The organism is Ideonella sp. (assembly GCF_041287625.1).
Lineage (GTDB): Bacteria > Pseudomonadota > Gammaproteobacteria > Burkholderiales > Burkholderiaceae_C > Ideonella.
The window spans coordinates 56,788-167,386 of the sequence record NZ_JBGGNH010000037.1; the positions used below are offsets into that span (position 1 = coordinate 56,788).

A 110,599-nucleotide genomic window follows, 5' to 3' on the forward strand; every position below is an offset into this window, starting at 1 on the left:
CAGCAGGCATGGGGGCGTTGGGCAAGTTGCACGGCGGCGTCTGGCATGTTGGATGGATGAAGTGAGGTCATGCCTTCACAGCACCGGCGATCAGGCCGCTGATGTAAAAGCGTTGCAGGGCAAGGAAGAGTGCGGCGCAGGGCAGCACGCTGATGGAGATGCCGGCCTGCATCAGCCCCCAGTCGATGCCGCCGAGGAACTGGGACTGGGCGCTTTGCAGCAGCACCGGCAAGGTGAACTTGTTCGGGTCGGACACCAGCACCAGCGCGACCAGCAGTTCGTTCCAGGCGGTGAAAAAGGCGAACAGCGCGACCGTCACCATGCCGGGCACGACGACCGGCATCAGGATGCGCCACAGGCAGCCGAGCTGCGAACAGCCGTCCAGCAGCGCGGCCTCCTCCAGCTCCGGCGGCACGCTGTCGAAGGAGTTCCTCATCATGAAGATCGAGAACGGCAGCTGGAAGGTCGTGTAGATCAGTGCCAGGCCGAACAGCGAGTCTTCCAGGTGCAGCGTGCGCAGCAGGATGAACAGCGGCGTGAGGATGGACTGGAACGGGATCATCATGGTCGACAGCACGACCGCGAAGATCAGCTTCTTGCCCGCGAAGCGGAACTTGGAGAAGCCGTAGCCCGCGGGGATGGAAAACAGCAGCACGCCGATCACCGTCATGACCGAAACGCAGGTGCTGTTCCACAGGTAGCGCCCCAGCCCGGCGCCGAAGTGGCCGAGCGCCACGTAGTTCTCCAGCGACAACCGGCTGGGCCACCAGGTGGGCGGCGAGGCCGAGGCTTCGGCGGCGGTCTTGAACGAGGTCAGCACCGACCACAGGATGGGGAACAGGAAGCCCGAGGCGAGCAGCACGCCGGCCGCGAGGTACAGCAGCTTGCGCAGCGGCAGGCGGCGCGGCGGCGCTGGCTCGGCCTGGTCCGGTGCTTCGAAAGCGGCGCTCATGCCGTGCGCGCTGAGCGTGGAGCGGGAAGAGGTAGCGGAATTGGCCATGGGCTCAGCGATCGTCCGAACGAAGAAGGTAGAGCTGCAGCGTGCTCATCAGCAGCAGGATCAGCAACAGCACGACGGACATGGCCGAGGCATAGCCCACGCGGGTGTAGGTGAACGCGGCGCGGTAGATCCAGTAGACGATGCTCACGGTGCTGTTGTTCGGGCCGCCGTGGGTCATGATGTAGAACTGGTCGAAGGCCAGGTACGAGCCGATGACGGAGATGGTGAGCGCCAGCGCGAAGGTCTGGCGCATCAGCGGCACGGTGATGTGGCGCAGCTGCTGCCAGGGCGACACGCCGTCGATGTTGGCGGCCTCGTAGAGGTCCTTCGGAATGGCCTGCATGCCCACCAGCATCAGCACCATGTTGAAGCCGGTCATCTTCCAGGTCACCATCCACACGACAGACAGCAGCGAGGTGGTGCCGGTGTCGAACCACTGCACCGGCTCATCCACCAGGCCCAGGTTCATCAGCAGCGCGCTGAACACGCCCACCTGGTCGTTGAACAGCCACACCCACAACAGGCTGGCAGTGCTCAGGCCGATGACCACCGGCAGGAAATACGCGGTGCGGAAAAACGCCGACCAGCGGCCCGGCCGCCTCACCAGCAGGGCCAGCGCGAAGGAACTGATGAACAGCGCGGGCGTGACGATCAGCGTGTACCTGGTGGTGAACAGCAGGCTGTTCCAGAAGGACTCGTCATGCAGCAGCTCGGCATAGTTCTTCAGCCCCACCAGCGTGCTGGCGCCGAACAGCGGCCAGTCGTGCAGCGACATCCACACCGTCATGCCCAGCGGCACGAGGAAGAACACGCCGATCAGGCCCAGGCTGGGCAGGATCAGCAGGTAGCCGATGCCTGCACGCGACAGGCCGACGCTGCGCTGTCGCATCATCATTTGGCCGCGGTAATGGTCTCGGCGAACTTGGCCTGCGCCTTCTTCACTGCCGCGTCCACGCCGTCACCGAACACCGCCTCCTGGATCATCGAGTTCCAAGGGCCGTTGCCGTCGTTGATGAGCTGGTTGAACTTCACGCTGTAGGGCGCCCGGCCGTTGGCCATCGCATCGAACGCGACCTGCAGCCGCGGGTCGCCGTTGACATAGGCCTGGCCCAGGTCAGCGCGAACGGGGATGCTGCCGTTCTTCGCGAAGCTCTCGACCTGCACCGAGTCGCTGAGGCACCAGGCGATGAACTCCCACGCCGCAGCCTTGGCCTTGGAACCCTTGGGAATGGCAATCGAGTCGCCTCCCGCAAAGCTGGCCTGCCCGCCCTTGGCGCCCGGCAGCGGCGTGACGCCGAAGTCAATCTCCGGGTGGTCCTTCTTCAGCAGCCCGATGGCAAATGCTCCTGTGCCGACCATGCCCACCTTGCCGGTGAAGAAGGCATTGATGAAGTTCTGCCCAGCGTCATTCTTCGCGCCCTGCGGCACCAGCTTGCCGGTCCACATGCGGCGGTAGAAGCCCAAAGCGTCCCGCACCTGTGGCGAGTCGAGGCTGGCCGAGCGGCCGTCCGCGCTCAACACGTCGCCGCCAGATGCCCAGATGTAGGGCGCGAAAGTGAAGATGTTGCAGCCGCCACAGGCCCCTGAGAAGTAGAAGCCCTTGTTGCCGTCGCCCAGAGCGGTGATGCGCTTGGCATAGGCCTCGATGGTGGCCCAGTCCTTGGGCGGCGCATTCGGGTCGATGCCGGCCTTCTTGAACAGGCCCTTGTTGTAGAGCAGGAAGGAGGATTCCGCGCTGAACGGCACGGCGTAGTGGTGCGCGTCTGCCGTTGCCAGGTGCATGTGCGCCTTGGACAGGCTGTTGTAGAACGGCAGCGCCCTGGCCTGCTCGGTGATGGCGCTCAACTGCCCGGCCTGCGCCAGCTGCGGCACGAAGATCAGGTCCACCGCCAGGATGTCCGGCACCGCACCGGAAGCGGAGGCGGTGCCGAACTTGGTCATGAAGTCGTCGTTCGGGATCACGGTCAACGCGACCTGCGCCTTGTGCGAGCCGTTCCAGGCTTTCACCAGCGGCGTGGCAATGGCCGCGTCCGACGCGCGGACCCAGAACGACAGCGTGCCTGGCTCCTGCGCCAGCGCCGTGTACGGCAGCACTGCGAGCGCGCAGGCCAATGCCAGGGTGCCCGTGAAAAACCGCTTGTTCATCGATGTCTCCGTTGTTCAGGCGATCCGGTGCGTCGCCCTTGTGTGGACTGAACTATTCCAGTTGCACTGACCCGCCGCCAGCCGGCAAAACGCGAGATACGGGGACAAAACCGACTTTATTTCTAATGGGAAGTACGGGTATGCTGGCCGCCAGATGATGGTGATTCCGGTCAATGGCCAGCTGTCCCTTCAGGCCCACAACGGCGGCATGTTCGTCGCCTCAAGCCCGGCCTGGGTGCACCCCAAGCGGGTGCTGAACTCGCACGAGCTCATCTTCGTCAAGGAGGGCGCGCTGTCGATGTGGGAAGACGACCAGCAGTTCGCCGTGCGGGCTGGCGAAACCCTGCTGCTGCGGCCTGGTCATGAACACGGCGGCGTCTCGCCCTGCGGCGACCACCTCTGCTTCTACTGGGTGCACTTCTCGCTGGCCGCCAGCAAGCCCTCGGGCGACACGCTGGACCTGCGCCAGCACGTGCGCGCACTGCGGCCGGATCACATGATCGCGTTGTTCCGCCGCCTGATCGACGATCAGGAGCTGTTTGGCATGCGCTCGCTGAGCCTCAGCCTGCTGGTGATGCTGATGGCCTGCGAAGTGGCACGCTCGTCCACTTCCACCGCCGAAGAAGGCGCAGCGCCATCACTGCTGGCCGCGAAGGCCCACCTGGTCGTCGAGACGAAATTCCACGAGCGCATCTCGTCGTCCTCCATCGCCAGCGAGCTGCAGTGCAACGTCGACTACCTCGGCCGCGTGTACCGCACGGTGTATGGCAAGACGCTCACCGAAGCGCTGAACGAACGCCGCATCCGCCACGCCGTCGCCCAGCTCGGCGAACCCGGCAGCAGCGTCGAAGAAGTCGCGCTGGCCTGCGGCTTCAGCGACCCCGTCTACTTCCGCCGCATCTTCAAGAAGCTGCAGGGCATGACGCCCAGCGCCCACCGCTCGCTCTACACGCGGACGCACATCAATCACAAGTAGGGTGGCCGATCCCGGCGTGACTTTCCGTTGAGGCCGCGGGACGCGGCCGTAGCGCATTCGTTCTACAGGCGCCGGGCAGTCGTTTACCTAACATCCTTCTTGCCAACGCCGGCCTCGTCATGGCGCCTTGCGCAAGGCCGCCGAGTCCACGCGCCGGGACGGCACGAGCGTCGACTCAGTGCCCGCTGACGCGTGCGCGGCGCGCGGGGCCAGCCTCGGCGGCTGCCCCCCGATTTCCTTGTCTCTCCACTCAGAAACCATGCCCGACTTTCGATTCCGTTTGACGACGAGACGCGCGCTGGCGCTGTCCCTGATGGCCTGCACGAGCGCGCAGGCCCAGATGCAGTGCGAGCCGCCGCTGCACGACTGCCCGCCGACGGAGCTGCCTCAGCCCAGGCCCGATCCAGCGGACAAATTTCCGTTGATCGACGACGGCAAGCTCAAGATCGACCTGCGCAGCGTTTCGGACTCGCAGAGCGTGGACAAGGGCATCAAGCGCCACGCCTGGACCTTGAACATGCAGGCCAGCTACGAGTCGGGCTACACGAGCGGCCCGGTCGGCTTCGGCGTTGACATCGCACCGTTCGTGGCCACCCGCATCGACGGCAGCGACAACGCGGGCAACATGGCCCACGTGCGGCCCGACGGCCACAGCGCGGACGATCGCGCCTGGGCCTATCTCGGCAAGTACGCGGTCAAGGCTCGCGTGGGCGACACCGTCGTCAAGTACGGCCTGCAGCGCGTGAGCAATCCAGTGCTGGAGAGCAAGGACAACCGCGGGCTGCCGCCGACCTTTCGCGGCGCGACGATCACCAGCGTGATCACGCCGTCCCTGAACGTTGAGGCAGGCGACTTCGATGCGGCAATCGGCCGTGGCCGCTCCACGCTGAAGGGCCTCAGCACCGAATATGGGGGCACGCCGTTCAAGCGCATCGCGTATGCCGGGGCGAACTGGGATTACTCGGAGACGGGCAGCCTGTCGGTCTACGCGAACCAGGCGAGCGACGTGTGGAACCAGTCCTATGCCTCGGTAACGCAGAGCGTGGGCAACCTGGCCACGGTTCAATGGACGGGCGCCGCCAACGCCTACCTGACGCACAACCAGGGCGCGAGCCTGCAGGGGCCGATTGACAGCAAGGCCTACAGCCTGAGCCTGTCGGCGGCGCATGGACCGCTGACGATCATGGCGGCCTACCAGCAGGTGCTCAGCGACCAGTTCTTCGACGACGTCAACGACGCCTGGGGCATCGCGCTGGTCAATGCCGTGGCGGCCGCAGACTACAACGCGCCGCATGAGCAATCCGCCCAGTTGCGCGTTGTGGTCGACGGGGCTTCGCTGGGCGTGCCAGGACTCAAGCTGATCTCCTGGGTCATGACCGGCTGGGGCACGGATGGCCGCAACGGTGCGGGCCAGCATGCCTCGCCCAGCGATCCGCAGTACACGCTGTACTGGGTGGACGGCAGACCCGCCGGCGGCAACCACCACGAGATCGGCGCATTCCCGACCTACACCCTGCAGGAGGGACGCTTCAAGGGCACCAAGATCGGTTTCTTCGGGTGTGCCTACAAGGTCTCGAAGCGCTATCCCGACAGTGGCATCCACGAGTACAAGTTCCAGCTCGACATGCCGATCCAGGTCTTCTGAGGACCGCCCTCGCTTGCGCTTCGCCCGTGCCTCGCAGATCGGCCGTCCATGCCCATCGCAAGCCGCGTCACGTCCCCGGCTTGGAAATCTTCAGATGCCCCTCCGGCACCAGCATCAGTGCCGCCGAGGCGTACAGCGCGTGGAACTCCGGGACCATTTCGCCTTGGATGACGACCGGGTCGGTGGCGACCAGGGTCCTGGCTTCTTCGACGGTGGGCACCGCGAAGATGTACATGCCGCGCCAGCCGTCGTTGCCGTCGAACGGGCCGGCGATGGCGAGTTTTCCGGCGTCTGAGAGGCGCTTCATGTTGGCGAAGTGGCCTTTGAACATCTCGTCGCGTTCGGGGCCTGCAGGCACGCGGGTGGGGCCGGTTTTCAGGACGACGAGCACGTAAGCGCGCATGCCGTTGTCGTTGCCGCCCAGCCTGGCGGCCAGCGCTGCGTCGTAGGCGGGCCTGGCATCGGTGGCGGCGGTCTGCGCCTGCGCGGGAGCGCCGAGCAGCAGCGCGGCGCCGCAGGCGGCCAGGCAGGCCAGGTTGAGCTTGGGCATCGGTGTCTCCCCGGTGGATCGCAACGGCCGATGCTAGCGCCGGCGGCTGCGCCATGGCGCAGATCTGCCCGCGTTCGCGCCCCTTTTCAGGGCTTCGGTTTGGTGGCCGGTCCGCAAAATTCCAGCAAAGCAGTACCTCCCGTGCGGCGCCCTGGGCGCGCACTTCCTTCATGCAGTCAAACCCGGCCTTCGTGATGCCTGCCTTCCGCAACCTTTCGGTTTTTCGCCCTGCCCGCGTGCCTGCCACCGCCCGGCCGCGCGTGTCCGCGCGTTGGCTGGAATACGCACTGCAGGCTGCGGTGGTGGGCTGGCTGTGCCTGTGGCTGATGCCCTCGCCCGCCATGGCCGAGGAAAGCCGCAGCGGCGAGGCCGAACCTGCCCTTTCTTCGGCCGAGGCCGCCTGAGATGAAGCTGCGCTGGCCCTGGCAACGCACTGCCCGCGGAAATCGACAAGACCGGCTGGTGTTCTGCAGCACGCCTGAAGGCCTGGCCTGGCTGCGCGCAGAGCCGGCAGGTGGCCGGCTGCGCCTGGCTTCGCATGGCGAGCTGGCACGCAACGGCCAGACCGACACCGAATGGACCCGCGCGGTGCGCCAGCTGGGCCTGCCGAACGGCTCGCCCGCGACCGCTGTGCTGCCGCTGCAGGCGTACCAGTTGCTGCAGATCGAAGCCCCCGTGGTGCCGGCCGACGAACTGCGCGCCGCTGCCCGCTGGCGCGCTAAGGACATGGTCAACGGCCACATCGACGACGTGACGCTGGACGTGATGCGCCTGGGCCAGCCCGGCAGCCAGGTGCAGGGCCATGAGCAGATGTTCGTGGTGGCCGCCCCGAACAAGGCAGTGGCCGCCGTGGCCGCGCTGGCCACTGGCGCCGGCTGGCGCCTGGCCGTGGTGGACGTGGCCGACAACGCGCAGCGCAACCTGCAACATGCGGCCGCCACCCAGATGGACCTGGCCGACCGCGCCACCGCCTGCCTGGCCGTGCACGACCACAAGACCTGCCTGCTGACGATCTGCACCGGTGGCGAGCTGTATTACAGCCGCCGCCTGGAATGGGACCCGGCCTTGCTGGCTCGCGCCGCAGCGCCCGCGCCCACCGCTGCACCAGCCTTGCCAGCGACGCCGGACAGCACGGCCCACCACTACATGCTGGGCGACGCCCAAATGGTGGCCGCCGGCAGCGACGTCGCAGCCGATCTCCCTGACGACGCTCCGCGCAGCTTCTCGTTCGACGACCCCTTGCTCAGCGCCGACGACGGCCTCGCCGCCTACGCGCCGGCCGCCACCGCGGCCTACACGCCGGTCAGCGCCCCTGTCGAATTCGCGCCCGACGACACGCCCCGCATGGTGATCGAGCTGCAACGCTCGTTCGACGTGTGGGAACGCTCATGGCCCCAGTTGCCGCTCTCGCTGCTGATGCTGCAGCCACCTGCCGAGGCCACGCCCACGGCCACCGTCATGGCCGCAGGTTTCCTGCAGGAACAGCTGGGCCTGCGCGTGCTGCCGCTGGACCTGGCCGCGGGCCTGGACCTGGGCGACCGCGCGGCCGGCACGCTGCCGCCCTTGAGCTTGCTGGGCGCGCTGCTGCGCGACCGCCCGGAGGCCTGAGCCATGGTCCAGCAGATCAATCTCTACACCCCCATCCTGCTCAAGCCGAAGCTGCACTTCTCGGCCAAGGCAATGGCCCAGGCGCTGGCCGTGCTGGCCGTTTCGTTGGGCTGCTTCTGCGGCTGGGTCACCTGGCAGACCCGGGCCCGCGAGCACACTTACCAGGAAAACCGCCAGTGGCTGAGCAACGAGCAGCAGCAGCTGGACCAGGCCTTGAGCACTGCCCATGGCCGCAATGACCCGGCGCAGCTGGAGCGCGAATTGGCCCGCGTGCAGGCCGACACGCTGGTGCTGCACCAGCAACTGGCCGCCACCGAAGGCACTTACCTGCGCCCCGGCCAGAGCCACTCTGCCGTGCTGGCCCTGATGGCCCGCACGGTGCCCGGCCCGGCCTGGATCACCCGGCTGCAGGTGGCCCCCAGCCAGCTGGAGATCAACGGCCTGACGCTGGACCCGAACGCGCTGCAGGGCTGGATTCGCCGCCTCTCGGCCGAGCCACTTTTGGCCGGCCAACCGCTGGCCCAGGTGCGGGTGGAGAAACTGGCGAATGCGCCGGGCAGCGGCGCCACCGGCCTGCAGGCCACCAGCAGCCTGGACGCCGCCACCAGCGCGCTCGCGCCCCTGGGCGGCAGTGCCGACAGCCCGCTGCGCAGCGAGCCGCTGCCCAACGGCGGCCCGGGCTGGGCTTTCCGCCTGAATGCCTCGCACAACCCGGCACAGGCCGGCGCCGCCGCCACCGGAGCCCAGCCATGAAGACGCCCAAGCGCCTGCAAAAGCTGGCCACGCGCATCGACGCGATGAGCCTGCGCGAGCGGGCCTTCCTGTTCGGCTCGCTGGCCCTGGTGATGATGGCCGTGGCCGACCAGGCGGTGATCGCCCCCAGCTTGCAACAGCAAGCCGGCTGGCGCAGCCAGCTGCAGCGCACGCAGGCCGAGCTGGCCGTGCAACGCGAGGAACTGGCCCGCCTGAGCCTGCCGCACCTGCCCGGCCAGCTGGCAGGCACCACCGACGAAGCCGGGCGCAAGCTGGCCCAATTGCAGCGCGCGCTGGCGGAAGCCCGCGCCGCGCAGGCCGGCATCAGCGCCCAGCTGCAGCCGCCTGAAGGCGCCCACACCCGCGTGGCCTTGCCCGAGCTGCTGGAAGAAGTGCTGCAGCACCACCGCGGCGTGACGCTGGTGCGGCTGAACACCCGGCCGAGCAGCGATGGCGCCGCCGCCAAAGCCGGCGGCCGCAGCCTGGACGCCACCGCGCTGGTGATGGCCATCTCGCCCAGCGCCTCCGCCGCGCTGGCACCCACCGCCGCTGCGCCGCTGGCGCCTGCCGCCGCCCCTTCCGCGCCCGCAGGCCTGCCGGCCTGGCAGGGCGCGCAGCTGAGCGTGTCCGGCAGCTTTGCCGACCTGCGCGCTTTCCTGATCGAACTTGAACGCCAACTGCCCGGCCTGCGCTGGGGCACCCTGATCCTGGACGCCGACACCAGCCCGCCGGTCATGTCCATCCAACTGTGGCTGGCCGGGAGCAAGCGATGAGCCACACCAACGAACTGCAACGCCTGCGCCATGTGCACCCGCAGCAGGGCCGCCGCGTGGTGCCCAAGCTGTCCAGCCGCTGGGCCTGGGGCTGGGCACTGGCACTGTCGGTGCTGGTGCTGCTGAATGCGCTGGCCAGCCAGCCGCTGCACGCCGAGGAAGCCGTTGCCGAACGCGACCCGACCGCTGCGCCCGCCGCTGCCCGCGCACCGGCCACGCCCGCTTCAGCCAGCGCAGACGCCAGCCCGGCCGGCAGCGGCGACCTGCTCGGCGCCGCACTCGCCCAGCGCCTGGTGATCAACGACAAGCCCTTCCTGGTGGACCGGGGCTGGCTGCGCGGCGTGGGTGACCACATCGGCGAAGCCCGCATCGAGAAGATCGAGCCGACAGCGGTCTGGCTGCGCGAGGCCGGCGTGCTGCGCAAGCTGCCGCTGTATCCGCAGGTCCAGGTGCTGCCGGCATCGCCGGTGAAGACCGCCTCGATCAATGGCCCAAAGGCCAGCCGCAAATCCGCCACCGGCGCGCAAGGCGTGCCGGCCGCCGACGCCATGCAAACCCCGCCGGGCACCGCCCTGGAGGAGACCCGATGAAATCGCCCGCCCTGCCCTCGTCCCTGCGCCCGGCCAAGGCCAGCCTGCCCCGGCTTGCCACGCTGCCGCGCCTGCTGGGCCTGGCTGGCTTGATGGCCGAGCTGCTGGCCTTTGGCGGCTGCGCCAGCGTGGCCACCGACGGGCCGACTGCCTTGCCGCGCACCACGCCGCTGCAGGCGGTGCTGCAGAACCCGGCCAACGAAGCCGCCACCGCGCCGCGCCCTGCCGCACCGCCGGCCGTCGCCCCGGCGCCGGCCGCACCGGTGGCAGCACCGCCCGTGGCCGCCGCGCCAAGCGAGCCGCGCTTCGACCTGATCGTCAACAACGCCCCGGCGCGCGACGTCTTCCTGGCGCTGGCCGCCGACGGCCGCTACAACATGCTGACCCACCCGGAGCTGGCCGGCAGCATCTCGGTGACGCTGCGCCGCGTGACCATGCGCGAGGCGCTGGAAGCGCTGCGCGATGTGTACGGCTACGACATCAAGGTCGATGGCCGGCGCATCACCGTCTACCCGCCGACCATGCAATCGCGCGTGTTCGTCGTCAACTACCTGCCCACGCAGCGCAACGGCCGCAGCGAAGTGCGCGTGAGTTCGGGCAGCTCCACCGCGCAGAACAGCGGCGGCAATAGCAACAACGGCGGCAGCAGCGGCAATTCGAATGGCAGCAGCAGCGGCTCGAACGGCAACGGCAACAGCAGCACGCAGATGGAAAGCACGCAGCTGACCACCCAGTCGCACAGCGACCTGTGGGGCGAGCTGGGCGATGCCATCAAGACCATGATCGGCACGGCCGGTGGCCGCAGCGTGATCCTCAGCCCGCAGGCCGGCATGGTGGCAGTGCGGGCCATGCCCGACGAACTGCGCCAGGTTGAAACCATGCTGGGCGCCGCGCGCATGGCGATCGAGCGCCAGGTCATGCTGGACGTGAAGATCGTCACCGTGGAGCTGCGCGAGGGCTACCAGAGCGGCATCGACTGGTCGGTGCTGCGCGGCCGCGGCGCCGTGGGCAACACCAGCGGCTACGGCGGCAATCCACTGCTCGTCAACAACAACGGCCTGCCCACGCTGACCCAGGCCGCCGACCTGGCGACCGACGCGTTGGCGCTGCCCGGCGCGGGCGGCGGGCTGTTCGGCCTGTCGCTGGCGACCAATGGTTTTGCCGCGGTGCTGGGCTTCCTCGAAACCCACGGCGAGGTGCAGACGCTGTCCAGCCCGCGCCTGGCCACGCTGAACAACCAGAAGGCGGTGCTGAAGGTCGGCACCGACGACTTCTTCGTCACCGGCGTGTCCGGCGGCACGGTCACCACGTCCACCGGCACCAGCGCCGGCCAGACCACGCTGCCCACGCTGACCCTCACACCGTTCTTCTCCGGCATTGCGCTGGACGTGACGCCGCAGATCGACGCCGGCAACATGATCACGCTGCACGTGCACCCCTCCGTCAGCAGCGTGGCCGAACGCGCCAAGCAGATCGACCTGGGCTCGCTGGGTGCCTACAAGCTGCCGCTGGCCTCCAGCAGCACCAATGAGACCGACACCGTGGTGCGCATCCCTGACGGCCAGATCGTCGCCATTGGCGGGCTGATGCAGATGGAGACCACGCGCCAGACCTCCGGCCTGCCGGGCAGCGCCGAAAACGCGCTGACCGCCACCGTGCTGGGCAACCGCAACAACGCCGGCAAGAAGAAGGAACTGGTGGTGCTGATCAAACCCAGCATCATCCGCTCGGCCGACGACTGGGCCGAACACACGCAGGCCGCCTGGGCCGCGCTGGACAACCGCGAAGCGCCCAGCCGCGTGATCCGCCTCGACGGCCCGCCCGTGCCTGCCACCTCGGCCAGCAAGGTCGGCGCGGCCACTCCGGCCAGCGCAGCACCTGCCGCAGCGCCCGCAAAAGCAGCCGCCACGCCCGGCCCGCTGGCCCTGAGCCTGGAGGCCGAGGCTCCGGCCGACGCAACGCCAGCCGAGCCCGCCAAGACCAGCACCGGCAAGACCGCCACGCGCCACCGCGCCGCAGCCAAGCCACCGGTCAAGGACAGCGCGGCGCAGGTCGCCCGCGCCGGCTGAAGCCGCGCTTCAATCGGCTCGGCACTCCGCGCTGATCCAGGCCTCGAAGGCCTGCAATGCCGCACTGCGCTTGCGCGAGCCCAGCCGCGTGAGCCAGTAACGGCCGCTGTCGATCTGCACGTCGAACAGGCGAACCAGGCGGCCGTTGCGCAGGTCGCGCGTGAACAGGTCCACCGGCAGCAGTGCGACGCCAGCGCCCAGCGCTGCCGCTTCGGCGAGTGCCAGTGACGCGTCGAACACCATGCCGCGCACGACCGGCGGCTCGACGCCTGCGGCGCGGAACCAGGTTTGCCATTCGTCGGCGCGGTAGGAGCGCAGCAAGGTTTCGCGGCCCAGGTCACGCGGCGTGCGGATGCGCGCAGCAAGCGGCGGCGCGCAGACCGGCGCCAGCGGCGCACGCATCAGCGGCAGCGCCTCGGTGCCATGCCAGTGGCCGTCGCCAAAGCGCACCGCGGCGTCCAAGCCCTCGGCGGCCAGGTCCACGCGGTTGTTGTGGGTGGACAGGCGCAGGTCGATGTACGGATGCGTCTGCTGGAAGCCTTGCAGCCGCGGCAGCAGCCAGCCGATGGCAAAGGTGGCCACCACGCCCAGCGCCAGCACCTCGCGTGGGCGAGCTTCGCGCAAGGTGGCCAGCGTGCCGCCAATGCGTTCGAAGGATTCGGCCAGCACCGGCAGCAAGGCCTGGCCTTCTTCGGTCAGCGCCAGTCCGCGCGGCAAGCGGCGGAACAGCGCCATGCCAAAGCGCGACTCCAGGTTCTTCACATGCTGGCTGACAGCGGTGGGTGTGAGGTTCAGCTCGCCGGCCGCGCGAGTGAAGCTGAGGTGGCGGGCTGACACCTCGAAGGCGCGCAAGGCGTTGAGCGGCAAGTCCATGGGCGAGCCCCAAGTTTTCCTTGGGTCAGAGCTGCAATATTTGCGATTGTGAGGCGGCGGCCAGCCCCCTATCGTCGCCTCCCATGCACTTCAACCCTTTGACCTCATTGCCCATGAAACGCCGCCACTGTCTGCAAGCCCTGGCCCTCGCTGCCACGCCGCTGCTCGCCTCCGCAAAAACTTCGGCTTCTGCCACGACGGGTTCTGTCGACACCTGGGCCAGCTCGCGCTTCCAGGCCATCGAAAAAGCCAGCGGCGGCCAGCTGGGCGTGTTCATCCAGGACACGGCCACCGGCCGCAGCTGGGCCCACCGCGCCGACGAGCGCTTCCTGATGTGCAGCACCTTCAAGCTGCTGGTCAGCGCCCACCTGCTGGACCGCGTGGCCCGCGGCGCGGAACGGCTGGACCGGGTGGTCCCGTTTGGCAAGGCCGACCTGGTCGGCTACTCGCCGGTCACTGAAAAGGCGCTGGGCCGCGGCGGCATGGCACTGGGCGAACTGTGCCAGGCCACGATGACCTACAGCGACAACACCGCCGCCAACCTGATCCTGGCGACCTACGGCGGCCCTGCGGCATTGACCGCGTGGGTGCGCACGCTGGGCGACGACGTGAGCCGCTTCGACCGCACCGAGCCCTCGCTGAACGTGTTCGACGCCACCGGCCTGCTGGACACGACCACGCCGCGCGCCGCCGCCGTCTCGCTGCAGGCAGTGACGCTGGGTGACGCGCTGCCGCCGCCGCAACGCGAGCAGTTGGTGGGCTGGATGCGCGCCAACACCACCGGCGGCCGCCGCTTGAAGGCCGGCCTGCCGCCGGGCTGGGCGCTGGGCGACAAGACCGGCACCAGCGACGAGTCGACCAACGACATCGCGGTGGTCTGGCCCGCAGGCGGCCGCGCGCCGGTGCTGGTCACTGCCTACATCGGCCGCAGCCACGCAGCCGACAAGGTCCGCGAGCAGTGCCTGGCACAGGTGGCCGGCATGCTGCCCAAGCTGCTGGGCTGAGGCTTCAGGACCAGCGCAGCGCCAGTGCGTCCCGCCGCCGCACGAGCTGTTCGACGTGCAAGGTCCACAATCGCTCGGCGCCCGGGAAGGCCGCGAGCTGGGGGCCGTCCAGAACCAGCGTGGTGCGGCCGCTGAGTTGCAGCAGCTCACCGGTCTCGAAGTCGATGAACAGCAGACCGGCACGCGGGTTCAGCAGCAAGTTGCCCAAGGTGTTGAAGAACAGGTTGCCGGCGAAATCCGGGATGGTCAGCAGGTTGCCCTCGACCTTGACAAACCCAGGCTTGCCGCCGCGATGCGAGACGTCGACCGAAGGCACTGGCCGCTTCTGGTCGCCGGGGAAATGGCTGGCGACGAAAAAGGTGTCGGCCGCGGCAATGCGGGCGCGCGCCTCGTCGTCCAGCGCCTTCAGGTGCTCGATGGCACCGCCCGATGCCGAACCCGGCGCGCGCGCAAAACGAAAGCCGCGCTGCTGGATGTACTTCGGGCAGTTGCCAAAAGACTCCCCGACAGCCAACGAGAAACCGCCGGCACGCAGCGCGGCCACGCGGCCGTTGACCCGGTTGCGGCGCCGGGTGTGCAGCTCGATGCCCAGCAGGCCCAGCGGCGCGCCGTCTGCCAGCGCCGCGCGCACCGGGTCACCGTCGGCCGGCAGCGCACCCAGGACCAGGCGCTGGGGCTGCGGCGAACGCAGAAAGCCGGGCTCGCCTTCGATCACGCTGGCCCAGGGCCGGCCTTGCGCGTCCACCGCGCCCACCACGATGAACGGCAGCTGGGCGTAGAACTGCCGGTGCTGGTCCGGCATCAGGTCGCGGATCACGCGCGGGCCAACTTCGGCCATGCGTTCGGCCACGCCGACATGGGCTTGCAACGCTTGTTCGCCGCGGTGCCAGGGCGAGGTGATGAGGGCAGTGTCCATGGCCGTTCTCAGGCAGCGCGCAGGCCAGCCGCGGTCACCGCCATCGGCACGAAGCCCGGCAAAGCTTCGATGCGGGCCAGCCAGGCGCGCACGTTCGGGTAGTCGGCCAGCGAGACATTGCCTTCGGGGGCGTGGGCGATGTAGCTGTAGTTGGCGATGTCGGCAATGCTGGGTCTGGCGCCGATCAGGAACGGCCTGCCAGCCAGCTCGGCGTCCATCACCTTCAGCAGGCCGTGCGCGCGGGCGATGACTTCTTCCGGCCGGAAGCCGGCACCGAAGACTGTCACCAGCCGGGCCGCCGCCGGGCCGAAGGCCACCAGGCCAGCGGCCACCGACAGCCAGCGCTGCACCGCCGCTTCACCCGCCGCGTCGGTGGGCAGCCAGTCGGCGTTGCCGTAGCGGCGCGCGAGGTAGACCAGGATGGCGTTGGAATCGGCCAGCACCAAGCCGTTGTCGTCGATCACCGGCACCTGGCCAAACGGGTTCAGCGCGAGGAATTCCGGCCGCTTGTGCTGGCCGCCGAGCAGGTCCATCTCGATCAGTTCGACCGGCTGGTTCAGCAGCGACAGTGCCAGCTGCACCCGGTGGGCGTGGCCGGAGAGGGAGAAGGTGTAGAGCTTGATGGGGGACATGATTCGGCTTTCGTGAAGTGACGACTGAACTGTCACTGATCTCGATGCCGAACGGAATCTACGCAGATTCCAAGACTCTATTACGGAGAGCGGAAGAATCAGCCCGATTTGAGCAGCGGGTGTGCCCGCAAGCGATCCATCGCCAGGTCCAGAAAAGCCCGCGCCTTTTGCGACGCGTGCCGACCTTCACGGTGCACCAGGTGAATGGGCAGCGGCGGGCCTTCAAACTCGCTCAGCACGATCTTCAGCCTGCCTTCGGCCACCGCCGCTGCAGCCTGGTACGACATCAGCCGCGTCAGGCCGAAGCCGCCCACGGCCGCAGCCAGCGCCGATTCGTTGGTGGTGGTCATCATGCGCGGCTGGACCTTGACCAGGCGCGACTCGCCGTTCGCGTGCAGCCGCCATTCGGAAGTGGACGCCGCGGTGGAGGCGACGATGCAGTGACGGGCCAGTTCGTCCGGCGTGGCGGGTGTGCCGTGCTGTGCCAGGTAGCTCGGCGCGGCGCAGATCACCCGCCGCACCTGGCCGACCTGGATCGCCTGCAGCGAAGAATCGGCCAGCTTGCCGATGCGCACCGCGAGGTCGATGCCTTCGTCGACGATGTTGACGACGCGGTCCAGGAACCAGCATTCGGCCTTGACCTCGGGGTAACGCTGCAGGTATTCGGTGACGATGGGCGTGACGTAGAGCGCACCGAACATCACCGGCGCAGTGAGCATGAGCTTGCCGCGTGGCGTGGCGTGCATGCCGCTGACCGATTCATCGGCCTCGGCCAGGTCGGACAGGATGCGCCTGCAGTCCTCCGCGTAACGCGCGCCGGCATCGGTCACGCGCACGACCCGCGTGGTGCGGGTCAGGAGGCGGACACCCAACAGGGTCTCCAGCTCGGTGACGGCGCGGGTCACTGCCGGTGGCGACAGCGCGAGCTTGCGGGCCGCGGCGGCCAGGCTGTGGGTGTCGACCACCGCGACGAACACGGTCATCAGGTGAACACGGTCCAATCATTCCTCCGAATGAAATGGTGCCCTTGAACCAACAGGAATTCTAGCCAACGGCCGAATCAATGCCGGTTCAGTTCGCTCACTGCACGACGAGTTCCACCCTCCGGTTTCGCGCTCGGCCGTCTTCCGCCGCATTGCTCGCCACCGGCGCCAGGTTGGCCACGCCCTTGGCGGCTAAGCGCTTGGTGTCCACCTTGTACTGCGTGACCAGGGCCTGCACCACCGCCTGCGCGCGGGCCTGAGACAGCGCGAGGTTGGCGTCCAGCGCGCCCTGGTTGTCGGTGTGGCCGACGATGTAGACCTTGAGTCCCGGCTGCCCCTGCAGCAGCTTGGCCATCTCGTCGAGCTGCGCCTTCGACTCCGGCTTGACCTCGGACTTGCCGGTGTCGAAATACAGGCCATAGAGCGCGATCTTGCCGTCTGCCGCCAGGCCTTGCTGCAACGCTGCGGCATTGACCTGCACCTGGCCCGTTGCCATGGCCTTGGGCTCGACGATCTGGATGAAGGTGGCCGCGGTGTCGGTCTGGTCGTTCACCGCGGACGAGGTGTAGACGAGGATGTGAACGTCCTGACCAGCTTTGGACAGCGTGCCGTAGAGCAGGCGACCGTCGTAGCTCAGGCCACCGTCGGTGACGCCGTAGGTGGCGCTGCCTTTGCCGGCGACGTTGGCGCCGCGCACCCAGCGCACGCCTTCGTCGTAGGCAATGGTCTTGTCCATTGCGAAGTAGAGGTCCTGGCAGGCAGTTTCGCAGCTGAACTTGGGCTGGAAGCCGGCGGCCGTTAGGGCCTGCTGGTAGTTGCGATGCACTTCCAGCGGCGTCTTGCCACGCGGCGCCAGGTAGAACAGCCGCGTGAGCTTGCCTTCGACGGTGACCGTCTGGGTCCAATGGCGGTTCGCCAGGCCCATGCCCGTGGGGAACTGGGTCTGATCCCAATCGCTGAGCTTGGCGCCGAACAGCCAGGAGCCAGTGAAGCGCGTGATCAGCGGATGGTCTTTGGCGTCGGGCAGGTCGACATGGGGCACGGCGGCGGCCTGCGCGGGCAAGACCGGTGTCATCAGCAGCAGGGGCGCGGCCAGCAGCAGGCGGAACAGGGCGAGCAGTTTCATCGGTCGGCAAGGCGTTGTGAGGAACTCGCACGCTACCAATGACAAAGGCCCGTGACGGGCCCTTGTTTGTATCAAGGCGCGACAAGCGCTGCCCTGCCCGCCAGTCACTGCACCACAAGTTCGACGCGGCGGTTCTTCGCGCGCCCGTCTTCGGCCGTGTTGCTGGCCGCCGGCGCCAGGTTGGCCACGCCCTTGGCGGCCAGGCGCTTTGCGTCCACCTTGAACTGCGTGACCAGCGCCTGCACCACGGCTTGCGCGCGGGCTTGCGAGAGCGCGAGGTTGGCGTCCAGCGCGCCCTGGTTGTCGGTGTGGCCGACGATGTAGACCTTCAGCGCGGGCTGGGCCTGCAGCAGCTTGGCCATCTCGGCCAGCTGCGGCTGGGACTCGGGCTTGACCTCGGACCTGCCGGTGTCGAAGAACAGGCCGTAGAGCGCGATCTTGCCGTCTGCCGCCAGGCCTTGCTGCAGCGCTGCGGCATTGACCTGCACCTGGCCCGTTGCCATGGCCTTGGGCTCGACGATCTGGATGAAGGTGGCCGTGGTGTTGGTGGTCTTGTTGACCGCGGTGGAGGTGTAGACCATCACGTGCACCTCCTGGCCGCCCTTGGACAAGGTGCCGTAGAGGAAGCGGCCGTCGAAGCTCAGCGCGCCGTGCTCGATGCTGTAGGTCGAATCGTCCTGCCCGGCCACATCGCCTTCGGCCCACTGCACGCCGCCGTCGAAGTCGATGGTCTTGTCCATCGCGAAGTACAGGTCCTGGCAGGCCTGCTCGCAGCTGAACTTGGGCTTGAAGCCTGCCGCCAACAGCGCCTGCTGGTAGTTGCGGTGCACCTCCAGCGGTGTCTTGCCCCGCGGCGCCAGGTAGAACAGGCGCGTCAGGCGGCCTTCCACCGGCACGGTCTGGCTCCAGCGGTCATGGGCCAGGCCCATGCCGACCGGGAACTGCGTCTGCTCCCATTCCGCCGTCTTGGCGCCGAACAGCCACGAACCGGTGAAGCGCTGGATCAGCGGATGATCCTTGGCGCCCGGCGCGTCAACCTGAGGCCTGGCCGGCCTGGCCGCCAGCACGGGCGCGGGCGTGGACAAGGCCAGCAGCAGCGGCACACAGACCGCAGTGCGGGCCACGGCATGCCCAAGGAGGCGAAGCGAGGTGGACAGGTTCTTCATCATCGGTGCGCGGGTTCAAGAGGAAACCGCACGCTACAACGACGCCACCAACGACAAAGGCCCCGGAGGGCCCTTGTTTGTATCAAGGCGCGACGGGGCGCACCCAGGTTCAGCAACGTTTCAGTTCAACGCTCGCCGAGCGGCTTGACGCTGCGGGCAGCCGAGCCGACGAACAGCTGGCGCGGACGGCCGATCTTGTACTCCGGGTCGCCGATCATTTCGTTCAGCTGTGCGATCCAGCCGACCGTGCGGGCCAGCGAGAAGATCGCGGTGAACAGCGGCACGGGAATGCCGATGGCCCGCTGCACGATGCCGGAGTAGAAGTCGACGTTCGGGTAGAGCTTGCGGGCAACGAAGTATTCGTCTTCCAGCGCGATCTTTTCCAACTCCATCGCCAGCTTGAACATCGGGTCGTCGTGCAGGCCGAGCTCGTCCAGCACTTCGTGGCAGGTCTCGCGCATCAGCTTGGCGCGCGGGTCGTAGTTCTTGTAGACCCGGTGGCCGAAGCCCATCAGCTTGACGCCGCTGTTCTTGTCCTTGACCTGCTTGATGAACTCGCCGATCTTGGCCACGCCGCCGTTGCGCTGGATCTCTTCCAGCATGTTCAGCGCCGCTTCGTTGGCACCGCCGTGCGCAGGGCCCCACAGGCAGGCCACGCCGGCCGCGATCGCGGCGAACGGGTTGGTGCCCGACGAGCCGCACAGGCGCACGGTGGAGGTCGAGGCGTTCTGCTCGTGGTCGGCGTGCAGGATGAAGATGCGGTCCATCGCGCGGACCAGCACTTCGTTGGGCTTGTAGTCCTCGCAGGGCGTGGCGAACATCATGCGCATGAAGTTGCCGGCGTACGAGAGGTCGTTCTTCGGGTAGATGTAGGGCTGGCCGATGGTGTACTTGTAGGCCATCGCCACCAGCGTCGGCATCTTGGCGATCAGGCGGATCGCGGCGATGTCCCGGTGCTCGGGATTATTGATGTCGGTGCTGTCGTGATAGAAGGCCGACAGTGCGCCGACCAGGCCGGTCATGACCGCCATCGGGTGCGCGTCGCGGCGGAAGCCGCGCAGGAAAAACTGCATCTGCTCATTGACCATCGTGTGATTGGTCACGCGGTGCACGAAGTCTTCCTTCTGGGAAGCGTTCGGCAGCTCTCCGTACAGCAGCAGGTAGCAGGTTTCCAGGTAGTCGCAGTTGACCGCCAGTTGTTCGATCGGGTAGCCGCGGTACAGCAGCTCGCCCTTGTCGCCATCGATGTAGGTGATGGTCGAGTTGCACGAGGCGGTCGACAGGAAACCCGGGTCGTAGGTGAACTTGCCGGTCTGCCCGTAGAGTTTGCGGATGTCGATCACATCGGGCCCGATGGTGCCCTTGTAGATCGGCAATTCCATGTTGGGGCTGCCATCGGAGAACGACAGCGTGGCTTTCACGTCGGAGGGGGTCATCTCAAGTTCCTTTCGCACGAATCCATCAAGCAGGCAGCCGCATGCGGGCCAGCACATCCCGAACTTCAGGGCAGTTCAGTTCGCCCTCGGGCTCCCGCCGCTTCAGCAGCAGGTCCAGCAGGTCGTTGTCGGGCAGGTCCATCAGCGCTTGCAGCCCACGCAACATGAACGGCGTCATGGCCGTTTCATGGCGTTGGAAGAAGCGCTCGACGAACAAGTCGTTTTCGAGCAAGCCGCGCCGGCAACGCCATTTCAGGCGGTTGATGGCGCCAGCGTCCAGCACGTCGCACGCGTCGGTAGGGTCAGCAGTGTCCATTGCGAAGCTTGCTCAGGTCAGGTCTGGGGTTTCTGCCTCAGACCGCGCGCCGAACCATCAATTCCTTGATCTTGCCGATGGCCTTGGTGGGGTTCAGACCCTTGGGGCAGACATCGACGCAGTTCATGATGGTGTGGCACCGGAACAGGCGGTACGGATCCTCGAGATTGTCGAGGCGACCCGAGGTGTCCTGGTCGCGGCTGTCGGCAATGAAGCGGTAGGCCTGCAGCAGGCCGGCCGGGCCGACGAACTTGTCCGGGTTCCACCAGAAGCTCGGGCAGCTGGTCGAACAGCTCGCGCACAGGATGCACTCGTACAGGCCGTCCAGCTCTTCGCGCTCCTCGGGGCTCTGCAGGCGCTCCTTCTCGGGCGGCCGCTCGTCGTTGACGAGGTAAGGCTTGATCGAGTTGTACTGCTTGAAGAACTGGGTCATGTCGACGATCAGGTCGCGGATGACCGGCAGGCCGGGCAGCGGACGCAGCGTGATCACGCCGGGCAGCGTGAGCATGTTGGTCAGGCAGGCCAGGCCGTTCTTGCCATTGATGTTCATCGCGTCCGAACCGCAGACGCCTTCGCGGCAGGAGCGGCGGAACGAGATCGTCGGGTCGACGGCCTTCAGCTTGATCAGGGCGTCCAGCAGCATGCGCTCATGGCCATCGAGCTCGATCTCGATGGTCTGCATGTACGGCTTGGCATCCTTGTCCGGGTCGTAGCGGTAGATCTGGAAAACGCGCTTCATGTGAGGCTCTCGATTCTTTAGAAGGTACGGACCTTGGGCGGCACCGATTCGACCGTCAGCGGCTGCAGGTTCACCGGCTTGTAGTCCAGGCGGTTGCCTTCGGAATACCACAGCGTGTGCTTCATCCAGTTCTCGTCGTCGCGGTTCGGGAAGTCGTCATGCGCATGCGCGCCACGGCTTTCCGGGCGGGCCGCAGCCGAGATCATGGTCGCCTGCGCAGCCTCGATCAGGTTGTCGACTTCCAGCGCCTCGATGCGCGCGGTGTTGAAGACCTTGGAGGCGTCTTTCAGGCCGATGTTCTTCACGCGTTCGGCGACTTCCCGGATCTTGACCACGCCTTCGTCCATGCTCTTCTGCGTGCGGAACACGCCGGCATGGCGCTGCATGGTGCTGCGGATGTCGTTGGCCACGTCCTGGGCGTATTCGCCGTCCTTGGCGCTGTCCAGGCGGGTCAGGCGGGCCAGGGTCTTGTCGGCAGCATCGGCCGGCAGCGGCTTGTGGTTCTTCTGCTTCAGCGCCGAGGCCACGATGTGGTTGCCCGCGGCGCGGCCGAAGACCACCAGGTCCAGCAGCGAGTTGGTGCCCAGGCGGTTGGCGCCGTGCACCGAGACGCAGGAGCATTCGCCCACTGCGTACAGGCCGTTGACGACCTCGTTCGGGATGCCGTTCTTCGGAATGACGACCTGGCCATGCACATTCGTCGGGATGCCACCCATCTGGTAGTGGATGGTCGGCACCACCGGAATCGGTTCCTTGGTGATGTCGACGTTGGCAAAGTTGTGGCCGATCTCCAGCACCGAGGGCAGGCGCTTGGCAATGGTGTCGGCGCCCAGGTGGGTCATGTCCAGCACGACGTAGTCCTTGTTCGGACCACAGCCACGGCCTTCCTTGATCTCCTGGTCCATCGAGCGCGAAACAAAGTCGCGCGGGGCCAGGTCCTTCAACGTGGGGGCGTAGCGTTCCATGAAGCGCTCGCCGTTGGCATTGCGCAGGATCGCGCCTTCGCCGCGGCAGCCTTCGGTCAGCAGCACGCCGGCACCGGCCACGCCGGTCGGGTGGAACTGCCAGAACTCCATGTCTTCCAGCGGGATGCCGGCGCGTGCCGCCATGCCCAGGCCGTCACCGGTGTTGATGAAGGCATTGGTCGAGGCCGCGAAGATGCGGCCGGCGCCGCCGGTGGCCATCAGCACGGTCTTGGCTTCCAGGATGTGCAGGTCGCCGGTTTCCATCTCCAGCGCGGTCACGCCGCAGACGTCGCCTTCGGCGTCGCGGATCAGGTCCAGCGCCATCCATTCGACGAAGAAGTTGGTGCGGGCCTTGACGTTCTGCTGGTACAGCGTGTGCAGCAGCGCGTGGCCGGTGCGGTCGGCCGCGGCGCAGGCGCGCTGCACCGGCTTTTCACCGTAGTTGGCCGTGTGGCCGCCGAACGGGCGCTGGTAGATCGTGCCGTCGGCGTTGCGGTCGAACGGCATGCCGAAGTGTTCAAGCTCGTAGACGACCTTGGGCGCTTCACGGCACATGAACTCGATGGCGTCCTGGTCGCCCAGCCAGTCGGAGCCCTTGATGGTGTCGTAGAAGTGGTAGTGCCAGTTGTCTTCCGACATGTTGCCCAGCGAGGCACCGATGCCGCCTTGCGCCGCCACCGTGTGCGAGCGGGTCGGGAAGACCTTGGACAGCACGGCCACGTTCAGGCCGGCCAGCGAGAGTTGCAACGAGGCACGCATGCCCGAGCCGCCAGCGCCGACGATGACGACGTCGAACTTGCGCTTGGTAATTTGGTTGGCCACAGCCATTTACAGCCTCCAGAGCACTTGAACAGCCCAGCCGGCACAGCCGACCAGCCAGACGATGGAAAACACCTGCAGGGCCAGGCGCAGGCCGACTGGCTTGATGTAGTCCATCCAGATGTCGCGCACGCCGACCCACGCGTGGTACGCCAGCGAGACGATGACGACGAAGGTCAGGACCTTCATCCATTGGTGCGAAAAGATGCCGGCCCACTTGTCGTAGCCGAGCTCACCGGGCAGGAGCACCTGCACCAGCACGACGACCGTGAACAACGCCATCAGGATGGCGGTGACGCGCTGGGCCAGCCAGTCGCGGAAACCGTAGTGCGCGCCGACGACGAGGCGCTTGCTGCCGTAGTTGATTGCCATTTCTTGGATTCCTCGCTCAGTACAGGCCGAAGAGCTTGGCGCCCAGCAGCAGGGTCAGCAGCGTGCCCAGCACCAGCGTGACCAGCGCAGAGTTCCTGCCCTGCGCTTTGCTGACGCTGTGCGTCATGTCCATCCACAGGTGGCGCACGCCAGCGATGAAGTGGTGCAGGAAGCCCCAGATCAGGCCCAGGCTGACCAGCTTGACGAACCAGCCCGGCACGAAGCCGATGCCGGCCACGAAGGCGTTGCGGAAGCTCTCGAACGAGACTTCCGAGGTGACGCTGGTGTCGAACAACCAGATGATGAAGGGCAGCAACAGGAACATCAGCAGGCCGCTGATGCGATGCAGGATCGAGACCCAGCCAGCCGGCGGGAGCTTGTAGCCCGCAAGGTCGGTCACGTGGATGTTGCGGAACTCTGGACGTGGTTTGAGCGTATCTGCCATGGCTTGTATTTCCTCGTTGTGGGCGCTCTTGGAATGGCTCTGCAAAAGCTCTTCTGAACTCAGGGAAGCGTTCTTGGAAGCTGGGAGGGTGGCTAGGCGACACCCTGAGGTGGCTAGGCATCACCCTGGTTTGTACCCAAGGTGAAACCCGATGATTTTATTGCAATGCAACAGATTTGCGCGGGGTCATGCGCAAAGCATTCCCGTCCATGCACCTAAGCAATCGGGCGCCTCGACTAGTTCAGTTCATTGCGGTAATAGTGGCTTTCGGTGTTGTAGAGGCCGCGACGCAGCTCGACCGGTGCGTCGCCATAGGTGTGCGCCAGCCGCTCGACGCTGAGCAGCGGCGCACCCTCAGGCACCTGCAGCAGCACGGCGGTCGCCGCATCGGCGGCCACCGCGCGGATCTTTTCCTCGGCGCGGATCATGCGCACGCCGAATTCGGTCTCGAACAGGCCGTACATCGGCCCGGCGTACTGGGACAGGCGCTCGGCGGTCAGCCCCTTGAATGGCGTGGCCGGCAGCCAGATCTCGTCGAGCACCACCGGCCGGCCCTGGCGCGACAGCGTGCGGCGAACCTGCACCGCGGCGTCGCCGGCCTTCAGCGCCAGCGCCCGGGCCACGTCGGCCGGCGCGCGCATGCGGCGGCAGTCCAGGAAATGCCTGGCCATGCCGGTGGGTGGCCCTTCATCAGGTGCCAGCCGCAGGAAGCGGTACTGGATGTTCTCTTCGGCATGGGTGGCAACAAAGGTACCTTTGCCCTGCCGACGCACCAGCAGGTTGTCAGTGGCCAGTTCGTCGATTGCCTTGCGCACGGTGCCCTGGCTGACACGGTAGCGCGCCGCCAGCTCCATCTCGCTCGGGATGGCCTCGCCGGGCCGCCACTCACCCCCTTGCAGGCTCTTCACCAGCAAGGCCTTGATCTGCTGGTACAGCGGGCTGAACGCCGGGCCTTCCTGCGCAGCCGCCGGACGCTCCGCCCCCCGTTCGGCCGCAGGGGCGGCTTCGGGTGGATCAACGGGCATCGCAGGCATGGGCCGGCATTGCAGCACAGGCCATGGTCAAGCGTCCAATGCAAACGCCAAATGCCCGGATCCATGTCTTATATAAGACATAAGAGGCTTGACTCAGCCTGCCCGCATGCCTAGACTGCCGCGCTACACTTCTCTGCCTCAGTTCCGGTGCCGCCTTGGCGCCCGCTTTGCACCCCATCAGGTGCCCTGCCAGGCCTGAACCCGACGCACAGCCCGATCCCCTCGCAGCCCACCTCTGTTGTTGCCCGATCTGCACACGCTGGCGTCGCCGTTTCCTTCTTTCATCGCTCTCTCTTTTTCTCGGAGAACTCCACCATGAGCAAGACCCCCGTCCGCGTGGCCGTGACAGGCGCCGCAGGCCAGATTGGCTACGCGCTGCTGTTCCGCATTGCCTCCGGCGAGATGCTGGGCAAGGACCAGCCCGTGATCCTCCAGTTGCTGGAGATCCCCGACGAGAAGGCCCAGAAGGCACTCAAGGGCGTGATGATGGAGCTGGACGACTGCGCCTTCCCGCTGCTGGCCGGCATGGAAGCCCACGCCGACCCGATGACCGCCTTCAAGGACGCCGATTACGCGCTGCTGGTCGGCTGGCGTCCGCGTGGCCCGGGCATGGAGCGTGCCGAACTGCTGTCGATCAACGGCGCGATCTTCACCGCCCAGGGCAAGGCCCTCAACGCCGTCGCGTCGCGCAATGTCAAGGTGCTGGTGGTCGGCAACCCGGCCAACACCAACGCCTACATCGCGATGAAGTCGGCCCCGGACCTGCCGGCCAAGAACTTCACCGCCATGCTGCGCCTGGACCACAACCGTGCTGCCTCGCAGATCGCTGCCAAGACCGGCAAGCCGGTGTCTGCCATCGAGAAGCTGGCCGTGTGGGGCAACCACTCGCCGACCATGTACGCCGACTACCGCTACGCGACCATCGATGGCGCCTCGGTCAAGGACATGATCAACGACCAGGCCTGGAACAAGGACGTGTTCCTGCCGACGGTCGGCAAGCGCGGCGCCGCCATCATCGAGGCCCGTGGCCTGTCGTCGGCCGCTTCGGCTGCCAACGCCGCCATCGACCACATGCGCGACTGGGCCCTGGGCACCAATGGCAAGTGGGTCACGATGGGCATCCCGTCGAACGGCGAATACGGCATCCCGAAGGAAATCATGTTCGGCTACCCGGTCACCTGCGAAAACGGCGAATACAAGATCGTCGAAGGCCTGGAGATCGATGCCTTCTCGCAAGAGTGCATCAACAAGACCCTGGCCGAGCTGCAAGGCGAGCAGGACGGCGTCAAGCACCTGCTGTGATCGCGCGGCGCCAGCCAAGGCGCTGGCGCTAAGCTGACAAGCCGGCGACCGCGAAAGCGGTGCCGGCTTTTTCAATTCCACCTGCCCTGCCCCTACCTGCCAGCCATGACTGCACCGCGCCACCCTGCCGATGTCCTGTTCGAAGAAGGCGACGCCGTGCCGGCGCTGCCGGTGTGCGACCACTACTGCGGCGTCGAGGCGCGCATGCGAAAGAGCCTGGCGCTGCAGGCCGAGATGGGCCCGGTGTTCGACATCACGCTGGACGGCGAGGACGGTGCGCCGGTGGGCGGCGAAGTCGAGCATGCACACCTGATCGCCGAACTGGCGACCTCGGCCGAAAACCGCTTCGGCCGCGTCGGCGCGCGCGTCGTGCCGGTCGACCACCCGGCCTTCGTGCCCATGCTGGAAGCGCTGCTGCCCAAGGCCGGCGCCGCGCTGGCCTACCTGATGATCCCGAAGCCGCGCCACCTGGCGGACCTGGCACAGGCGGTCGAAACCATCGATGCCCTGTCGGCGCAGGCCGGCCTCGCGAAGTCGATCCCGCTGCATGCGCTGGTCGAGACCCACGGCGCGCTGCGCGACGTGTTCGCGCTGGCAGCGCATCCGCGCATCGAATCGCTTTCGTTCGGCCTGATGGACTTCGTCTCCGCGCACCGCGGCGCCATCCCGCAGTCGGCCATGAGTTCGCAGGGCCAGTTCCAGCATCCGCTGGTGCTGCGCGCCAAATTGGAGATCGCCGCGGCCTGCCACGCCGCCGGCAAGGTGCCCTCGCACTGCGTGGTCACCGAGTTCAAGGACAGCGCGGCGCTGCAAGGCGCCGCCGAACGCGCCTGCCGGCAACTCGGCTACACCCGCATGTGGAGCATCCACCCGGACCAGATACGGCCCATCGTTGACGCTTTTGCGCCCACCGCGGCCGAGGTCGACCAGGCCATCGAGATCCTGCAGGCCGCGCAGGCGGCGGACTGGGCGCCGATCCGCCATCGCCACGCCGGCCGGGACCAACTGCACGACCGGGCCAGCTACCGCTATTTCTGGCAGGTGTTGCAACGTGCCCATCGCACCTCGTTTGCCGGCGGCGCGCAGCTGCCGGCCGAAGTGCAGCTCGCGTTTTTCGGCGCGCACTGAACTGCCCGGAACTCGCCGGAACAGCGCTGACAAATTCCGTCAGTTCAGGCGATGGAACAGAAGCTGCTCCGCGTTGTCGTTAAATCGCGCCAAGTCCTGGGCAAATACCAACAGCCTCACAGCTGGTAACAGGGTTTGGCACAGCTTGCGCAGGCACAATACGCCTGCCCTCTTTCCGAAGGAGCCCTGCCTTGATGATTCGCGCTTTTGTGTCCGTGGCGCTGCTGCTCAGCGCAGCCGCCGTGGCAGCCCAGCCCGCCGCTGTTGCCTCTGCCAAATCTTCCACCACCACAGCCAAGGCCAAGGCCGCCGGCAAGGGCGCAAAAGCCAAGAAGGTCGTCGAGCCGCCGCCCCCGCCTGTCGAGGTGCCGCTGCCCGTCTCCGAAGGCGAGCAGAACGCCGCAGCCTCCATGACCCATTTTGGTCACTACGACTGCGAGTTCGCCCAGCAGATGACGGTGGCGATGAACCCGAAGAACGACGGCTACATCGACGTCACTTTCGGCAAGACCACCTACACGATGAAGCCTGTGCTCTCGACGACAGGCGCACTGCGCCTGGAAGACGTCAAGGGCGAGGCCTTGCTGCTGCAGATCGCCTACAAGTCCATGCTGATGGACGTCAAGGCTGGCCGGCGCATCGTTGACGAATGCGTGCATCCCAAGCAGCTCGAAGCCAAGAACAATGCTGCAGGCCAGCCCCAGCAGGCACTGCTGATGAGCCCGGCGGAAGTCGCCGCCGCAGCCCAGGCTGCCGCCGCCGCACAGGCCGCAGCCGCAGTTGCTGCAGCGGCGCCTGCTCCCGCCCCGGCCGTTGCCGCGGTCGAAGCTGCAACTGTGGCGCCAGCCGCCGCCGTGTCCACTGCGCCTGCTGCGCCCGCCGCGGCGCCGGTGACCATCGAGGCTGCTGCGCCCAGCCAAGCCCCGGTTCAGCGCTGAGATTGCACCGCCCTTAGAGGGCTGCGCTTTGCTTTCCACAGGCCCTTCGGGGCCTGTGTTCATTTGTGGCCGGGATTTTTGCGGGCAAACCTGTGCGGCGAGCGCCTCGCGGCCATGCGCATGCACGATTGAGTACGTATAATTCATGCATACCGGTTTGGAAGTCCAGGGAGTACCGACACATGGAAGCCACTGTTGCCGAGCGAGGACAGATCACCCTGCCCAAGGCCGTGCGTGATGCCCTGGGCCTGACCAAAGGCACCACGCTGAAGGTCGAACTGGACGGCGCGCGCATCATCCTGCGCAAAGACGTGTCCGACGCCATCTCCCGCGCCCGCGGCCGCTTCAAGCTGGACGGCTTTGCCGACACGGATGAAGCCTTGCGCACCATCCGCGGCCGCGCACCCGGCGAACCGCTGGACGTCTGACGCCACGCCACCCATGATCGCCATCGACTCTTCCGTCGTGATCGACCTGTTGGCCGACGGCCCTGCCGCAGACGCAGCCGAGGCCTGCCTGCGCCAGTCGCTCAGCATCGGCCCGGTGGTGGTCTGCGATGTCGTGCTGACGGAAATCTGCACCGCGCTGAAGAACGGCTCCGAAGCGCTTGAAGTGCTGGAGGACATGGGCGTGGGCTACAGCGCCACCGAAACCAAGGCCGCCGTGCGCGCTGGCGAGATGCAGCGCCGCTACCGCCAGCGCAGCGACCATCCCAGCGGCCGTGCCGCACCTGACTTCCTGATCGGCGCGCACGCCATGCTGCAGTGCGACGGCCTGATCACCCGCGACGCCACTTTCTACCGCGACTATTTCAAGGGCCTGAAGGTCATCGTGCCCTGACCTGCCCGCCATTCACACGGGCGCCTGCTGCGCGGGCGCCCGCCCCTCTGATACCCACCGTTCTTTCCTGGAGAGCCCCATGCTGCAAGCCTATCGCCAACATGCCGCCGAACGCGCCACGCTCGGCATTCCGCCGCTGCCGCTCGATGCCAAGCAGGTCGCCGACCTGATCGAGCTGATCAAGAACCCGCCCGCCGGCGAAGACGCCTACCTGCTGCACCTGCTGACGCACCGCGTGCCCCCCGGCGTGGACGATGCGGCCAAGGTCAAGGCCTCGTTCCTGGCCGCCGTGGCGCATGGCGAGCTCGGCGTGGCGCTGATCTCCAAGGCCAAGGCCACCGAGTTGCTGGGCACCATGGTGGGCGGCTACAACGTGCATCCGCTGATCGAACTGCTGGACGACGCCGACGTGGCGGCAGTCGCGGCCGAGGGCTTGAAGAAGACCTTGCTGATGTTCGACTTCTTCAACGACGTGGCCGAGAAGGCCAAGGCCGGCAATGCCAAGGCCAAGGAAGTGATCCAGTCCTGGGCCGATGCCGAGTGGTTCACCAGCCGCCCGGAAGTCGAGCAGAAGATCACCGTCACCGTCTTCAAGGTGCCTGGCGAAACCAACACCGACGACCTCTCGCCCGCGCCTGACGCCTGGAGCCGCCCGGACATTCCGCTGCACTACCTGGCCATGCTGAAGAACACCCGCGAAGGCGCCGCCTTCGTGCCGGAGGAAGACGGCAAGCGCGGCCCGATGCAGTTCATCGAGGACCTGAAGAAGAAGGGCCACCTGGTCGCCTACGTGGGCGATGTGGTCGGCACCGGCTCCTCGCGCAAGTCGGCCACCAACTCGGTGATCTGGGCCACCGGCCAGGACATTCCGTTTGTGCCGAACAAGCGCTTCGGCGGCGTGACGCTGGGCGGCAAGATCGCGCCGATCTTCTTCAACACGCAGGAAGACTCCGGCTCGCTGCCGATCGAGGTCGACGTTTCCAAGCTGGAAATGGGCGACGTCGTCGACGTGCTGCCCTACGCCGGCAAGATCGTGAAGGACGGCGAAACTATCGTCGAGTTCCAGCTGAAGAACGAAGTGCTGTTCGACGAAGTGCGTGCCGGCGGCCGGATCAACCTGATCATCGGCCGCTCGCTGACTGCCAAGGCCCGCGAGTTCCTGGGCCTGGCCGCGTCCACGCTGTTCCGCCTGCCGAAGGCCCCGATTGAAACCACGGCCGGCTTCACGCTGGCGCAGAAGATGGTCGGCCGCGCGGTGGGCCTGCCGGAAGGCCAGGGCGTGCGCCCGGGAACCTACTGCGAACCGAAGATGACGACCGTGGGTTCGCAAGACACCACCGGCCCGATGACCCGCGACGAACTGAAGGACCTGGCCTGCCTGGGCTTCTCGGCCGACCTGGTGATGCAGTCCTTCTGCCATACCGCAGCCTATCCGAAGCCGGTCGACGTGAAGACCCACCGCGAGTTGCCGGCCTTCATCAGCAGCCGCGGCGGCGTTTCGTTGCGCCCGGGTGACGGCGTGATCCACAGCTGGCTGAACCGCCTGCTGCTGCCCGACACCGTGGGCACCGGCGGCGACTCGCACACCCGCTTCCCGATCGGCATCTCCTTCCCAGCCGGCTCCGGCCTGGTCGCCTTCGGCGCCGCCACCGGCGTGATGCCGCTGGACATGCCCGAATCGGTGCTGGTGCGCTACAAGGGCGAGATGCAGCCCGGCGTGACACTGCGCGACCTCGTGCACGCGATCCCGCTGTACGCCATCAAGGCCGGCCTGCTGACGGTTGCCAAAGCCGGCAAGAAGAACATCTTCTCCGGCCGCATCCTCGAAATCGAAGGCCTGCCTGACCTGAAGGTCGAGCAGGCCTTCGAGCTGAGCGACGCCTCGGCCGAGCGCAGCGCCGCCGGCTGCACCATCAAGCTGAACCCGGCACCGATCAAGGAATACCTCACCAGCAACGTCGTGCTGATGAAGAACATGATCAACGACGGCTATGCCGACGCACGCACGCTGCAGCGCCGCATCGAGAAGGTCGAAGCCTGGCTGGCCAACCCCACGCTGCTGGAAGCCGATGCCAACGCCGAATACGCCGCGGTGATCGAGATCGACCTGGCCGACATCAAGGAACCCATCCTCTGCTGCCCGAACGACCCGGATGATGCCAAGACCCTGTCCGACGTGGCCGGCACCAAGATCGATGAAGCCTTCATCGGTTCGTGCATGACCAACATCGGCCACTTCCGCGCCGCAGCCAAGCTGCTGGGCGGCCAGCGCGACATCCCCGTCAAGCTGTGGGTCGCCCCGCCGACCAAGATGGACCAGAGCGAGCTGATCAAGGAAGGCCATTACGCGGCCTTCGGCACCGCCGGTGCGCGCACCGAAATGCCGGGCTGCTCGCTGTGCATGGGCAACCAGGCCCAGGTGCGCGAAGGTGCGACCGTGGTCTCCACCTCCACCCGCAACTTCCCGAACCGCCTGGGCAAGAACACCAACGTGTTCCTGGCCTCGGCCGAACTCGCCGCCATTGCCTCCAAGCTCGGCCACATCCCCACCGTGGCCGAATACCACGAAGCCATGGGCGTGGTGAACAAGGACGGCGCCGCGATCTACAAGTACCTCAACTTCGACCAGATCGACGAATACGCCGAAGGCGCGAGGAGCACGGCTGCGGCCTGCTGATCACGGCACAAGCGCCTCTTGCAGGCGCCTGAAACGACAAGGCCCGCCAGGCAAACCTGGCGGGCCTTTTTCCATGGCGGCTCCCGCGGCGTGACGCACAGAGGCCTGCCATGTAGCACAAGAGTGCTACATTCTCCTGGCCCGAAAGGAAGCACCATGTCAACCACGACCATCCGCTTGTCCGAGCCCTTGAAGCAGCGCGTGCAAAAAGCTGCGGAACAGGCGGGCACAACGCCGCACAGCTTCATCCTCGAAGCCATTGCCGAAAAGGCCGAGCGGGCCGAGCAGCAAGCCGGCTTTGTGGCAGAAGCGCTGGCCCGCGAAGCGACCGTGCAAGCCACCGGGCACGCATTGGACTGGGCGGACGCGCGCAGCTGGCTGCAGAGCCGCACACGCAAGACGGCTGGGCAGGCAACGCGCAGCGAGAAGTGACGGCAGTCAAGCTGGCGCCAGAGGTCATCGAGGACCTCGAACGCATCGTCGCCCACCTGGAAGCGCACGAAGGCAGTGAGCTCGCCGACAGGACGGACGAGATCATTTCGGCGCTGGACGTGTTGGCCCAGCATCCGATGATTGGCCGCCTGACCGCCAGCGGCCTGCGTGAGCTGGTGATCGGCAAACGCACGCGGGGCCACGTCGCGCTGTACCGCTACCAGGAAGCGGAAGACCTGATCCTGGTCTTGGCGATCAGGTCGCAGCGAGAAGCCGGCTACACGCGTGCCGACTGAGGCACAAGCGCCTCAGGCCAGGCGCACCGCCGAGAACGGCGGCAGCAGCGGGCCGCTGGCGCCGAGCTTCTGGGTCTCGATCGTCCAGTCGGCTTCGGTGAACATGCCGGCGACGACAAACGAGCGCACGCCCTTATGCGGATTGGGCTGCCTGATGGGCCGGCAGGAAGCGGGCCAATGCGCGCTTCAGCGCATCCAGCTCGAAAGGCTTGCCCAGTACGCCATTGGCCCCGGCCTCGGTGATGCGCTGCGGGTCCACGTCCAGCATGCTGGCGGTCCAGATGATGATGGGCAGCCGGCCTGCCGGACCGTGCAACTTGCGAATGGCGCGGCAGGCAGTGAGGCCATCCATCACAGGCATGCGCAAGTCCATCAAGGCCATGTCGTAGCCGCCAAGCGCAGCGGCCTGCATCGCGTCTGCGCCGGTGCCGAATACATCCACCGTGAGGCCGAGCGCGGCCAGGTGCAGCATCGCGATCTGCTGGTTCACGGGATCGTCTTCGCCAAGCAGCAGGTGGCCGGAGAAGCGGCTGGGCAGCTGCTGTGGCAAGGCGGCCGGCCCGTCCTCCTGCCTTGCCTTCTCCAGGCTCACCGTGAGCCAGAAGCAGCTGCCCTGGCCGGCCTGGCTTCGCAGGCCCAACTCGCCGCCCATCAGCTCGGCCAGCTTGCGGCAGATGGCCAGGCCCAGGCCGGTGCCGCTGTACTGGCGCGTGGTCGACAGGTCGGCCTGCGTGAACGGCTCGAAGATGCTTTGCTGCCGCGCCGGCTCGATGCCGATGCCGGTGTCCTGTACCTCCAGCCTCAGCGTGGCGTGGGTGTTGGTCTCCGCCGCGAGGCCAAGGCGCAGCGTCACCTGGCCGACGCTGGTGAACTTGATCGCGTTGGCCAGGAAGTTGACCAGCACCTGGCGGATGCGACCGGGGTCGCCGAGCAGCAGGTGCGGCACGCCGGGCGCCACCTCGCAGGCCAGCACCAGGCCCTTGTCGCGTGCCTGGAAGGCCAGCAGTTCCACGGCCTCCTGCACAACCAGGTGCGGGTCCAGCGGGATCTGCTCCAGTTCCAGCTTGCCGGCCTCGACCTTCGAGAAGTCCAGGATGTCGTTGATGATGCTGAGCAGGGTCTTGCCGCTGCGCGCGGCGATCTCGGCACACAGCCGCTGGTCGGGCTGCAGGTCGCTGGCCAGCAGGTACTGCAGCATGCCCAGCACCCCGTTCAGCGGCGTGCGGATCTCGTGGCTCATCACCGCCAGGAACTCGCTCTTGGTGCGGCTGGCGGCCACCGCCACCTCGGCTGCCAGGTGGGCTGCGTTCAGGCTGTCCTTCTGCGCGCTGAGCCGGCGCGAGAGCTCCTGTGCATCGGCCAAGGCCTTGTCCTTGGTCTGCAGCAGGAACAGCAGGTCCACCACCGGGTCGTGCACCGCGAAGTCATTCAGCGACAGGCCGATGCGGCGCAGGCTGGCCATGGCGTCCACCCACGGTGAGCCGAGGAAAAACAGCCGTTCGCCCTGCAGCACCATCTCGCCGCGCAGCTGCAGCAACCCCTCGCGGTGACGGAAGACAAACAGTGACTTTTCGCGCGCGCTGATGGCCTCGAAATCCACGCTCGGCAGCACCGGCCGAACCAGCTTGAACTGCTGCGCCAACGCCATGCCGGGCACCATCTCCGGACACACGCGGCCCAGCACCGCACCGACCTGCAGCACGCACAAGTGCCCGTCCAGCACCATGTGGAAGGGGAAAGCCGCCGCGAACTGCGCAGGCGTGAGGTTCAGCGAGGCGGCCGACATCACGCCGCCGGCTGTGTTGGCACCCCGATGTACTCGATGCGGAAGACGTCGTGGTCCTGCGGGCCGCGGAAGGCGACCTGCTGCACCGTGACCGGCTGCTTGAAGCGCTGCCCCAGGCCCTTGATCAGGCCGACCACCATCGGGGCCATGCCCATGCGTTCACTGCGGTAATGCAGCAGCAGGCCCGGGTCACCCGGCGGCGACTCGACCTCGAACGACGGCGGGCGCAACCCAGGGAAAGTCATGCCGACATGGCTGTGCAGCGTGTCGAGGTTGAGCAGGAAGGTCTTCAGGTCCGAGCCAGCCATGGCCAGCATCTCGCCGTAGCCGACCTGCGCGGTGTAGAGCACCCAGTGCTGGCCGAAGGCCTCGAGCAAGGCCGCCGCGTCCATGGCCAGTTCCTCGCTGGCAGCGCCAACCAGCTTGAAGCTCAGCTCGTCGGGGTAGCTGTCCATCGAGATGAACATTTCCTGCGCCACGCCCGCCCGGCGCAGCACCTGCCGCCAGGTGTCCTCGCCAAAGCCCTGGGTGACAAAGTCTTCCAGGCCCTGGTTGACCAAACCGTACATGGACACCTTTCTGCCGGCTCCGAACTGCAGCCCGCCGCTCCATCATCGGCCCGGCGCGCTGCGCCAGCCATCCGTAGGCGCCCTATCCGCAAGCGGAGCGCTGCATCAATTCACGCTTGCCCGTACCCGCCTCCGCCTGGCGTGCGGATCACGAACACATCGCCCTCGCCCATCCCGACCTGGCCGATGTGGCCCAGCGGCTCGGTGCGGCCGTCCGCCCGTTGGACCAAGTTCTCGCCTACCGCGCCAGGCTGGCCACCGGCCATGCCAAAGGCGCCGTGCGTGCGGCCATTGCTGAGGATGGACGCCGTCATCGGCTGCAGGAAGCGGATGCGGCGTTCGCCGCCATCGCCGCCCCGCCACCGGCCGGCGCCACCCGTGCCGGGGCAGATCTCGTAGGCATCCAGCCGCACCGGGAAGCGGAATTCCAGCACTTCAGGGTCTGTCAGCCGCGAGTTGGTCATGTGGGCCTGGACAACGCTGGTGCCGTGGAAGCCGGGGCCGGCGCCGGAGCCGCCGGAGATGGTCTCGTAGTACTGGTGCGTGTCGTCGCCAAAGGTGAAGTTGTTCATCGTGCACGGGCTGGCCGCCATCACGCCCAGCGCGCCGTACAGCGCATTGGTGACGCACTGGGAGGTCTCCACATTACCGGCCACCACGGCAGCCGGGAAACGCGGGTTCAGCAGGCAGCCTTCGGGCACGATGACCTCGATCGGCTTGAGGCAGCCGGCGTTCAGCGGAATCGCATCGTCCACCAGCGTGCGGAAGACGTAGAGCACCGCGGCCATGGTGATGGACTTGGGCGCGTTGAAGTTGTGGGGCTGCTGGGCGCTGGTGCCAGTGAAGTCGACCCGGGCGGAGCGCCGCTTCGCGTCGACCGTCACGGCCACGCGGATCTCGGCGCCGTTGTCCATCGGAAGCACAAAGCTGCCGGGCTTCAAGGCGGTGATGACGCGGCGGACCGATTCCTCGGCGTTGTCCTGCACATGCTGCATGTAGGCCAGCACCGTCTCGCGGCCGTACTGCGCGACCATCGCCTTCAGCTCTTGCACGCCCTTCTCGTTCGCAGCGATCTGCGCCCGCAGGTCCGCCAGGTTCTGTGCCGGATTGCGGCTGGGGTATGGGCCGGACTGCAGCAGCGCCACCAATTCGGCCTCTCGCAGGCGGCCTTGCGCGACCAGCTGGAAGTTGTCGATCAGCACGCCCTCTTCCTCGATGCTTTGCGAGAACGGCGGCATCGAGCCCGGCGTGGTGCCGCCGATGTCGGCATGGTGGCCGCGGGAGGCGACGTAGAAGCTGGGGCGCAGCTCCGTCGGCACGAAGTCCGCGTCTTGCGAATCCGCCGCCGGGCCGCCCCAAGGCGGATTCGCGCCCCCTCGGGGGGCCGGACGCTTTGCGTCCATGGGGGTCGTCAGGTACACCGGCGTCACCACGGTGATGTCCGGCAGGTGCGTACCGCCGTGGTACGGGTCGTTGAGCACGTACACGTCGCCCGGCCGCATCTCGGGGTTGCGCTGGATCACCGAGCGGATGGATTCGCTCATCGAACCCAGGTGCACCGGCATGTGCGGCGCGTTGGCGATCAGCTGGCCTTGCGGGTCGAACAGCGCGCAGGAGAAGTCCAGCCGTTCCTTGATGTTGACCGAGTAGGCGGTGTTCTGCAGCCGCAGCCCCATCTGCTCGGCAATGTTCATGAACAGGTTGTTGAAGACCTCGAGCATCACCGGGTCGGCCTCGGTGCCCGCCGCCCGCAGCGCGGCGCGGGGGCGGATGCGCTGGATCAGCAGCTCGCCCTGCGCGCTGAGGCTGGCCTGCCAGCCGGGGTCGATCACCGTGGTGGCATTTTTCTCGGCGATCACCGCCGGGCCGCTGACCAGTGCACCAGCGGCCAGGGTTTCGCGCTGGTGCAGCTCGGCCTCGCGCCAGCCGGCAGGCTGCTCGTCGGCCAGGCAGTACATGCGGATGCGGGCGCGCGGCGCGGGCTGGTGGGCCACGGCCATCGCCGAGGCAGGTGCGCTTTCTGGCCGTTCGCCTGCAGCCAGGCATTCGACGCTGACGGACTCGATGACCAACGTACGGTCCGGCATCAGGAAGGCGTAGCGCTGGCGGTAGCCACGCTCGAACTCGGCGCGGATCTCAGCAATGGCGGCTTCGCTGCCGTCGTGGGTGGCGAGCTGGCACGGCAGCGTGGTGTCCGTGCCCTGGTAGCGCACCTGCACGCGCGCCACGGCTTGCACGGTCTCCGCTGCCACGCCTTGGGTCAGCAGTTCCTGCGCGGCCTGCGCGCGCAGCCGCTCGGCCAGCGCGCGGGCCTGCGCCAGCCCGGCCGCGTCCAGCGCCTGCTCCAGCGAGGCCTCGCGCATCGCGATCTGGTCGGCCAGGCCCATGCCGTAGGCGCTGAGCACGCCGGCGAACGGATGCGCCAGGATGCGCGTCATGCCCAGCGCGTCGGCCACCAGGCAGGCGGCCTGGCCACCGGCGCCACCGAAGCACTGCAGCGTGTAGTTGGTGACGTCGTAGCCGCGCGCCACCGAGATGCGCTTGATCGCATTGGCCATCGCGCCGACGGCGATCTGCAGCGCGCCGGCCGCGGCCTGCTCGGCGCTGACGGCCTGGCCAGTCGCGCCAGTCATCGCGGCGGCCATTTCGGCAAAACGCTGCTGCACGACCTCGCGGTCCAGCGCCTGGTTGGCCTTGGGGCCGAACACGCGCGGGAAGAACTCGGGCTGGATGCGGCCCAGCATCACGTTGGCATCGGTCGTGGCCAAAGGGCCGCCGCGGCGGTAGCTGGCCGGGCCGGGGTTGGCGCCGGCCGACTCGGGGCCGACGCGCAACCGAGCGCCGTCGAAGCGGATCACCGAACCGCCGCCGGCTGCCACCGTGTGGATGCTCATCATCGGCGCGCGCATGCGCACGCCGGCCACCTCGGTGTCGAAGGCGCGCTCGAACTCGCCGGCGAAATGGCTCACGTCGGTGGACGTACCACCCATGTCGAAGCCGATGACCTTCTCATGGCCTGCCGCCAGCGCGGTGCGCACCATGCCGACGATGCCGCCGGCCGGGCCCGAGAGGATCGCGTCCTTGCCCTGGAAGCGGTGCGCTTCGGTCAGGCCGCCGGAGCTCTGCATGAAGAACAGCCGCACGCCCGGCATCTGCCCTGCGACCTGCTCCACGTAGCGGCGCAGGATGGGGCTGAGGTAGGCGTCGACCACCGTCGTGTCGCCGCGCGGCACCAGCTTCATCAGCGGGCTGACCTGGTGCGAAGCCGAGACCTGCGTGAAGCCGATCTCGCGCGCCAAGGCCTGCGCGGCCTGCTCGTGCGCCGGCGCACGGTAGCCGTGCAGGAAGACGATGGCGCAGGCGCGCAGGCCGCTGTCGAAGGCCGTCTGCAGTTTCGACTGCAGCGCGGCGAGGTCCAGCGGCTGCAGCAGCCGCCCTTGCGCGTCCACCCGCTCGTCCGCCTCGACGACCTGCTCGTACAGCAGCTCGGGCAGCTGGATGTGACGGTCGAACAGCTTGGGCCGGGCTTGGCTGGCAATGCGCAGCGCGTCGCGGAAGCCGCGCGTGGTGACCAGCAGCGTGCGGTCGCCCTTGCGTTCCAACAGCGCGTTGGTGGCCACCGTCGTGCCCATCTTCACGCAGTCCACGCGCTCCGGCGTGATCAGCTCGCCGGGCTGCAGGCCCAGCAGGCGGCGGATGCCTTCGACTGCCGCGTCCCGGTATTGCTCGGGGTTTTCGGACAGCAGCTTGAGTGTGTGCAGCGTGCCGTCCGGCGCGCGGCCGACCAGGTCGGTGAAGGTGCCGCCGCGGTCGATCCAGAACTGCCAGCGGTCGGAAGAGGTCAAAGCTTCAGTCATGTCTTGTTCGGGACCGCCTGCGCGGCCCGCCAGGGAATGCGACGGGGCGTTGGCAATCAGGCGGCCAGGCGATTGGCAGCCGGGGCGTCGGCGGACTCGTCCTTCGGCGCTTCGTTGCCGGCCGCGAGTTCTCGGCCACGGGTCTCGGGCAGCACCAGCGCGGCGAGGATCACCAGCGCGTAGCAGCCAGCCGCCATCCAGCCCAGGATCTGGCCCAGCGGCATGCTGCTGCTGAGCTGGCCGATCAGGGCCGGGCAGATGGCGCCGATGGCACGGCCCACGTTGTAGGTGAAGCCCTGGCCGGAGCCGCGCACGTCGCTCGGGAACAGCTCGGACAGGAAGGCGCCCATGCCGGAGAAGATGCCTGACAGGAAGAAGCCCAGCGGGAAGCCCAGCACCAGCATCAGGCCGTCGGTGATGGGGATCTGCGTGTAGCTCAGCACCAGCACGATGCCCATGGCCGCGAACAGCATGAAGCAGCGGCGGCGGCCGATGGCGTCGCTGAGCCAGGCACTCGTGAGGTAGCCGGCGAACGAGCCGCCGATCAGCACCAGCAGGTAGGTGCTGGTGCCCAGCACCGAGAGGTGGCGCTCGGTCTTCAGGAAGGTCGGCAGCCAGGTGGTGACCGAGTAGTAGGCGCCCTGCATCCCCGTGGCCAGCAGGCTGGCCAACACGGTGGTGCGCAGCAAGGAAGGGTGGAAGATGCGCATGAAGTTGGCGCGGTCACCGGTGCTGCGGCGGCGGGCCTGCTCGGCGCGGTAGACCGCCGGCTCGTCCAGGTTGCGGCGGATGTAGAGGATCAGCAGCGCGGGAACGATGCCGATCCAGAACAGCAGCTTCCAGGCGGTCTCCGGCGGCAGCACCGAATACAGGCCCCAGAAGGCCAGCGCCGAGGCCGCCCATCCCACCGCCCAGCTGCTTTGCACCAGCCCGGCCGCCTTGCCACGGTGCCTGGCGGAGATGGTCTCGGCGATCAGCACCGAGCCAACGGCCCATTCGCCGCCCATGCCGAAGCCCTGCATGGCGCGGGTGAAGAAGAGCTGGCCGAAGGAGCTGGTGAAGCCGCTGAGGAAGGTGAAGCTGGCGAACCACAGCACCGTCCACTGCAGCACGCGCACGCGGCCGAAACGGTCCGCCAGCACGCCGGCCGCCCAGCCGCCGACGGCGGAGGTGAGCAGCGCGCCGGTGGCGATGTAGCCGGCCTCGGCCTTCGTCATGCCCCAGGCCGCGAGCAGCGTGGGGATGAGGAAGGTGTAGATCATGTAGTCAAAGCCGTCGACGCCATAACCGGCAAAGGTGGCGGTCAGCGTGCGGCGCTCTGAGGGAGTCGTTTGTCGTAGCCACATGGTGAGTTGGGACCTGTTAGGTGAGGGCACACAGGCGCGTGTGCTCCCGCAGCGGCCCTGGCTGGCCGCCGCGACAGTGTTGCCACGCGCAACGAAAAACGGAAGCGGGAAAGGAAGCGGTGTGGCCGCTAGTTGCGACCGAGCTGGCGGTTCAACCGGTCGGTGACCAGCATGAAGCCCGGCGCGTGGGTGATGCAGAACGCGGGCTTGGCCGCGGCAATGGCGGCCTGCGGCGTCACGCCGCAGGCCCAGAACACCGGCAACTCGGCGCTGCGGATCTCGACCGCGTCGCCATCGTCCGGCCTCATGATGTCGCGAATGCCGATCAGCGCCGGATCGCCCAGGTGCACCGGGGCGCCGTGCACTTCGGGCGTGCGGGAGGTGATCTGCACCGCGCGGATCGCATCAGCTGCCTTCAGCGGGCGCATCGAGACCACCATCGGCCCGTGGAAGACGCCGGCGGCGCGCGTCGGGATGTTGGTGCGGTACATGGCCACGTTGCGACCTTCGTCCACATGGCGCAGGCGCATGCCGTCGGCCAGCAATGCGTGCTCGAACGAGAACGAGCAGCCCAGCGCGAAGGTCACCAGGTCCTTGCGCCACAGGCCGTGCAGGTCGGCGGGCTCGGCCACCAGCTCGCCATGGCGCCACACGCGGTAGCGGGGCACATCGGTGCGCAGGTCCAGGTCCTCGGCCAGGTCCGGCAGCGTCCACTCACCAGGTTCCGACACGCCCAGCAGCGGGCAGGGCTTGGGGTTGCGCTGGCAGTAGCGCAGGAAGTCGCCGGCCAACTCGGCCGGCAGGATGGCGAGGTTGACCTGCACATACTCGGCGGCCAGTCCGCTGGTGTGGCCCAGGAAGGCACCGCTGCGCGCAGCCGAGCGCACGTCGCGCCCGGTGGAAGCTGCGGACAGGCCGAGTTCGGCCGGGGTCATGACTGAGAAGGAAGCGGCGGTGCTCGCGTTCATGGGCAACTCCTGGTGCTTGCTGGCTGCAGGCCTCAAAAGACCTGGAATGCGGCGCATTGTGAAAGTCCGTTGGCCCGCCTTCCAACGAGAAATTTCCGGTTGGCTCCATCGAATTTTTGAATGATGAATCCTGGTGCAAACCCCGTTGCCAGAAGGCTTCACCGCGGTGCGCTTCGAGCGCGGTGGGTCAGCCCGAGCTGCCTTGCGACAGGTAGGCCTGCGCCGAGTCCAGCACCGACTCGGTCAGCGAGGACGTGGGGTCCTCGCGGTAGCTGGCGTGGATGGGCAGCGGCGCCAGCGTGGCGTCGGCCAGCAGGCAGCGCAGCGGTGCGCGGCGCGCCAGTTGCAGCGCTGCGCTTTCAGGCAAGGTGGCAATGCCAAAGCCGCCTTCGACCAGTTGCACCATGGCCGAGATCGAGGAAATGGCATGCACGCGCGGCAGCGGCGCGCCGTGGCGCTGGAACAGTTCCAGCAGCGCCTGGTGCGGCTGCGAGCCGCGCTGGAAGGTCAGCAGCTCAGTGCAGGACAGGTCCAGCAGGCTGTAGCGCGGCTTGGTGTGCTGCTCGGCATGGCCGACGAAGACCATGGGCATGGGCGGCAGCGGGCGGGTGCGCACCGAGGCATCGGTCGCCGGGATGGCGGCGAAGACGAGATCCTGAGCGCCGCGGCGCACCTGGTCGACCAGCACCGGTGAGGTTTCCACCGTCAGCTCCAGCGCGAAGTCCGGGTGGGTGCGGCGCATCTGCTGCAGCCAGCCCGTCAGCCAGCTGTGCACCACCGACTCGATCGCCCCGATGCGCAGTGCCACCGGCCGGCTGGCGTGGTTGCCCATCTCCTCCTTGAGCTGGCGATGCACGTCCAGTAGGCGGAGGGCCAGCACATGGAAACGCTGGCCGGCAATCGTCAGGCGGAACTGCTTGTCGCGCCGGTCCACCAGCACCACGCCCAACTCTTCCTCCAGCGCCGAGATGCGCGACGACAGGGCCGACTGCGTGATATGCAGCTTCTCGGCCGCACGCGTGACGCTCTTCAGCGACACCGCCCAGTGAAACGCCTCCACGAAACGCAGGTTCATGGGAGGCCGATTATGGGCGGCTGTCCCGTGGCGCTTCCGTCACCTTAATTTCTGTATTGACAGAAATGTCGGAAGAACCCTAGCATGCAGGCATGGAACTCACCGACACCGCCCGCCGCTTCATCGTGCACTGGGGCGAGATGGGCAGCAACTGGGGCGTGAACCGCAGCGTCTCGCAAATCCACGCACTGCTCTACTTCCATGGCCGGCCGCTGCACGCAGAGGAGATTTCCGAGACGTTGAGCGTCGCGCGCTCCAACGTCAGCACCAGCCTGAAAGAGTTGCTGAACTGGAACCTGGTGCGCAGCACCCACGTGCTGGGCGACCGGCGCGACTATTTCGAAACCTCGCTCGACGTGTGGGAGCTGTTCCGCACCATCGTGCGCGAGCGCAAGGAGCGCGAGTTCGACCCGACCGTGCGCCTGCTGAAGGAGCTTCAGGTCCAGCCCGGCTTCGAACAGGAATCCGCCGACGCGCAGGACCGCGTGCGCGAAACGCTGCGCTTCATGGAAACGTTGGGGTTGTGGTCCGACGAGATGCTGCGGCTCTCGCCGACCACGCTGGAGAAGGTGCTGAAGCTCGGCGCCAGCGTGCAGCGCTTCGTGCGCGGAGACAGTTGAACGGCCTTCCGATGCAGGGTCCTTCAGGCCTTTTTTTTGAGTCAATATTTCTGTTAATACTGAAATTTCAAACGGAGAAGACAATGAGGATGCACCCCCTGCCCCATGACGCTGGCGCCTATCCACTGACGCTTTACTACGAGTCGGCCTGTCCGCTGTGCGACGGCGAAATGCGCAACCTGATGCTGCGCAACCGCGACGGGCTGCTGCGCTTTGTCGACGTCAGCGCGCCGGGCTCTGTGCCGCCTGCAGGCGGGCCGAGCCTGGCCGACATGCTCACGCTGATGCGCGGCCAGCGGGCCGACGGCACATGGCTGACCGGCGTGGCGGTGTTCCGCCTGGCCTATGTGGCGGCCGGCCTGCCCCGAGTGTCACAACTGCTGAACCAGCCGCTGCTGGGCCGGTTGGCCGAGCGGGCCTACCCGTGGATTGCCAGGTACCGCCGCGCACTGCCGCACTGGATCAGCCACGTGCTGTTCGAGACCACGCTGCGCCGCGCGGCGGAACGCGCCGCGAACGACACCTCGCGTTGCCATGCCGGGCATTGCGAGCTGCATCAGCCCAAGGAGCGCTGAGACATGCGTGTCCTGCTTTGTGGTGCCACGGGCTTCATCGGCCGGCACATCGCCCGCGCACTGCGGGACCACGGCCACCAAGTGGTGGCCGCCAGCCGTGGCGGTCGGGAAGCGGTCGGCCAAGAAGCCCTGGCAGTGAACCTCATGGCGATGACCCAGCCGCGCGACTGGCTGCCTTTGCTGGCTAGCGTGGACGCGGTGATCAACGCCGTCGGCGTGCTGCGCGACAGCCGGCGCCAGCCGATGCGGCTGCTGCACACGCAGGCACCGCAGGCACTGTTCCAGGCCTGTGCCGAAGCGGGCGTACGACGGGTGCTGCAGGTCTCGGCGCTGGGCATCGAAGGCCAGGGCTCCGCCTACGCCCGCACCAAGGCAGAGGCCGACGGCACGCTGCTGGCATTGACCCAACACGGCGCGCTGGACGGCGTGGTGCTGAGGCCCAGCGTGGTGTTCGGCCGCGGCGGCGCGGGCAGCGAGTTGTTTGTCGCGATGTCCCGGTTGCCCTGGCTGGCGCTGCCGCCCGAGGGCAGGCGAACGTTGATCCAGCCAGTCGCAGTGCAGGACCTGGCGGAGGCCTGTGCGCAGCTGCTGGGACCGGCGCTGGCGCAGCGCGGCCTGATGGTCTGCACAGGACCGCAGGCGCTCAGCCTCGAAGCGCTGTTGGCCTCGCTGCGACAGCAACGTGGCGACAAGCCCGCACGGGTCGGCACGATGCCCGCTGCGCTGGCCCGCAGCAGCGCCTGGGCCGGCGACCTGCTGCCCTTCACGCCCTGGGGCCGGCAGACGCTGGGCCTGCTGCAACGGGACAACACCGCGAGCGCCGCCGAGGCGGCGCAGTTCGCCGCCGTGCTGGGCCACGCGCCCTGCCCGCCGGACCGACTGTTGGCGCAGAGGTGATCACGACATCACCTCGATGCTGCAGCCGCAGCTTGGCGTTGGGAGCGGCTGGGCTACCCAGCCTTTGTCGCGATGCTTGCGATCTTCTGGCTGACGGTCACGAAGCCTGGACTGTGGTGAGCAGGCTCAGCAGTTCCCGCTCACGCTCGAGCGACAGGCCGGTCTTCGGAAAACCTTGCTGCTCGGCCGGCAAGGCGCGCCACCAGGCCAGCGTGTCGGCCACCGTCTCCCCCAGCGGGCGGCAGCGCAAGCCAGCGTCATGGGCGCGCAGAGTGTTGTTGCGCTGGAAGGCCACATAGCCGGGATCGTCGCCCAGCCACAAGGGCATCTGGTCCCAGGGCGAAACCTGTTGCGCCAGCAGCCAGGCGGACGAAGCCCAGCAGACCTGGGGCGACGTGCCAGCGGCTTCCGCGCAACGCTGCAGCAGGTCGCCAAACTGATGCACACCAGGCAGGGTGGCCACGTTGAAAGCACCGGACTCGCCTTGCGCCACAGCATGCAGCACAAAGGCCGCCAGGTCCCGGGCGTCAATGAACTGCAGTTCGTCTTCGGGATGACCCGGCGCCAGCAGCGGTTCGCCATCCGCCGAGTTGGCAACCCGCGCCGGCCACCAGGTGAAGCGGCCGGTGGGGTCGTGCGGGCCGACGACCAAGCCAGGGCGGATCAACAGCGCCTGTTCGCCAAACACCCGCCGCACCACTTGCTCGCAGGCGGCTTTCAGTGGGCCATAGGTGTCGCCATCTACCGTCGTCGTGTTCGGGTCGGCCAGCACGCCCAGCGGCGAGTCTTCGCTGTTCGGCTGCCGGAAGTCGGCATAGGCCGAGACGCTGGAGATGAAGATGTAGCGGTCGACGCGACCGCGCAGGGCCTGCGCCATCGCGACGACTTCCCCGGGCAGGTAGCCGCAGCAGTCGATCACCGCGTCCCAGCGCCTGGCAGCGAGCGCGGAAAGATCTCCGCGCCGGTCGCCTTGAATGAACTCTGCACCAGGCAGCGGTTCGCCGCTCTGCCCGCGGTTGAACAGCGTGACGGTGTGGCCCGCAGCAAGCGCCGCCTCCGACAAGTGGCGCCCAACAAAGCGGGTGCCTCCAATGATCAGCAGGCGCTGCGGCATGGCAGTCACGCGCTCACCCTCACTTGCCGGCGCGAATGGCCTTCTCGTCGCTTTCGCGATAGTTGCGGCCGCCGCAGCGGGTCTTCCACGAACTCAGATCAGCGTCGTAGTTGCTGGCAGCGATGTCCATGTCGTGGTTGCGGGTGTTCCATTGATCGGTCTTGACCTGGAACTGCTGGAACTGGCTGTCGAGCTTGTTCTTGTCTTCGTCGACGCTGGCCTGGAACACCTTGCCGGCTTCGTTCAGCTCGTCGGAAGTCTTCTGGATTTCCTTGCCCTCCCGCTCCAGCACCTGCTGGCGGCGGTCGATGTTCTCGCCTTTCTTCGCCGCGGCGTTCAGCGCGTCCATCTTCTGGTTGAATGCCTCGACCTTGGCGCTGTGCGCAGCCACCTTGGCGTTCATGTCGGCCGCGTTCTGGTTGACACGGGCGGCCAGCGCGTCGCGCTGCTGCTTCATGGCCTCGTTCTCAGTTTCGAGCTGCTTGCGCTCGGCATCCAGCGCGGTGCGCTTGGTGCCCAGGTCAATGCTCGCGGCCTTGATGCTGTCCTGCTCCTTGAAGCAGGCGCGCAGCTCTTCGCGGCTCATCACCGACGCTTTGGCATTCGCATTGCCGAGGCTCTGCAGCTTGTCTTGCGCCGAGGCGAGGCTGGCCACCAGGGCCAGCAGCAGGCCAGCGGCGCCGGCGAAAGTGTGCTTGTGGAACGAGTGCATTCGATAACCTTTGCTGTCATGGCCGGCTGTTGACCAACCCCGGATTCGCCCTTGATGGGACGTCAACCCGAGATGATGCCACTGCCGCTAGACTCGTCGCTCACCCGGGAACCCTGACGAAACATGTCGCAAAGCATTCACGACTTTCATGACGACCCGCGCAATGCGGACATCCGCATCTGGATCAACGGCCAGCTCAAGTCGCGCGCCGACGCCACGGTGTCGGTTTTCGACAGCGGCTTCGTGCTGGGCGATGGCGTGTGGGAAGGCCTGCGCGTGGTCCAGGGGCATCCGCTGTTCCTGGATGCGCACCTGGCACGGCTGTGGGAAGGTGCCAAGGCCATCATGCTGGACATTGGCATGAGCAAGGCCGAACTGACGCAGGCGGTCTACGACACGCTGAAGGCCAACCAGATGCACGACGGCGTGCACATCCGGCTGATGGTCAGCCGCGGCGTGAAGCGCACGCCTTACCAGGACCCGCGCGTCACCGTGGGCCCGGCCACCATCGTGATCCTGCCGGAGTTCAAGCTGGCCAAGCCCGAGACGGTCAATGCCGGGCTGAAGCTGTTCACGGTGCACGTGCGCCGCGGCCATCCGGACGTGCTGGACCCCAAGCTGAACAGCCACAGCAAGCTGAACTGCATCACCGCCTGCATCCAGGCCACGGCTGCGGGCGCAGACGAAGCGCTGATGCTGGACCCGCACGGATTCGTGGCGACCTGCAACTCGACCCACTTCTTCATCGTGCGGGGCGGCGAGGTCTGGACCAGCAGCGGCGACTACTGCCTGGGCGGCATCACGCGCAGCAACGTGATCCAGGTCTGCCGCGAGGCCGGCATTCCGGTGTTCGAGAAGAATTTCAGCCTGACCCAGGTCTACAGCGCAGAAGAGGCCTTCTGCACCGGCACATTCGCCGGCGTGGTGCCGGTGCGCGAGGTGGACGGCCGCGTGATGGAAGGCGGCTTGCCAGGACCGATGGTGCTGCGGCTGCAGGCGCTGTACAGGGGCCTGGTGGCGCGCGATGTGGCGGCCTGCGAAGGCCGATGGGCATGAGTGCCGCGGCGCCGCTGCGGGTTGCCATGTGGAGCGGCCCTCGCAACATTTCCACCGCGATGATGCGGGCCTGGGAAAACCGCGGTGACTGCGCCGTCAGCGACGAGCCGCTGTACGCCGCCTACCTGGCAGCGACCGGCCTGGACCACCCGGGCCGCGACGAGATCATTGCCGACGGCGACACCGACGCTGCGCGCGTGGCGCAGGCGCTCAGCGAAGGGCCGGCCCCTGGCGGCCAGCCCGTCTGGTACCAGAAGCACATGAGCCACCACCTGCTGCCAGGCATGGCGACGGACTGGGTGCACAAGCTGCACAACGTGCTGCTGATCCGCGACCCGGCGCAGGTCGTGGAGAGCTATCTGAAGAGCCGCGCCACCGTGGCCCCGGCCGACATCGGCCTGCTGCAGCAGGCCCTGCTGTTCGACGAACTGGCGCAGCGCAGCGGCCAGGCACCGATGGTGATAGCCGCCGACGATTTCCTGCAAGCGCCCGAGGCCTACCTGAAAGCGGTCTGCGCCGCGCTGGGCATTGCCTTCACGCCGCGCATGCTGAGCTGGCCCGCAGGCCGGCGGGACAGCGACGGCATCTGGGCGCCCCACTGGTACGACGCTGTCTGGGCCTCGACCAGCTTTGAAGCCTGGCGCCCACGCTCGCCCCGGTTGCAAGGTGCGGCCCTGGCCGTGGCCGAGGCATGTCGCCCGGCTTATGCCTTGCTGCACCGGCATCGCTTCCAGATCGGCGGCTGAGACAGGCGACTGTGACTGTCCAGAAGACGGCATGATGCGACGCATGTTCGCCACCAAACCCTGGTGGCGGATGCGAGCGATGTTAGATTGCCCGCGAAATCGCGCCGCAGGCTTGGCTCAAAGACGATTCGCGTTCGAAATCCACGAAGACGGAGACAACACAAGTGATACGTTGCAGTTCATTGCTGGCGGCCTGGTTGAGCTTGGCCATGTCATTGCTGGGCGCCCATTCTGCGCATGCGCAGGCCCCGGAATGGCCAACCAAGCCTCTCAAACTGATCGTCCCGTTCCCGCCCGGCGGCACCAGCGACTTCATGGGCCGACTGATCGCCGGCAAGCTCGCTGTGGCACTGAAGCAGCCGGTCAACGTTGAAAACATCGCCGGCGGCGGCGGCGTCACCGGCACCTTGAAGGCGCTGTCGCTGCCCGCCGATGGCTACACGCTGATTCAGAGCGGCATTGGCCAGAACGCCGTGGCGCACGGCATGGATGCGCAGGTCGGCTATGACTCCATCAAGGACTTCACACACCTGACGCAGGTTCATTCCGGGGCGAACGTGCTGGTCGCCAGCCCCAAGTCACCATTCAAGACACTGGCCGAGCTGATCGCCTACGGCAAGGCCAATCCCGGCAAGCTCAGCTACGGCTTCACGCACGCATCTTCCGGCCACGTGGCCATGGAATTGCTCAAGCAGTCCCTGAGCGTCTGCCTGGGCAATGCCCAAGGTGGTCGGGACTGCAAGGGCCTCTCCATCGTTGGCGTGCCCTACAAAGGCGGCGGGCCGTTGGTCGCTGCGCTGCTGGAAGGCCAGGTGCCAATGGCATTCGTCAACCAGGACTCGGCCTATCCCCTGGTGAAAGAGGGCAAGCTCCAGGCCCTGGCAGTCACCAGCACTTCGCGCAATTCGCTGTTCCCCAATGTGCCGGCGATCAGCGAAAAGGAGGTTCCGGGATTCGTGGCCATGTCTTGGTCCGGCATTTCGGTGTCCAGCAAGACACCCGCCCCCATCGCCGCACGGCTGGAAGCCGAACTGGTGAAGATCATGCAGTCACCAGAAACCCGGCAACAGCTGGAGTCCAAAGGCTTTGTGGTCCCGGAACAGGGCGCGCACAGCTACGCGAACTTCATTGACCGCGAAGTCGGCCGTTGGGGCCGCGTGATACGCATCGCGGGCATCAAACCCGAGTGACCCGGCTGCGCTGACCTCAGCGCTTCTTGACGATCACGCTGCCGATCGAATAACCGGCGCCGAACGAGCAGATCACGCCCAGGTCGCCCTTGGCGAGGTCGCCATGGTGGCGGTGGAACGCGATCACCGAGCCGGCGGATGCGGTGTTGGCGAATTCGTCCAGGATCAGCGGCGCGATGTCGGCATTGCCGTCGCTGCCGACCAGCTTCTTGATCACCAGCTGGTTCATGCCCTGGTTGGCCTGGTGCAACCAGAAGCGGCGCACCTGCGTGGGCTCGACCTGCAGCGTGTGCAGGTGCTTCTCGATGTGCGCCGCCGCCATCGGCACCACTTCCTTGAAGACCTTGCGGCCCTCCTGGTAGAAGGTCTTGTCGCGGCCCAGCGGATCGTTGTCTTCGGCGCGGTTCATGAAGCCGAAGTTGTTGCGGATGTTGCTGGAGAACTCGGTCGCCAGCTTGGTGCCGAGGACCTCCCACTGCGTGTCGCTGGTCGCCGTGTCGGCCGCCTCGATGATGACTGCGGTGCAGACGTCGCCAAAGATGAAGTGGCAGTCGCGGTCACGCCATTCGAGGTGGGCCGAGGTGATCTCCGGGTTGACCACCAGCACGCATTTGGCCGAGCCGGCCTTGACGGCATTGACCGCCTGCTCGATGGCGAACGTGGCCGATGAACAGGCCACGTTCATGTCGAAGCCATAGCCACCAGCGCCAATCGCCTGCTGGATCTCGACCGCCATCGCCGGGTAGGCACGCTGCATGTTGGCCGCGGCGCACAGCACGGCGTCCACCTCCGCGCCGCTCTTGCCGGCGGCAGCCAGCGCCTGCTTCGCGGCGTCCACCGCGATCTCGGCCATCAGGGACAACTGCTCGTCAGCCCGGGCCTCGAAACGCGGGTACATGCGCGCCGGGTCCAGCACGCCGGCCTTGTCGATCACGTAGCGCTGCTTGATGCCCGAGGCCTTCTCGATGAACTCGACGCTGGAGTGGGTGATGGCCGCACGGGTGCCGGCGGCGATCGCGTCGGCATGCTGCTCGTTTTGCAGCGCAGCATAGGCATTGAAAGCCTCCACCAGCTCGGCGTTGGTGATCACGTGCGGCGGCTGGTAAAGGCCGGTGCCGCTGATGACGACTCGGGTCATGGCGCAAATGTCCGTGAAAAGTGAAAAAGCCCGCTGTGCAGCAGGCGGGCTTCATGAGGCTCAACCGCGGATTTTAGGGCGGGTGGTGCGCAAGGCCTGCCAGCCCAGGGTTCAAGTGGCTTTGCGGCGTGCAGATTTGGCTGCCGGAGCGGCAGGCGCAGCGGTCGGCGGCGGCGGTGAACCGGCGCTGCCGCCCTGGCGCAAGGCGTCGGACATGCCCATCAGCACGCCGCTGACCAGCGCGGTGTAACTCTGCGCCAGCGCCTGCGCGGCTTTCAGGCCGGCGGCGCGGGTGTCGCGCATGGCCGTCTGCATCTTCTCCAGCTGCGCAGTCACGCCGTTGACAGTCGCCTGCGCATGCGCACCCGCCTGGCTGCCGTCCTGCTTGAAGTGTGACAGCGCCTGCTCCCAGGGACCGGACAGCGTGCCACCGGCCGCTTCGGCCGCCTTGCGCACCGCGCCGAACATCGTGTCCTCCAGCTGTTCCAGATCGCCCAGCGCTTTTTTCAGCTGCTTGTCCTGCAGGCCCACGCCCTGGCCGGCCAGGCTGCTGAGCGCAACCTGGTGGGCCTCGACTGCCTTCAGCAAAGCGTCGTCCATGCCGGACAGCGCAGAGCCCAGCATGGCTTCGGCATCGACCTCCGGCAGGCCGCGCCCCGCAGTGCCGGTGCTGGCGGCCTCGGTGACCGACTTCAACACCGAGCGGATGTTCTTCAGGCTCATCTCGCGGCCCTGCAAGGCCTTCAAGGTGGCCGTGTGCACGGCGTCGCGCAGCTGCGCGGTCTGGCGCGCGCTGGTGGTCGAGAACATCTCGATCAGGGCGTCCTGGTCAATGCCGGACTTGAGCATGGGCACTCCGCAAGGTGGTTGGGTTGACGGCGACGATACGCGCCTCCCGCACGCTTCGACCCAGGGGCTTGCCCGAAGCTTGGCGAAGCTCGCAGCAAGCGCAGGGCCGCCCCAAGCGGCTGCGCAACGCGCCCGGCGGGTGGCCTTGCGTACTCGCGAGGCCGGGTGCCTCAGACCTCGGGGGCGATCTGCTCGACGTATTCGGACAAGGCTTCGAGGATGGCGGTCGCCTTCTCGTCACCCTTCTCGGCGGCCGCAGCGCCCAGCACGTCCAGCTTCTCCAGGTAGGCGTCGATGCTCATCGCGCCGCCCTCGCCTTCGTGCAGGCGCGCAGCGCGATGCTGTTCCCAACGCTCGTGCTCTTCTGGCGCCAGGCTGTCCGGGAAGTTGCGGGCGCGGTAGCGGAACAGCAACTCACCGAGGCGGCCGTCGTCGAAACTGGCACGCGGCAGCGCCGGGTCGTCGGGCTTCAGCTTGCGCAGGCGGTCCAGCCGGGTGCGGTCCTGCGGGCCGACGAAGCCGCCGTAGAGGTCTTCGTCCACGTCCGGCGTGCGCTCGGCGGGCGGGCGGGCGAACACCTCGTCCCACAGGCCGCCGAGCTTGGCGCTGTTTTCGGCGCAGGCCTGGGCGTGCTGCAGCGCCAGGTTCATGTCGAAGCCCCAGCGCTCGGCCATCGCTGGCGACAGCGTCTTCAGGTTGCCGATGACCACGGGCGACTTGTTGATGTGGATGGTCTTGATCGGCAGCCGCGTCACGCCTTCGGGCAGCGCCTCGGCCTTGGTGAACATGCGTTCGCGGATGGCCGCGGCATTCAGCGTGAACAGCTCGGACGGGTCGACCGCCAGGTCCCAGACGATCAGCTCGTTCTTGTTGACCGGGTGCGGCGCCAGCGGCCAGACGGCGGCGATGCAGCCGCGCTCGGGCCCGTACATGCCGGAGATGTGCAGGAACGGCCGGCCCACGCCGACCTCGGTCCACACCGCGTCCTTCTTGCGCAGCTTCAGGCAGAAGTCCCACAGCCTGGGCTGAGCCTGGCGAATCAGCCGGGCCAGGCCGATGGTGGCGCGGACGTCCGAAAGCGCATCGTGCGCTGCCTCGTGCAGCAGGCCATTGGCGGCGCTCAGGTGCTCCAGCTTGAACGAGGGCCGGCCATCCTCGTGTTTCGGCCATTCGATGCCCTCGGGCCGCAGCGCATACATGCAGCGCACGGTGTCCAGCAGGTCCCAGCGGCCGCAGTCGTTCTTGTACTCGCGGGCATACGGGTCCATCAGGTTGCGCCAGAACAGGTGGCGCGTGACCTCGTCGTCGAAGCGGATGGAGTTGTAGCCCACGCCCACGGTGCCGGGCTTGGCCAGCTGCTGCTCGATGGTGGCGGCAAAGCGATGCTCCGGCACACCGTGTTCGAGGCACAGCTGCGGCAGGATGCCGGTCAGCAGGCAGGACTCGGGGTCGGGCAGGTAGTCGGGCGCCGGCTGGCAATAGACCATCACCGGCTCGCCGATCTCGTTCAGGTCCGCGTCGGTTCGCACACCGGCGAACTGCGAGGGCCGGTCATGGCGCGGCACGCGGCCGAAGGTCTCGTAGTCGTGCCAGAAGAAACTGAAATCGCTCATGTCGGCACGATACCGCAGCAGCCGCTAAGCTTCGGCTCAAGTGCCAGCGTCGCGCAGGCGCAGCAAGGTGGCAAAACGCGGCAGGCCGGTGTCGGTCTGGCCGCGCCAGCTGTAGCTCAGGCGGCTGCCCAGCGGGGGCGGGCTGCGGCGTTGCGCGTCGCTCAGGCCCGAGCCGAGCAGGAAGACCTGGCCATCGTCGTTGCGCACGCGCAGCGCGCCAACCTGACCGGCGTATTTGCCTTTGCCCGGCACATGGCCGATGACCACCGCATCGGCGTCCTGCACCGGCTTGAACTTCAGCAGCACGCCGTTGCGGCCAGTCAGGTAGGGCGCGTCGGCCAGGTGCAGTGCCAGGCCTTCGCCACCGGCAGCGACCACCTCGTCCAGCCGCTGCTGCAAGGCCATGCGGTCGGCCACCTGGAACTGCGCGACGGCCCGCACGGGGCCGGGCCCGTCCGGCGGCGCCAGCGCCGCAAGCTTGGCCGCACGCTGCGCAAAGCTGCCCTCGCCGCCCGGCAACTCAAACACGCGAAACTGCAACGCACGCCAGCCGGCGTCACTTGCATCACCGCGGCGCAGCAGCGCCGAGACCTCATCGAAACGCCCGCGCCCCAACCACAGCTCGCCGTCCAGCGGCTGCGTTGGCAACTGCGCCAGGAACCATGCCGGCGCCTGGATTTCGCCGCCGCCGCGAAAGCGCAGCCGCCGCCCGTCCCACAGCCCACGTACGCCGTCGAACTTCTCACTGACCAGGTAGGGCGCGGGGGAGGCATCCGACCCAAGCTCCCGCGCCAGCAGCAGCGCGGGCGCCGATTCGGCTGCGGCCTGGGAGGACGCCGGCGCGGCGACCGCTTGGCCATCCAGCGCCGCAGACAGCAAGGCCGGCAAGCCGAGCAACAAGGTTCGAGTGGCGGACAGCGACTTGGGCGGCATGGCGAGGCAAAGGAAGTGAAGGCGACGGCCGCATTGTTGCGACGCGCCACAACCCCGACCATCCGCCGTTCGGGGGTGTTTCGCGGTTTTCACCCCTCAGTTTCAGCCCGGCACGGGCTGGGCCGCCAACGCCTGCCACTCTTCGTCGGTCCACAACCGGGTCAGGCTGACGAAGTGCACGCCCTCCGGGTCTTCCAGCGAATAGCTGCCTTGGCTACCGGGCAGCACATCCAGCGTCAACTGCGAACCCAGCAGGTATTCACACTGGGACCGACTGACGTGGAAGGGCACGCCGCCCACCTGGCCCAGTTGCACGTCGCCGGTGTTCAGTGTGAGGTCGCCCGGCGCGCAGCACATGGGGTGGCTGCCTTCACAGCAGCCGCCAGCCTGGTAGAAGAAGATGCCTTCGCCGTGCTGCACCTGCAGCCTTGCCACCATCGCCAGCGCCGCTTCGGTGTCGATCACGCGTTCGATCATGGGAGCTCCTTCAGGACGAAAAAAGCGGCCCGGAGGCCGCTCGTGCTCGACTGCGTGAAGTTCAGAAGAAGCCCAGCTTGTTGGGGCTGTAGCTGACCAGCAGGTTCTTGGTCTGCTGATAGTGGTCCAGCATCTGCTTGTGGGTTTCGCGGCCGATGCCGGACTCCTTGTAGCCGCCAAACGCCGCATGCGCCGGGTAGGCGTGGTAGCAATTGGTCCACACGCGGCCGGCCTGGATGCCACGGCCGAAGCGGTAGGCACGGCTGCCGTCGCGGGTCCACACGCCAGCGCCCAGGCCATAAGGCGTGTCGTTGGCAATCTCCATCGCCTCGGCCTCGTCCTTGAAGGTGGTCACGGCCAACACCGGGCCGAAGATCTCCTCGCGGAAGATGCGCATCTTGTTGTGGCCCTTGAACAGCGTGGGCTGGATGTAGTAGCCGCCGGCCAGTTCACCTTCCATCTTCGCCGCGCCGCCGCCGATCAGCACCTGCGCGCCTTCCTGCTTGCCCACTTCCAGGTAGGACATGATCTTGTCCATCTGCATCGAAGAGGCCTGCGCACCCATCATCGTTTCGGTGTCCAGCGGGCTGCCTTGCTTGATGGCGGCCACGCGCTTGATGGCCCGGTCCATGAACTTGTCGTAAACGGACTCCTGGATCAGCGCGCGGCTCGGGCAGGTGCAGACCTCGCCCTGGTTGAACGCGAACAGCACCAGGCCTTCGATGGCCTTGTCGAAGAACGCATCGTCAGCCGCGGCCACGTCATCGAAGAAGATGTTGGGGCTCTTGCCGCCCAGTTCCAGCGTGGCCGGGATCAGGTTGCTGGCTGCAGCCTGGGCGATGACGCGGCCGGTGGCGGTGGAGCCGGTGAACGCAATCTTGGCAATGCGCTTGCTTTGCGCCAGCGGCATGCCGGCCTCGCGGCCAAAGCCGTTGACGATGTTCAGCACGCCGTCCGGCAACAGGTCGGCGATCAGCTCGGCCAGCACCAGGATGCTGACCGGCGTGGACTCGGCCGGCTTGAGCACCACGCAGTTGCCCGCGCCCAGTGCCGGCGCCAGCTTCCAGGCCGCCATCAGGATGGGGAAGTTCCACGGAATGATCTGGCCGACCACGCCCAGCGGTTCCTGGAAGTGATAGGCGATGGTGTCGTCGTCAATCTGGCTGAGCGCACCTTCCTGCGCCCGCACGCAGCCGGCGAAGTAGCGGAAGTGGTCGGCGGCCAGCGGGATGTCGGCGTTCAGCGTCTCGCGCATCGGCTTGCCGTTGTCCACCGACTCGGCGTAGGCCAGCTTCTCCAGGTTCTGTTCGATGCGGTCGGCAATCTTCAGCAGCACGTTGGCGCGCGTGGCAGCCGGCGTGGCAGCCCACTTGGCGGCGGCGGCGTGCGCAGCGTCCAGCGCCAGCTCGATGTCGGCTTCGGTCGAACGGGCGGCCTGGGTGAAGACCTTGCCATTGATCGGCGTGATGACGTCGAAATACTGGCCGGCAACCGGCGCCACGAACTTGCCGCCAATGAAGTTGTCGTAGCGCGGCTTGAAGCCGACGGGGGCGCCAGCGGTTCCGGGAAAGGCATACAGCATGCGTTTGTCTCCTGCGTTGTTGGATGAAGAAGGAAGCGACCCGGCGTTTGCGTGTTGGAAACGGGGCCTGCCCTGGCACGAACAGCACGCGACGTGCCAGCGACATGTGTGCTTTTTTTGCGCCGGAAACACCGGGATCCTGCGCAAACCGGGGCGGAACAGCGGCCATCACCTGCGCCAAGGTGTCGCACACCGAAACCCTGTACCGAAACGGAACAGCCCGCCTGAGCCACTGGCGGAAGACCCTCTAGGCGGGGGCGCCCGGCATGACTAACCTCGACCCGACACCGCCTTGAATCCGCCGCCATGCACCCTGCCCTGACCCCCGTCCTCTCCCCCGCCCAGGTGCGCGAGGCCCACCGCCAGCTCAACAGCAGCGGCGAGGTGTCTGCGCAGCTGCTGGGTCCCGTGCTGGCGCGTTCCTGGCAGCGCAGCGCAGAGGCAGGCCTGTCGCCCACGGCACGGCCCGCCGGGGCGCCGCATGCCTCCTCGGCGCAACTGCGCCAGGCGCTGGAACAGCAGCGTGAACTGCTTGCCCACGCGCTGCCAGTGATGAACTTCCTGCACGAGCAGACCCAGGACAGCGACGGCATGCTGGTGCTGGCCGATCCGGACGGGCTGCTGCTGCACTCGCTTGGCGACCTGCAGTTCATGCACCGCGCGGAGCGGGTGGCGCTGCGCCCGGGCGCCAACTGGCACGAGCGCTGGCGCGGCACGAATGCCGTCGGCACCGCACTCGTCGAAGCCCAACCGATGGTCGTGCACGGCGGCGAGCACTTCCTGGAGCGCAATGCGTTTCTCACCTGCGCCGCAGCACCGATCCACGACTCCCAGGGCCGCCTGCTGGGTGCCCTGGACCTTTCCGGCGACCACCGCGGCTACCACCGCCACACGCTGGGCCTCGTGCGCTCGGCGGTGCGCATGATTGAGCACCGGTTGTTCGAGACCCGCCATGGCGACCAGCTGCGGCTGCGGCTGCACAGCCAACCCGAAGGCCTTTCCACGATGACCGAGAGCCTGCTGGCGCTGTCGGGCGACGGCTGGGTGACGGGTGCCAACAAGGCCGCGCTTTCGCTGCTTGGTCAGCCCTGGCAGACGCTGGGCGGCCTGCCCATCGAACAGCTGCTGGAGGTGTCCATCGACCGCCTGATGGCCGGCGCCCAGCGCACCGGCGGCGCGCCGCAGCGGGTGCAGACCGTGCAGGGCCAGGCCTTGTGGCTGCGCATCGAGCCCGGCCAGGCCAGCCTGAGCATGCCGGCCAGGGTTTTCGTGACCCAGCCGGCGCCCGGCCCGCTGCCCACCCCGGTGCCTGCCGACGAACTGGCCGCGCTGGACACCGGCGACCCCACGCTGCACGCGGTGCTGGCGCGTGCGCGCCGGGTGCTGGACAAGCCGATTGCGCTGCTGCTGCAGGGCGAATCCGGCGCAGGCAAGGAGGTGCTGGCGCGGGCGGTGCACCGCAGCGGGCCGCGCCGCGCGCAAGCCTTCGTGGCGGTGAACTGTGCGGCGCTGCCGGAAAGCCTGATCGAGGCCGAGCTGTTCGGCTACCGTCCTGGGGCCTTCACCGGCGCCAGCCGCGAAGGCGCGCCCGGCCGCATCCGCGAGGCGGACGGCGGCGTGCTGTTCCTGGACGAGATTGGCGACATGCCGCTGGCGATGCAGGCCCGGCTGCTGCGCGTGCTGCAGGACCGGCTCGTGGTGCCGCTGGGTGGCGGCAAGCCGGTGCCGGTGGACATCCAGCTGATCTGCGCCACGCACCATGCGCTGCGCGAGCAGATGCGCACCGGCCAGTTCCGCGAAGACCTGTATTACCGGCTCAACGGCCTGACGCTGCAATTGCCGCCTCTGCGCGAACGCCAGGACTTGCCGGCCCTGGTGCAGCACCTGCTGGAGGAGCTGGCGCCCGGGCAGGCTGTGCAGCTTGCGCCCGAACTCGCGCAGCGCTTCGCCAGCTACCGCTGGCCCGGCAACCTGCGCCAGCTCGCCAATGCGCTGCGCACCGCCTGTGCGCTGATGGAAGCGCACGAAACCCGCATCGACTGGACCCACCTGCCAGACGACCTGGCAGACGACTTGCGCGCCTGTGCGCCGGTGCGGGCGCCTGCGCCCGAGGTGGCCGACGCCGCCGTCGATCTGCGCCAAGTCTCGGCCCGCACCGTGGAGCGCGCACTGCAGGAGACGGGCGGCAACCTGTCGGAAGCGGCGCGGCGCCTGGGCATCAGCCGCAACACGCTGTACCGCAAGCTGAGGGCGGCGCGGTCCAGCTGAAAATGCTCAGCTCAAGCCTTTGAGCTTGGGCAGCGGGCCGGCCAGTTCCTCCGGGCTGCTGCCCTGCTGGCGCAGCAGCGCTTCGAGTGCCGGCATCAGCGGGCCCAGCCGTTCGTCCAGCGCGTCGCGCACGGTGTCGACGAAGACCTGTGTGCTGCGCTCGATCTCGATGTTCAGCGCGTCGCCCGGCTGCTTGTCTGCAAAGGTCGTCGCACGCAGCGTCTCGGGAATCAGCCAGACCTCGAACCAGCCCTCAGCGCGGTTGGCCTCGGCCACCGTCAGGCTGGCGCCGTTGATCGCGATGTAGCCCTTGGCAAAGATGTAGCGCATCCACGGCTGCGGCACCTGGATGCGCATCACGTGGTTGTTCTCGGGCTGGCGCACCGAGGCCAGCGTGGCTTTGAAGTCCACATGGCCGGACAGCGGGTGGCCGCCAATCTCGGCGCCGTCGCGCGCCGCGCGCTCCACGTTCAGCGGGCTGCCTTCGCCCAGGGCGCCCAGCGTGGTCAGCGACAGGCTTTGCTGCATCACGTCGAAGTCGGCCGCGTTGTCGCCATGCAGCTCGGTGACCGTGAGACACACGCCGTCACACGAGACGCTGGCGCCAATGGCCAGGTCCTGCGCGAAGCCACCGGGAAACTGCAGCCGGAAGCTGCGCAGCCCTGGTTTGTCCTGGATGCTGGCCACCTGGGCCACGCCTTGCACAATGCCGGTGAACATCCGAAATCCCAAAGAAAAAACTGGCGCGAGCTTAGCAGCCCGGGCCAGTTTCGGTGGCGAGCGCCCAGGGCGCCCACGCTGGAGTGATTACTTCAGGCCAATGGTCAACGCCTGATCTTCCTCGACTTGTACCAACCCAACTCCGTTGGTGAAACTGCCACTTGCAGTGAAGCCCATTTGCGTCGCCAACGAGGGGGTGCCATCCGGGCTGGTGCCACTGACGCCATGGCCTGCGCCATGGACGCGATAGAGCTTTAGCTTGTTCCCACAATTCGTCCACACATCGTACTTGTCACCCGGTTGAGTAGGCGACGCCGACACCGACTCGCCGCACATGGCCGTAGCGCGCACCTGCTGCTGAACTTGCTCATTGATGACCTCGTCATTGACCCACGCAGGACCGGAGACTTGCGTGATGCCCACGATCAGTCGGTTGATGGTCCAGATTGATTGGTCCCAATTGCCTTCCGTTTCCATGACAGGATCGGTGTCGCCAATGATTCCAATGTACGGTTTCGGATCGGCACCTGGTGCGCAAGTCGCGGAGGTTTGGAATGTCTGCGAGGCAGGGCCAGCCAGAGACACGTATAAATCGAAGCTGCTATTCGATTCACACCACATGCGGTTCGTCATCACGCCCCCCATGGAGTGCCCCATGAGCGTCACGTTGCGGACACCGTAGTCACTGCGTATTTTCGCCGAAAGCGCTGCGAGGAAGGCTTTGTCATCCTGACCGGAATCCATCGCATAGTTGTTCCAAGTCGTGGCACCTTCATTGCTCTCGATGTGCTGACCTTGAGGCAACACCAGCATCACATGGTTGGCCTCAAGCCATGCCCAGTTGATTGTCGACGTTGTCAGGTCGGTCGGAGAGGAGTTCAAGCCCAATTGGTACGAAATCGCCACGTTGTTGCCGCCGCCACCGTGCAGCGCCACGATGGCCCGCGTGGCACCCTTTGGCTTGTAGATGTTGACCTGATGCGGGAAGCCAGCGCCAGTGCTGCTGGTGACCTGCACATTGGTAATCAGTTGATCAGTTTCCGACGGCGACACGTCGTCGTCGCTTCCACCACCGCAGGCGGACAGCAAGGCGACGGAGGCCAGCATGGTGGTCACGGCGAGCGCGCGGACACGGGAGATGCGTTGGAACATGGTAGGACTCCGAAAGGCTGTTGGTATGAGCTGCACAAAAAACCTCCGCCTCCCCACCCAAGAGAGGCGAGCCACAAGCTGTGGCCAAGAGATTTCGCGGCGGTGAATGGATGGCACGACGGTATCACCAGGGCCCTACACCACCCATTCGCTTGCGACCCGAGGTAATGTAGGACAACGCCCTTATGACTTGTCGGCCGACAGCCACGAGAAAAAACCTGTGACTGTTTGTCAGGTGCCGACGGCCGGCGAGTCGCGGGCGTCGCTGGCAGAATCCGCCAATGCCCAGCCAACCCACCTCATCCTCGCTGCGCGCCAAGCGCGTATCCGGCTCCACCCTCAGCACGCGCCGTGCCCGCTTCGGCGCCCAGGCTGTCGCCTGCCTGTCCGTCCTGCTGTCTGCGCCCCTGATGGCGCAAACCGCGCCCGCCACACCCAAGGAACATGCGTCCAGCAATGGCCTGCGCGCCGTGGCCGTGGGCGGCACGCTGGCCAGCTGGGCCTACGCCTGGTGGGAAGGTGCCCCGTTCACCCGCTGCGACGGCGCGCCGCGCTGGCAGTTCCGCGGCAACGTGGCCAAGGACGATGAGTTGCGCGTGGCCAGCGTGGGCGCCGCCTACGGCGAATGCCAGATGCTGACAGCCGGCGGCTGGAGCCTGAGCAACCAGACCAACTTCTCGGTCAGCCGCTGGAGCGCGCAAGGCGACGTGGCCTTCGCGAAGAGCGCCTGGGACGTCGCAATCGTGCCGCTGGTGCACTGGCAGCGCCCGGCCTTTGGCGCCACGCGCATGGAAGTCGAATTCGGCATCGGCCCGGCCTGGCTGAGCCAGACCAACATTGGCGACCGCCAGAAGAGCACCCAGTACCAGTTCTCCGACCACCTGGGCCTGAACCTGGTGGATGCCGGCGGCGCCTGGCGCGTGGGCCTGCACTGGCGGCACATCAGCAACCTGGACATCAAGACGCCGAACAACGGCGTGGATTTCGCCGGCGTCGTCGTCGCGTTTTCCTTATGACGCCTGGCGGCTCAGGCGCCTGCGCCTGAGCCGCCAGCGCAGCCATCCGGCACGCACCAGCAGCGCACAGCCCCAGATCGCCAAGCCGGCAAACACCACGTCGCTGAGGAAGTGGCCGCCCTGGATGATGCGGACGGCGCCAATCAATGCGCCGGCCGTCATGCCGGCGCGCCACCAGCGTCGGCGCACCGCAGGCGCAGCCATCAGGCCGACCGCCATCAGCACGAAGCCGGTCGCCGCATGGCCGCTGACGAAAGAACAGTTGGTGCGACAGGCAATTGCCGGCTGCAGCGCCATGCTGAAGACTTTCTCGCCGCCGAACTGCACGATGTGCACCGGCCGTGGCCGGCCCCATTGCTCCTTCAGCGCGCCGTGCACCAGCACCACCACGCCAAGCAGCATCACCAGCGCCAGCGCCCAGCCGCGCCGACCATGGCGCAGGCGGTGGCCCGGCGAGCGGCGCCAACTGCGCCAGGCGCTCCACAACGCATAGAGGAACACCGCCCAGCCAACCGCCGTGGTACCGCGGTAGATCGCCCGCACCCACCACCAATGGTCACCCGGGAAGTGGCCCTGGCCGTCGTAGAACCAGCCGGCCACCTGCAAGTCCAGCTGCGGCCAGACCGAAAACACCGTGCCCGCGACCAGCAGCGCCAGCAGCCAGGCCAGCGCCTCGCGATGCCGCGCGCGCCGCCACCAACCGGTCTTCATGGCGCGGCCTGCGCCACCGAGGTGGCAGCAGCCGGCGCAGCAGCACGCCACAGGATCAGCGCATAGCCCCGCTCGGCATACAGCGGGACGTAGCGCCCGCCGGACTGGGCGATCAGCTTGGGCAGCTGGTCCAGCCGGACCAGTGCCAGCTCGCCGTCATGCGGCGCGCGGCGCGGCGTGGCCTGGCCGCGATACAGCGCAAAGCTGGGCTGGTGCAGTCCCCATTGCACCGCCGGCTCGTGGCGCTCGGCGGCAATCGCCGCGGCGCGCCTGACCGGGCCCTGCAGCAGGTCGCCCCACCACGGCAGCGCCACGCCCAGCGCCACCACCGCGACCACGAGCGCCGAGACGCCGCTGCGCAGTGCCAGCGTCCAGCCCGGGCGGTTCAGCTGCGTCATCAGGAACAGGACGGCCAGCGCCGCCAGCCCGCTGAGCCAGGCCAGCGATACCGGCGCATGCTGGCCCTCCATGATGGCCTTGTACAACGGGTGCGTGACCTGCGGCAGCCACCAGCCCATGGCCAGCGCCGAGCCGCACAGCAGCGCCAGCAACAGCAGCAGGCTGACGGTCAGCGCCGCACGCATCGTGGTGCCTGCTTCTGCCAGCGTGATGGCCATCAGCAGCACCAGCGGCGTGGCGCCATACAGCGCGTAGTGCGGCAGCTTGGTGCCCGAGAGCGAGAAGAACACAATCACGAAGGCGGCCCACAGCAGCAGGTAGCGCTGCAGCGGGTCTGCCCAATGCTGCTTGACCCGCGCCAGCACGCCGGCCAGCAGCGGCGCCCACGGCAGCAGCAGCAGCGGCACCACCACCAGGTAGTAGCCGATGCTGCCGCCGTGCTGCTCCAGCGGGCTGGTGTAGCGCGCCAGGTTGTGGCGGATCAGGAAGCCGTCAATGAAGGCCTGGCCGTGGCGGTGCAAGGCGTAGGCGTACCAGGGCACTGCAATGCCGAGCATCAGCAGCCAGGCGACCGGGTCTGCCACCGTGCGGCCCAGCCGGCTCAGCGCGGCGCGCCACGGCAGCGAGCAGAACAGCCACAGCAGCAACGCCGCCCCGGGCACGATGATGGCCACCGGCCCCTTGGTCAGCAGGCCCAGGCCGATCCAGGCATAGGCGCGGCGCAGCGCCGGCCGGGAATCACTCGACAGCCAGCGCCAGCCGTCCAGCGCGGTCAGCGTCAGCAGCAAGTTCAGCAAGGCGTCCGCCGTTGCGGCGCGGCCGATGACCAGCACGCCCAGCGAGGTCGACAGCATCACCGCCGCGCTCACCGCCACCTGCTTGCCCAGCCGCGGCAATGCGAACTGCGCCAGCACCAGAGCCCACAGCCAGCCACTGAGGGCCGACGGCAGCCGCATCGCGAACTCGCCGACGCCGAAGGCCGACGCGCTGAGCGCCTGCAGCCAATACACGCCGATGGGCTTGTCGAAGCGCGGCTCGCCGTTCAGCGTGGTGTGCAGCCAGTCGCCGCTGGACAGCATCTCCCGCGTGGCCTCGCTGAACGCGCCTTCGTCCACGTCGAACAGCGGCGCGCCGCCCAGGCGCCACAGCGCCAGCGCCAGCAGCACCAGCGCCAGCACGGCCCACTGGGCGCGGCTCAGGCTCCGGTCCGACTCGGGAACTGCCCTCATGCGTGCCAGCCCTCCCCGTCCGCCACCGGCGGCGTGGCCATCAGGTGGTACTGGCGGGCATGACTGCCGTCGTAGTAGATGCGGATCAGCAGTTCCGACAGCACGCCGGTGAGCAGGAACTGCAGCCCGCCCATCACGCAGAAGAAGCCGACGAACAGCAGCGGCCGGCCGCCGATGGATTCGCCCAGCAGCTTCAGGATGCCGAGGTAGCCCAGCACCGCCGAGCCAAAGCCCAGCACCGCCAGGCCGACCGCGCCGAAGAAGTGACCCGGCCGCGCACCGAAGTTCAGGAAGAAATAGACCGACAGCAAATCGACGATGACGCGGAAGGTGCGCGACAGGCCGTACTTCGATTCGCCATGCTCGCGGGCGCGATGGTTCACCGGCTCCTCGGTCATGCGGTCCGGCGTGGTCACGGTCGCCAGCCAGGCGGGAATGAAGCGGTGCATCTCGCCATACAGCCGCACCTCGCGCAGCACCGAGGTGCGGAAGGCCTTCAGGCTGCAGCCCAGGTCCTTGAACTGCATCCCGGTGATCTTGCGGATCAGCCGGTTGGCAATCATCGAAGGCAGCCGGCGCAGCGCAAAGCCGTCCTGCCGCTTCTCGCGCCAGCCGGCCACCATGTCCATGTTCTCGATCAGCAGCCGGGCGACCATGCGCGGGATGTCACGCGGGTCGTTCTGCAGGTCGCCGTCCATGGTCACGATGACGTCGCCGCGCGCCGCGTCGATGCCGGCCTGCATCGCAGCCGTCTGGCGGAAGTTGCGCAGCAGGCGCAGCACGCGGATGTGCGGGCCAACCGATGCCGCATGGCGCTGCAGCGCGGCACCGGTGCCGTCCCGGCTGCCGTCGTCCACGACGATCAGCTCCCACGGGTGCGGATAGGCCTGCAGCGCCGCCTGCACCGTGTCGATCAGCGGCTTGACGTTGTCGATCTCGTTGTACATCGGCACCACCACCGACAGGCGGTGCGGCGGCGCCGGATCGGCCGGCAGCGCGGGCGCGGCGCCGATGTAGGCGGTGGAAACAGGCGAGTCGGTCATGGAAGGGGGCGGTCTGCGGACCGCTGGGAAGCAGTGACGTTGGCGGCATCGGCCGCGAAATCGGTCGTGAAAGGAGTGCGCCGTGGCAACAGCATGGCCACGCCGCGGTACAGCGCAAAGCTCAGCAAGGCCACGGCCAGGCTCAGCGCATGCACCGCCAGCGCGGCGCTGGTCAGGCGTGCGGGCTCGGCGGCCACCTGCAGCCATTGTCCCGCAGCCCAGATGGCCGCTTCGTAGCTGCCCACGCCGGCCGGCGCCTGGATCGGCAAGGCCACCGCCAGTTCGCCCGCCACAGCGGTGCTGACGCCGGCCAGCCACGGCAGCGGCGCCAGCAAGGCCAGCCCGCCGCCCAGCACCAGCAGCTTCAGGCACCAGTTGGCCAAGCACAGCAGCCAGCCGAGGCGGTCGTCCCGGTGCGCCAACAGCCCGGTCTGCACGGCCTGCCAGCGCGGCACTTTCGCGCCCAGCCAGCTGGACAGCCGCGGCAGCAGCACCAGCAGCACGAGCAAGGCCAGCGCCACTGCACCCAGCCGCAGCCATGGCGAGCCGGGCAACAGGCAGGCCAGGCCCAGCAGGCCGAGCACGCAGGCATCCTGCAGCCGCAGCCACACGAGGCTGCGCAAGGCATCGGCCACCGGAATGCCGAAGCGGCGGTTCAGCAGCCACGGGTAACCGGCCTCGCCAGCGCGCATCGGCAGCACCAGCAAGGCGGCGTTGTGGGCCAGGAACAGGTCCACGCTGTCGTGCAGCGTCAGCATGGTGTGGCCCGGCCGGTTCGCGCGGCCCCAGGTGCCCCACTCGCGGCGCAGCCGCTCGGCGCGCAAGGCGTAGCTGCCCCAGAGCCCCGCGCACAAGGCCAGCCAGGCCCACGGTGGCAGGCCCCGCAAAGCTTCGGCCACGGGCTGCCAGCTGGCATTGCGCAGCAGCACCGCAAGCGCCAGCCCGGCCAGCAGGCAAGGCGGCACCAGCCTGGCCGCGCGCGCATCCGCGCCAGCCGGCGCGTCCGCGTTCTGCCAGCGCGAGACCGCGCTGCACAGCGACATCAGCGCCAGCGTCCACTGCAGCGGCTGGGCAATCGGGTAGCCGGTCTTCTGCACCAGCATCGCCACCGCCAGCAGCAGTTCCAGCACCGCCAGCAGGCGCCGGCCACGCGGCAGGTTCAGCCAGCGCTGCAGCGGGCTGCGCTGCGCCAAAGCCAGCGCGATCAGCCCGCTGAGCAGGCCCAGGCCGGCGCCAGCCAGCACATCGGAAGGCCAATGCGCGCCGACGGCAATGCGTGACAGCGCCACCAGCACGGCCACCGCAAACACGGCCACCTGCTGCCAGCGCGCCCAGCCCATCGCACTGGCCAGCAGCGTGGCCATCGCGAAGGCCGTCAGCGCATGGCCGGAAGGCATCGACGGCGAATGCACGATGGGCTCGCCGATCACCCACAACTGGTCGGCCGGCCACAGCTTGGGCGGACGCGGCGAGCGCACCAGGTTCTTCGGCAGATGCGTCAGCAGCGCGGCCACAGGGATGCACCACAGCGCCGCAGCCAGCGCCGCCTGGCGAGTGCGGTCCAGCGCGGCCACCACCATCAGCGTGCTCAGGCCCAGCCCGGCCACGCTGAGGCCGGCCCACAAGCCGGCCGTCCACGCATCGGGCCCGCCGGCCGCCTGGTTGGCCAGCCGGAACAGCGCGTGGTTCAGCTCCGGCCGCAGTTGCAGCGCCGTGCCCGCCAGGATCAGCAGGACGGCGATGGCAAGCGACCACCAGGGCACGTGGGAGGAACGCAACGGCGGTTCGCCAGCGACGTTCGGGTCGGGAGAAGACGGCATGGAGGGCGGGAGATTTGGCCGGCATGATGCCAGAGCGGCACTGCCTCGCGCGCTTGGCGCGCCGGGAGGCTGGACTATGCTTGCCCGATGGTCGACACGTCTCCCACCGAACCGGGCGCCACCGCAGACAAGGCCGCCGCGCCGCTGCTCAGGCACCGCCTGCACGCTGGCAGCATTGCCGCCGCCGCCCACCACCTGCATCGCCACGCACGCAGCTTCGACAGCGCCCGCTTCACGCGACTGGCTGGCGACGGCCTGGAAGACCTTGAGCTGAAGGCACGCGCGATGCAGATTGCCGCCGCGCTGGACGCGACCTTGCCAGCCGACTTCGACGCCGCCTGCGACATCGTCGCGCGAGCTCTGGCGCCCGCCGTGTCGCCGGACGCCTCCAGCAGCGGCGATTCCAGCAGCGCGGGCCTGGCCGGCTGGATCGTCTGGCCGCTGGGCGACTGGGTGGCCCGCCGCGTGGCGGCCGATGCCTCGAACCTGGACCGCGGCCTGCAGGCCCTGCATGCGCTCACGCAGCGCTTCACCGCCGAATTCGCCATCCGACCGCTGCTGCGCGACCACCAGGCAGCCGTCTTCGCCACGCTGCAGCGCTGGTGCGACGACCCGAACGAGCACGTGCGCCGCCTGTGCAGCGAAGGCAGCCGCCCGCGCCTGCCCTGGGGCCTGCGCTTGCAGGCGCTGGTTCGTGACCCTTCCCCCAGCCTGCCGCTGCTGGACCGGCTGCAGGACGACCCCAGCGCCTATGTGCGCCGCAGCGTGGCCAATCACCTGAACGACATTGCCAAGGACCACCCCGCCCTGCTGGCCGACTGGCTGGAGCGCCACCTGCCGCAGGCCGGAGGCGAGCGCCGCGCGCTGCTGCGCCATGCCAGCCGCACGCTGATCAAGTCCGCCGACGTGCGGGTGCTGGCTGCGTGGGGTCAGGGCCAGGCGCTGCTGGGCGACGCGACACTGGCGATCTCACCGGCCCGCATCACCCTGGGCGGCGCGGTGCAGCTGAGCGCCACGCTGTGCAGCACCGCGGCCGTGAGCCAGACCGTGCTGGTCGACTATCTGGTGCACCACGTGAAGGCCGACGGTCGCAGCAGCGCCAAGGTCTTCAAGGGCTGGCAGCGCGAACTCGGTGCCGGCCAGACGCTGCAGTTGCAGCGAAGCCACGCCCTGAAGCCCATCACCACGCGGCGCTACTACCCCGGCGTGCACAAGGTCGAACTGCAGGTCAACGGCGCAGTCGTTGCCGAAACCAGCTTCGAGTTGCTGGCTGGCTGAAAACGGTCAGATTTGCTCAGGGGTGCGTACCGCGACGAGGACGACCTCGCCGCGCTCTTCGCGCGGCCGGTAGCGCAGCCACCACACGCCGCCCTTCTTGACGGCCCAGGGCAGCATCGCCGGGTCTTCGCTGCCGTCCTCGGCCCTGAAGGTCGCCGCGGCCATGCGCGGGCCGATCATCAGGTAGGCCGCGGCCAGGCCCAGCGTGGGCTGGTGGCCGACGACCAGCACCGGCTCCTTGGCGTCCGGCCAGCGCGCGGCGGCCAGCAGGCCTTCGACCGTGCCGTCCGGCCCCAGCGTCTCGACCGTCTTGAAGCGCCGGCCCAGCGCCAGCGCGGTCTGCTGCGTGCGCTTGGCCGGGCTGACCAACACCCGCGTGCGCTCCGGCAGGAAGCGGTTCAGCCACTCGCCCACCCGGCGCGCATGGCGCTCGCCCTTGGCCGTCAGGGCCCGCTCCAGGTCGGGCAGCTCGGCCGCGGTTTCGTCGGCTTCGGCGTGGCGCCAGAGGATCAGGTCCATGGGTGTCAGGCGGTGCTGCGGGAGGAATAGAGCTGCATCAGCGCCTGCTGCACGCTGATGCCGTCGCTGGCCACGCGCTGGTAGCTGCCGTCGGGCTGCTGCAGCCAGGCGTCGCGCATGTCGTGCAGGTAGGGCACCAGGCATTCGTCGATCACGCGCTGGCGCAGCTTGGTGTCGCGCACCGGCCAGGCCAGCTCGATGCGGCGGAACATGTTGCGGCTCATCCAGTCGGCGCTCGACAGGTACAGCGCCTCTTGCTCGTCGCCGTCACCCCAGCGGAAGTAGATGACCCGCGAATGCTCCAGGAAACGGCCGACCACCGAGCGCACGCGGATGTTGTCGGTCTGCCCCGGCAGGCCCGGCGGCAGCATGCAGGCGCCGCGCACGATCAGGTCGATCTGCGCACCGGCCTGGCCGGCGCGCATCAGCGCCTGGATCAAGGCCGGGTCGGTCAAGGCATTGCACTTGACGACGATGCGGCCGCCGTAGCCGGCTGCTGCCGCCGCGCCGACCTGCTCGATGTGCTGCATCAGGCGGTCGTGCAGCACGAAGGGCGCGGTCAGCAGTTGGCGGGGCGGGCCCAGGCGGGTCAGGCTGCCAATCTGCTGGAACACGGCTTCGGCATCGGCGGTGATGCGCGGGTCGGCCGTCAGGTAGCCCAGGTCGGTGTAGAGCCGGGCCGTCTTGGGGTTGTAGTTGCCGGTGGACAGGTGCACGTAGCGGCGCATCTTCACGCCACCGCGCTTGCTGGCCTCGCGGCGGGTGACCAGCAGCAGCTTGGCATGCGTCTTCAGGCCGACGATGCCGTAGACCACCTGCACGCCCACGGCCTCCAGCCGGTCGGCCCAGTTGACATTGGCTTCTTCGTCGAAGCGCGCCTTCAGCTCGACGACGACCGTGACCTCCTTGCCGCGCCGCGCCGCCTCGATCAGCAGGTCCATCAGCACCGATTGCGCGCCGGTGCGGTAGACAGTCTGGCGGATCACCAGCACGTCAGGGTCCAGCACCGCTTCGCGCAGGAACTCGACCACCGGGTCGAAGCTCTCGAACGGATGGTGCAGCAGCACGTCGTTCTCGCGCACCACGGCCAGGATGGACTCGCCACGGCGCAGGCGGCGCGATGGCCAGCGCGGCTCGTGCGGCGTGAAGCGCAATTGCACGCCGGGCACGTCATCGGCCTGGTCAATCAACTGATTCAGGCGCACGAGATTGACGGGGCCGTCCACGCGGTACAGCGCAGCCTCGGGCAGCTTGAACTGCTCCAGCAGCAGGCGCCACAGCTCTTCGGGGCAGCTGTTCACCACTTCCAGCCGGATGGCCTGGCCGTAGTGCCGCGTGGTCAGCCCGGAGCGCACGGCCTGGCGCAGGTTGATGGTGTCGTCCTCGTCGACTTCCAGATCCGAGTCGCGGGTCACGCGGAACTGCGAGAAGGCCTCGACGGTGCGGCCCGGAAACAGGTCCTCCAGGTGCGCGCGGATCACGCTGGACAGCATCACGAAACCTTGCTGGCCCGGTGCGCAGACCTCTGCCGGCAGCCGGATCACCCGCTGCAGCACGCGCGGCACCTTGACGATGGCAATCGTGCTCTCGCGGCCGAAGGCGTCGCGCCCACCCAGCCGGGCAATGAAGTTCAGCGACTTGTTGGCCACCTGCGGGAACGGGTGCGTCGGGTCCAGGCCGACCGGCATCAGCAGCGGCCGCAGTTCGCGCTGGTAGAAGCGCGACACCCATTCGCGCTGCGCAGCCGTGCGCTCGGCGTGGTTGATGACCTCGATGCCGTGCTGGCGCAGCGCCGGCATGACCTCGGTGTTGAACAGCGCGTACTGCTCGTCGATCAGCGCATGCGCGCGGGCGGCCAGCGTGGCCAGGTCGTCGCGGCTGGCGTCGCCACCGGCGGCACGTGCGGCTTCCAGCGTGTCGGCAAAACGCACCTCGAAGAATTCGTCCAGGTTGGACGAGACGATGGTCACGTAGCGCAACCGCTCCAGCGGCGGCACGTCCGGCCGCTGGGCCTGCGCCAGCACGCGGCGGTTGAAGGCCAGGATGGCCTGTTCGCGATTCAGCAGTGGCGGCAGCTCGGGCCCTGCGTCGGCCGGCGCGGCAGGCTGCGCCGCTGGCGTGTTCATTTGCACAGGCACCGCGGGCGCTGTCTCGGTCGGTTGGGCAGCATCACGTAAGGCAGACTCAGCACTCATTCGGGCAGTTTATGAACTTTATGTGACGACGCCGTGACGCTGTCACAAATGCAAACCCGGCGCCGCAGCCGCACCGGCTGCGAGCGCGCCAGCCGGCAGCCCCGCCATCATCGGCACCTCGGCTTCGAAGCCCGGGCGCTGCACGCCGTCGACCAGTGCCAGCGTGCCATCGAAGTGCTCGACCAGTGCGCTCAGGCTCTCGACCCAGTCGCCATCATTGGCATACAGGATGCCGTCGATGTCGCGCAGCTCGGCATGGTGGATGTGGCCGCAGACGACGCCGTGCACGCCACGCTTTCGCGCCTCGCGCGCCAGCGCGCCTTCGAAGTCGGCCACGTAGCTGACGGCGCGCTTGACCTTCTGCTTCAGGTACTTGGACAGGCTCCAGTACGGCAGCCCCAGCCGGGCGCGGCAGTGATTGAGGTAGCGGTTCAGCTTCAGCGTGAACTCGTAGGCCGAGTCACCCAGGTAGGCCAGCCACTTGGCACACTGGATCACGCCGTCGAACAGGTCACCGTGGGTGATCCACAGCTTGCGCCCGTCGGCGGTCTCGTGGATCCAGTCCTCCACCACCTCCACGCCGCCGAAGCTGTGGCCCAGGTACTTGCGGGCGAACTCGTCATGGTTGCCCGGCACGTAAATGACGCGCGTGCCCTTGCGCGCCATGCGCAGCAGCTTCTGCACCACGTCGTTGTGCGCCTGCGGCCAGTACCAGCTGCGGCGCAGCTGCCAGCCGTCGACGATGTCGCCGACCAGGAACAGCGTCTCGCACTCGGTCACGCGCAGGAAATCCAGCAGCGCCTGGGCCTGGCAGCCCGGCGTGCCCAGGTGCACGTCCGAGATCCACACGGTGCGGAAGCGGTGCCGCGGTGCGGGCCCGTCGGCACCGTCATGCTCGTCCGCCAGCAGCGCGGCGCGTGCCAGCGAAGCAAGCTCGGGCGGCCGGGGCGCTGCCGGAGCAGCTGCCGGCGTGGCCGGCGCGGAGGGCAGGAAGGCGGTCTGCATGGCTTCCCATGCTGGGCCGGCGCAGTGACGCAAGCGTGACCGCGCGATGAAACCGCCGTGACGTGGGTTTCAGGCCGCAGGCGCCGGGTACAGCACCATCTGCGTGCAGCGGAACATCGCAATCGTCTTGCCGGTGTCGCGGTGGGTCACCACCGCGTCCCAGACCTGCGTGGTGCGGCCGCCGTGCAGCATGCTCGCGGTGCAGGCAATCACGCCTTCCAGCGCGGTGCCCAGGTGGTTGGACTTCAGCTCGATGGTCGTGAAGCCCTTCGCGCCCTTGGGCAGGTTGGCCGCGCAACCGTAGCCGCAGCAGGTGTCCGCCAGCGTGACGATGCTGCCGGCATGCAGGTAGCCATTGGGCGCCATGACCTCCTGCCGCACCGGCATCTCCGCCTTCACCTGTTCGCCCACCTCCAGGATGCGAATGCCCATGTGGCCGGGCAAGGTGCGCATGCCGCGGGCATTGAATTCTTCTGCGTCCATCATCGTTTCAGTCCTCCAAACTTGACCACACCGCACCCCACGCAGCCGGCGCCGAGCCGCCTCAAGGCGGCTGCGCAACCCGCCCGGCGGGTGGCCTTGCGTACTCGCGAGGCCGGGTGCGCCATTTCTAATGGGCTTCGTCCCAATTCGCGCCGACGCCGACTTCGGCGATGAGCGGCACCTTGAAGGCTGCAACACCGGCCATCAGGCGCGGCACGGCTTCCTTGGCCCAATCCAGCTCGGCCTCGGGCACCTCGAAGACGAGTTCGTCGTGCACCTGCATCACCATGCGGGTGGCACGCTGCTCCTGGTCCAACGCCGCCTGCACCGCGATCATCGCCAGCTTGATCAGGTCGGCCGCGGTGCCCTGCATCGGCGCGTTGATGGCCTGGCGCTCGGCGCCGCTCTTGCGCGGGCCGTTGCCGCCGTTGATCTCGGGCAGGTAGATGCGGCGGCCGAACAGGGTTTCGACATAGCCGAGCTGGCGGGCCGATTCCTTGGTCTCTTCCATGTAGCGCTTCACACCGGCAAAACGCTCGAAGTAGCGGTCGATGTAGTTCTTCGCCGCCTTCTGGTCAATGCCCAGGCTTTGCGCCAGGCCAAACGCGCCCATGCCGTAGATCAGCCCGAAGTTGATGGTCTTGGCATAGCGCCGCTGCTCGTTGGTGACCGCGCCCGGCTCGGTGCCAAACACTTCCGAGGCGGTGGCGCGGTGCACGTCCATGCCTTCGCTGAAGGCGCGCGTCAGGCCCGGGTCGCCGCTGATGTGGGCCATGATGCGCAGCTCGATCTGCGAATAGTCGGCGCTGACGATGCGGTGCCCCGGCGGCGCGATGAAGGCCTCGCGCACGCGCCGGCCTTCCGCCGTGCGGATGGGGATGTTCTGCAGGTTCGGGTCGTTGCTCGACAGGCGGCCCGTGACCGCCACCGCCTGCGCGTAGTTGGTGTGCACGCGGCCGGTCCCGGGGTTCACCATCAGCGGCAGCTTGTCGGTGTAGGTGCCCTTGAGCTTGGACAGGCTGCGGTGCTCCAGCAGCTTGGCCGGCAGCGGGTAGTCGGCCGCGAGTTCCTGCAGCACTTCTTCGTCGGTGGAAGGTGCGCCGCTGGCGGTCTTCTTCTTGACCGGCAGGCCCAGCTTGGTGAACAGGATCTCGCCGATCTGCTTGGGCGAGCCCAGGTTGAAGGGCTGGCCGGCGATCTCGTAGGCGTCCTGCTCCAGCGCGATCATGCGTTCGGCCAGCTGGCGGCTCTGCTCGGCCAGGCGCTGCGGATCGATCAGCACGCCGTGGCGCTCCACGCGCTGCAGGATCAGGCTGACCGGCAGCTCGATCTGCTGGTAGATGTTCAGCAGCCCGGGCTCGGCCTGCAGCTGCGGCCACAAGTCCTGGTGCACCTGCAGGCACATCTCGCTGTCTTCGCCGCTGTAGGTCGTCGCACGCTCCACGTCCACCTGCGAAAACGGGATCTGGTTGGCGCCCTTGCCGCAGAGGTCCTCGTAGCTCAGGCCCTTGCGGTCCAGGTGGCGGTCGGCCAGGCTTTCCAGGCTGTGCGGCTTGTGGGCTTCCAGCACATAGCTCTGCAGCAGCGTGTCGTGGGCAATGCCGCGCAGCGCCACGCCGTGGTTGTTGAACACGTGCAGGTCGTATTTCAGGTTCTGGCCCACCTTGGCCGCGGCCGGGTCTTCCAGCCAGGGCCTGAGCCGTTCCAGCACCGTGTCCAGCGGCAGCTGGTCCGGCGCGCCGGGGTAGTCGTGCCCCGTCGGCACATAGGCGGCGCGGCCGGGCTCGACGGCAAACGAAATGCCAATGATGCGGGCCCTCACGGGGTCCAGCGAATCGGTCTCGGTGTCGACAGCCACCAGCGGCGCGGCACGCAGCTGTTCGAGCCACGCGTCCAGCCGCACCAGCGTGTCGACTGTCTCGTATTCGCGCGCCAGCACCGGGCGTTCGGCGCGCGGCGCGGCCGCAGCGATGGGTGCAGCGGCGGCGGCGGTGCCTGCGGGTTCATCCGTCGCCACGCCAAGCTTGCCTTCGAGCTCCTTCTTCCAACTGCGGAAGCCGTAGCGCTGGTAAAAGTCGAGCAGGCCCGCGTCGTCCATCGGCCGCAGCGCCAGCGAGTCCAGTCCAGGCCAGTCGACCAGGTGCTTGGCCAGGTCGCAGTCGGTGCGGATGGTCACCAGCTTGCGGCCGGTGGGCAGCCAGTCGAGCGCCTTGCGCAGGTTCTCGCCAGCCACGCCCTTGATGCTGGCCGCCGCGGCGATCACGCCCTCCAGCGAACCATGCTCGGCAATCCATTTCGCGGCCGTCTTCGGACCGACCTTTTCGACGCCGGGCACGTTGTCCACCGCGTCGCCCATCAGCGTCAGGTAATCGACGATGCGGTCCGGCGGCACGCCGAACTTGGCCAGCACACCAGCCTCGTCCAGCGACTCGTTGCTCATCGTGTTGATCAGCGTCACGCCCGGCCGCACCAGCTGCGCCATGTCCTTGTCGCCGGTGGAGATCACCACCTTGTGCCCGGTCGCGTGGCCGGCGCAGGACAGCGTGCCGATCACGTCGTCCGCCTCCACGCCCGGCACCTCCAGCACCGGCCAGCCCAGCAGCCGCACCACCTCGTGGATGGGCGCGATCTGGGTGCGCAGGTCGTCGGGCATCGGCGCGCGCTGGGCCTTGTATTCGGGGTACCACTCGTCGCGGAAGGTCGGGCCGGAGGCGTCGAACACACAGCAGGCGTGCTCGGCACCGATCTGTTCGCGCAGCCGCTTCATCATCGCCACCATGCCGTGCAGCGCGCCGGTGGGCACGCCCTCGGGGCCGCGCAGGTCCGGCAGCGCGTGGTAGGCACGGTAAAGGTAGCTGGACCCATCGACCAGCAGCAGGATCTTGTCGTTCATTCGGAGAGCTTTCAGGCGGCACGCACGGCACGCCCGCAGCGCGCCTGTGAAGGCTTGCAATTGTGCTCGCTGCAGCGATTCCTCTGCTCAAGCGCCGGCAGGGCCGGTGGCGACCGTAAAATCAGCGCCATGAACGCCTTCTTCCGCCCGCGCCTGCAGCTCAGCGCCCTGTGTCTCGGCCTGCTTGCCGCTGGCGCCAGCCTCGCAGAACAGGCGCCGTCCGCCGCACCGGCCGCCCTGCCCGGCGCCACCGCGCTGAAGCCCTTGCCGCCGACCGAGGTCATCACGCCCGCCAGCAAGGTGCCGGAGCCGCAAATCCTGCGCCAGGTGACCGAGGACGATGAGATCCGCATCGAGGAGCTGCGCGTGCGCGGCGCCACCCAGCGCATCACCGTGCAGCCCAAGCACGGCAGCTTCCCGGCCTACGACATCGTGCCGCGCGACAACAGCCGCCCGCCGTCGCAGGACCCGAAAGCCGGCCAGCGCGTCTGGCTGAGCCTGCCTTTCGATTTCTGAAAGGCCGGCCCCGGCCTCCGCCCAGCCCCCCGCAGAACGGCCGTCGCCCGCCGTCTCACTCCCATCTTCCAATCCTTCCGGGGCATGCAGCCACATGGCGGTCTATACCGAAGTTTCTGTCGAACAGGCCAATGCCCTGCTCCCCCAGTTGGGCCTGGGGCCGGTGCTGGCGCTGCAGCCGATTTCCAGCGGCATCGAGAACACCAACTACTTCGCCACCACCGCCGAAGGCCAGTGGGTGCTGACGGTGTTCGAGCGGCTGACGCATGACCAGCTGCCGTTCTACCTGCAACTGATGCGCCATCTGGCGCGCGCCGGCCAGCCGGTGCCCGAACCGCGCGCCAACGCCCAGGGGGAACTGGTGCACACGCTGGGCGGCAAGCCTGCCGCGCTGGTCAACCGGCTGGAGGGCGAAAGCCTGGACGCGCCGGACCTGCACCACTGCGAGCAACTCGGCGCGACGCTGGCGCGCATGCACCTGGCGGTCGCCGACTTCCCGCTGGCCCAGCCCAACCTGCGCGGCTTGGCCTGGCGCGAAGCCACCGCGCCGGTGGTGCGCCCGCACCTGGACGCCGACGCTGGCCGCCTGCTGGACCAGGAAATGGTTTTCCAGGCCCACCTGCACGCCTCGGCGGCCTACCAGGAACTGCCTTGCGGCGCGGTGCACGCCGACCTGTTCCGCGACAACGCGCTGTTCGCCGGCCTGCCCGGCCGCGAGCGACTGAGCGGCGTGTTCGACTTCTACTTCGCCGGCACCGACACCTTCGTCTACGACCTGGCCGTGGTGCTGAACGACTGGTGCGTGGACCTGGACAGCGGCCAACTGGACCTGCCGCGTGCCGAGGCGCTGCTGCACGCTTACGCCGCCGAACGCCAGCCCAGCGGCAACGAGCTGCGCCTGCTGCCCGGCCTGCGCCGCGCCGCGGCCCAGCGCTTCTGGCTCTCGCGCCTGGCCGACTGGCACCTGCCGCGCGAAGCCAGCCTGCTGAGCCCCAAGCCACCGCTGCATTTCGAGCGTGTGCTGCGCGACGCCATCGAGCGCCCGTGGCACCCGGCAGCATGAAGGCGGCCTGAACCCATGCGACTGACCCTCAAGACCGTGCCAGCGCGGCAAGGCGCGGTGTGGATGCGGCAAGGCCTGGTCGAGTGCCTGCGCTTTCCGGTGCGCTACCTGACGCTGTTCCTGTGCTTCATGTTCGTCGCCGCACTGGTCATGGCCCTGCCGCTGGTCGGCATCGTCATGGTGGTGGCGGCCATCCCGCTGGTGAGCCTGGCCTTCATGATGGCCACCGTGGGCAGCCTGCGTGGCCAGCCGCCCTCGCCCGTGGTGTTCATCGCGCCGTGGCAACAGCTGCCCGCGCCACGGCGGCGCACCTTGGTCACGCTGTGCCTGGCCTATGCACTGGCCATGCTGGGCAGCCTGGCACTGTGCGGGCTGATCGACCATGGCGGGCTGCAGGCGCTGGTCGTCGCCATGACCAGCGGTGCCGATGCGGACACGCTGGAGAAACTGGCGCAGGCGCCCGGCGTCAGCACCGGCATCCTGGCGCGGGTGCTGATCATCAGCCTGCTGAGCGTGCCGTTCTGGCATGCGCCCGGCCTGGTGGTCTGGGGCGAACAAGGCCTCGCACAGTCGCTGTTCTCCAGCACGTTGGCGATGTGGCGCAACAAGGGCGCCTTCCTGGTCTACCTGGCCAGCTACCTGGCGCTGACTTTGGCCGTGACCCTGCTCGGCGGCCCGCTGACGGTGCTGCTCGGCAACTTCGCCGGCCTGCTGCTGATGCCGCTGTCGCTGCTGCTGACCACGGCGTTTTACGTGTCCCTGTTCTTCACCTTCCGCGACAGCTTCGGTTATGACACGGCTTCCGGCGACAAGGACGAGCTCTCAGGTCCCTGAACCCGAGGCAGCCGCGGGCGCCGTGATGCGTGGGTCGATCCGCAGTTGCACCTCGCCGGACAGCCGGGCCATCTCGAAGTCGCGCTCCATCGCCACCAGCGCGTCGCCATCTTCGGCCAGCGTGGCCTGCAGGCCCACGGCCCGGTCGCGGCCCATGGACTTGGCGGTGTAGAGCGCCATGTCGACCAGGTTGACCGCCCGGTCCCAGTCGAGGTTGACCTCGTGCTGCGGCAGCGGGAAGCAGGCGTAGCCCAACGAGGTCGTGACGGTCAGGTCGCGGCCGTCTTCCAGCCGCACCGGCTGGTCACCCACGGCATGCAGCATGCGCCGCGCCAGCGCGGTCAGGCCCTCGTCGCGCAGGCCGGGCGCGTAGACCAGGAATTCCTCGCCGCCCCAGCGGCAGACCAGGTCGTTCAGCCGCACCGAGCTGCCCAGCCGGTGTGCGATCTCGATCAGCACCGTGTCGCCGGCCTGGTGGCCGAAGTCGTCGTTGACACGCTTGAAGTGGTCGATGTCCAGCAGCAGCAGCGCGCCACGGAAGCCGCCATCGTTCCCCAAGGTGGCCAGCACCTCGCGGAAGTGGCGCCGGTTGGCCAGGCCGGTCAGCGGGTCGCGTTCACTCTGCACCTTCAGCAAGGCCTCGCTGCGGCGCAGTTGCTGGTTGGCGTCGCGCGCCCGCTTGAGCAGCAGCACCGCCACGCCGGCGGCCAGCAGCAGCAGCGCCGCTGCCAACAGCCAGACCCGCTCCAGCAGCGCCTGCGTCTGCAGCCGGGAGGCGCGCAGCGCGTTTTCCCGGCCCAGCAGGTCCAGTTCACGCCTCTCGGCCTCGCTGCGGTAGCGCTCGCGCTGCTGGGCCAGCGCGGCTTCGCGGTTGCCCTTGTTGATGTCGGCCCGCAGGGCCTGCTCGCGGTGATAGAGCTCCAGCGCCGCGTGGGTGTCGCCCAGCGCGGCCAGCGCGTCGGAGTCTTCGCGCAGCGCGCTTTCCATCGCCGCCTTGGCACCCGTGTCCGACCACATTGCCAACGCGTCTTCCAGGTCCGAGCGGCCTTGCGCCACCTGGCCCAGTTGCAGCCTGGCCAGGCCGCCGTTGTGCAGCAGCGTGGGCTGGCCACGCAACTCGTTGTGGCGCTTCATCACCGGGTAGGCACGCTCGACCGCAGCCAGCGCCTCGCGCGCCCGGCCAGCACGGCGCAGCAGGTCGCTGAGGCTGGCCAGCACCTGCGAATCCAGCCGGGGCGAGTTCAGCGGCTTGGCCAGCGCCAGCGCCTCCTGCATGGTGCGCAGGCCGCCGCGGTCGTCCCCCTGCATCAGCGCGAGCCTGGCCTCGTTGTAGCGCACCCGCACCAGCGCCAGCGCACTGTCGCTGCGCCGCGCAATCCTGTCGGCCTGGACCATGGTCCGGCGGGCTGCGTCCGCATCGCCCAGGGCCTGGCTGATCACCGCCTGGCCAGACAAGGTCCAGGCCTGCAGCAAGGCGTCGTCGGCCCTGGCGGCCAGGGCGTGGGCGCGCTGGGTCAGGCCCTGCGCCTCGATCAGTGCGCCCTGGGCTTCGGCCCGCAGCCACATCAGGCGCAGTGCCCGCCACCACGCGCGGTGCTCGCAATCGGCCGGCGGCAGGCGCACGCCGCAGGCCTGGGTGTAATACACGTCGGCCGAACGCGCCTGTTGCGCGCCCATCTCCGCATGGCCCAGCAAATCCTGCAGCAAGGCCTGGACCAGCGCCTGGTCGGCCTGGATCTGCGCGTTGTGACCATCGCTGTTCAGCAACTGCAGCGCGGCGACCGCAGCGCGCACCTCGGCCTCCAGCCCCGAGCGTGCAGCCACCAGGCCGCGCGTGCGCTGCAGCGCGCGCTGCCACGCGGCTTCCGGCACCCCCGCCGGGGCCGGTCCCTGGCCGGCGATCTCCGCCAGCACCTGCTCGGGCACGTCCTCGCCGCGCTGGACCCAGGCTTCCATCTGCTCGCCCATGCTGCGCATCGGGCCGATGTCGTCGGCCGCCAGCGCCTCGGGCACGGCTTGCGCGAGGCCGCAGTTCAGCGTGAAGGCCAGCGCAAGCAGCAGGTGATGCAGGGCCGATGGCTTCATTGCGTCTGCCCCACGCCTTCGGGCCCATGGAACTCGACCAGCGAGATCACGCCATCGCGCCAGGCGGCTTCCAGGTCCTTCATCCAGGCTTCCACCTTCTCCAGCGAATCGGCCGGCAGGCGGCGCACGCCGACCGCGCGGTTGCGGCCCTGGGTCTTGGCGATGTACATGGCCGAGTCGACCAGGTCGATGGCCACCGACCACGGCACTTCCAGCTGGTGCGGCTGCAGCGGGAAGCTGGCAAAGCCGATCGAGCCGGTGATGGCGATGTGGGACGTGCCGGCCAGCACCGGCAGCGACGCCAGCGCGGCCAGCAGGCGCTGGGCCAGCAATTCGGTCTGCTCGGCCTGGCCGGCAGGCACCAGGATCATGAATTCCTCGCCACCCCAGCGCACCACCAGGTCTTCCTCGCGCACCACTGCCTTCAGCCGGCGCGCCACCTCGATCAGCACCGCGTCGCCCGCGGCATGGCCGAAGTGGTCGTTGATGCGCTTGAAGTGGTCCAGGTCCAGCAGGTAGAGCGTGCCGCGCGCATCGTTGGCGCGGTCGCCCTGCGCGGCCAGGCGCCGCAGGTGGCGGCGGTTGGCCAGGCCCGTCAGCGGGTCCTGCTCGGTCTGCACCTTCAGCCGTTCGTTGTTGCTGGACAGTGCGCGCTGCGTGGCCCGGGTGCGCAGGTAGACCAGCAGCAGCAGCAGCACCGCCATGCCGCAGACCGCCGTGACCAGCGCCCATTCCCGGAAGCGCAGCTCGCTCTGGCGCAGGGCCTCCTGCATCAGCTGGTTGTCGTCGGTCAGCAGCTCGCGCTCGTGGCGGCGGCGCCCGGCGTCGAAGCTTTCCTGCAACTCGACGAGTGCGCGCTGCTGGTCGCGCTGGAAGGCTTCCTGGGCCCGCTCCCGGTGCTGGCGGAAGGCGATCAGCGCCTCGCTGTGGTAACCCGCGGCCTCCAGGTAGGTGCCCAGGTCGTCCAGGGTCTCGGCCAGCGAAACGATCTCGTCGCTGCGCTGGTACTGCGACAGCGCTTCCTCGACCAGCGGCAGGCCTTCATCCTTGCGCCGCATCGCGATCAGCGCCAACCCGCTGTTGAGCTGGGCCAGCTGCTCGGCCTGCGAGAAGTGCATCGCGCGTGCCAGCGGCAAGGCCTGCTGGGCGGTGGCGTAGGCGGTCTTGTAGTCGCCCTGGCGCAGGTAGTAGTCGGAGATGTTGCCCAGGCCCAGCGCCTCGTCGCGCCTCGCCCCTGCGGTGCGGGCGTAGGCGTTGGCCTGCTTCAGGGCTTGCAGCGATTCGGCATTCCTGCCCTGGTCCGCCAGCAGCATGCCTTCGACCGACAGCACCTCGTTCAGCGACATCCAGTCATTGCCGGCAATCGCACGCTGCTTGGCGTCTTCGTTGATCTGCCAGGCACGCTCCTGCTGGCCGGCGCGGAACAAGGTGTAGGCCAGCCCGTTCAGCAGCGAACTGGCACGCCACCGCGCCGAGCGCTCGCTCAGGTGGATCGCGTCCTGGTAGAGCCGCACCGCTTCGTCGAAACGGCCCAGTTCCTCCTTGATGCCGGCATGGGTGGTCAGGCAGGCGATGCGCAGCAGCACGGGGGAGCCGGCGTCCAGGCCGCGCTCGGCCTCGTCCAGCAAGGCATCGGCGCGGGCCAGCGGGCCGGTGTTGCGCAGCAGGCCCGCGCGCAGGCGGTCGGCGGTCACCGCGGCGTCGCGCTGCAGGCGGTCGTTGCCATCGCGGCCAATCTGTTCGACACGGGCGATGACGGCATTCGTCGGGTCGACCTGCTCCATGTCCACATACAGCACGCCCAGCGCCAGCAGCCCGTCCAGCAGGTAGGCCGGCGGCAGGTCGGGCTTGGCCAGAAGGCGCTCCAGTTCGATCGCAGCCTGGTCCGGCCGCGCCCTGCCCTGGTATTGCAGCCGCTCCAGCGGCTCGTCCGGGTAGAGCGGCCGGTCGTCAGGCGGGGCACCGGCCCCCGCCGCCGACCCGAACCCGATCGCCAGCATCAGCATGACGAGCCAACCGCAAACAGCACGGACGAGGCGAGACATCATCGGATCAGGTTCTGGCCGGCATTCTGGAAGCTCAATCCACCGGTGTCAGCTTGGCGACCGACAGCGCCAGCCACTTCGGGCCATGGCGGCCGAAATTGACCTGGGCGCGGGCGTCTTCGCCCTTGCCTTCCAGCGTGACGATCACGCCCTCGCCGAACTTGGTGTGGAATACGCCCTGGCCGACCCGCAGGCCATGGCCGGCCGCCTTGGCCGCGCTGGCCTGCATGCTGGCCGGCACCGGTGGCATGGCCGGCGCGGCGGGTGGGCTCCAGCCCGAGGACCGACCGGCGCCGACGACGGAATTGAGTCCGCTGCCGCGCTGCCAGGCGGCCTGGTAGTCGCGTGCAAAACCGGAGCCGAAGCCCTGGTTGCGCGGTGTGAGCCACTTCAGCGAGGCCTCGGGCAGCTCGTCGAAGAAGCGGCTCTTGACGTGGTACTTGGTCTGGCCGTGCAGCATGCGGGTCTGGCTGAAGCTGAGGTACAGCCGCTGGCGGGCGCGGGTGATGGCCACATACATCAGCCGCCGCTCCTCCTCCAGCCCATCCGCGTCGGACATTGCGTTTTCATGCGGGAACAGGCCTTCTTCGAGACCGGTGATGAACACCGCGTCGAACTCCAGGCCCTTGGCCGAATGCACCGTCATCAGCTGCACGGCGTCCTGCCCGGCCTGGGCCTGGTTGTCGCCGGCTTCCAGCGCGGCGTGCGTCAGGAAGGCGGCCAGCGGGCTCATGATCTCGCCGGTCTCGGCATCGGGCGTCATGTCCACCGCAGCCACCGCGTTGGGCAGGCCGGCGGCGCTGCCGTCCGAGATCTGGCCCGGGCCGTGTTCGTCCACCGGCAGCGCAATCGCATCCTTGCCAAAACCTTCCTGCGTGACAAAGGCCTCAGCCGCGGTCACCAGTTCCTCCAGGTTCTCGATGCGGTCGGCGCCTTCCTTCTCGGTGCGGTAGAAGTCGATCAGCCCCGATCGCTCCAGCATGTGCTCGATGATCTCGCGCAGCGTCAGGCCGTGCGTCTCGTTGCGCATCGAATCGACCAGCGCGTTGAACGCCACCAGGTTCGCGCCGCCCTTGCCACCGACAGCGCCCACGCTCTGCCACAGGCTGCGGCCGCTTTGGCGCGCAGCGTCCTGCAGCTGCTCCAGCGTGCGCGCGCCAATGCCGCGCGTGGGGAAGTTGACGACGCGCAGGTAGCTGGTGTCGTCGTTGCAGTTCTCGATCAGCCGCAGGTAGGCCAGCGCATGCTTGACTTCGGCGCGCTCAAAGAAGCGCAGGCCGCCGTACACGCGGTACGGAATGCTGGCATTGAACAGCGCCGACTCGATGACCCGCGACTGCGCATTGCTGCGGTACAGGATGGCCATCTCGCGGCGGTGCATGCCTGCGCGGTGCAGCTGCTGAAGCTCTTCGAGGATCCACTGCGCCTCGTTGAAGTCGCTGGCCGATTCCTGCACCCGCACCGGCTCGCCCGGGCCGGCCTCGGTGCGCAGGTTCTTGCCCAGTCGCCGGCTGTTGTGGCCGATCAGGTGGTTGGCGGCGTCCAGGATGTTGCCGAAGCTGCGGTAGTTGCGCTCCAGCTTGATGACGTGCTGCACGCGGAATTCGCGTTCGAAGTCGGCCATGTTGCCGACCTGCGCGCCGCGGAAGGCGTAGATGCTCTGGTCGTCGTCGCCCACGGCCATCACCGCCGTCTGCGGTCCGGCAAACATCTTCAGCCAGGCGTACTGCAGCTTGTTCGTGTCCTGGAATTCGTCGACCAGGATGTGGCGGAAGCGGCGCTGGTAGTGCTCGCGCAGCAGCGGATCGTCGCGCATCAGCTCGTAGGTGCGCAGCATCAGCTCGGCAAAGTCGACCACGCCTTCGCGCTCGCACTGGTCCTGGTAGGCCTGGTAGATCTCGACCATCTTCTGGCTCTGGCCGTCATGCACCACCACGTCGCCCGGCCGCAGCCCGTCTTCCTTGCTGCCGGCAATGAACCAGTGGACCTGCTTGGGTACAAAGCGCTCTTCGTCCAGGTTCAAACCCTTGATGACGCGCTTGACCGCGCTGAGCGTGTCGCCGTTGTCGAGGATCTGGAAGCTCTGCGGCAGGCGGGCCTGCTTCCAGTGGGCGCGCAGGAAGCGGTTGCACAGCCCGTGGAAGGTGCCGATCCACATGCCACGCACGTTGACCGGCAGCATCGCGCCCAGGCGCGTCAGCATTTCCTTCGAGGCCTTGTTGGTGAAGGTCACGGCCATCACGCCGCCAGGCGAGATCTGGCCGGTCTGCAGCAGCCAGGCGATGCGCGTGGTCAGCACCCGGGTCTTGCCCGAGCCGGCGCCGGCCAGGATCAGCGAGGCCTGCGGCGGCAGCGTCACCGCGGCGTATTGCTCCGGGTTCAGGCCGCGCAGCAGCGGAGTGTCGCCCGGCAGCGCCATGGCCGGCGGCAGGCCGGGCGGGAAATCGGAGGGATCCTGAACGTGCATTTCGTTCATTTTAGGGATGCCTGGCGACCTGGCTGGAAAGTGTGCGCGACGGGAAAGCCCTGCTTGTGGCAGGTGCCACACCGCATGCAGTGCTGTTTTGTATGCAAACGCGTAAACTCAACCACCGGGCCCAAACTCTGGCGCCCGGTGCTGGTAGACCGCCACCGCCCCTTGCAGGGCGGCCTCGCGCGGTACCCGCCGGGTCCAGGTCAAGCGCTCGCAGCCCATGTCGGCACACTGCCTTCAACGCGCCGACACCCCTGGAGCTCCGAGAACAATGGACATCTTCGACTACGACAACGTGCTGCTCTTGCCCCGCAAGTGCCGGGTGGACAGCCGCGCCCAGTGCGACACCGGCGTGGAATTCGGCGGCCGCCGCTTCAAGCTGCCGGTGGTGCCGGCCAACATGAAGACGGTGGTGGACGAGCCCATCACCGAGTGGCTGGCGGCCAACGGCTACTTCTACGTGATGCACCGCTTCGACCTGGACAACGTCGCCTATGCGCGCCACATGCGCGAGCGCGGCCTGTTCGTCTCGATCAGCTCAGGCGTGAAGCCGGCCGACCGCGAGGTCATCGACCGGCTGGCCGCAGACGGCGTGGGCGCCGACTACATCACCATCGACATTGCCCATGGCCACGCCGAAAGCGTGCGCCAGATGATCGACTACATCAAGCAGAAGCTGCCGAACGCTTTTGTCATCGCCGGCAATGTCGGCACGCCCGAAGGCGTGATCGACCTGGAAAACTGGGGCGCGGACGCGACCAAGGTCGGCATCGGGCCCGGCAAGGTCTGCATCACGCGGCTGAAGACCGGCTTCGGCACCGGCGGCTGGCAGCTTTCGGCGCTGAAGTGGTGTGCCCGCGTGGCCACCAAGCCCATCATTGCCGATGGCGGCATCCGCCACCATGGCGACATTGCCAAGAGCGTGCGCTTCGGCGCCGCGATGGTGATGGTCGGCTCGCTGTTCGCCGGCCTGGAAGAGTCGCCGGGCGCCACAGTCGAGGTCGACGGCAGGCGCTACAAGGAGTACTACGGCTCGGCCAGCGACTTCAACAAGGGCGAGTACAAGCACGTCGAAGGCAAGCGCATCCTGGAGCCCGTCAAGGGCCACCTGGCCGACACGCTGCGCGAGATGCGCGAGGACCTGCAGAGCTCGATCAGCTACGCCGGCGGCGTGCAGCTGACCGACCTGAGGAAGGTCAACTACGTGATCCTGGGCGGCGAGAACGCAGGCGAGCACCTGCTGATGTGAGGCCCCCAAGCGGAGGATGCGTGTCCGCCGCTTGCTGCACTATCATGCCCCGCACGCCATCGACGAAGAGCGGTGGCGGCAAGCTTCGAGGGAGGGATCGCATGAGCAGCATCGACAGGAACAATCCTTTTGCGCCGCCGGAAGCGGTGGTGGCGGACATGGCCGAAGTCACCGGCGCCGGTGAACTGGCCGGTCGCTGGTCCAGGTTGGGGGCCGCGCTCCTCGATGGCGCCATTTCCGGTGCCCTGACCTACGGCGCATCCAAGGCCATCGGCGTGGCCTGGCTCTCGGAGGACACCTCGCTCACGCGGCTGTTCCCGCTCTACGTGGCCAGCTTCGTGCTGTTCACGCTGGTCCAGGGCTGGTTCCTGCACACCCGCAGCCAGACCATCGGCAAGATCGCGCTGGGCATCCGGATCAAGCGCAGCGACGGCACACCTGCCATGCTCGGCCGCACGCTGGGTCTGCGCATTGGCGTGATGTGGCTGGTTGCGATGATTCCGGTGGTTGGCCCCCTGGTGAGCCTTGCAGACTCCTTGTTCATCTTCGGCAAGTCGCGCCGCTGCCTGCACGACTTCATCGCCGACACCATCGTCGTCAAGGCCTGAGCGCGTGCCTGCCGCCCCCGTGCTGCTGGACACGCTGCACCACGTCGAAACGCCCGAGGGCATCACGCTGGCGCTGCGGCCGGCGGGGCTGCCGGCGCGTGGCCAGGCCTATGTCATCGACCTGCTGATCCGCATGGTGGTGATGGGCACGCTGGCGGCCCTGCTGGCCGCGCTGAAAGGTTTCGGCACCGGGCTGTGGCTGGCCGCCGCTTTCCTGATGGAGTGGTTCTACCCGGTGCTGTTCGAGCTGATGCCGGGCGCCGCCACGCCGGGCAAGCGCATCGTCGGCCTGCAGGTGCTGATGGACAGCGGGCTGCCGGTCACCGCGGGTGCGTCGGTGCTGCGCAACCTGCTGCGGGCGGTCGATTTCCTGCCGATGGCCTACTTCGCGGGCTGCATTTCGATGCTGCTGCGGCGCGATTTCCGCCGCCTGGGCGACCTGGTGGCCGGCACGCTGGTGGTCTATGCACCTGCCGCACTGAACACCCATGCGACCGTGGCCGGGCCGGCGCTGCCGCCCGCCCGGCCGCTGACGGTGGCGCAACAGGCCGCCGTGCTGCACCTGGCCGAGCGCCAACATCGTTTGACGCCGCAGCGCCTCGATGAACTGGCGCAACGCCTGGCGCCGTGGCTGCCGCTGGACCCGCACCCGGCGCAGGCGATGTCGGTCGGTGAACGCCTGCTGGCGCTGTCGCGCTGGTTGATGGGTCAGCGCGAAGCTGCGGCGAGCCCGCACGAAGCGGTCAAGGCCAGCCCGCCAGTGGCTGACCTGCGGGCCGGCATGCGATGACCCCTTTCGACTTCGAGCAGGCCCACCAGGCCGACTGGCGCGCGCTGGAGCAGCAGTTGCAGGCGGCGCAGCGCGGCCGCCGCAAGCCCAAGCGCGGCGCGTTCACCACCGGGATCGAAAGCTTCGACGCCGCACGGCTGGCGATGCTGTACCGCCGCAGCTGCGAGCACCTGGCGCTGGCGCGCAGCCGCAGCTACCCGATCGGCCGCATCCAGATGTTGGAGTCGCTGACCCAACGTGCGCACCAGCTGATCTACCGCCCCAGCGGCGGCGGCTGGGGCGCGCTGCGCAGCATGCTGCGCGACGCCGTGCCGGCAGCGGTGCGCCGCCACCGCCGCCACCTGCTGCTGGCCACGCTGGCCTTTGCGCTGCCGCTGCTGGCCATGCTGGCCGCCACGCGCTGGATGCCCGAACTGGTGCTGACGGTGATGGACGCCAGCCAGACCCAGCAGTACGAGCAGATGTACGCGCCCGATGCCCAGCACGTGGGCCGGCTGCGCAGCGCGGGGGACGACGTGACCATGTTCGGCTTCTACATCGGCCACAACATCGGCATCGCGTTCAAGTGTTTCGCCAGCGGGCTGCTGCTGGGCCTGGGCAGCCTGTTCTACCTGCTGAGCAACGGCGCGCAGATCGGCGCGGTGGCTGGCTACGTCACCGCCATCGGCCACGGCGGGCAGTTCTGGCCCTTCGTCGCCACGCATTCGTCTTTCGAGCTGACGGCCATCGTGATCTCTGGCGCGGCCGGGCTGCGGCTGGGCCAGGCCGCGCTGATGCCAGGCCGGCTGCCACGCGGCGCGGCGCTGGCCCAGGCCGGGCGCGACACCTTGCCGCTGGTGGCGGCCGCCATCGTGCTGCTGCTGCTGGCCGCAGCCACCGAGGCCTTCTGGTCCAGCGCGGCCTGGGTGCAGCCCGGTGTGAAGTACACCGCCGCCGCGCTGTGCTGGCCGTTGGTGATGGCCTACCTCGCCGGCCGTTTCGGCGCCCGGCCGATGCAGGACGCGCATGCAGACTGAGCAGCTGCAACTGGCGCTGCGCCCGCGGCCGGCCATGGAAGCGCTGGACCTGGGCCTGCGCCTGGCGCAGCAGCAGGCGCACCTGCTGCTGCGGCTTTACGCGCCGGTGGCCGCGGTCATGGGTGGGCTGTGCCTGCTCGGGCTGCTGGTCTCGCCCTGGCTGCCCGGCCTGTTGCTGCTGCTGGTCCAGCCCTGGCTGGACCGGGTGCTGCTGCAGGTCTTCTCGCGCGCGGTCTTTGGGCAACCCTGCAAGATGTCCGACGTGCTGAACGGCCCGCTGCTGTTTCGCCCTTCGCTGCTGCCGGGCCTGCTGGTGGCGGCTTTTTCGCCCTGGCGCGCGTTCACGCAGCCGGTCGCGCAGCTCGAAGGCTTGAAGGGCGACGCCGCGCGCCAGCGCCGCAAGCGCCTGCTGAACGGCCAGCACGGCCAGGCGATCATGGCGCAGCTGAGCTGGGGCGTGCTGAGCTACTGGCTGCTGTTCGGCCTGCTGTGGCTGCTGTTCTCGCTGAACCCGTTCAGCGGCAGCGACAACCCGATGCTGCGGCTGGGCCGGGACAGCGCCGAGCCGTTCATCGCGGTGCTGCAGGTACTGGTGTCGTTGCTGCTGGAGGCGCCGTTTGTCGCCGGCGGCTTCATGATGTACCTCAATCGCCGGGTCGAGCTGGAGTCCTGGGACGTGGAACAGGAGCTGCGCCATGCGTTTGCGCATTGAGGCCGTCGGCCTCGCCGGCCTGCTGGCCTGCGGCGGCCTTCAGGCGCAGCCGGCACCGCCCTCGCCCGCGGCCTCCGCGCCCACCGTCACGCTGGCCGCAGTGCGCGCTGCCACCGAGGCGATGCACCGCGACCCGCTGCTGCATGCCGAAGAGACCCGGCGCACGCTGAAGCTGGACTGGGACTACAAGTCCAGGAAGCGCGAGAAATCCTCGCCTGCACCAGACTGGCTGATCGCACTGGCCGAATGGCTGGCAGGCGCCGGCCGCCTGCTCGCGTGGGCGGGCGGGCTGCTGCTGGTGGCGCTGGCCTGCGTGCTCGGCTGGCGCCTGTGGCAACGCAGCATGCCGACGCTGGCCGCGGTGCCGGTGGCGCCGAGTCACGTCGGCAGCCTGGACATCCGCCCCGAGAGCCTGCCCGAACCGCTGGGCCAGGCTGCGGCCGCGCTGTGGCGCCGGGACGACGCGCGGGCCGCACTGGCCCTGCTCTACCGCGGCGCGCTGTCGCGCCTGGTGCACCGGCACGGCGTGGCCATCGTCGCAGCCAGCACCGAAGCCGAGTGCCTGGCGCTGGCCTCGGAGCGGTTGTCGCCCACCGCCAGCGAGGCCTTGCGGCAGCTGATCGACGCGTGGCTGCAGATCGGCTACGCGCACCGGCGGCCGGACGAGGCCCGCGTGCTGGACCTCTGCGCCCGTTTCGACGCCCTGTTCGGCACGGGGGTTGCAGCCCAGCCCGCTGGCGGCGCGCTGCGGGCGGCCACGGCATGAGTTCGGTGCTGCGCCGGAGCCTGCCGTGGCTGCTGCTGCTTGCCATGCTGCTGGGTGGCGGCGCGCTGCTGGTGCGCTACACCAAGTGGGAAGAAAAACGCGTGCCCTTGCCGCCGCAAGGCGAAGCAGAGACCGACCGCCACTACCAGCTGCGCCACTGGTTGGCGAAGCAAGGCGTGACGCTGCAGACGCCGAGCGAACTCGGCACGCTGCCGCCGGTGACTGACACGCTGGTCATCACCTCGCCGCTGTGGGATGTGCGCCAGGCGCGCGAGCAGGACCTGAAGCGCTGGGTCGAGGCAGGCGGCCACCTGGTGCTGTTCCCCAACACCGACGAGGCGATGCTGAAGCTCAACCCGCTGGGCATTGAAGAGACCAGCGAATGGCAGCTGCACCGGGAACAACGCAAGGCCGAGGCCAGGGCGCGCGCCGCCGCATCGGGCCACGCCGCGCCGCCGGAAAAGTCGGACGAAGACGAGGACGATGAAGACGACGACGAGGAGGAAGGCACTGCCCCTGCCACGCCCGCCTCCGGCCCCGCACCGCCGCACGTTCCACCGCCACCGAAATGCGACTGGACGGCCAAGGACGCCGGCGCGCAGATTTTTTTTGCGGAGCTGCCGATCTATCAGCTCTGCCGCTCGCCCAGCACCGTTTTCAAGAGCCGCGACCTGCCCGCCTGGGGCGTTCGTGACGACCTGGGCTGGCGCGCGCTGCGCCTGCCCCTGGGCCGCGGGGAGCTGACGCTGTCCGCCTGGTACCCCAACCTGGACAACCCGGACCTGATGAAGCACGACCACGCGCCGCTGCTGGCCGCGATGCTGAAGCTGCGGCCGGGCCGCCAGGTCTGGCTGATGGGTTCGGCCAGCCTGCCGGCGCTGCCAAGCTGGCTCTGGCAGGAAGCCGCACCGGTGCTGCTGCTGGCACTGGCGGCGCTGGTGCTGGCGCTGTGGCACGCGCTGCCGCGCTTTGGTCCGCTGCGCCGGCCGCCGCCGGACCGGCGCCGCTCGCTGGCCGAGCAGGTGCGCGGCAGCGCCAGCTTCCTGCTGCAACACCGCGCCGAGGCGCTGCACACCGCGCAATGCCGCGCGCTGGCCGAAGCCGCGCGCCAGCTCGCGCCAAGCGCGTCGGCCAGCACCGCGCCGCCCGACCCCGTCACGCTGGCGCTGGCCACCGGCCTGTCGGCTTCGGCCCTGGGCAAAGCCATCGCGCCCGCGCAACGCAACGCCCGCCGTCTGGCGCAAGACCTGATGCTGCTCGAAACCGCCCGCCGCCAGCTGATCAGGCTGGCGGCCAAGGGCCCCGTGACGCCAGTCCCTCTTCAAGACTCCCCGCAGAAAGCAAGCCCATGAGCCTGGACACCGAAACCCTGCAGCAGGCGCGTGCCGACCTGACGCTGCTGCACACCGAAGTCAGCAAGGCCCTGGTGGGCCAGGGCGCGGCCATCGAGCAGACGCTGATCGCGCTGCTGGCCTGCGGCCACGTGCTGCTGGAAGGCGTGCCCGGCCTGGGCAAGACGCTGCTGGCGCGCGCACTCGGCAAGGCCTTGTCGCTGGACTTCGCCCGCGTGCAGTTCACGCCCGACCTGATGCCTTCGGACATCACCGGCCAGGCCGTGCTGGACGAAGGCAAGCTGCGCCTGCGCCGTGGCCCGGTGTTCACCAACCTGCTGCTGGCCGACGAAATCAACCGTGCGCCGGCCAAGACCCAGAGCGCGCTGCTGGAGGTGATGCAGGAAGGCCAGGTCACCGTCGAAGGCAAAAGCCTGGCGCTGCCGCAGCCCTTCATGGTGCTGGCCACGCAAAACCCGGTCGACTCCGAAGGCACCTACCTGCTGCCCGAAGCCCAGCGCGACCGTTTCCTGCTCAAGATCGACATCGGCTACCCGAGCGCGATTGACGAGGTCGCGGTGCTGCGGCGCGCGACCCAGGACCAGGCCGGCGACGCGCTGCCGCTGCAGAACTTGCGGCCCTGCCTGACCCGCGAACGTGTGCACGCGCTGCAGGCGCTGGTGGTTGTCGTGGACGTGGACGACGCGGCGCTGGACTACGCCGTGCGCATCGTGCGCGGCACGCGCGACTTGCCGGGCCTGAGCATGGGCGCAGGTTCGCGCGGTGCGATCGCACTGGTGCGCATCGCCCGCGCCGCCGCGCTGCTGGCCGGCCGCGACCATGTCGTGCCGGACGACGTGAAGCGCCACGCGGTGGCCGCGCTGCGCCACCGCGTTCAGCTCTCGGCCGATGCGCAACTCGATGGCCTGCAAGTGGACGACCTGCTGGCTGAATGGCTGAACCGCGTCGAGGCGCCGCGCCGGTGAGCCTGCCGCCCTTACCCGCTGGTGGCACGCAGCCGCGGCTGCGCTGGCTGCCAAGCCAGCGCGCGCCCTGGGCCTGGCTGGCGCTGGCCGTCGCAGCAGCCCTGGCGCGCCTGGCCGGGCTGCAGGGCCACCAGGGCCTGGCACTGGCCGCAGGCGGTGTCGCCCTGCTGATGCTAGGCTGGATGGCGCTGGACGGCTGGCGAGCGCAGCGCGCGCTGCGCCTGCATCCGATCACGCTCAGCCGCCGCGTGCCGCGCGCGCTGGCGCTGGGTGTGGCGCAAACCGTGCAGCTGCGCCTGGGCCACCAGGGACCATTGAACTGGCAGGCGGAGGTGTTCGATGGCATCGACCCCGGCTTCGACGCCCACGGCCTGCCGGCCCGGCTGCCTTTGGCCGCCGGCAAGGTGCAGACGCTGGACTACCAGCTCATGCCGCGCCACCGCGGCGCCGCCACGCTGGGTCGCACCCAGTTGCGGCTGCGCTCGCCCGGCGGTTGGTGGACGCTGGCCTTCGAGCTGGGCGAGCCGGCGCCGCTGAAGGTCTTCCCGAATTTCGCCGCGCTGGCCCGCTATGCCTGGCTTGCCAGCGACCAGCGGCTGGCCGAGATCGGCGTGCGCAGCGCCGCCCGCCGCGGCCTGGGCAGCGACTTCCGCCAATTGGCGGACTACCAACCCGGTGACCCGGTGCGCCACATCGACTGGAAAGCCACCCAGCGCCGCGGCAAGCCGGTCGTGCGCCAGTACCAGGACGAACGCGACCAGCGCGTGGTCTTCCTGCTGGACTGTGGCCGCCGTCTGCGCGCCGACGACCGCACCGGCGCCCACCAGGCCCAGCACTTCGACCACGTGCTGAACGCGCTGGTGTTGACCGCCCACGTGGCGCTGAAGGCCGGTGACGAAGTCGGCCTGCTGACCTTCGCCCATGCACCTGGCCAGGCCCGACGCCTCGCGCCGCGCAAGGGCCAGGCCGCGCTGGATGGCCTGCTGGCCGCGCTGCACGACCTCGAACCCAGCACAGAACACCCCGACTACCAGGAAGCCGCCCGCGCGCTGATGCGCGCAATGCCGCGCCGCGCGCTGGTCGTGCTGCTGACCCACTTCCGCGACGAAGACGGCGGCGAACTCGCGCCCGCGCTGCGCCTGCTGCGCAGCCGCCACGTCACCGTGGTCGCCAACCTGCGCGAGCCGATGCTGGCCGAACTCGCCAGCCAGCCCCTCACCGGCCAACAAGCCGTCGCCGAAGTGGCGACTGCCCACGCTTTCGAACAAGCCCGCCGCGACGCGCTGCGCCGCCTGCCCGACCCGCAGGGCCTGAGCCTGGACGTGCCGCCGGCCGAACTCGCCGGCGCGCTGGTGAGCCGCTACTTGGCGGTCAAGCGCAAGCAGTTGCTGTAACGCGGCGGGCGGCACGTTTTGCGGTGGCTGCAACACGCCTGTCGCATTGCGCTGGCAGCATGCCAACTCCGCAGAGACTGCCCGGAATGCCTGTGTCACGGGCACCTGCACCTCGTGCCTGCCACCGCACGCCATGGATGCCGCTTCCAAGCCAAAACTCTTTTTTCACATCGGCCAGACGAAAACTGGCTCGACTTCGTTGCAGGCGTTCATGCACGCCAACCGCGACGCACTGCAGTGGCGAGGGCTTTTCTACCCTGCATCACCGCCCGGCGACCGGCACATCCTCAAGCAGCGCTTCCTGTTCGACAGCGTAGATCAGGCGGCCAAGGGCTCGGGCGACGCGGAGTTCGCTTGGACCCGGCTCGCCGAGCAGATCGTGCAGCGCGACGCGCCGATCAACGTCATCAGCGAAGAAGTCTTCTGGCACTTGTTCGAAGACCGACCACAACGCCGGCGCACCGCCGTGCAGTGGATGGCCAAACAGCTGGCGCACTGCGACGTGCACATCGTTTGCTACCTGCGGCGCCAGAGTGACTGGGTGGAATCCTGGTTCAACCAGATCGTCAAGACCGACGTCAGCCAGACCTCGCGCCTGTCCTTCGAGGACTTCATCGCGCGGCAGGAACGACTGGGCGTGATGGACTATCAGCAAATGCTGGCAGTGTGGGCCGAAGCGTTTGGCCCGGACCGGGTGATCGTGCGCCCCTGGGAACGGGGCAGGCTACTGCGCGGCAACATCGTCGATGATTTCTGCGACTTGGTGGGCCTGAAGGACACGGACGATCTCAAACGCCCCGAAGACCAGCAAAGCAGCCTCAGCGCAACAGCGCTCGAAGCCATGCTGTCGTTCAACCGACAACCGACCGCGGCTGCGCACAAGCTGAAATTCACCGAAGCCTTTCGCGATGAGCTCGCGAAAGGCAGCGACAAGCGTTTTCTGCTGAGCGCCGAGCAGGCCGCCGAAATCGACGCGAGGCACGCGCAAAGCAACCAGCAAGTGGCCCGCAGCTTTTGCCACACCGACAGTCTGTTCAGTCCGCCAGCCGACGAAGCCAGAAAGCCCTTCTCCGGTCTGACGGTCAACGAACTGCTTGATGTGGTGACGCGACTGTTCGTGGCCCAGCAGCGCTCGGTGGATGCGCTGAGCACCCGGCTGGACGAGCTGGAAAGTCGGGCCAGCTCAGCCGTTTAAGGTTGAACCAGGCGCCAACCGCGAGCGGATGACGCCTGAGATCGCTCACTTCGCGTACATGCCGCCTCGCTCGCCGGGCTCGTGCCACAGCGGCTTGCTGTTGAGCGGGCGCTGGCTCAGCAGGCCACGGCGGGCGTTGGATGGCGATGGGCTGGCGCTGGCGGCGGGGCAGCCGCCGCCGTCGGCGTACTGGCTGGCGGCGACGACCAGCGGGTCGGTGGACGAGCCGATGGGCTGGCTGAAGTCTTCGGCCACCGGGCAGGTGGCGGCCAGGCCGTTGAAGTAGCGCCCCTGGTTCAGCGAGTTGGTGCTCTCGAAGGTCACCGGGCTCCAGACGTTGCCGCAGCCATCGTCCTGCGCGGTGAAGCCGACCGGCTTGCCGCAGGTGGCGTCGCCGATGGTGACCACGTCGACAAACGGCTTCAGGCCGTTGACGACCTGCTCGGAGGCCGAGCAGGTGCGTGGGCCGGTCAGCACATAGACCCGCGACAGGCCCAGCGCATTGGCCCAGTTGGTGAACTTGAAGCTCTGGTTGTTGCTGGCGGCGCGCTTGTCGTTGAAGTACAGGTTGGCAAAGGTCTGGCCATTGGTGGTGGCCGGCGACGCCGCACCTGCCGGGTAGGAGGCCAGGTTGGCCGCCACCGAAACCAGACCGCCGCCGTTGTAGCGCAGGTCGATCACCACGTCCTGCACACCTGCGCTGCGGAACTGGCCGAAGGCGGTGTCCATCGGCGAGTTGGCCTGGGTGATCATGTCCTTCACCATCATGTAGCCCATCTTGCGGCCACCGGGCGTGGTGACGATGGACGTGCCCTGCACCGGCTGCAGATTGTAGACGGCGGAATACAGCGTCAGCGTGGTGTCGCCTGCCGTGGTGTGCAGGCCCAGCGTCACGGCGGTGTTGGTGGCCGTGGGGCTCAGCGCGTCGTAGTTGTTGGCCGAGATCAGCGTCGAGGCCGGCTGGCCGTTGACGGTGGTGATCTGGTCGCCTCGCTGCAACCCGGCAATGGCGGCGGGTGAGCCGGGCTCGACATAGCGCACCAGCAGCGGCAGCGTCGGCTGGCCGGTGACTTCCAGGCCGTTGACACCAATGCCGTAACCCATGGTGGCGCCGTCGCCGAAGAATTGGTTGTAGTCTGCCGTGCTGGTGACGTAGCTCCAGCGGTCGGCCGGGAAGGTCGCGTCGCCCGTGGACAGCAGCGCGTAGAAATAGTCGTACTCGGACGAGTAGGCCGCGGGGTCGGGGTTCGGATTGGTGGCGTACCAGAAGTACCAGTCGTCCATGTAGCTGCTGACCCAGTATTTCTGGTCCGACAGCGAGCAGGTCGCGCCGGGCGGCAAGTCGTCCCCGCCACCGCCGCAGCCCGCAAGCAGCACCGCGACCGAGGCCATCGCGGCGCCGGCCCAAGGTCGCCAGCGCGAGCGGGAGGCGCCGGAGCGAGTGGCGCCATTGGCACCCTCTGGTTGTTCTTGATGCGTTGGCAAGGATTGCCCTGCGCGCCAGGGTGCGCGCACCCCCGCCCAAACTTGTGCCATGTCTCGCTCCTGGGCGCGGGCAAGCTCGCGCCCTTACCGGGTGAACCGCCAGCCGGCCACCCTACAATTCCGTTTAACTCCGCTTCTTTGCAGAGCGTTGACACAAAGCTTGTGTCCGCTTGTTGCACGCACCTCGCTTCCGCCCATGACCGAACTCGCCAAATCCTTCGAACCCACTGCCATCGAAGCCCGCTGGGCGCCGCTGTGGGAGCAATCTGGCGTCTACGAGCCCAGCCTGGATCCGGCCAAACCCTCCTTCTGCATCCAGCTGCCGCCGCCCAACGTGACGGGCACGCTGCACATGGGCCACGCGTTCAACCAGACCATCATGGACTCGCTGACCCGCGTGCACCGCATGCGCGGCTTCAACACGCTGTGGGTGCCCGGCACCGACCACGCCGGCATCGCCACGCAGATCGTCGTCGAGCGCCAGTTGCAGGAGCAAGGCGCGAGCCGCCATGACCTGGGCCGCAAGAATTTCGTCGCCAAGGTCTGGGAGTGGAAGGAAAAAAGCGGCTCCACCATCACCAACCAGATGCGCCGCATGGGCGACTCGGTGAGCTGGCGACACGAGTACTTCACGATGGACGACAAGCTGTCCAGGGTGGTGACCGACACCTTCGTGAAGCTGCACGAGGAAGGCCTGATCTACCGCGGCAAACGCTTGGTCAGCTGGGACCCGATCCTGAAGTCCGCCGTGTCGGACCTGGAGGTGGAAAGCGAAGAGGAAGAAGGCTCGCTGTGGCACATCCGCTACCCCATCGAAGGCAGCGATGAAACACTGGTCGTGGCCACTACCCGACCCGAGACCATGCTGGGCGACACCGCGGTGATGGTGCACCCGGAAGACGAGCGCTACATCCACCTCATTGGCAAACAGGTCCGCCTGCCCATCACCGGCCGCCTGGTGCCGGTGATTGCCGACGACTACGTGGACAAGGCCTTTGGCACCGGCGTGGTCAAGGTCACGCCAGCCCATGACCAGAACGACTACCAGGTCGGCCTGCGCCACGGCCTGCCGATGCTGACCATCTTCACGCTGGACGCGAAGGTCAACGATGAAGCGCCCGAGGACTACCGCGGCCTGGATCGCTTCGTCGCGCGCAAGAAGATCGTTGCGCAGCTGGAGGCTGAAGGCCTGCTGGTCGAGATCAAGAAGCACAAGTTGATGGTGCCGCGCTGCGCGCGTACCGGCGCGATCATCGAGCCGATGCTGACGGACCAGTGGTTCATCGCGATGAGCAAGGCCGGCGCGAACGGCAAGAGCATTGCCGACGAGGCCATCGAAGCCGTTGAATCTGGCGACGTGAAATTCGTGCCGGAGAACTGGGTCAACACCTACAACCAGTGGATGAAGAACATCCAGGACTGGTGCATCTCGCGCCAGCTCTGGTGGGGCCACCAGATCCCCGCCTGGTACGGCGACAACGGCGAACTGTTCGTCGCGCGCAGCGAGGAAGACGCCCGCGCCAAGGCCACGGCCGCCGGCTACACCGGCGCGCTGCGCCGCGACGAAGATGTGCTGGACACCTGGTACTCGTCGGCCATGGTGCCGTTCTCGACGCTGGGCTGGCCCGAGCAGACGATTGAACAGGACCTGTTCCTGCCGTCTTCGGTGCTGGTGACCGGCTACGACATCATCTTCTTCTGGGTCGCCAGGATGATCATGATGACCAAGCACTTCACCGGCAAGGTGCCGTTCAGGCACGTGTACATCCACGGCCTGGTGCTGGACGCGCAGGGCAAGAAGATGTCCAAGTCCGAAGGCAATGTGCTGGACCCGGTGGACCTGATCGACGGCATCGAGCTGGCCCCCCTGCTGGACAAGCGCACCACCGGCCTGCGCAAGCCTGAGACCGCGCCGAAGGTGCGCAAGGCGACCGAAAAGGAATTTCCCGAAGGCATTCCCGGCTACGGCGCCGACGCGCTGCGCTTCACCTTCGCGGCCATGGCCACGCTGGGACGCAGTGTCAATTTCGACAGCAAGCGCTGCGAGGGTTACCGCAATTTTTGCAACAAGCTCTGGAACGCGACCAAGTTCGTGCTGATGAACTGCGAGGGCCAGGACAACGGCCTGAAGGAGCACACCAAGGCCGAGTGCGCGCCGGGTGGCCCGGCGCACGGTTACCTGAGCTTCAGCCCGGCCGACCGCTGGATCACCAGCGAGCTGCAGCGCGTGGAAGCCGCCGTCGCCCAGGGCTTCGACGAGTACCGGCTCGACAACGTGGCCAACGCGATCTACCAGTTCGTGTGGGATGCCTATTGCGACTGGTACCTGGAAATTGCCAAGGTGCAGATCCAGACCGGCACCGAGGCCCAGCAGCGCGCCACGCGCCGCACGCTGGTCCGCGTGCTGGAAACCGTGCTGCGCCTGCTGCACCCGGTCACGCCTTTCATCACCGCCGAGCTGTGGGACACGGTTGCCGTCGTGGCGGGCCGCAAGGCAGCGGACGACGGCCGCAGCATCGTCACCGCGCCCTACCCGGTGGCACAACCAGAGCGCATCGACCCGGCGGCCGACGCCTGGGTCGCCAAACTGAAAGAATTTGTCAGCGTCTGTCGCACGCTGCGCAGCGAGATGGGCCTGTCGCCCAGCGACCGCGTGCCGCTGGTCACCATTGGCGACGGGGCGTTCATCGCGGAAGCTGCCCCGGTCTTGAAGGCGCTGGCCAAGCTCAGCGAAGTGCAGACGATGGCCGATGAGGCCGCCTTCGCCGCCGCCACCGAGATGGCGCCGGTACTGGTGCAAGGCGAGGCACGGCTGGCGCTGAAGGTCGAGATCGACGTGGCCGCCGAACGCGAGCGCCTGACCAAGGAGATCAAGCGCATAGAAGGCGAAGTCGAGAAGGCCGAAGTGAAGCTTGGCAACGAGAGCTTCGTGTCTCGCGCGCCGGAAGCCGTGGTGGCCCAGATGCGCGAGCGGCTGGTCGGCTTCGGCCGCTCGCTGGACAGCCTGCGCGGCCAGTTGGGCAAGCTGCCCCCGGCCTGAAAGAGATCATCAAGCCCTGGGATGCAGCGAGGCACGGAGGCTGCTTGGGCAAGCAAAGTGATGGATCAAAATCGCTGGGCGCAGAAGCTTCAGTGTTGACTTGTCACCATCGCTGCACTTTTTTGTGTCATTGTTGTCGCATTAATCAATAGGGAGTTCCATGAAGATCAACAAGGCCATCTTTCCGGTCGCCGGCCTGGGCACCCGTTTTCTTCCCGCCACCAAGGCGCAGCCCAAGGAAATGCTGCCGGTGGTCGACAAGCCGCTGATCCAGTACGCGGTGGAAGAGGCCTATGCCGCCGGCATTCGCCAGATGATTTTCGTCAATGGCCGCAACAAGCGCGCCATTCCAGATCATTTCGACACCGCCTACGAGCTGGAGTCTGAGCTCGAAAACTCGGGCAAGAAAGAGCTGCTGGCCATGGTGCACAGCATCAAGCCGGATGACATGGAGTGCATCTACATCCGCCAACCCAAGGCCCTGGGCCTCGGCCATGCCGTGTTGTGCGCCCAGTGCGTGGTCGTCAACGAGCCGTTTGCCGTGCTGCTGGCCGATGACCTGATGGTCGGCAAGACCCCCATCCTCAAGCAGATGGTCGACCAGTTCGCCGAGTGGCAAGCCTCCATCCTGGCGGTGCAGGAAGTGAAGCCCGAGCACACCAAGCGCTACGGCATCGTTGCCGGCACGCCGGTCAACGACCGCATGATGGACCTGACCCACATGGTGGAGAAGCCTTCGGCAGAAGAAGCGCCTTCCAACCTGGGCGTGGCCGGCCGCTACATCCTCACGCCTGGCGTGTTCCGCGAGATTGCCAACCAACCGCGCGGCGTGGGCGGCGAAATCCAGCTGACCGACGGCATTGCCGCGCTGATGCGCCGCGAGAAGGTGTTTGCTTACCGCTACGACGGCAAGCGCTACGACTGCGGCTCCAAGGAAGGCTTCCTGGAAGCCAACGTCGAACTGGCACTGGCCCACCCGCAGCTCGGTGCCGGCTTCCGTGAGTACCTGAAGACGCTGGACATCTGAGCGTCTTCGGCGACCGTCACGCCCACCGCCTGGTGGGCGTTTTCATTTCAGCGAGACAGTTTCAGCGCCGGCGCAGCCAGTGCACGAAGTGGTCGTTGACGGTTTCCTGGCCGACCAGCTCGTGGCCGGTCTGGCGGGCGAAGGCCTGGAAGTCGCGGCTGGAGCCGGGGTCGGTCGCCACCACCTTCAGCACCTGGCCGCTGAGCATGTCGGCCAGCGCCTTCTTGGTCTTCAGAATGGGCAGCGGGCAGCTCAGGCCGCTGGTGTCGAGTTCCTTGTCGGGTTGCATGAGAAGCGTTTTCCTGCGGATGAAAATTCAGCTGGCGCTGGGCGCCGCCGACGGTAGCTCGATGAAGCGCGGCGCGATGCCCTTGCTGCGCAGCCAGGTGGCCAGCGCGTAACCGGTGCCGGCCGGCCAGCAGACGACCTCGCTGGGCTCGAACATCCGGTATTCGGCCAGCTCGGGCGACAGCCGCACCTCGCCATGTGCCACCACATGGTAGGCGATGATGACTTGGTTCATGCGCTGGAAATCCCAGACACCGAGCAGGTTCACCGAGGTGGCGATGAGCGAGGTCTCTTCCAGCACCTCGCGCGTGATGCCGGCTTCCGGCGACTCACCCGCCTCCATGAAGCCGGTGATCAGCGCGAACATCTTGTGCGTCCACGCCGCATTGCGCGCCAGCAGGACCTTGCCGCCCTGGTCGCTGCACTCGACGACTGCGGCGAGAACCGGCGTCGGGTTGTTCCAGTGCGTGAAGTCGCAGGCGGGGCAGCGCAGGCGCTCGGTCGGCCCGCTGTCTTCCATGCGCTCGATCATTGCCAGCGGTGTGGCGCATTGCGGACAGAACTTGAAGGTGCTCATGCGGGAAAGACTCCCGTCGACAGGTACCGGTCACCACGATCGCAGACCACGAAGACGATGGTCGCGTTTTCCAGCGTGCGCGCCAGCTGCAGCGCCACCCAGCAGGCGCCCGCCGCCGAGATGCCGGCGAACAGGCCCTCCTCGGCAGCCAGCCGGCGCGCCATGTCCTCGGCGTCGGCCTGGCTGACGTAGACCAGCTCGTCCACGGCGCTCGGGTCGTAGATCTTCGGCAGGTAGGCTTCCGGCCATTTGCGGATGCCGGGAATGCGCGAGCCTTCCGAAGGCTGGGCGCCGACGATGCGCACCGCCGGGTTCTGTTCCTTCAGGTAACGCGACACGCCGGTGATGGTGCCGGTCGTGCCCATCGCGCTGACGAAATGGGTGATGCCACCTTCGGTGTCGGCCCAGATCTCGGGGCCGGTGGTCTCGTAGTGCACCGCCGGGTTGTCGGCATTGGCAAACTGGTCCAGCACCCGGCCCTTGCCGTCCCGCTGCATCTGCTCGGCCAGGTCGCGGGCCCATTCCATGCCGCCGGACTTGGGCGTCAGGATCAGCTCGGCGCCAAAGGCCTTCATGGTCTGCGCACGTTCGATCGACAGGTCCTCCGGCATGATCAGCAGCATGCGGTAGCCCTTGATCGCCGCGGCCATCGCCAGCGCAATGCCGGTGTTGCCCGAGGTGGCCTCGATCAGCGTGTCGCCCGGCTTGATCTCGCCGCGCTGCTCGGCCCGGCGGATCATGTTGATGGCCGGCCTGTCCTTGACCGAGCCGGCCGGGTTGTTGCCCTCCAGCTTGCCCAGGATCACATTGCCGCGGGCGGCCAGCTCGGCGCCGGGCAGGCGTTGCAGCCGCACCAGCGGGGTGTGGCCAATCGCGTCTTCCAGGGTCTTGTAGTGGGGCATGGGCACGGCTTGTCGGGAGTTGCGCTTCATTATCGCGGCGGCTCAAGTCCCGTGCGTGCGCCATGCCATAATCGCGTTCCACGTGCAGCGGCACCCAGCCTTTCCAGGCCGGCACCAGCCGCTGATCACACACCTTGCCCGGGTGGCGAAATCGGTAGACGCAAGGGATTCAAAATCCCTCGCCGCAAGGCGTGTCGGTTCGAGTCCGACCTCGGGCACCATCCCCTCGCGGGATCCTTCTCTCCCCTTCTCACTTCCGCAGCTGCTGGCGCTTCAAGACGCCGGGCAGAACGCGCCAGTGTCGATCCAGGCCTTGATCAGCGCACCCAGTTGTTCCTGCGTGCCAGGCGCCGGTTCGCGCGTGCCACCAGGCGCCCAGGCCCAGCCCACCAGGCCATCGCTTGCCATGTGTTCCTGGATGGCCGGCAGCGACTTGCCGCCGTTGCGCCGCTTGTCCTTGATCTGCACGCAGATTTGCGCCAGGGTCTTGCCCTGCCAGGCCATCGAGCCTGGCGCGAGGTGCCACAGCGGATTGCCCGGGAAACCGCCCGGCTCCACATTCGCTGCCTGGTGGCAGGCCGTACAGCGCATGCCGGCAGCGCCCTTGTCGTCCTTGCCGCGCACCACCAGTGGCAGGTGCGGATGCAGGTCCATGCCCTGCGTCGGGCGGTCGCCATTGGGGTGACAGTTCAGGCAGCGAGGGTGCTGGATCACCTTGCCGGCTTCGAGGAAGAGCTCGCGCGAGCGCTGGGCCGGGTCGCTGGTCGAAGCGAAACTCTCCGGGGTACGCAGGTCCGCAGCCCAACTGGCGGCGGCTGCAGCGGCGCAAAGCGCGAAAACACAGGTCCGGATGACGGGCATCGCTTCTCCCCATTTTCTCGACGCACGAGCATACTCCGCAGGCGGCGCGCTTGGGGCAACGCTGAACAAACACACATTTCACTGAACTCACAGGAGGTCTGGATGTCGGTTGAGCTCAACGTCAATGGCCGGGTGCACGCACTCGATGTCGACCCCGAGACCCCGCTGCTGTGGGTGCTGCGCGAAGACATCGGCCTGACCGGCACCAAGTACGGCTGCGGCGTGGCCCAGTGCGGCGCCTGCACCGTCCATGCAGATGGCGAAACCCTGCGCTCCTGCACCGCGCCGGTCTCGTGGATCAGCAACCGCAAGATCACCACCATCGAAGGCCTGTCGTCCAAGGCCGCAAAGGCGGTGCAGAGGGCCTGGGTCGAGTTGGACGTGGTGCAGTGCGGCTACTGCCAGTCGGGCCAGATCATGTCGGCCACGGCGCTGCTGGAGAAAAACCCGAAGCCGACCGACCGCGACATCGACCTCGCGATGAGCGGCAACATCTGCCGATGTGCGACCTACCAGCGCATCCGCGCCGCCATCCACGCGGCCTCGCGCCAGCTCGCAGCCTGAACGGGAGACCCGCCATGCACCCGATGATGCTTGCCATGCAGGCCCAGCGCGAGTCGCTGCAATCGCTGCTGTTCCCGGACGCCGAAGCTGCGCCAGCCGGTGCCGCGCACCTGACCCGCCGAGCGTTGCTCAAGAGTGCTGCGGGCGGCGGGCTGATGATCAGCATCGGCAGCTTCGCACCCTCATTGGCGCAGGCCGCAGCCCCCGGCCCTGAAGGCGTCGCCACAGGCCCGTTGGCGCCCAATGCCTTCGTGCGCGTGGGCACCGACAACCTGGTCACCATCGTCTGCAAGCACCACGAGATGGGCCAGGGCAACACCACCGGCCTGGCCTCGCTGGTGGCTGACGAGCTGGATGCCGACTGGACCCTGGTGCGCACCGAATACGCGCCCTCCAACCCCAAGCTCTACAACAACCTGGCCTTTGGCGACATGCAAGGCACAGGCGGCTCATCGGCGATTGCCAATGCGTACTTGCAGATGCGCAACGCAGGGGCCGCCGCGCGGCAAATGCTGGTTGCCGCGGCAGCGCAGGCCTGGAACGTGCCGCCCACGGAAATCAAGACCCACCGCAACCTGCTGAGCCACGCCTCGGGCAAACAAGCGACCTACGGCGAGATGGCCGAGGCGGCCAGTCGCATGCCGGTGCCCGACAAGCCAGTGCTGAAGACGCCCGCGCAGTTCACGATGATCGGCAAGGAGAACGCCACGCCGCGGGTCGACTCGCCATCGAAGTGCGACGGCACGGCGGTCTACACCATCGACCTGAAGCTGCCCGGCCTGTTGACCGCGGTGATCGCCTGGCCGCCTTCGTTCGGCGCCACGCTGAAGTCCTTCGACGCCACCGAGGCGCTGAAGGTGGCCGGCGTGACCGACGTGGTGCAGGTGCCCGAAGGCGTGGCCGTGGTCGCCACGCGCACCTGGGCGGCGATGCAGGGCCGGCGCGCGCTGAAGCTCCAGTGGGACGAATCGGCCGGCAGCGCGCTGGACACCGACGCACTGCTCACGCAGTACAAGCAGCAGGCCACGCAGACCGGCGGCACCGTCTTCGCCAAGCCGGAAGCCAACGCCGCCGCAGCAGGACCTTCAGTCAAGACCATCACCGCGACCTACGAGTTCCCGTTCCTGGCCCACGCGACGATGGAGCCGATGAACTGCGTGGCCTGGCTGCACGACGGCATGCTGGAAACCTGGTCCGGCCACCAGTTCCCCACCTTCGACCACATGTTCGCCGCGAAGGCCGCCGGCCTGCCGATGGAGAAGGTCAAGCTGCACACCCTCGTCTCCGGCGGCAGCTTCGGCCGCCGCGCCAATGCCTACAGCGACTTCACCGTGGCCGCGGTCAACGTGGCCAAGGCCATCAATGGACGCGCCCCGGTGCGGCTGCAATACACCCGCGAGGACGACATGGCCTCGGGTCTGTACCGGCCCATGTACGTGCACCAGGTGCAGGTCGGGCTGGATGCCAAAGGCCAGGTGGCAGGCTGGCAGCACCAGATCGTTGGCCAGTCCATCATGGCCGGCACCGCGATGGCGGTGATGATCAAGGACGGCATTGATTCCACCTCGGTCGAAGGCGTGGCGCCCAGCGCGTACAAGCTGCCGATGATGAAAGGCGAGCTGCACACCACCACGCTGGGCGTGAAGCCGCTGTGGTGGCGCTCGGTGGGCAACACCCACACCGCCTACGTCATGGAGACCATGATGGACGAACTGGCCGCAGCAGCCGGGCGTGACCCGCTCGCCTTCCGGCTGGCCCTGCTGGAACCCGGCGGCCGAGCAGCCAGCGTGCTGCAACTGGCCGCGCAGAAGGCCGGCTGGGGCAAGGCCATGCCCAAGGGCAGCGCGCAAGGCCTGGCGGTGCACGAATCCTTCGGCTCCTACGTGGCCCAGGTGGCCGATGTCTCGCTGAAAAACGGCAAGCTGAAGGTGGACCGTGTCGTCTGCGCGGTGGACTGCGGCGTGGCCGTCAACCCGGACGTGATCCGCGCGCAGATGGAAGGCTGCATCGGCTTTGCCCTGGGCGCGCTGTACTACAGCGAGTTGGAAATGAAGCAGGGCCGCGTGCTTCAGCGCAACTTCGACCGCTACAAGGCCTTGCGCATCTACGAGATGCCGCGCGTCGAAGTGCACATCCTGGCCAGCACCGCCGCGCCCACCGGCGTGGGCGAGCCAGGCGTGCCGCCGCTGGCGCCGGCCGTTGCCAATGCGCTGGCGCGCCTGGGCGGCCCGCGCGTGCGCCGCTTGCCCATGAGCCGCTCAGGGCTGGTCGAAGCCTGAAGCCTGGCCCGGGCCACCGCGCCCTTGCAAGCAGGCCGGTGCAGTGACACCTGACACGCTCCGGCTCGGGCAGGCGCGTGCGCATGGGCGATACTGCCGCGGCATTGCTCCGCATTCGCGGGGCGCCTGTCCGAACCGCTTCACTGCCCTCTGCCCATGCCTCCGATTCCACCGATCACCAAGGCGCTGATGCTGATCTGCACAGCGATGTTCTGCCTGGACGCCTTGCTGCGCAGCTTCATCGGCCCGGTGCTGCCGCTGTGGTTTGCCCTGTGGCCGCTGGGCACCGAGCACTTCATGCCCTGGCAGCCGTTCACCTTCGTGTTCGTGCACACCGACGTGCTGGGCCTGTTCTTCAACATGCTCGCGCTGTGGATGTTTGGCGCCGAGCTGGAGCGGCTGTGGGGCTATCGCCGCTATGTACAGTTCCTGCTGGCGGCCACGGTGACCGCTGCCATCTGCTACCTGCTGCTGTCGCTCGCCGTCTCGGCATTTGCGCCAGCGATGGGCTCTGCGCCGATGCTGTATGCCACGCTGCTCGCCTCGGCCATGCTGTTCCCGGACCGGACCATCATGCCGCTGTTCCCGCCCATCCCAATGAAGCAGCGCACCTTCGTGATGGTGTTCGGTGCCATCGTGCTGTTCTCCGGCTTGGGCACACGCACTGTCGCGCCTTTTGCCTACCTCGGCGGCATGGCCGGTGCCTGGCTCATCATTCGCTACTGGCGCGGCCAAGCGCCCTTCCCGCCAAAGAGAAGGCGGTGAGCCGCGAGGCTCACTGATCGCCGGCCAGGCCCGCGATCACATCCGGATAAAGGAGCTGCAACCGCAGCTCTTTTTTCATTCGGCGGTTGTCCAGCCTTCGGGATTCGCCGAGGAAGCTCATCTGCATGGGCGACAGTTGGGCCGCGGCTTGGGCACGGCTCAGACGCGGCGGGCGCGGCAGGCCGTAGCGGTCGGCCACGGTGTCGAAGTGGTCGCCCATGCGGGTCTCGCTGTCGTCGGTGACGTGGTAGACCCGCTGCGGCGCGCCGCGCAGCAGCGCGGCCACGCAGGCCCGCGCGAGGTCATCGGCGTGGATGTGGTTGGTGTAGACGTCGTCCTCGGCGCGCAGCACCGGCGTGCCGCGTTGCACCCGGTCGCGCGGATGGCCACCTTCGCGGTCGGCCGCGTAGATGCCCGGGATGCGCAGCACCGAGATCGTCCAGCCGAAGCTCCGCCCGGCCCAGCGCAGCCTGGCCTCGGCGTCGACCCGCCGGTGGCCGCGGTCGGTCGCCGGGTTCACTGCCCGCGTCTCGTCGAACCGGGCGCCGCCTGCGTCGCCATAGACGCCGGTGGTGCTGCCATAGACCACGCGCTGCACGCGCCGGGACCGGGCCAGCGCGCGCACCAGTGCGGCGGTGCGCGTGTCGGCCACGCCTTTGCCGGGTGGTGGCGCCAGATGCAAGACCGCGTCCGCCAGCCCCGCGAGCCGGCCCAGGGTTTCGGGTTGGTCCAGGTTCCCAGCCAGTGGCACCACGCCCGCAGCACGGAGCAGCGGGCGGCGCTGTGGCGACGAACTCAGTGCCAGCACCCGCCAGCGCCCGGCCAGCAAACGCGCCACGCGCAGCCCCACGTCGCCGCAGCCGACGATCAACAGCACAGGCCGGCGGTGCACCGCTGAAGGCAGCAAGCGGGGAGGAAGCTGGCTCATGTCACGCAATGGAGAAGGGCCGAAAAGGGCCGGCAGACCGCCGCAGGTGTCTCGGGGCAAAATCGCCGCTGGCGCCCGGCCAGCAGCACCCGCAGCGCGGCCATGGCCGAGGGGCGCCAAGTGTAGCCAGCCTCGGTCCATCGCCCGCCCATGACCTTCACCATCGCCCTCCAGCCCTCCGGCCGCGCTTTCGACGTGGCACGCGACGAGCCCATCCTCACAGCCGCCATCCGCGAGGGCATCGGCCTGCCCTATGGCTGCAAGGACGGCGCCTGCGGCTCCTGCAAGAGCCGCCTGCTCGAAGGCCGTGTCATCCACGGCGCGCACCAGCAGAAAGCCTTGTCCGAAGCCGAGGAAGCCGCCGGGCTGATCCTCACCTGCTGCGCCACGCCGCAGACCGACTGCGTGGTCGAGGCCCGCAGCGTGCCGGGCGCCGGCCAGTTCGCCATCCTGAAGATGCCCGGCCGCGTGCTGTCGATGGCGCAGCCCGCGCCGGACGTGAAAGTCATTCGCGTGCAGTTGCCGGCGAACCAGAATTTCCAGTACCACCCCGGCCAGTACATCGAGTTCATCCTGCGTGACGGTGCGCGCCGCAGCTACTCGATGGCCAACGCGCCGCACCAGCTCGGCACGCCGCCGTCCATCGAGCTGCACATCCGCCACATGCCCGGCGGCAAGTTCACCGACCAGGTCTTCGGCACGATGAAGGAAAAAGACATCCTGCGCATGGAAGGTCCGTTCGGCAGCTTCTTCCTGCGCGAGGATTCCACCAAGCCCATGGTGCTGCTGGCCTCGGGCACCGGGCTGGCGCCGATCAAGGCCTTGATCGAACGGCTGGAAGAACTCGCCAGCGGGCGCGAAGCGGTGCTGTACTGGGGCGCTCGCAGCCGGGCCGACCTGTACCTGCACGAATGGGCCGAAGCCGCAGCGGCGCGACTGCCCAATTTGCGCTACGTGCCGGTGCTCTCCGAGCCCAAGCCCGAAGACGGCTGGACCGGCCGCACCGGCTTTGTCCACCATGCGGTGATGGCTGACCTGCCGGACCTCTCCGGCCACCAAGTCTACGCCTGCGGCGCGCCCATCATGGTCGAGTCCGCCCAGCGCGATTTCGTCGCCCGCTGTGGCCTGCCGGAAGACGAATTCTTCGCCGACAGCTTCACCTCTGAAGCGGACAAGCATGGCGCCTGAAATGCGAGGGCTGACGCGCCGGCACCTGCTCGCCGTGCTGGCCGCGGTGCCCACGCTCGCAGCGGCGCAAGGCAAGCCCATCCGCCTCGTCGTGCCCTACCCGCCTGGCGGCCCGCTGGACCTGATGGCCCGCGCGCTGGCCGACAAGGTCCAGCCCGCGTTGGGCACCATCGTGGTCGACAACCGGGCTGGCGCCGGCGGCAACCTTGGGGCGGACGTGGTGGCCAAGGCCGCACCCGACGGGCTGACGATTGGCATCGGCGCGGTTGCCACGCACGCGATCAACCCCTGGCTCTACCGCAAGATGCCGTACGACGCGCTGCGCGACTTCACGCCGATCACCGGCCTGGCGCAGATGCCCAACGTGCTGGTGATGAACGCCGAGCGCGCCGCGCAGCTGAAGATCAGCTCCGTGGCCCACCTGGTCGCCTACGCCAAGGCCCACCCCGGCCAGCTCAACTACGCTTCGGGCGGCAACGGCAGCGCAGGCCACCTGGCGGGCGAGATGCTGAAGACCCAGGCGGGGCTGTTCATGGTCCACATTCCCTATGCGGGTGGCAACCCCGCGCAGCTCGCGCTGCTGTCCGGCCAGGTGGACCTGAGCTTCGACAACCTGGCCACCGCCTCGGCCAACATCCGCGCCGGCAAGCTCAAGGCCCTGGCCGTGACCTCGGCCCGGCGCAGCAATGCGATGCCCGAGCTGCCCACCGTGGCAGAAGCCGGCGCCAAGCTCGGCCTGGCCCGCTTCGACATCGGCACCTGGGTCGGACTGTTCGGCCCGGCCAAGCTGCCGGCGGACGTCACCGCGCGTCTGAACAAGGCCTTCACCGAGGCCCTGGCCACGCCCGAGATCCAGGCCCGCTGGCGCACGCTGATGGCCGATAGCTTTGCCACCACGCCTGAACAGTTCGCCCGCTTCGTTGCCGCCGAACACACGCGCTACCAGGCGGTTGTCAAGGCCAGCGGCGCCACCATCGACTGAAGCGCATGGACGCCCTCTACTTCTTCCCGCTCGCCGTGGGCATTGCCCTCACGCCTGGCCCGAACAACTTCTGCGCGCTGAACCACGGCCTGCGCGAAGGCGTGGTCGCTGCGATCATGGGCACGACGGGACGTGTCGCGGCTTTCGCCATCTTCCTCACCGTCTCGGCGCTGGGCCTGGGCGCGATGCTGCTGGCTTCCGAAACCGCCTTCAGTGTGCTGAAGTGGCTGGGCGCGGCCTACCTGTTCTGGCTGGGTGTGCATGCCTGGCGCAGCCGGGACCTGGGCGGTTTGCACGCCGGCGAATCGGCTGAAAGTGCTGCGCCCCGCCGCTGGCGCGAACTGATGCGCCAGGAATTCCTGCTCGGCATCAGCAACCCCAAAGCCATGCTGCTGTTCGCGGCCATCTTCCCGCAGTTCATCGACCCGGCGAAACCCGCCGTAATGCAGTTCGCCACGCTGGGCGCCACCTACCTGCTGGCCGAATACGTCTCGTCCCTGGTCTACGGCCTGGGCGGCCGCCAGATCCGCCGCCTGGTGCGCAGCCCGCTGGCTGCCCGCCGCCTGAACCGCGCCACCGGCGGCGTCTTCATCGGGGCGGGCGGGTTGCTGCTGGCGGCACACCGCTGAGGCCATCCGCCGCGGTGTGCGGCGGATGGATGTCCAGCTCAACTCAACTCAGCAAGTCATACCGGTCCAGGTTCATGACCTTGGTCCAGGCCTTGACGAAGTCGCGCAGGAAGCGCGGCGTCGAGTCGCTGCTGGCGTAGGCTTCGGCGATGCCGCGCAATTGGGCGTTGGAGCCGAAGACGAGGTCGACGACGGTGGCCGTCCACTTCAGCTCGCCGCTGGTCCGGTCCCGGCCTTCGAGCACGTTCGGGTCCGCAGCCGAGCGCTGCCAGGCGGTGCGCATGTCCAGCAGGTTGACGAAGAAGTCGGTCGTCAGGGTTTCAGGCTGCTGGGTGAAGACGCCATGCGCGCTGTGGCCGAAGTTCGCACCCAGCGTGCGCAGGCCGCCGATCAGCACGGTCATTTCCGGCGCGCTGAGGCTGAGCAGTTCGGCCTTGTCGATCAACAGTTCGGCAGCCGAGCCTTCCAGGCCCTTGCGCAGGTAGTTGCGGAAGCCGTCGGCCTTGGGTTCCAGCACGGCGAACGAGTGCACGTCGGTCTGGTCCTGTGACGCATCGGTGCGGCCCGGCGTGAACGGCACGGTGATGTCCGCGCCCGCCTTCTTCGCAGCGGCCTCGACGGCGGCACCGCCGGCCAGCACGATCAGGTCGGCCAGCGAGACCTGCTTGCCGCCGGACTGCGCAGCGTTGAAGTCATTGCGGATGGCTTCGAGCTGCGCCAGCACCTTGCCCAGCTCGGCCGGCTGGTTGACTTCCCATTCCTTCTGCGGCGCCAGGCGGATGCGCGCGCCGTTGGCACCGCCACGCTTGTCCCCAATGCGGAAGGTGGACGCCGACGCCCACGCGGTCGTCACCAGTTGCGAGATGCTCAAGCCCGAGGCCAGCACCTTGGCCTTCAGCGCGGCCACGTCCTGGTCCGTCACCAGCGGGTGGTCGAGCTCGGGCACCGGGTCCTGCCAGATCAGCACTTCCTGCGGCACCAGCTTGCCGAGGTAGCGCGGGCGCGGGCCCATGTCGCGGTGGGTCAGCTTGAACCAGGCGCGGGCGAAGGCGTCAGCCAGCGCTGCCGGGTCCTGCATGAAGCGGCGCGAGATCTTCTCGTAGGCCGGGTCCTGGCGCAGCGCCAGGTCGGAGGTGAGCATCATCGGTGCGTGGCGCTTGCTCTGGTCGTGCGCGTCCGGCACGGCGCCGGCACCGGCACCGCCCTTGGGCGTCCACTGATGCGCGCCAGCGGGGCTCTTGGTCAGCTCCCATTCGAAGCCGAACAGGGTCTCGAAATAGCTGTTGTCCCAGGTGGTGGGCGTGGGGGTCCAGGCGCCTTCCAGGCCGCTGGTGATGGCATGTGCGCCAACGCCTGTGCCAAAGCTGTTTTTCCAGCCCAGGCCTTGCTGCTCGATCGTGCCGCCTTCGGGTTCGGGGCCGACCTGGTTCGCGTCACCGGCGCCGTGGCACTTGCCGAAGGTGTGGCCGCCGGCGATCAGCGCCACGGTCTCTTCGTCGTCCATCGCCATGCGGGCAAAGGTCTCGCGGATGTCGCGTGCCGACGCCAGCGGATCGGGGTTGCCGTCCGGGCCTTCGGGGTTCACGTAGATCAGGCCCATCTGCACGGCGGCCAGCGGGTTGGCCAGCTCACGGTCGCC

Annotated in this window: 101 protein-coding genes and 1 tRNA gene (2 of these 102 running past the window's edge); 48 read left to right on the forward strand and 54 right to left on the reverse strand. The window is 68.0% G+C overall.

Annotated elements, in window-relative coordinates; all coding sequences use genetic code 11:
- The 4 genes in view from ACAH41_RS14990 to ACAH41_RS15005 are tightly spaced (at most 35 nt apart) and all read right to left on the reverse strand, a layout consistent with a single transcriptional unit that may run on beyond the window.
- Positions 1-32: the start of a glycoside hydrolase family 127 protein gene (locus ACAH41_RS14990; RefSeq protein ID WP_370538352.1), read on the reverse strand. 1,870 nt of this gene lie to the left of the window's left edge; only the first 32 of its 1,902 coding nucleotides appear in the window; it begins with the start codon at positions 30-32; its stop codon lies beyond the left edge, outside the window.
- A 35-nt stretch (positions 33-67) separates the two neighbouring features.
- Positions 68-1,000: a carbohydrate ABC transporter permease gene (locus ACAH41_RS14995; RefSeq protein ID WP_325654105.1), complete on the reverse strand. Its 933-nt coding sequence runs from the start codon at positions 998-1,000 to the stop codon at positions 68-70.
- Between the two features lie 4 nt (positions 1,001-1,004).
- A complete protein-coding gene (locus ACAH41_RS15000) occupies positions 1,005-1,895 on the reverse strand; it encodes a sugar ABC transporter permease (RefSeq protein WP_325654107.1) in 891 nt (296 codons plus the stop codon).
- Positions 1,892-3,145, reverse strand: a complete 1,254-nt coding sequence (locus ACAH41_RS15005; protein WP_325654108.1) for a sugar ABC transporter substrate-binding protein — start codon at positions 3,143-3,145, stop codon at positions 1,892-1,894. The genes ACAH41_RS15000 and ACAH41_RS15005 overlap by 4 nt, the downstream gene beginning before the upstream one ends.
- A 154-nt stretch (positions 3,146-3,299) precedes the next feature.
- On the opposite strand from ACAH41_RS15005, the gene ACAH41_RS15010 reads away from it, so the two are divergent.
- Positions 3,300-4,121, forward strand: coding sequence for an AraC family transcriptional regulator (locus tag ACAH41_RS15010; RefSeq protein WP_325654110.1), 822 nt, complete (start codon positions 3,300-3,302; stop codon positions 4,119-4,121).
- A 259-nt stretch (positions 4,122-4,380) separates the two neighbouring features.
- A complete protein-coding gene (locus tag ACAH41_RS15015; RefSeq protein ID WP_370538353.1) occupies positions 4,381-5,766 on the forward strand; it encodes an OprD family outer membrane porin in 1,386 nt (461 codons plus the stop codon).
- 67 nt (positions 5,767-5,833) lie between these two features.
- On the opposite strand, the gene ACAH41_RS15020 is transcribed toward ACAH41_RS15015, so the two are convergent.
- Positions 5,834-6,316, reverse strand: a complete 483-nt coding sequence (locus ACAH41_RS15020) for a YciI family protein (protein ID WP_325654113.1) — start codon at positions 6,314-6,316, stop codon at positions 5,834-5,836.
- Between the two features lie 236 nt (positions 6,317-6,552).
- Between ACAH41_RS15020 and ACAH41_RS15025 the strand changes: the two genes are divergently transcribed.
- Genes ACAH41_RS15025 through ACAH41_RS15050 form a run of 6 tightly spaced genes read left to right on the forward strand, consistent with a single transcriptional unit; the run spans position 6,553 to position 12,109 of the window.
- Positions 6,553-6,720 (forward strand): hypothetical protein, encoded by a 168-nt coding sequence (locus ACAH41_RS15025; RefSeq protein ID WP_325654115.1) that lies wholly within the window; start codon positions 6,553-6,555, stop codon positions 6,718-6,720.
- 1 nt (position 6,721) lies between these two features.
- Positions 6,722-7,924 (forward strand): hypothetical protein, encoded by a 1,203-nt coding sequence (locus ACAH41_RS15030; RefSeq protein ID WP_325654117.1) that lies wholly within the window; start codon positions 6,722-6,724, stop codon positions 7,922-7,924.
- 3 nt (positions 7,925-7,927) lie between these two features.
- Positions 7,928-8,677 carry a PilN domain-containing protein gene (locus tag ACAH41_RS15035; RefSeq protein ID WP_325654119.1) on the forward strand — a complete coding sequence of 250 codons (750 nt, stop codon included), beginning with the start codon at positions 7,928-7,930 and terminating at the stop codon, positions 8,675-8,677.
- Positions 8,674-9,450, forward strand: a complete 777-nt coding sequence (locus ACAH41_RS15040; RefSeq protein ID WP_325654120.1) for a hypothetical protein — start codon at positions 8,674-8,676, stop codon at positions 9,448-9,450. The genes ACAH41_RS15035 and ACAH41_RS15040 overlap by 4 nt, the downstream gene beginning before the upstream one ends.
- Positions 9,447-10,040 carry a hypothetical protein gene (locus tag ACAH41_RS15045; protein WP_325654122.1) on the forward strand — a complete coding sequence of 198 codons (594 nt, stop codon included), beginning with the start codon at positions 9,447-9,449 and terminating at the stop codon, positions 10,038-10,040. The genes ACAH41_RS15040 and ACAH41_RS15045 overlap by 4 nt, the downstream gene beginning before the upstream one ends.
- Positions 10,037-12,109, forward strand: coding sequence for a secretin N-terminal domain-containing protein (locus ACAH41_RS15050; RefSeq protein ID WP_325654123.1), 2,073 nt, complete (start codon positions 10,037-10,039; stop codon positions 12,107-12,109). Before ACAH41_RS15045 ends, ACAH41_RS15050 begins: the two co-directional genes overlap by 4 nt.
- Before the next feature lie 9 nt (positions 12,110-12,118).
- On the opposite strand, the gene ACAH41_RS15055 is transcribed toward ACAH41_RS15050, so the two are convergent.
- Entirely contained in the window at positions 12,119-12,982 is an 864-nt protein-coding gene (locus ACAH41_RS15055) for a LysR family transcriptional regulator (RefSeq protein ID WP_325654124.1), read from the reverse strand.
- A gap of 113 nt (positions 12,983-13,095) precedes the next feature.
- On the opposite strand from ACAH41_RS15055, the gene bla reads away from it, so the two are divergent.
- Positions 13,096-13,986, forward strand: coding sequence for a class A beta-lactamase (gene bla, locus ACAH41_RS15060; RefSeq protein WP_325654126.1), 891 nt, complete (start codon positions 13,096-13,098; stop codon positions 13,984-13,986).
- A 4-nt stretch (positions 13,987-13,990) separates the two neighbouring features.
- On the opposite strand, the gene ACAH41_RS15065 is transcribed toward bla, so the two are convergent.
- The 12 genes from ACAH41_RS15065 to ACAH41_RS15120 all read right to left on the reverse strand — a co-directional run bounded on the left by ACAH41_RS15065 (position 13,991) and on the right by ACAH41_RS15120 (position 24,926).
- Positions 13,991-14,902, reverse strand: a complete 912-nt coding sequence (locus ACAH41_RS15065) for a pyridoxamine 5'-phosphate oxidase family protein (RefSeq protein WP_325654127.1) — start codon at positions 14,900-14,902, stop codon at positions 13,991-13,993.
- Positions 14,903-14,910: 8 nt separating this feature from the next.
- Positions 14,911-15,534, reverse strand: a complete 624-nt coding sequence (locus tag ACAH41_RS15070) for a glutathione S-transferase (protein ID WP_325654129.1) — start codon at positions 15,532-15,534, stop codon at positions 14,911-14,913.
- Between the two features lie 98 nt (positions 15,535-15,632).
- Positions 15,633-16,535, reverse strand: a complete 903-nt coding sequence (locus tag ACAH41_RS15075) for a LysR substrate-binding domain-containing protein (protein WP_325654130.1) — start codon at positions 16,533-16,535, stop codon at positions 15,633-15,635.
- 79 nt (positions 16,536-16,614) lie between these two features.
- Positions 16,615-17,643: an OmpA family protein gene (locus ACAH41_RS15080; protein ID WP_325654132.1), complete on the reverse strand. Its 1,029-nt coding sequence runs from the start codon at positions 17,641-17,643 to the stop codon at positions 16,615-16,617.
- A gap of 104 nt (positions 17,644-17,747) precedes the next feature.
- On the reverse strand, positions 17,748-18,812 hold the full coding sequence (locus tag ACAH41_RS15085; RefSeq protein ID WP_370538354.1) for an OmpA family protein: 1,065 nt from the start codon (positions 18,810-18,812) through the stop codon (positions 17,748-17,750).
- A gap of 122 nt (positions 18,813-18,934) precedes the next feature.
- Positions 18,935-20,245: a citrate synthase gene (gene gltA, locus ACAH41_RS15090; RefSeq protein ID WP_370538355.1), complete on the reverse strand. Its 1,311-nt coding sequence runs from the start codon at positions 20,243-20,245 to the stop codon at positions 18,935-18,937.
- A gap of 25 nt (positions 20,246-20,270) precedes the next feature.
- Positions 20,271-20,561 carry a succinate dehydrogenase assembly factor 2 gene (locus ACAH41_RS15095; protein ID WP_325652099.1) on the reverse strand — a complete coding sequence of 97 codons (291 nt, stop codon included), beginning with the start codon at positions 20,559-20,561 and terminating at the stop codon, positions 20,271-20,273.
- 37 nt (positions 20,562-20,598) lie between these two features.
- Positions 20,599-21,300 (reverse strand): succinate dehydrogenase iron-sulfur subunit, encoded by a 702-nt coding sequence (locus tag ACAH41_RS15100; protein WP_325652101.1) that lies wholly within the window; start codon positions 21,298-21,300, stop codon positions 20,599-20,601.
- Between the two features lie 17 nt (positions 21,301-21,317).
- The gene (gene sdhA, locus ACAH41_RS15105) at positions 21,318-23,093 is read right to left on the reverse strand and encodes a succinate dehydrogenase flavoprotein subunit (RefSeq protein ID WP_325652102.1); all 1,776 of its coding nucleotides are present in this window, start codon (positions 23,091-23,093) and stop codon (positions 21,318-21,320) included.
- A complete protein-coding gene (gene sdhD, locus ACAH41_RS15110) occupies positions 23,094-23,456 on the reverse strand; it encodes a succinate dehydrogenase, hydrophobic membrane anchor protein (RefSeq protein WP_141285939.1) in 363 nt (120 codons plus the stop codon). It abuts the gene before it with no gap.
- 16 nt (positions 23,457-23,472) lie between these two features.
- A complete protein-coding gene (gene sdhC, locus ACAH41_RS15115; RefSeq protein WP_325652105.1) occupies positions 23,473-23,901 on the reverse strand; it encodes a succinate dehydrogenase, cytochrome b556 subunit in 429 nt (142 codons plus the stop codon).
- Between the two features lie 236 nt (positions 23,902-24,137).
- Positions 24,138-24,926, reverse strand: a complete 789-nt coding sequence (locus tag ACAH41_RS15120; RefSeq protein ID WP_325652107.1) for a GntR family transcriptional regulator — start codon at positions 24,924-24,926, stop codon at positions 24,138-24,140.
- Between the two features lie 324 nt (positions 24,927-25,250).
- Here ACAH41_RS15120 and ACAH41_RS15125 point away from each other — a divergent pair, with 324 nt between their 5' ends.
- From ACAH41_RS15125 to ACAH41_RS15160, 8 genes are all read left to right on the forward strand, one after another.
- Complete coding sequence (locus ACAH41_RS15125; RefSeq protein WP_370538356.1) at positions 25,251-26,237, forward strand: malate dehydrogenase; 987 nt, start codon at positions 25,251-25,253, stop codon at positions 26,235-26,237.
- A gap of 105 nt (positions 26,238-26,342) precedes the next feature.
- Positions 26,343-27,365, forward strand: a complete 1,023-nt coding sequence (locus ACAH41_RS15130) for an aldolase/citrate lyase family protein (protein WP_325652111.1) — start codon at positions 26,343-26,345, stop codon at positions 27,363-27,365.
- Positions 27,366-27,556: 191 nt separating this feature from the next.
- Complete coding sequence (locus tag ACAH41_RS15135) at positions 27,557-28,303, forward strand: hypothetical protein (RefSeq protein WP_325652113.1); 747 nt, start codon at positions 27,557-27,559, stop codon at positions 28,301-28,303.
- A 182-nt stretch (positions 28,304-28,485) separates the two neighbouring features.
- A complete protein-coding gene (locus ACAH41_RS15140) occupies positions 28,486-28,731 on the forward strand; it encodes an AbrB/MazE/SpoVT family DNA-binding domain-containing protein (RefSeq protein WP_325652114.1) in 246 nt (81 codons plus the stop codon).
- 13 nt (positions 28,732-28,744) lie between these two features.
- Positions 28,745-29,143, forward strand: coding sequence for a type II toxin-antitoxin system VapC family toxin (locus tag ACAH41_RS15145; protein WP_325652115.1), 399 nt, complete (start codon positions 28,745-28,747; stop codon positions 29,141-29,143).
- A 79-nt stretch (positions 29,144-29,222) separates the two neighbouring features.
- Positions 29,223-31,820 (forward strand): bifunctional aconitate hydratase 2/2-methylisocitrate dehydratase, encoded by a 2,598-nt coding sequence (acnB, locus tag ACAH41_RS15150; protein ID WP_325652117.1) that lies wholly within the window; start codon positions 29,223-29,225, stop codon positions 31,818-31,820.
- A gap of 156 nt (positions 31,821-31,976) precedes the next feature.
- Complete coding sequence (locus ACAH41_RS15155) at positions 31,977-32,252, forward strand: DUF1778 domain-containing protein (protein WP_325652119.1); 276 nt, start codon at positions 31,977-31,979, stop codon at positions 32,250-32,252.
- Entirely contained in the window at positions 32,249-32,548 is a 300-nt protein-coding gene (locus ACAH41_RS15160) for a type II toxin-antitoxin system RelE/ParE family toxin (protein ID WP_325652121.1), read from the forward strand. Before ACAH41_RS15155 ends, ACAH41_RS15160 begins: the two co-directional genes overlap by 4 nt.
- Positions 32,549-32,681: 133 nt before the next feature.
- Here ACAH41_RS15160 and ACAH41_RS15165 read toward each other — a convergent pair whose 3' ends face one another.
- From ACAH41_RS15165 to ACAH41_RS15190, 6 genes are all read right to left on the reverse strand, one after another.
- Complete coding sequence (locus tag ACAH41_RS15165; protein ID WP_325652123.1) at positions 32,682-34,334, reverse strand: ATP-binding protein; 1,653 nt, start codon at positions 34,332-34,334, stop codon at positions 32,682-32,684.
- Positions 34,334-34,903, reverse strand: coding sequence for a heme NO-binding domain-containing protein (locus ACAH41_RS15170; protein WP_325652125.1), 570 nt, complete (start codon positions 34,901-34,903; stop codon positions 34,334-34,336). Before ACAH41_RS15170 ends, ACAH41_RS15165 begins: the two co-directional genes overlap by 1 nt.
- Before the next feature lie 110 nt (positions 34,904-35,013).
- Positions 35,014-38,760 (reverse strand): hydantoinase B/oxoprolinase family protein, encoded by a 3,747-nt coding sequence (locus ACAH41_RS15175; protein ID WP_325652127.1) that lies wholly within the window; start codon positions 38,758-38,760, stop codon positions 35,014-35,016.
- A 56-nt stretch (positions 38,761-38,816) separates the two neighbouring features.
- Positions 38,817-40,106, reverse strand: a complete 1,290-nt coding sequence (locus ACAH41_RS15180) for an MFS transporter (RefSeq protein WP_325652129.1) — start codon at positions 40,104-40,106, stop codon at positions 38,817-38,819.
- 128 nt (positions 40,107-40,234) lie between these two features.
- A complete protein-coding gene (locus ACAH41_RS15185; RefSeq protein WP_370538359.1) occupies positions 40,235-41,041 on the reverse strand; it encodes a putative hydro-lyase in 807 nt (268 codons plus the stop codon).
- Positions 41,042-41,261: 220 nt separating this feature from the next.
- The gene (locus ACAH41_RS15190) at positions 41,262-42,149 is read right to left on the reverse strand and encodes a LysR family transcriptional regulator (protein ID WP_325652131.1); all 888 of its coding nucleotides are present in this window, start codon (positions 42,147-42,149) and stop codon (positions 41,262-41,264) included.
- 92 nt (positions 42,150-42,241) lie between these two features.
- Between ACAH41_RS15190 and ACAH41_RS15195 the strand changes: the two genes are divergently transcribed.
- The 3 genes from ACAH41_RS15195 to ACAH41_RS15205 all read left to right on the forward strand — a co-directional run bounded on the left by ACAH41_RS15195 (position 42,242) and on the right by ACAH41_RS15205 (position 44,241).
- On the forward strand, positions 42,242-42,769 hold the full coding sequence (locus tag ACAH41_RS15195; RefSeq protein ID WP_325652132.1) for a MarR family transcriptional regulator: 528 nt from the start codon (positions 42,242-42,244) through the stop codon (positions 42,767-42,769).
- An 83-nt stretch (positions 42,770-42,852) separates the two neighbouring features.
- Entirely contained in the window at positions 42,853-43,344 is a 492-nt protein-coding gene (locus tag ACAH41_RS15200) for a DUF393 domain-containing protein (protein ID WP_325652133.1), read from the forward strand.
- A gap of 3 nt (positions 43,345-43,347) precedes the next feature.
- The gene (locus ACAH41_RS15205; RefSeq protein ID WP_325652134.1) at positions 43,348-44,241 is read left to right on the forward strand and encodes an NAD-dependent epimerase/dehydratase family protein; all 894 of its coding nucleotides are present in this window, start codon (positions 43,348-43,350) and stop codon (positions 44,239-44,241) included.
- A gap of 97 nt (positions 44,242-44,338) precedes the next feature.
- Here ACAH41_RS15205 and ACAH41_RS15210 read toward each other — a convergent pair whose 3' ends face one another.
- Both ACAH41_RS15210 and ACAH41_RS15215 read right to left on the reverse strand, forming a co-directional pair.
- Positions 44,339-45,355 carry an NAD-dependent epimerase/dehydratase family protein gene (locus ACAH41_RS15210; RefSeq protein ID WP_325652233.1) on the reverse strand — a complete coding sequence of 339 codons (1,017 nt, stop codon included), beginning with the start codon at positions 45,353-45,355 and terminating at the stop codon, positions 44,339-44,341.
- A 19-nt stretch (positions 45,356-45,374) separates the two neighbouring features.
- The gene (locus ACAH41_RS15215) at positions 45,375-46,067 is read right to left on the reverse strand and encodes a hypothetical protein (protein WP_325652135.1); all 693 of its coding nucleotides are present in this window, start codon (positions 46,065-46,067) and stop codon (positions 45,375-45,377) included.
- Between the two features lie 123 nt (positions 46,068-46,190).
- On the opposite strand from ACAH41_RS15215, the gene ACAH41_RS15220 reads away from it, so the two are divergent.
- A complete protein-coding gene (locus tag ACAH41_RS15220; RefSeq protein ID WP_325652137.1) occupies positions 46,191-47,123 on the forward strand; it encodes an aminotransferase class IV in 933 nt (310 codons plus the stop codon).
- On the forward strand, positions 47,120-47,869 hold the full coding sequence (locus ACAH41_RS15225) for an HAD family hydrolase (protein WP_325652138.1): 750 nt from the start codon (positions 47,120-47,122) through the stop codon (positions 47,867-47,869). Before ACAH41_RS15220 ends, ACAH41_RS15225 begins: the two co-directional genes overlap by 4 nt.
- A gap of 82 nt (positions 47,870-47,951) precedes the next feature.
- Here the strand turns inward: ACAH41_RS15225 and ACAH41_RS15230 are convergent, their stop codons facing one another.
- The gene (locus ACAH41_RS15230; protein ID WP_325652142.1) at positions 47,952-48,185 is read right to left on the reverse strand and encodes a hypothetical protein; all 234 of its coding nucleotides are present in this window, start codon (positions 48,183-48,185) and stop codon (positions 47,952-47,954) included.
- Between ACAH41_RS15230 and ACAH41_RS15235 the strand changes: the two genes are divergently transcribed.
- Complete coding sequence (locus ACAH41_RS15235; protein WP_325652144.1) at positions 48,184-49,059, forward strand: tripartite tricarboxylate transporter substrate binding protein; 876 nt, start codon at positions 48,184-48,186, stop codon at positions 49,057-49,059. The genes ACAH41_RS15230 and ACAH41_RS15235 overlap by 2 nt on opposite strands.
- Positions 49,060-49,075: 16 nt before the next feature.
- Here the strand turns inward: ACAH41_RS15235 and ACAH41_RS15240 are convergent, their stop codons facing one another.
- The 6 genes from ACAH41_RS15240 to ACAH41_RS15265 all read right to left on the reverse strand — a co-directional run bounded on the left by ACAH41_RS15240 (position 49,076) and on the right by ACAH41_RS15265 (position 55,651).
- Positions 49,076-50,197, reverse strand: a complete 1,122-nt coding sequence (locus ACAH41_RS15240) for a beta-ketoacyl-ACP synthase III (RefSeq protein WP_325652146.1) — start codon at positions 50,195-50,197, stop codon at positions 49,076-49,078.
- Positions 50,198-50,308: 111 nt separating this feature from the next.
- Entirely contained in the window at positions 50,309-51,046 is a 738-nt protein-coding gene (locus ACAH41_RS15245) for a DUF6781 family protein (protein WP_325652148.1), read from the reverse strand.
- 170 nt (positions 51,047-51,216) lie between these two features.
- The gene (gene sbcB, locus ACAH41_RS15250; RefSeq protein ID WP_325652149.1) at positions 51,217-52,659 is read right to left on the reverse strand and encodes an exodeoxyribonuclease I; all 1,443 of its coding nucleotides are present in this window, start codon (positions 52,657-52,659) and stop codon (positions 51,217-51,219) included.
- 36 nt (positions 52,660-52,695) lie between these two features.
- Positions 52,696-53,592 carry a DNA ligase gene (locus ACAH41_RS15255; RefSeq protein WP_325652151.1) on the reverse strand — a complete coding sequence of 299 codons (897 nt, stop codon included), beginning with the start codon at positions 53,590-53,592 and terminating at the stop codon, positions 52,696-52,698.
- 102 nt (positions 53,593-53,694) lie between these two features.
- The gene (locus ACAH41_RS15260) at positions 53,695-54,069 is read right to left on the reverse strand and encodes a DUF779 domain-containing protein (protein ID WP_325652153.1); all 375 of its coding nucleotides are present in this window, start codon (positions 54,067-54,069) and stop codon (positions 53,695-53,697) included.
- Positions 54,070-54,130: 61 nt separating this feature from the next.
- Positions 54,131-55,651, reverse strand: coding sequence for an aldehyde dehydrogenase family protein (locus ACAH41_RS15265; RefSeq protein ID WP_325652155.1), 1,521 nt, complete (start codon positions 55,649-55,651; stop codon positions 54,131-54,133).
- A gap of 306 nt (positions 55,652-55,957) precedes the next feature.
- On the opposite strand from ACAH41_RS15265, the gene ACAH41_RS15270 reads away from it, so the two are divergent.
- The gene (locus tag ACAH41_RS15270; RefSeq protein ID WP_325652156.1) at positions 55,958-57,919 is read left to right on the forward strand and encodes a sigma-54-dependent Fis family transcriptional regulator; all 1,962 of its coding nucleotides are present in this window, start codon (positions 55,958-55,960) and stop codon (positions 57,917-57,919) included.
- 6 nt (positions 57,920-57,925) lie between these two features.
- On the opposite strand, the gene ACAH41_RS15275 is transcribed toward ACAH41_RS15270, so the two are convergent.
- Together ACAH41_RS15275 and ACAH41_RS15280 are read right to left on the reverse strand one after the other, a co-directional pair.
- A complete protein-coding gene (locus ACAH41_RS15275; protein ID WP_325652157.1) occupies positions 57,926-58,639 on the reverse strand; it encodes a riboflavin synthase subunit alpha in 714 nt (237 codons plus the stop codon).
- 87 nt (positions 58,640-58,726) lie between these two features.
- Positions 58,727-59,791 carry a hypothetical protein gene (locus ACAH41_RS15280; protein WP_325652159.1) on the reverse strand — a complete coding sequence of 355 codons (1,065 nt, stop codon included), beginning with the start codon at positions 59,789-59,791 and terminating at the stop codon, positions 58,727-58,729.
- A 281-nt stretch (positions 59,792-60,072) separates the two neighbouring features.
- On the opposite strand from ACAH41_RS15280, the gene ACAH41_RS15285 reads away from it, so the two are divergent.
- Positions 60,073-60,807: an acyloxyacyl hydrolase gene (locus ACAH41_RS15285; protein ID WP_325652161.1), complete on the forward strand. Its 735-nt coding sequence runs from the start codon at positions 60,073-60,075 to the stop codon at positions 60,805-60,807.
- On the opposite strand, the gene ACAH41_RS15290 is transcribed toward ACAH41_RS15285, so the two are convergent.
- The 4 genes from ACAH41_RS15290 to ACAH41_RS15305 are packed head-to-tail and all read right to left on the reverse strand — an operon-like array spanning position 60,802 to position 66,009.
- A complete protein-coding gene (locus ACAH41_RS15290) occupies positions 60,802-61,518 on the reverse strand; it encodes a phosphatase PAP2 family protein (RefSeq protein WP_325652162.1) in 717 nt (238 codons plus the stop codon). The two genes, ACAH41_RS15285 and ACAH41_RS15290, sit on opposite strands and share 6 nt — an antisense overlap.
- Positions 61,515-63,146 (reverse strand): glycosyltransferase family 39 protein, encoded by a 1,632-nt coding sequence (locus tag ACAH41_RS15295; RefSeq protein WP_325652163.1) that lies wholly within the window; start codon positions 63,144-63,146, stop codon positions 61,515-61,517. The genes ACAH41_RS15290 and ACAH41_RS15295 overlap by 4 nt, the downstream gene beginning before the upstream one ends.
- Positions 63,143-64,189, reverse strand: coding sequence for a glycosyltransferase family 2 protein (locus ACAH41_RS15300; protein WP_325652164.1), 1,047 nt, complete (start codon positions 64,187-64,189; stop codon positions 63,143-63,145). The genes ACAH41_RS15295 and ACAH41_RS15300 overlap by 4 nt, the downstream gene beginning before the upstream one ends.
- Positions 64,186-66,009, reverse strand: coding sequence for a phosphatase PAP2 family protein (locus ACAH41_RS15305; protein ID WP_325652166.1), 1,824 nt, complete (start codon positions 66,007-66,009; stop codon positions 64,186-64,188). The genes ACAH41_RS15300 and ACAH41_RS15305 overlap by 4 nt, the downstream gene beginning before the upstream one ends.
- A gap of 87 nt (positions 66,010-66,096) precedes the next feature.
- Here ACAH41_RS15305 and ACAH41_RS15310 point away from each other — a divergent pair, with 87 nt between their 5' ends.
- A complete protein-coding gene (locus tag ACAH41_RS15310; protein ID WP_325652168.1) occupies positions 66,097-67,287 on the forward strand; it encodes a DNA alkylation repair protein in 1,191 nt (396 codons plus the stop codon).
- A 6-nt stretch (positions 67,288-67,293) separates the two neighbouring features.
- Here ACAH41_RS15310 and ACAH41_RS15315 read toward each other — a convergent pair whose 3' ends face one another.
- The 5 genes from ACAH41_RS15315 to polA form a co-directional block, all read right to left on the reverse strand.
- Positions 67,294-67,806: a histidine phosphatase family protein gene (locus ACAH41_RS15315; RefSeq protein ID WP_325652170.1), complete on the reverse strand. Its 513-nt coding sequence runs from the start codon at positions 67,804-67,806 to the stop codon at positions 67,294-67,296.
- Positions 67,807-67,811: 5 nt separating this feature from the next.
- A complete protein-coding gene (ppk1, locus tag ACAH41_RS15320) occupies positions 67,812-69,932 on the reverse strand; it encodes a polyphosphate kinase 1 (protein WP_325652172.1) in 2,121 nt (706 codons plus the stop codon).
- A 111-nt stretch (positions 69,933-70,043) separates the two neighbouring features.
- The gene (locus ACAH41_RS15325) at positions 70,044-71,006 is read right to left on the reverse strand and encodes a UDP-2,3-diacylglucosamine diphosphatase (protein WP_325652173.1); all 963 of its coding nucleotides are present in this window, start codon (positions 71,004-71,006) and stop codon (positions 70,044-70,046) included.
- Positions 71,007-71,075: 69 nt separating this feature from the next.
- Positions 71,076-71,492 (reverse strand): PaaI family thioesterase, encoded by a 417-nt coding sequence (locus ACAH41_RS15330; RefSeq protein WP_370538357.1) that lies wholly within the window; start codon positions 71,490-71,492, stop codon positions 71,076-71,078.
- Between the two features lie 124 nt (positions 71,493-71,616).
- Positions 71,617-74,382 carry a DNA polymerase I gene (gene polA, locus ACAH41_RS15335; protein ID WP_325652175.1) on the reverse strand — a complete coding sequence of 922 codons (2,766 nt, stop codon included), beginning with the start codon at positions 74,380-74,382 and terminating at the stop codon, positions 71,617-71,619.
- Between the two features lie 129 nt (positions 74,383-74,511).
- Here polA and ACAH41_RS15340 point away from each other — a divergent pair, with 129 nt between their 5' ends.
- The 3 genes from ACAH41_RS15340 (at position 74,512) to ACAH41_RS15350 (ending at position 76,795) form a co-directional block, all read left to right on the forward strand.
- Positions 74,512-74,898, forward strand: a complete 387-nt coding sequence (locus ACAH41_RS15340; RefSeq protein WP_325652177.1) for a hypothetical protein — start codon at positions 74,512-74,514, stop codon at positions 74,896-74,898.
- A gap of 94 nt (positions 74,899-74,992) precedes the next feature.
- Positions 74,993-75,961, forward strand: a complete 969-nt coding sequence (locus ACAH41_RS15345; RefSeq protein ID WP_325652179.1) for a homoserine kinase — start codon at positions 74,993-74,995, stop codon at positions 75,959-75,961.
- Positions 75,962-75,976: 15 nt separating this feature from the next.
- Positions 75,977-76,795 carry a BPSS1780 family membrane protein gene (locus tag ACAH41_RS15350; protein WP_325652181.1) on the forward strand — a complete coding sequence of 273 codons (819 nt, stop codon included), beginning with the start codon at positions 75,977-75,979 and terminating at the stop codon, positions 76,793-76,795.
- Here ACAH41_RS15350 and ACAH41_RS15355 read toward each other — a convergent pair.
- The 3 genes from ACAH41_RS15355 to ACAH41_RS15365 form a co-directional block, all read right to left on the reverse strand.
- A complete protein-coding gene (locus ACAH41_RS15355; RefSeq protein WP_325652183.1) occupies positions 76,784-78,880 on the reverse strand; it encodes a diguanylate cyclase domain-containing protein in 2,097 nt (698 codons plus the stop codon). The genes ACAH41_RS15350 and ACAH41_RS15355 overlap by 12 nt on opposite strands.
- Complete coding sequence (locus ACAH41_RS15360; protein WP_325652184.1) at positions 78,877-80,886, reverse strand: GGDEF domain-containing protein; 2,010 nt, start codon at positions 80,884-80,886, stop codon at positions 78,877-78,879. Before ACAH41_RS15360 ends, ACAH41_RS15355 begins: the two co-directional genes overlap by 4 nt.
- A 73-nt stretch (positions 80,887-80,959) precedes the next feature.
- A complete protein-coding gene (locus tag ACAH41_RS15365) occupies positions 80,960-83,344 on the reverse strand; it encodes a UvrD-helicase domain-containing protein (RefSeq protein WP_325652235.1) in 2,385 nt (794 codons plus the stop codon).
- 325 nt (positions 83,345-83,669) lie between these two features.
- Between ACAH41_RS15365 and ACAH41_RS15370 the strand changes: the two genes are divergently transcribed.
- From ACAH41_RS15370 to ACAH41_RS15415, 10 genes are all read left to right on the forward strand, one after another.
- Entirely contained in the window at positions 83,670-84,647 is a 978-nt protein-coding gene (locus ACAH41_RS15370) for a GMP reductase (RefSeq protein ID WP_325652186.1), read from the forward strand.
- A 101-nt stretch (positions 84,648-84,748) separates the two neighbouring features.
- Complete coding sequence (locus ACAH41_RS15375) at positions 84,749-85,255, forward strand: RDD family protein (protein ID WP_325652188.1); 507 nt, start codon at positions 84,749-84,751, stop codon at positions 85,253-85,255.
- 4 nt (positions 85,256-85,259) lie between these two features.
- Positions 85,260-86,045 (forward strand): RDD family protein, encoded by a 786-nt coding sequence (locus ACAH41_RS15380; RefSeq protein WP_325652190.1) that lies wholly within the window; start codon positions 85,260-85,262, stop codon positions 86,043-86,045.
- Positions 86,042-87,061, forward strand: coding sequence for a stage II sporulation protein M (locus tag ACAH41_RS15385; protein WP_325652192.1), 1,020 nt, complete (start codon positions 86,042-86,044; stop codon positions 87,059-87,061). Before ACAH41_RS15380 ends, ACAH41_RS15385 begins: the two co-directional genes overlap by 4 nt.
- On the forward strand, positions 87,051-87,773 hold the full coding sequence (locus tag ACAH41_RS15390; RefSeq protein ID WP_325652193.1) for a hypothetical protein: 723 nt from the start codon (positions 87,051-87,053) through the stop codon (positions 87,771-87,773). The genes ACAH41_RS15385 and ACAH41_RS15390 overlap by 11 nt, the downstream gene beginning before the upstream one ends.
- Positions 87,757-88,539 carry a DUF4129 domain-containing protein gene (locus ACAH41_RS15395; RefSeq protein ID WP_325652195.1) on the forward strand — a complete coding sequence of 261 codons (783 nt, stop codon included), beginning with the start codon at positions 87,757-87,759 and terminating at the stop codon, positions 88,537-88,539. The genes ACAH41_RS15390 and ACAH41_RS15395 overlap by 17 nt, the downstream gene beginning before the upstream one ends.
- Positions 88,536-89,891, forward strand: coding sequence for a DUF4350 domain-containing protein (locus ACAH41_RS15400; RefSeq protein ID WP_325652196.1), 1,356 nt, complete (start codon positions 88,536-88,538; stop codon positions 89,889-89,891). Before ACAH41_RS15395 ends, ACAH41_RS15400 begins: the two co-directional genes overlap by 4 nt.
- Positions 89,888-90,856, forward strand: a complete 969-nt coding sequence (locus tag ACAH41_RS15405; protein WP_325652197.1) for a MoxR family ATPase — start codon at positions 89,888-89,890, stop codon at positions 90,854-90,856. The genes ACAH41_RS15400 and ACAH41_RS15405 overlap by 4 nt, the downstream gene beginning before the upstream one ends.
- Positions 90,823-92,250, forward strand: coding sequence for a DUF58 domain-containing protein (locus ACAH41_RS15410; RefSeq protein ID WP_325652198.1), 1,428 nt, complete (start codon positions 90,823-90,825; stop codon positions 92,248-92,250). Before ACAH41_RS15405 ends, ACAH41_RS15410 begins: the two co-directional genes overlap by 34 nt.
- Before the next feature lie 133 nt (positions 92,251-92,383).
- Positions 92,384-93,445, forward strand: coding sequence for a hypothetical protein (locus ACAH41_RS15415; RefSeq protein WP_325652200.1), 1,062 nt, complete (start codon positions 92,384-92,386; stop codon positions 93,443-93,445).
- 45 nt (positions 93,446-93,490) lie between these two features.
- Here the strand turns inward: ACAH41_RS15415 and ACAH41_RS15420 are convergent, their stop codons facing one another.
- The gene (locus ACAH41_RS15420) at positions 93,491-94,837 is read right to left on the reverse strand and encodes a S41 family peptidase (protein WP_325652202.1); all 1,347 of its coding nucleotides are present in this window, start codon (positions 94,835-94,837) and stop codon (positions 93,491-93,493) included.
- A gap of 289 nt (positions 94,838-95,126) precedes the next feature.
- On the opposite strand from ACAH41_RS15420, the gene ACAH41_RS15425 reads away from it, so the two are divergent.
- Both ACAH41_RS15425 and galU read left to right on the forward strand, forming a co-directional pair.
- Positions 95,127-97,970, forward strand: a complete 2,844-nt coding sequence (locus ACAH41_RS15425; protein WP_325652204.1) for a valine--tRNA ligase — start codon at positions 95,127-95,129, stop codon at positions 97,968-97,970.
- A gap of 160 nt (positions 97,971-98,130) precedes the next feature.
- Positions 98,131-98,997 carry a UTP--glucose-1-phosphate uridylyltransferase GalU gene (gene galU / locus ACAH41_RS15430; RefSeq protein ID WP_325652206.1) on the forward strand — a complete coding sequence of 289 codons (867 nt, stop codon included), beginning with the start codon at positions 98,131-98,133 and terminating at the stop codon, positions 98,995-98,997.
- Positions 98,998-99,058: 61 nt separating this feature from the next.
- Here the strand turns inward: galU and ACAH41_RS15435 are convergent, their stop codons facing one another.
- From ACAH41_RS15435 to cysM, 3 genes are read right to left on the reverse strand one after another with little or no spacing between them, the layout of a single operon-like run.
- On the reverse strand, positions 99,059-99,286 hold the full coding sequence (locus ACAH41_RS15435; protein WP_141286769.1) for a sulfurtransferase TusA family protein: 228 nt from the start codon (positions 99,284-99,286) through the stop codon (positions 99,059-99,061).
- Between the two features lie 27 nt (positions 99,287-99,313).
- Positions 99,314-99,862: an NUDIX hydrolase gene (locus tag ACAH41_RS15440; protein WP_325652209.1), complete on the reverse strand. Its 549-nt coding sequence runs from the start codon at positions 99,860-99,862 to the stop codon at positions 99,314-99,316.
- On the reverse strand, positions 99,859-100,764 hold the full coding sequence (cysM, locus tag ACAH41_RS15445; RefSeq protein ID WP_325652214.1) for a cysteine synthase CysM: 906 nt from the start codon (positions 100,762-100,764) through the stop codon (positions 99,859-99,861). The genes ACAH41_RS15440 and cysM overlap by 4 nt, the downstream gene beginning before the upstream one ends.
- 136 nt (positions 100,765-100,900) lie before the next feature.
- On the opposite strand from cysM, the gene ACAH41_RS15450 reads away from it, so the two are divergent.
- Positions 100,901-100,985 (forward strand) — tRNA-Leu (locus ACAH41_RS15450).
- A gap of 52 nt (positions 100,986-101,037) precedes the next feature.
- Here ACAH41_RS15450 and ACAH41_RS15455 read toward each other — a convergent pair.
- Positions 101,038-101,625: an Isoquinoline 1-oxidoreductase subunit gene (locus ACAH41_RS15455; RefSeq protein ID WP_325652215.1), complete on the reverse strand. Its 588-nt coding sequence runs from the start codon at positions 101,623-101,625 to the stop codon at positions 101,038-101,040.
- A 102-nt stretch (positions 101,626-101,727) separates the two neighbouring features.
- Between ACAH41_RS15455 and ACAH41_RS15460 the strand changes: the two genes are divergently transcribed.
- The 3 genes from ACAH41_RS15460 to ACAH41_RS15470 all read left to right on the forward strand — a co-directional run bounded on the left by ACAH41_RS15460 (position 101,728) and on the right by ACAH41_RS15470 (position 105,233).
- Positions 101,728-102,189 carry a (2Fe-2S)-binding protein gene (locus tag ACAH41_RS15460; protein WP_325652216.1) on the forward strand — a complete coding sequence of 154 codons (462 nt, stop codon included), beginning with the start codon at positions 101,728-101,730 and terminating at the stop codon, positions 102,187-102,189.
- Positions 102,190-102,203: 14 nt separating this feature from the next.
- A complete protein-coding gene (locus tag ACAH41_RS15465) occupies positions 102,204-104,468 on the forward strand; it encodes a xanthine dehydrogenase family protein molybdopterin-binding subunit (protein ID WP_325652217.1) in 2,265 nt (754 codons plus the stop codon).
- 156 nt (positions 104,469-104,624) lie between these two features.
- On the forward strand, positions 104,625-105,233 hold the full coding sequence (locus tag ACAH41_RS15470; protein ID WP_325652218.1) for a rhomboid family intramembrane serine protease: 609 nt from the start codon (positions 104,625-104,627) through the stop codon (positions 105,231-105,233).
- A 10-nt stretch (positions 105,234-105,243) separates the two neighbouring features.
- Here the strand turns inward: ACAH41_RS15470 and ACAH41_RS15475 are convergent, their stop codons facing one another.
- A complete protein-coding gene (locus ACAH41_RS15475; RefSeq protein ID WP_325652219.1) occupies positions 105,244-106,161 on the reverse strand; it encodes an SDR family oxidoreductase in 918 nt (305 codons plus the stop codon).
- A gap of 150 nt (positions 106,162-106,311) precedes the next feature.
- On the opposite strand from ACAH41_RS15475, the gene ACAH41_RS15480 reads away from it, so the two are divergent.
- The 3 genes from ACAH41_RS15480 to ACAH41_RS15490 are packed head-to-tail and all read left to right on the forward strand — an operon-like array spanning position 106,312 to position 108,960.
- Positions 106,312-107,349 (forward strand): CDP-6-deoxy-delta-3,4-glucoseen reductase, encoded by a 1,038-nt coding sequence (locus ACAH41_RS15480; RefSeq protein WP_325652220.1) that lies wholly within the window; start codon positions 106,312-106,314, stop codon positions 107,347-107,349.
- Entirely contained in the window at positions 107,339-108,331 is a 993-nt protein-coding gene (locus ACAH41_RS15485; RefSeq protein WP_325652221.1) for a tripartite tricarboxylate transporter substrate binding protein, read from the forward strand. Before ACAH41_RS15480 ends, ACAH41_RS15485 begins: the two co-directional genes overlap by 11 nt.
- 5 nt (positions 108,332-108,336) lie before the next feature.
- Positions 108,337-108,960, forward strand: a complete 624-nt coding sequence (locus tag ACAH41_RS15490) for a LysE family transporter (RefSeq protein WP_325652222.1) — start codon at positions 108,337-108,339, stop codon at positions 108,958-108,960.
- 43 nt (positions 108,961-109,003) lie between these two features.
- On the opposite strand, the gene katG is transcribed toward ACAH41_RS15490, so the two are convergent.
- Positions 109,004-110,599, reverse strand: the 3' portion of a protein-coding gene (gene katG, locus ACAH41_RS15495; protein ID WP_370538358.1) for a catalase/peroxidase HPI. It continues 621 nt past the right edge of the window; only the last 1,596 of its 2,217 coding nucleotides appear in the window; its start codon lies off the right edge, out of view — the gene reads right to left on this strand; its stop codon occupies positions 109,004-109,006.

What these genes read in the sequence shown, in the direction of transcription:
- ACAH41_RS14995 (WP_325654105.1), bottom strand. Translation starts at nt 1,000, where the DNA reads ATGGCCAATTCCGCTACCTCTTCCCGCTCCACGCTCAGCGCGCACGGC.
- ACAH41_RS15000 (WP_325654107.1), bottom strand. Translation starts at nt 1,895, where the DNA reads ATGATGATGCGACAGCGCAGCGTCGGCCTGTCGCGTGCAGGCATCGGC.
- ACAH41_RS15005 (WP_325654108.1), bottom strand. Translation starts at nt 3,145, where the DNA reads ATGAACAAGCGGTTTTTCACGGGCACCCTGGCATTGGCCTGCGCGCTC.
- ACAH41_RS15010 (WP_325654110.1), top strand. Translation starts at nt 3,300, where the DNA reads ATGATGGTGATTCCGGTCAATGGCCAGCTGTCCCTTCAGGCCCACAAC.
- ACAH41_RS15015 (WP_370538353.1), top strand. Translation starts at nt 4,381, where the DNA reads ATGCCCGACTTTCGATTCCGTTTGACGACGAGACGCGCGCTGGCGCTG.
- ACAH41_RS15020 (WP_325654113.1), bottom strand. Translation starts at nt 6,316, where the DNA reads ATGCCCAAGCTCAACCTGGCCTGCCTGGCCGCCTGCGGCGCCGCGCTG.
- ACAH41_RS15030 (WP_325654117.1), top strand. Translation starts at nt 6,722, where the DNA reads ATGAAGCTGCGCTGGCCCTGGCAACGCACTGCCCGCGGAAATCGACAA.
- ACAH41_RS15035 (WP_325654119.1), top strand. Translation starts at nt 7,928, where the DNA reads ATGGTCCAGCAGATCAATCTCTACACCCCCATCCTGCTCAAGCCGAAG.
- ACAH41_RS15040 (WP_325654120.1), top strand. Translation starts at nt 8,674, where the DNA reads ATGAAGACGCCCAAGCGCCTGCAAAAGCTGGCCACGCGCATCGACGCG.
- ACAH41_RS15045 (WP_325654122.1), top strand. Translation starts at nt 9,447, where the DNA reads ATGAGCCACACCAACGAACTGCAACGCCTGCGCCATGTGCACCCGCAG.
- ACAH41_RS15050 (WP_325654123.1), top strand. Translation starts at nt 10,037, where the DNA reads ATGAAATCGCCCGCCCTGCCCTCGTCCCTGCGCCCGGCCAAGGCCAGC.
- ACAH41_RS15055 (WP_325654124.1), bottom strand. Translation starts at nt 12,982, where the DNA reads ATGGACTTGCCGCTCAACGCCTTGCGCGCCTTCGAGGTGTCAGCCCGC.
- bla (WP_325654126.1), top strand. Translation starts at nt 13,096, where the DNA reads ATGAAACGCCGCCACTGTCTGCAAGCCCTGGCCCTCGCTGCCACGCCG.
- ACAH41_RS15065 (WP_325654127.1), bottom strand. Translation starts at nt 14,902, where the DNA reads ATGGACACTGCCCTCATCACCTCGCCCTGGCACCGCGGCGAACAAGCG.
- ACAH41_RS15070 (WP_325654129.1), bottom strand. Translation starts at nt 15,534, where the DNA reads ATGTCCCCCATCAAGCTCTACACCTTCTCCCTCTCCGGCCACGCCCAC.
- ACAH41_RS15080 (WP_325654132.1), bottom strand. Translation starts at nt 17,643, where the DNA reads ATGAAACTGCTCGCCCTGTTCCGCCTGCTGCTGGCCGCGCCCCTGCTG.
- ACAH41_RS15085 (WP_370538354.1), bottom strand. Translation starts at nt 18,812, where the DNA reads ATGATGAAGAACCTGTCCACCTCGCTTCGCCTCCTTGGGCATGCCGTG.
- gltA (WP_370538355.1), bottom strand. Translation starts at nt 20,245, where the DNA reads ATGACCCCCTCCGACGTGAAAGCCACGCTGTCGTTCTCCGATGGCAGC.
- ACAH41_RS15095 (WP_325652099.1), bottom strand. Translation starts at nt 20,561, where the DNA reads ATGGACACTGCTGACCCTACCGACGCGTGCGACGTGCTGGACGCTGGC.
- ACAH41_RS15100 (WP_325652101.1), bottom strand. Translation starts at nt 21,300, where the DNA reads ATGAAGCGCGTTTTCCAGATCTACCGCTACGACCCGGACAAGGATGCC.
- sdhA (WP_325652102.1), bottom strand. Translation starts at nt 23,093, where the DNA reads ATGGCTGTGGCCAACCAAATTACCAAGCGCAAGTTCGACGTCGTCATC.
- sdhD (WP_141285939.1), bottom strand. Translation starts at nt 23,456, where the DNA reads ATGGCAATCAACTACGGCAGCAAGCGCCTCGTCGTCGGCGCGCACTAC.
- sdhC (WP_325652105.1), bottom strand. Translation starts at nt 23,901, where the DNA reads ATGGCAGATACGCTCAAACCACGTCCAGAGTTCCGCAACATCCACGTG.
- ACAH41_RS15120 (WP_325652107.1), bottom strand. Translation starts at nt 24,926, where the DNA reads ATGCCCGTTGATCCACCCGAAGCCGCCCCTGCGGCCGAACGGGGGGCG.
- ACAH41_RS15125 (WP_370538356.1), top strand. Translation starts at nt 25,251, where the DNA reads ATGAGCAAGACCCCCGTCCGCGTGGCCGTGACAGGCGCCGCAGGCCAG.
- ACAH41_RS15130 (WP_325652111.1), top strand. Translation starts at nt 26,343, where the DNA reads ATGACTGCACCGCGCCACCCTGCCGATGTCCTGTTCGAAGAAGGCGAC.
- ACAH41_RS15140 (WP_325652114.1), top strand. Translation starts at nt 28,486, where the DNA reads ATGGAAGCCACTGTTGCCGAGCGAGGACAGATCACCCTGCCCAAGGCC.
- ACAH41_RS15145 (WP_325652115.1), top strand. Translation starts at nt 28,745, where the DNA reads ATGATCGCCATCGACTCTTCCGTCGTGATCGACCTGTTGGCCGACGGC.
- acnB (WP_325652117.1), top strand. Translation starts at nt 29,223, where the DNA reads ATGCTGCAAGCCTATCGCCAACATGCCGCCGAACGCGCCACGCTCGGC.
- ACAH41_RS15155 (WP_325652119.1), top strand. Translation starts at nt 31,977, where the DNA reads ATGTCAACCACGACCATCCGCTTGTCCGAGCCCTTGAAGCAGCGCGTG.
- ACAH41_RS15165 (WP_325652123.1), bottom strand. Translation starts at nt 34,334, where the DNA reads ATGTCGGCCGCCTCGCTGAACCTCACGCCTGCGCAGTTCGCGGCGGCT.
- ACAH41_RS15170 (WP_325652125.1), bottom strand. Translation starts at nt 34,903, where the DNA reads ATGTACGGTTTGGTCAACCAGGGCCTGGAAGACTTTGTCACCCAGGGC.
- ACAH41_RS15175 (WP_325652127.1), bottom strand. Translation starts at nt 38,760, where the DNA reads ATGACTGAAGCTTTGACCTCTTCCGACCGCTGGCAGTTCTGGATCGAC.
- ACAH41_RS15180 (WP_325652129.1), bottom strand. Translation starts at nt 40,106, where the DNA reads ATGTGGCTACGACAAACGACTCCCTCAGAGCGCCGCACGCTGACCGCC.
- ACAH41_RS15185 (WP_370538359.1), bottom strand. Translation starts at nt 41,041, where the DNA reads ATGACCCCGGCCGAACTCGGCCTGTCCGCAGCTTCCACCGGGCGCGAC.
- ACAH41_RS15190 (WP_325652131.1), bottom strand. Translation starts at nt 42,149, where the DNA reads ATGAACCTGCGTTTCGTGGAGGCGTTTCACTGGGCGGTGTCGCTGAAG.
- ACAH41_RS15195 (WP_325652132.1), top strand. Translation starts at nt 42,242, where the DNA reads ATGGAACTCACCGACACCGCCCGCCGCTTCATCGTGCACTGGGGCGAG.
- ACAH41_RS15200 (WP_325652133.1), top strand. Translation starts at nt 42,853, where the DNA reads ATGAGGATGCACCCCCTGCCCCATGACGCTGGCGCCTATCCACTGACG.
- ACAH41_RS15205 (WP_325652134.1), top strand. Translation starts at nt 43,348, where the DNA reads ATGCGTGTCCTGCTTTGTGGTGCCACGGGCTTCATCGGCCGGCACATC.
- ACAH41_RS15210 (WP_325652233.1), bottom strand. Translation starts at nt 45,355, where the DNA reads ATGCCGCAGCGCCTGCTGATCATTGGAGGCACCCGCTTTGTTGGGCGC.
- ACAH41_RS15215 (WP_325652135.1), bottom strand. Translation starts at nt 46,067, where the DNA reads ATGCACTCGTTCCACAAGCACACTTTCGCCGGCGCCGCTGGCCTGCTG.
- ACAH41_RS15220 (WP_325652137.1), top strand. Translation starts at nt 46,191, where the DNA reads ATGTCGCAAAGCATTCACGACTTTCATGACGACCCGCGCAATGCGGAC.
- ACAH41_RS15225 (WP_325652138.1), top strand. Translation starts at nt 47,120, where the DNA reads ATGAGTGCCGCGGCGCCGCTGCGGGTTGCCATGTGGAGCGGCCCTCGC.
- ACAH41_RS15235 (WP_325652144.1), top strand. Translation starts at nt 48,184, where the DNA reads ATGGGCCGACTGATCGCCGGCAAGCTCGCTGTGGCACTGAAGCAGCCG.
- ACAH41_RS15230 (WP_325652142.1), bottom strand. Translation starts at nt 48,185, where the DNA reads ATGAAGTCGCTGGTGCCGCCGGGCGGGAACGGGACGATCAGTTTGAGA.
- ACAH41_RS15240 (WP_325652146.1), bottom strand. Translation starts at nt 50,197, where the DNA reads ATGACCCGAGTCGTCATCAGCGGCACCGGCCTTTACCAGCCGCCGCAC.
- ACAH41_RS15245 (WP_325652148.1), bottom strand. Translation starts at nt 51,046, where the DNA reads ATGCTCAAGTCCGGCATTGACCAGGACGCCCTGATCGAGATGTTCTCG.
- sbcB (WP_325652149.1), bottom strand. Translation starts at nt 52,659, where the DNA reads ATGAGCGATTTCAGTTTCTTCTGGCACGACTACGAGACCTTCGGCCGC.
- ACAH41_RS15255 (WP_325652151.1), bottom strand. Translation starts at nt 53,592, where the DNA reads ATGCCGCCCAAGTCGCTGTCCGCCACTCGAACCTTGTTGCTCGGCTTG.
- ACAH41_RS15260 (WP_325652153.1), bottom strand. Translation starts at nt 54,069, where the DNA reads ATGATCGAACGCGTGATCGACACCGAAGCGGCGCTGGCGATGGTGGCA.
- ACAH41_RS15265 (WP_325652155.1), bottom strand. Translation starts at nt 55,651, where the DNA reads ATGCTGTATGCCTTTCCCGGAACCGCTGGCGCCCCCGTCGGCTTCAAG.
- ACAH41_RS15270 (WP_325652156.1), top strand. Translation starts at nt 55,958, where the DNA reads ATGCACCCTGCCCTGACCCCCGTCCTCTCCCCCGCCCAGGTGCGCGAG.
- ACAH41_RS15275 (WP_325652157.1), bottom strand. Translation starts at nt 58,639, where the DNA reads ATGTTCACCGGCATTGTGCAAGGCGTGGCCCAGGTGGCCAGCATCCAG.
- ACAH41_RS15280 (WP_325652159.1), bottom strand. Translation starts at nt 59,791, where the DNA reads ATGTTCCAACGCATCTCCCGTGTCCGCGCGCTCGCCGTGACCACCATG.
- ACAH41_RS15285 (WP_325652161.1), top strand. Translation starts at nt 60,073, where the DNA reads ATGCCCAGCCAACCCACCTCATCCTCGCTGCGCGCCAAGCGCGTATCC.
- ACAH41_RS15290 (WP_325652162.1), bottom strand. Translation starts at nt 61,518, where the DNA reads ATGAAGACCGGTTGGTGGCGGCGCGCGCGGCATCGCGAGGCGCTGGCC.
- ACAH41_RS15295 (WP_325652163.1), bottom strand. Translation starts at nt 63,146, where the DNA reads ATGAGGGCAGTTCCCGAGTCGGACCGGAGCCTGAGCCGCGCCCAGTGG.
- ACAH41_RS15300 (WP_325652164.1), bottom strand. Translation starts at nt 64,189, where the DNA reads ATGACCGACTCGCCTGTTTCCACCGCCTACATCGGCGCCGCGCCCGCG.
- ACAH41_RS15305 (WP_325652166.1), bottom strand. Translation starts at nt 66,009, where the DNA reads ATGCCGTCTTCTCCCGACCCGAACGTCGCTGGCGAACCGCCGTTGCGT.
- ACAH41_RS15310 (WP_325652168.1), top strand. Translation starts at nt 66,097, where the DNA reads ATGGTCGACACGTCTCCCACCGAACCGGGCGCCACCGCAGACAAGGCC.
- ACAH41_RS15315 (WP_325652170.1), bottom strand. Translation starts at nt 67,806, where the DNA reads ATGGACCTGATCCTCTGGCGCCACGCCGAAGCCGACGAAACCGCGGCC.
- ppk1 (WP_325652172.1), bottom strand. Translation starts at nt 69,932, where the DNA reads ATGAACACGCCAGCGGCGCAGCCTGCCGCGCCGGCCGACGCAGGGCCC.
- ACAH41_RS15325 (WP_325652173.1), bottom strand. Translation starts at nt 71,006, where the DNA reads ATGCAGACCGCCTTCCTGCCCTCCGCGCCGGCCACGCCGGCAGCTGCT.
- ACAH41_RS15330 (WP_370538357.1), bottom strand. Translation starts at nt 71,492, where the DNA reads ATGATGGACGCAGAAGAATTCAATGCCCGCGGCATGCGCACCTTGCCC.
- polA (WP_325652175.1), bottom strand. Translation starts at nt 74,382, where the DNA reads ATGAACGACAAGATCCTGCTGCTGGTCGATGGGTCCAGCTACCTTTAC.
- ACAH41_RS15340 (WP_325652177.1), top strand. Translation starts at nt 74,512, where the DNA reads ATGAACGCCTTCTTCCGCCCGCGCCTGCAGCTCAGCGCCCTGTGTCTC.
- ACAH41_RS15345 (WP_325652179.1), top strand. Translation starts at nt 74,993, where the DNA reads ATGGCGGTCTATACCGAAGTTTCTGTCGAACAGGCCAATGCCCTGCTC.
- ACAH41_RS15350 (WP_325652181.1), top strand. Translation starts at nt 75,977, where the DNA reads ATGCGACTGACCCTCAAGACCGTGCCAGCGCGGCAAGGCGCGGTGTGG.
- ACAH41_RS15355 (WP_325652183.1), bottom strand. Translation starts at nt 78,880, where the DNA reads ATGAAGCCATCGGCCCTGCATCACCTGCTGCTTGCGCTGGCCTTCACG.
- ACAH41_RS15360 (WP_325652184.1), bottom strand. Translation starts at nt 80,886, where the DNA reads ATGCTGATGCTGGCGATCGGGTTCGGGTCGGCGGCGGGGGCCGGTGCC.
- ACAH41_RS15365 (WP_325652235.1), bottom strand. Translation starts at nt 83,344, where the DNA reads ATGGCGCTGCCGGGCGACACTCCGCTGCTGCGCGGCCTGAACCCGGAG.
- ACAH41_RS15370 (WP_325652186.1), top strand. Translation starts at nt 83,670, where the DNA reads ATGGACATCTTCGACTACGACAACGTGCTGCTCTTGCCCCGCAAGTGC.
- ACAH41_RS15375 (WP_325652188.1), top strand. Translation starts at nt 84,749, where the DNA reads ATGAGCAGCATCGACAGGAACAATCCTTTTGCGCCGCCGGAAGCGGTG.
- ACAH41_RS15385 (WP_325652192.1), top strand. Translation starts at nt 86,042, where the DNA reads ATGACCCCTTTCGACTTCGAGCAGGCCCACCAGGCCGACTGGCGCGCG.
- ACAH41_RS15390 (WP_325652193.1), top strand. Translation starts at nt 87,051, where the DNA reads ATGCAGACTGAGCAGCTGCAACTGGCGCTGCGCCCGCGGCCGGCCATG.
- ACAH41_RS15395 (WP_325652195.1), top strand. Translation starts at nt 87,757, where the DNA reads ATGCGTTTGCGCATTGAGGCCGTCGGCCTCGCCGGCCTGCTGGCCTGC.
- ACAH41_RS15400 (WP_325652196.1), top strand. Translation starts at nt 88,536, where the DNA reads ATGAGTTCGGTGCTGCGCCGGAGCCTGCCGTGGCTGCTGCTGCTTGCC.
- ACAH41_RS15405 (WP_325652197.1), top strand. Translation starts at nt 89,888, where the DNA reads ATGAGCCTGGACACCGAAACCCTGCAGCAGGCGCGTGCCGACCTGACG.
- ACAH41_RS15410 (WP_325652198.1), top strand. Translation starts at nt 90,823, where the DNA reads ATGGCTGAACCGCGTCGAGGCGCCGCGCCGGTGAGCCTGCCGCCCTTA.
- ACAH41_RS15415 (WP_325652200.1), top strand. Translation starts at nt 92,384, where the DNA reads ATGGATGCCGCTTCCAAGCCAAAACTCTTTTTTCACATCGGCCAGACG.
- ACAH41_RS15420 (WP_325652202.1), bottom strand. Translation starts at nt 94,837, where the DNA reads ATGGCCTCGGTCGCGGTGCTGCTTGCGGGCTGCGGCGGTGGCGGGGAC.
- ACAH41_RS15425 (WP_325652204.1), top strand. Translation starts at nt 95,127, where the DNA reads ATGACCGAACTCGCCAAATCCTTCGAACCCACTGCCATCGAAGCCCGC.
- galU (WP_325652206.1), top strand. Translation starts at nt 98,131, where the DNA reads ATGAAGATCAACAAGGCCATCTTTCCGGTCGCCGGCCTGGGCACCCGT.
- ACAH41_RS15435 (WP_141286769.1), bottom strand. Translation starts at nt 99,286, where the DNA reads ATGCAACCCGACAAGGAACTCGACACCAGCGGCCTGAGCTGCCCGCTG.
- ACAH41_RS15440 (WP_325652209.1), bottom strand. Translation starts at nt 99,862, where the DNA reads ATGAGCACCTTCAAGTTCTGTCCGCAATGCGCCACACCGCTGGCAATG.
- cysM (WP_325652214.1), bottom strand. Translation starts at nt 100,764, where the DNA reads ATGCCCCACTACAAGACCCTGGAAGACGCGATTGGCCACACCCCGCTG.
- ACAH41_RS15455 (WP_325652215.1), bottom strand. Translation starts at nt 101,625, where the DNA reads ATGCCCGTCATCCGGACCTGTGTTTTCGCGCTTTGCGCCGCTGCAGCC.
- ACAH41_RS15460 (WP_325652216.1), top strand. Translation starts at nt 101,728, where the DNA reads ATGTCGGTTGAGCTCAACGTCAATGGCCGGGTGCACGCACTCGATGTC.
- ACAH41_RS15465 (WP_325652217.1), top strand. Translation starts at nt 102,204, where the DNA reads ATGCACCCGATGATGCTTGCCATGCAGGCCCAGCGCGAGTCGCTGCAA.
- ACAH41_RS15470 (WP_325652218.1), top strand. Translation starts at nt 104,625, where the DNA reads ATGCCTCCGATTCCACCGATCACCAAGGCGCTGATGCTGATCTGCACA.
- ACAH41_RS15475 (WP_325652219.1), bottom strand. Translation starts at nt 106,161, where the DNA reads ATGAGCCAGCTTCCTCCCCGCTTGCTGCCTTCAGCGGTGCACCGCCGG.
- ACAH41_RS15480 (WP_325652220.1), top strand. Translation starts at nt 106,312, where the DNA reads ATGACCTTCACCATCGCCCTCCAGCCCTCCGGCCGCGCTTTCGACGTG.
- ACAH41_RS15485 (WP_325652221.1), top strand. Translation starts at nt 107,339, where the DNA reads ATGGCGCCTGAAATGCGAGGGCTGACGCGCCGGCACCTGCTCGCCGTG.
- ACAH41_RS15490 (WP_325652222.1), top strand. Translation starts at nt 108,337, where the DNA reads ATGGACGCCCTCTACTTCTTCCCGCTCGCCGTGGGCATTGCCCTCACG.